This is a genomic window from Psychrobacter sp. SZ93C1 (assembly GCF_015864635.1).
Taxonomy (GTDB): domain Bacteria; phylum Pseudomonadota; class Gammaproteobacteria; order Pseudomonadales; family Moraxellaceae; genus Psychrobacter; species Psychrobacter fozii.
The window spans coordinates 1-115,343 of the sequence record NZ_JADYWY010000007.1 but is presented as its reverse complement, the minus strand read 5'-3'; the positions used below and the strand labels follow the sequence as shown (position 1 = coordinate 115,343).

Annotated in this window: 104 protein-coding genes; 37 read left to right on the top strand and 67 right to left on the bottom strand. The window is 42.3% G+C overall.

The annotated features are described in order from the left end of the window. Positions 1-176 precede the first annotated feature (176 nt). Both I6E83_RS10195 and I6E83_RS10190 read right to left on the bottom strand, forming a co-directional pair. Complete coding sequence (locus tag I6E83_RS10195; protein WP_197101840.1) at positions 177-959, bottom strand: M48 family metallopeptidase; 783 nt, start codon at positions 957-959, stop codon at positions 177-179. Positions 960-1,586: 627 nt separating this feature from the next. Next, complete coding sequence (locus I6E83_RS10190) at positions 1,587-3,398, bottom strand: hypothetical protein (protein WP_197101658.1); 1,812 nt, start codon at positions 3,396-3,398, stop codon at positions 1,587-1,589. Positions 3,399-3,620: 222 nt separating this feature from the next. Between I6E83_RS10190 and I6E83_RS10185 the strand changes: the two genes are divergently transcribed. From I6E83_RS10185 to gorA, 3 genes are all read left to right on the top strand, one after another. Continuing rightward, positions 3,621-4,409 (top strand): threonine/serine ThrE exporter family protein, encoded by a 789-nt coding sequence (locus I6E83_RS10185; RefSeq protein ID WP_197101838.1) that lies wholly within the window; start codon positions 3,621-3,623, stop codon positions 4,407-4,409. A 1-nt stretch (position 4,410) separates the two neighbouring features. Then, complete coding sequence (locus tag I6E83_RS10180) at positions 4,411-4,863, top strand: threonine/serine exporter family protein (RefSeq protein WP_197101656.1); 453 nt, start codon at positions 4,411-4,413, stop codon at positions 4,861-4,863. 182 nt (positions 4,864-5,045) lie between these two features. After that, entirely contained in the window at positions 5,046-6,410 is a 1,365-nt protein-coding gene (gene gorA, locus I6E83_RS10175) for a glutathione-disulfide reductase (RefSeq protein WP_197101655.1), read from the top strand. A 100-nt stretch (positions 6,411-6,510) separates the two neighbouring features. Here the strand turns inward: gorA and I6E83_RS10170 are convergent, their stop codons facing one another. The 5 genes from I6E83_RS10170 to I6E83_RS10150 form a co-directional block, all read right to left on the bottom strand. Continuing rightward, positions 6,511-7,596, bottom strand: coding sequence for an XAC2610-related protein (locus I6E83_RS10170; RefSeq protein ID WP_197101654.1), 1,086 nt, complete (start codon positions 7,594-7,596; stop codon positions 6,511-6,513). Between the two features lie 192 nt (positions 7,597-7,788). Continuing rightward, positions 7,789-8,190: a DUF4870 domain-containing protein gene (locus tag I6E83_RS10165; RefSeq protein ID WP_197101652.1), complete on the bottom strand. Its 402-nt coding sequence runs from the start codon at positions 8,188-8,190 to the stop codon at positions 7,789-7,791. 64 nt (positions 8,191-8,254) lie between these two features. Continuing rightward, positions 8,255-8,623 carry a hypothetical protein gene (locus I6E83_RS10160; RefSeq protein WP_197101650.1) on the bottom strand — a complete coding sequence of 123 codons (369 nt, stop codon included), beginning with the start codon at positions 8,621-8,623 and terminating at the stop codon, positions 8,255-8,257. A gap of 478 nt (positions 8,624-9,101) precedes the next feature. Next, on the bottom strand, positions 9,102-9,740 hold the full coding sequence (locus tag I6E83_RS10155; RefSeq protein WP_197101648.1) for a GNAT family N-acetyltransferase: 639 nt from the start codon (positions 9,738-9,740) through the stop codon (positions 9,102-9,104). 261 nt (positions 9,741-10,001) lie between these two features. After that, positions 10,002-11,681, bottom strand: coding sequence for an FAD-dependent oxidoreductase (locus I6E83_RS10150; protein WP_197101647.1), 1,680 nt, complete (start codon positions 11,679-11,681; stop codon positions 10,002-10,004). 369 nt (positions 11,682-12,050) lie between these two features. On the opposite strand from I6E83_RS10150, the gene truD reads away from it, so the two are divergent. Then, positions 12,051-13,169, top strand: coding sequence for a tRNA pseudouridine(13) synthase TruD (gene truD, locus I6E83_RS10145; RefSeq protein WP_413787061.1), 1,119 nt, complete (start codon positions 12,051-12,053; stop codon positions 13,167-13,169). Positions 13,170-13,242: 73 nt separating this feature from the next. Here truD and I6E83_RS10140 read toward each other — a convergent pair whose 3' ends face one another. Beyond that, positions 13,243-14,694, bottom strand: a complete 1,452-nt coding sequence (locus I6E83_RS10140) for a GGDEF domain-containing protein (RefSeq protein WP_197101645.1) — start codon at positions 14,692-14,694, stop codon at positions 13,243-13,245. Between the two features lie 275 nt (positions 14,695-14,969). Beyond that, positions 14,970-15,851 (bottom strand): PHP domain-containing protein, encoded by an 882-nt coding sequence (locus tag I6E83_RS10135; RefSeq protein ID WP_197101644.1) that lies wholly within the window; start codon positions 15,849-15,851, stop codon positions 14,970-14,972. 379 nt (positions 15,852-16,230) lie between these two features. Here I6E83_RS10135 and ispZ point away from each other — a divergent pair, with 379 nt between their 5' ends. The 4 genes from ispZ to mnmC all read left to right on the top strand — a co-directional run bounded on the left by ispZ (position 16,231) and on the right by mnmC (position 19,850). Further along, complete coding sequence (ispZ, locus tag I6E83_RS10130; protein WP_194197699.1) at positions 16,231-16,782, top strand: septation protein IspZ; 552 nt, start codon at positions 16,231-16,233, stop codon at positions 16,780-16,782. 171 nt (positions 16,783-16,953) lie between these two features. Further along, positions 16,954-17,283 (top strand): YciI family protein, encoded by a 330-nt coding sequence (locus I6E83_RS10125; protein ID WP_197101643.1) that lies wholly within the window; start codon positions 16,954-16,956, stop codon positions 17,281-17,283. Continuing rightward, positions 17,280-17,720 carry a hypothetical protein gene (locus I6E83_RS10120; protein WP_320158390.1) on the top strand — a complete coding sequence of 147 codons (441 nt, stop codon included), beginning with the start codon at positions 17,280-17,282 and terminating at the stop codon, positions 17,718-17,720. The genes I6E83_RS10125 and I6E83_RS10120 overlap by 4 nt, the downstream gene beginning before the upstream one ends. A 45-nt stretch (positions 17,721-17,765) precedes the next feature. Continuing rightward, positions 17,766-19,850, top strand: a complete 2,085-nt coding sequence (gene mnmC / locus I6E83_RS10115; RefSeq protein WP_197101833.1) for an FAD-dependent 5-carboxymethylaminomethyl-2-thiouridine(34) oxidoreductase MnmC — start codon at positions 17,766-17,768, stop codon at positions 19,848-19,850. Between the two features lie 22 nt (positions 19,851-19,872). Here mnmC and yiaA read toward each other — a convergent pair whose 3' ends face one another. Next, positions 19,873-20,430: an inner membrane protein YiaA gene (gene yiaA / locus I6E83_RS10110; RefSeq protein WP_197101642.1), complete on the bottom strand. Its 558-nt coding sequence runs from the start codon at positions 20,428-20,430 to the stop codon at positions 19,873-19,875. A 181-nt stretch (positions 20,431-20,611) separates the two neighbouring features. Here yiaA and I6E83_RS10105 point away from each other — a divergent pair, with 181 nt between their 5' ends. After that, positions 20,612-20,830: a YjbQ family protein gene (locus tag I6E83_RS10105; RefSeq protein WP_227680904.1), complete on the top strand. Its 219-nt coding sequence runs from the start codon at positions 20,612-20,614 to the stop codon at positions 20,828-20,830. A gap of 67 nt (positions 20,831-20,897) precedes the next feature. Then, positions 20,898-21,533 (top strand): hypothetical protein, encoded by a 636-nt coding sequence (locus I6E83_RS10100; protein WP_197101640.1) that lies wholly within the window; start codon positions 20,898-20,900, stop codon positions 21,531-21,533. A gap of 426 nt (positions 21,534-21,959) precedes the next feature. Here the strand turns inward: I6E83_RS10100 and I6E83_RS10095 are convergent, their stop codons facing one another. The 7 genes from I6E83_RS10095 to ffh all read right to left on the bottom strand — a co-directional run bounded on the left by I6E83_RS10095 (position 21,960) and on the right by ffh (position 28,443). Then, complete coding sequence (locus I6E83_RS10095) at positions 21,960-22,628, bottom strand: DUF4112 domain-containing protein (protein WP_197101638.1); 669 nt, start codon at positions 22,626-22,628, stop codon at positions 21,960-21,962. Beyond that, positions 22,621-23,538: a 4-hydroxybenzoate octaprenyltransferase gene (gene ubiA / locus I6E83_RS10090; RefSeq protein ID WP_197101636.1), complete on the bottom strand. Its 918-nt coding sequence runs from the start codon at positions 23,536-23,538 to the stop codon at positions 22,621-22,623. Before ubiA ends, I6E83_RS10095 begins: the two co-directional genes overlap by 8 nt. A 94-nt stretch (positions 23,539-23,632) precedes the next feature. Next, complete coding sequence (locus I6E83_RS10085; RefSeq protein WP_197101634.1) at positions 23,633-23,875, bottom strand: hypothetical protein; 243 nt, start codon at positions 23,873-23,875, stop codon at positions 23,633-23,635. 93 nt (positions 23,876-23,968) lie between these two features. Next, the gene (locus I6E83_RS10080) at positions 23,969-24,868 is read right to left on the bottom strand and encodes a class I SAM-dependent methyltransferase (protein ID WP_197101632.1); all 900 of its coding nucleotides are present in this window, start codon (positions 24,866-24,868) and stop codon (positions 23,969-23,971) included. A 49-nt stretch (positions 24,869-24,917) separates the two neighbouring features. Next, complete coding sequence (locus I6E83_RS10075; RefSeq protein ID WP_197101630.1) at positions 24,918-25,760, bottom strand: undecaprenyl-diphosphate phosphatase; 843 nt, start codon at positions 25,758-25,760, stop codon at positions 24,918-24,920. Between the two features lie 89 nt (positions 25,761-25,849). After that, positions 25,850-26,542, bottom strand: a complete 693-nt coding sequence (gene tsaB, locus I6E83_RS10070) for a tRNA (adenosine(37)-N6)-threonylcarbamoyltransferase complex dimerization subunit type 1 TsaB (protein WP_197101831.1) — start codon at positions 26,540-26,542, stop codon at positions 25,850-25,852. A gap of 350 nt (positions 26,543-26,892) precedes the next feature. Further along, a complete protein-coding gene (gene ffh / locus I6E83_RS10065; RefSeq protein WP_197101628.1) occupies positions 26,893-28,443 on the bottom strand; it encodes a signal recognition particle protein in 1,551 nt (516 codons plus the stop codon). A gap of 385 nt (positions 28,444-28,828) precedes the next feature. Here ffh and I6E83_RS10060 point away from each other — a divergent pair, with 385 nt between their 5' ends. Next, complete coding sequence (locus I6E83_RS10060; RefSeq protein ID WP_413786940.1) at positions 28,829-29,620, top strand: inner membrane protein YpjD; 792 nt, start codon at positions 28,829-28,831, stop codon at positions 29,618-29,620. Positions 29,621-29,711: 91 nt separating this feature from the next. On the opposite strand, the gene purU is transcribed toward I6E83_RS10060, so the two are convergent. Beyond that, positions 29,712-30,644 (bottom strand): formyltetrahydrofolate deformylase, encoded by a 933-nt coding sequence (gene purU, locus I6E83_RS10055; RefSeq protein ID WP_227680903.1) that lies wholly within the window; start codon positions 30,642-30,644, stop codon positions 29,712-29,714. Between the two features lie 455 nt (positions 30,645-31,099). Here purU and rpmB point away from each other — a divergent pair, with 455 nt between their 5' ends. Continuing rightward, positions 31,100-31,336, top strand: a complete 237-nt coding sequence (gene rpmB, locus I6E83_RS10050) for a 50S ribosomal protein L28 (protein ID WP_010201401.1) — start codon at positions 31,100-31,102, stop codon at positions 31,334-31,336. A 133-nt stretch (positions 31,337-31,469) separates the two neighbouring features. After that, complete coding sequence (rpmG, locus tag I6E83_RS10045) at positions 31,470-31,625, top strand: 50S ribosomal protein L33 (RefSeq protein WP_010201403.1); 156 nt, start codon at positions 31,470-31,472, stop codon at positions 31,623-31,625. Between the two features lie 113 nt (positions 31,626-31,738). Here the strand turns inward: rpmG and I6E83_RS10040 are convergent, their stop codons facing one another. The 11 genes from I6E83_RS10040 to ispH all read right to left on the bottom strand — a co-directional run bounded on the left by I6E83_RS10040 (position 31,739) and on the right by ispH (position 41,912). After that, positions 31,739-32,056 carry a hypothetical protein gene (locus tag I6E83_RS10040; RefSeq protein ID WP_194197685.1) on the bottom strand — a complete coding sequence of 106 codons (318 nt, stop codon included), beginning with the start codon at positions 32,054-32,056 and terminating at the stop codon, positions 31,739-31,741. Between the two features lie 184 nt (positions 32,057-32,240). Continuing rightward, positions 32,241-32,552, bottom strand: coding sequence for a hypothetical protein (locus tag I6E83_RS10035; RefSeq protein ID WP_110923264.1), 312 nt, complete (start codon positions 32,550-32,552; stop codon positions 32,241-32,243). Positions 32,553-32,678: 126 nt separating this feature from the next. After that, positions 32,679-33,035 (bottom strand): hypothetical protein, encoded by a 357-nt coding sequence (locus I6E83_RS10030; protein WP_197101616.1) that lies wholly within the window; start codon positions 33,033-33,035, stop codon positions 32,679-32,681. Between the two features lie 150 nt (positions 33,036-33,185). Further along, positions 33,186-33,875: a ribulose-phosphate 3-epimerase gene (gene rpe / locus I6E83_RS10025; protein ID WP_110923266.1), complete on the bottom strand. Its 690-nt coding sequence runs from the start codon at positions 33,873-33,875 to the stop codon at positions 33,186-33,188. 112 nt (positions 33,876-33,987) lie between these two features. Beyond that, positions 33,988-34,236, bottom strand: coding sequence for a TIGR03643 family protein (locus tag I6E83_RS14930; RefSeq protein ID WP_320158392.1), 249 nt, complete (start codon positions 34,234-34,236; stop codon positions 33,988-33,990). A 298-nt stretch (positions 34,237-34,534) separates the two neighbouring features. Next, on the bottom strand, positions 34,535-35,425 hold the full coding sequence (gene fghA, locus I6E83_RS10015) for an S-formylglutathione hydrolase (RefSeq protein WP_197101612.1): 891 nt from the start codon (positions 35,423-35,425) through the stop codon (positions 34,535-34,537). Between the two features lie 39 nt (positions 35,426-35,464). Then, a complete protein-coding gene (locus I6E83_RS10010; RefSeq protein WP_197101611.1) occupies positions 35,465-36,946 on the bottom strand; it encodes a C13 family peptidase in 1,482 nt (493 codons plus the stop codon). A gap of 423 nt (positions 36,947-37,369) precedes the next feature. Continuing rightward, the gene (gene htpG / locus I6E83_RS10005) at positions 37,370-39,337 is read right to left on the bottom strand and encodes a molecular chaperone HtpG (RefSeq protein ID WP_197101608.1); all 1,968 of its coding nucleotides are present in this window, start codon (positions 39,335-39,337) and stop codon (positions 37,370-37,372) included. A gap of 469 nt (positions 39,338-39,806) precedes the next feature. Further along, a complete protein-coding gene (locus tag I6E83_RS10000; protein ID WP_197101606.1) occupies positions 39,807-40,622 on the bottom strand; it encodes a thioesterase family protein in 816 nt (271 codons plus the stop codon). A 28-nt stretch (positions 40,623-40,650) separates the two neighbouring features. Then, positions 40,651-40,896 (bottom strand): hypothetical protein, encoded by a 246-nt coding sequence (locus I6E83_RS09995; protein WP_197101604.1) that lies wholly within the window; start codon positions 40,894-40,896, stop codon positions 40,651-40,653. A gap of 59 nt (positions 40,897-40,955) precedes the next feature. Next, the gene (ispH, locus tag I6E83_RS09990) at positions 40,956-41,912 is read right to left on the bottom strand and encodes a 4-hydroxy-3-methylbut-2-enyl diphosphate reductase (RefSeq protein ID WP_197101602.1); all 957 of its coding nucleotides are present in this window, start codon (positions 41,910-41,912) and stop codon (positions 40,956-40,958) included. A gap of 323 nt (positions 41,913-42,235) precedes the next feature. On the opposite strand from ispH, the gene gmk reads away from it, so the two are divergent. The 8 genes from gmk (at position 42,236) to I6E83_RS09950 (ending at position 53,031) form a co-directional block, all read left to right on the top strand. Further along, positions 42,236-42,862 (top strand): guanylate kinase, encoded by a 627-nt coding sequence (gene gmk / locus I6E83_RS09985; RefSeq protein WP_197101600.1) that lies wholly within the window; start codon positions 42,236-42,238, stop codon positions 42,860-42,862. A 187-nt stretch (positions 42,863-43,049) separates the two neighbouring features. Next, entirely contained in the window at positions 43,050-43,310 is a 261-nt protein-coding gene (gene rpoZ, locus I6E83_RS09980) for a DNA-directed RNA polymerase subunit omega (RefSeq protein ID WP_110923274.1), read from the top strand. A 333-nt stretch (positions 43,311-43,643) separates the two neighbouring features. After that, positions 43,644-45,842 (top strand): RelA/SpoT family protein, encoded by a 2,199-nt coding sequence (locus I6E83_RS09975; RefSeq protein WP_110923275.1) that lies wholly within the window; start codon positions 43,644-43,646, stop codon positions 45,840-45,842. Between the two features lie 280 nt (positions 45,843-46,122). Continuing rightward, entirely contained in the window at positions 46,123-46,503 is a 381-nt protein-coding gene (locus I6E83_RS09970) for a RidA family protein (RefSeq protein ID WP_110923276.1), read from the top strand. 142 nt (positions 46,504-46,645) lie between these two features. Then, positions 46,646-48,943, top strand: a complete 2,298-nt coding sequence (locus I6E83_RS09965; protein ID WP_197101598.1) for a primosomal protein N' — start codon at positions 46,646-46,648, stop codon at positions 48,941-48,943. An 85-nt stretch (positions 48,944-49,028) separates the two neighbouring features. Next, complete coding sequence (locus tag I6E83_RS09960) at positions 49,029-50,153, top strand: cation diffusion facilitator family transporter (RefSeq protein WP_197101595.1); 1,125 nt, start codon at positions 49,029-49,031, stop codon at positions 50,151-50,153. A 209-nt stretch (positions 50,154-50,362) separates the two neighbouring features. After that, positions 50,363-51,067 carry a hypothetical protein gene (locus I6E83_RS09955; protein WP_197101593.1) on the top strand — a complete coding sequence of 235 codons (705 nt, stop codon included), beginning with the start codon at positions 50,363-50,365 and terminating at the stop codon, positions 51,065-51,067. 77 nt (positions 51,068-51,144) lie between these two features. After that, complete coding sequence (locus I6E83_RS09950; RefSeq protein ID WP_197101591.1) at positions 51,145-53,031, top strand: monovalent cation:proton antiporter-2 (CPA2) family protein; 1,887 nt, start codon at positions 51,145-51,147, stop codon at positions 53,029-53,031. A 12-nt stretch (positions 53,032-53,043) separates the two neighbouring features. Here I6E83_RS09950 and I6E83_RS09945 read toward each other — a convergent pair whose 3' ends face one another. Then, positions 53,044-53,973 carry a DUF2628 domain-containing protein gene (locus tag I6E83_RS09945; RefSeq protein WP_197101589.1) on the bottom strand — a complete coding sequence of 310 codons (930 nt, stop codon included), beginning with the start codon at positions 53,971-53,973 and terminating at the stop codon, positions 53,044-53,046. A 656-nt stretch (positions 53,974-54,629) separates the two neighbouring features. Between I6E83_RS09945 and trmB the strand changes: the two genes are divergently transcribed. From trmB to I6E83_RS09930, 3 genes are all read left to right on the top strand, one after another. Beyond that, entirely contained in the window at positions 54,630-55,451 is an 822-nt protein-coding gene (trmB, locus tag I6E83_RS09940) for a tRNA (guanosine(46)-N7)-methyltransferase TrmB (protein ID WP_413787060.1), read from the top strand. Positions 55,452-56,487: 1,036 nt separating this feature from the next. Continuing rightward, complete coding sequence (recA, locus tag I6E83_RS09935; RefSeq protein WP_197101585.1) at positions 56,488-57,546, top strand: recombinase RecA; 1,059 nt, start codon at positions 56,488-56,490, stop codon at positions 57,544-57,546. 40 nt (positions 57,547-57,586) lie between these two features. Beyond that, positions 57,587-58,738: a regulatory protein RecX gene (locus tag I6E83_RS09930; RefSeq protein WP_197101583.1), complete on the top strand. Its 1,152-nt coding sequence runs from the start codon at positions 57,587-57,589 to the stop codon at positions 58,736-58,738. A gap of 318 nt (positions 58,739-59,056) precedes the next feature. Here I6E83_RS09930 and I6E83_RS09925 read toward each other — a convergent pair whose 3' ends face one another. The 7 genes from I6E83_RS09925 to I6E83_RS09895 form a co-directional block, all read right to left on the bottom strand. After that, complete coding sequence (locus I6E83_RS09925; protein ID WP_197101581.1) at positions 59,057-60,514, bottom strand: anion permease; 1,458 nt, start codon at positions 60,512-60,514, stop codon at positions 59,057-59,059. 320 nt (positions 60,515-60,834) lie between these two features. Continuing rightward, positions 60,835-61,548, bottom strand: a complete 714-nt coding sequence (locus tag I6E83_RS09920; protein WP_197101579.1) for a YidB family protein — start codon at positions 61,546-61,548, stop codon at positions 60,835-60,837. Positions 61,549-61,803: 255 nt separating this feature from the next. Continuing rightward, positions 61,804-62,262, bottom strand: a complete 459-nt coding sequence (locus I6E83_RS09915; RefSeq protein ID WP_197101577.1) for a hypothetical protein — start codon at positions 62,260-62,262, stop codon at positions 61,804-61,806. Positions 62,263-62,290: 28 nt separating this feature from the next. After that, positions 62,291-62,569 (bottom strand): succinate dehydrogenase assembly factor 2, encoded by a 279-nt coding sequence (locus I6E83_RS09910; RefSeq protein ID WP_197101574.1) that lies wholly within the window; start codon positions 62,567-62,569, stop codon positions 62,291-62,293. A 129-nt stretch (positions 62,570-62,698) separates the two neighbouring features. Further along, positions 62,699-63,598, bottom strand: a complete 900-nt coding sequence (gene folP / locus I6E83_RS09905) for a dihydropteroate synthase (RefSeq protein ID WP_197101572.1) — start codon at positions 63,596-63,598, stop codon at positions 62,699-62,701. A gap of 156 nt (positions 63,599-63,754) precedes the next feature. Next, entirely contained in the window at positions 63,755-65,650 is a 1,896-nt protein-coding gene (gene ftsH / locus I6E83_RS09900) for an ATP-dependent zinc metalloprotease FtsH (RefSeq protein ID WP_197101570.1), read from the bottom strand. Positions 65,651-66,036: 386 nt separating this feature from the next. After that, positions 66,037-66,669, bottom strand: coding sequence for an RlmE family RNA methyltransferase (locus I6E83_RS09895; protein WP_197101568.1), 633 nt, complete (start codon positions 66,667-66,669; stop codon positions 66,037-66,039). A 323-nt stretch (positions 66,670-66,992) separates the two neighbouring features. On the opposite strand from I6E83_RS09895, the gene I6E83_RS09890 reads away from it, so the two are divergent. Both I6E83_RS09890 and I6E83_RS09885 read left to right on the top strand, forming a co-directional pair. Then, on the top strand, positions 66,993-67,304 hold the full coding sequence (locus I6E83_RS09890; protein ID WP_110923293.1) for a YhbY family RNA-binding protein: 312 nt from the start codon (positions 66,993-66,995) through the stop codon (positions 67,302-67,304). A gap of 226 nt (positions 67,305-67,530) precedes the next feature. Next, on the top strand, positions 67,531-68,271 hold the full coding sequence (locus tag I6E83_RS09885) for a hypothetical protein (protein WP_197101566.1): 741 nt from the start codon (positions 67,531-67,533) through the stop codon (positions 68,269-68,271). 175 nt (positions 68,272-68,446) lie between these two features. Here the strand turns inward: I6E83_RS09885 and I6E83_RS09880 are convergent, their stop codons facing one another. Further along, on the bottom strand, positions 68,447-69,175 hold the full coding sequence (locus I6E83_RS09880) for a CHAP domain-containing protein (protein WP_110923294.1): 729 nt from the start codon (positions 69,173-69,175) through the stop codon (positions 68,447-68,449). A gap of 249 nt (positions 69,176-69,424) precedes the next feature. Between I6E83_RS09880 and I6E83_RS09875 the strand changes: the two genes are divergently transcribed. After that, complete coding sequence (locus I6E83_RS09875; RefSeq protein WP_197101564.1) at positions 69,425-69,940, top strand: hypothetical protein; 516 nt, start codon at positions 69,425-69,427, stop codon at positions 69,938-69,940. Between the two features lie 298 nt (positions 69,941-70,238). On the opposite strand, the gene lpxC is transcribed toward I6E83_RS09875, so the two are convergent. The 12 genes from lpxC to I6E83_RS09815 form a co-directional block, all read right to left on the bottom strand. Continuing rightward, the gene (gene lpxC, locus I6E83_RS09870; RefSeq protein WP_197101562.1) at positions 70,239-71,156 is read right to left on the bottom strand and encodes a UDP-3-O-acyl-N-acetylglucosamine deacetylase; all 918 of its coding nucleotides are present in this window, start codon (positions 71,154-71,156) and stop codon (positions 70,239-70,241) included. 477 nt (positions 71,157-71,633) lie between these two features. Beyond that, positions 71,634-72,839, bottom strand: coding sequence for a cell division protein FtsZ (gene ftsZ / locus I6E83_RS09865; protein WP_110923297.1), 1,206 nt, complete (start codon positions 72,837-72,839; stop codon positions 71,634-71,636). A 248-nt stretch (positions 72,840-73,087) separates the two neighbouring features. Beyond that, a complete protein-coding gene (ftsA, locus tag I6E83_RS09860) occupies positions 73,088-74,380 on the bottom strand; it encodes a cell division protein FtsA (RefSeq protein ID WP_197101560.1) in 1,293 nt (430 codons plus the stop codon). Positions 74,381-74,558: 178 nt separating this feature from the next. After that, positions 74,559-75,359, bottom strand: coding sequence for a cell division protein FtsQ/DivIB (locus I6E83_RS09855; RefSeq protein WP_197101558.1), 801 nt, complete (start codon positions 75,357-75,359; stop codon positions 74,559-74,561). Positions 75,360-75,846: 487 nt separating this feature from the next. Beyond that, a complete protein-coding gene (locus I6E83_RS09850) occupies positions 75,847-76,815 on the bottom strand; it encodes a D-alanine--D-alanine ligase (RefSeq protein ID WP_197101826.1) in 969 nt (322 codons plus the stop codon). A 150-nt stretch (positions 76,816-76,965) separates the two neighbouring features. Next, positions 76,966-78,405: a UDP-N-acetylmuramate--L-alanine ligase gene (gene murC / locus I6E83_RS09845; RefSeq protein ID WP_110923300.1), complete on the bottom strand. Its 1,440-nt coding sequence runs from the start codon at positions 78,403-78,405 to the stop codon at positions 76,966-76,968. Between the two features lie 84 nt (positions 78,406-78,489). Further along, a complete protein-coding gene (gene murG / locus I6E83_RS09840) occupies positions 78,490-79,575 on the bottom strand; it encodes an undecaprenyldiphospho-muramoylpentapeptide beta-N-acetylglucosaminyltransferase (protein WP_197101556.1) in 1,086 nt (361 codons plus the stop codon). A gap of 417 nt (positions 79,576-79,992) precedes the next feature. After that, positions 79,993-80,964 (bottom strand): glutathione synthase, encoded by a 972-nt coding sequence (gene gshB, locus I6E83_RS09835; protein ID WP_197101554.1) that lies wholly within the window; start codon positions 80,962-80,964, stop codon positions 79,993-79,995. A 213-nt stretch (positions 80,965-81,177) separates the two neighbouring features. Continuing rightward, a complete protein-coding gene (gene pyrE, locus I6E83_RS09830) occupies positions 81,178-81,900 on the bottom strand; it encodes an orotate phosphoribosyltransferase (RefSeq protein WP_197101552.1) in 723 nt (240 codons plus the stop codon). 61 nt (positions 81,901-81,961) lie between these two features. After that, entirely contained in the window at positions 81,962-83,002 is a 1,041-nt protein-coding gene (locus I6E83_RS09825) for a hypothetical protein (RefSeq protein WP_197101550.1), read from the bottom strand. 339 nt (positions 83,003-83,341) lie between these two features. Next, positions 83,342-84,181 carry an SDR family oxidoreductase gene (locus I6E83_RS09820; protein WP_197101548.1) on the bottom strand — a complete coding sequence of 280 codons (840 nt, stop codon included), beginning with the start codon at positions 84,179-84,181 and terminating at the stop codon, positions 83,342-83,344. 164 nt (positions 84,182-84,345) lie between these two features. Further along, positions 84,346-86,514, bottom strand: coding sequence for a DUF4105 domain-containing protein (locus tag I6E83_RS09815; RefSeq protein WP_197101546.1), 2,169 nt, complete (start codon positions 86,512-86,514; stop codon positions 84,346-84,348). A gap of 191 nt (positions 86,515-86,705) precedes the next feature. On the opposite strand from I6E83_RS09815, the gene ampD reads away from it, so the two are divergent. Beyond that, on the top strand, positions 86,706-87,296 hold the full coding sequence (gene ampD / locus I6E83_RS09810; RefSeq protein WP_197101544.1) for a 1,6-anhydro-N-acetylmuramyl-L-alanine amidase AmpD: 591 nt from the start codon (positions 86,706-86,708) through the stop codon (positions 87,294-87,296). Here ampD and I6E83_RS09805 read toward each other — a convergent pair. Continuing rightward, on the bottom strand, positions 87,286-87,945 hold the full coding sequence (locus I6E83_RS09805; RefSeq protein ID WP_197101542.1) for a hypothetical protein: 660 nt from the start codon (positions 87,943-87,945) through the stop codon (positions 87,286-87,288). The genes ampD and I6E83_RS09805 overlap by 11 nt on opposite strands. A gap of 199 nt (positions 87,946-88,144) precedes the next feature. Between I6E83_RS09805 and murJ the strand changes: the two genes are divergently transcribed. Both murJ and I6E83_RS09795 read left to right on the top strand, forming a co-directional pair. Continuing rightward, the gene (murJ, locus tag I6E83_RS09800; RefSeq protein ID WP_197101540.1) at positions 88,145-89,695 is read left to right on the top strand and encodes a murein biosynthesis integral membrane protein MurJ; all 1,551 of its coding nucleotides are present in this window, start codon (positions 88,145-88,147) and stop codon (positions 89,693-89,695) included. A gap of 123 nt (positions 89,696-89,818) precedes the next feature. Then, entirely contained in the window at positions 89,819-90,355 is a 537-nt protein-coding gene (locus I6E83_RS09795) for a hypothetical protein (protein WP_227680902.1), read from the top strand. Positions 90,356-90,410: 55 nt separating this feature from the next. Here I6E83_RS09795 and I6E83_RS09790 read toward each other — a convergent pair whose 3' ends face one another. Continuing rightward, positions 90,411-91,010, bottom strand: coding sequence for a GNAT family N-acetyltransferase (locus I6E83_RS09790; RefSeq protein ID WP_197101538.1), 600 nt, complete (start codon positions 91,008-91,010; stop codon positions 90,411-90,413). 366 nt (positions 91,011-91,376) lie between these two features. On the opposite strand from I6E83_RS09790, the gene ribF reads away from it, so the two are divergent. Beyond that, positions 91,377-92,420, top strand: coding sequence for a riboflavin biosynthesis protein RibF (gene ribF / locus I6E83_RS09785; RefSeq protein ID WP_197101536.1), 1,044 nt, complete (start codon positions 91,377-91,379; stop codon positions 92,418-92,420). A gap of 90 nt (positions 92,421-92,510) precedes the next feature. Here the strand turns inward: ribF and I6E83_RS09780 are convergent, their stop codons facing one another. From I6E83_RS09780 to I6E83_RS09765, 4 genes are all read right to left on the bottom strand, one after another. After that, positions 92,511-92,750, bottom strand: a complete 240-nt coding sequence (locus I6E83_RS09780; protein WP_197101534.1) for a DUF2789 domain-containing protein — start codon at positions 92,748-92,750, stop codon at positions 92,511-92,513. Positions 92,751-93,071: 321 nt separating this feature from the next. After that, entirely contained in the window at positions 93,072-94,061 is a 990-nt protein-coding gene (locus I6E83_RS09775) for a malate dehydrogenase (RefSeq protein ID WP_197101532.1), read from the bottom strand. A 400-nt stretch (positions 94,062-94,461) separates the two neighbouring features. Then, entirely contained in the window at positions 94,462-95,103 is a 642-nt protein-coding gene (locus I6E83_RS09770; RefSeq protein WP_197101530.1) for a hypothetical protein, read from the bottom strand. Between the two features lie 456 nt (positions 95,104-95,559). Continuing rightward, entirely contained in the window at positions 95,560-97,680 is a 2,121-nt protein-coding gene (locus I6E83_RS09765) for a lytic transglycosylase domain-containing protein (protein ID WP_197101528.1), read from the bottom strand. A gap of 347 nt (positions 97,681-98,027) precedes the next feature. Here I6E83_RS09765 and miaB point away from each other — a divergent pair, with 347 nt between their 5' ends. Then, on the top strand, positions 98,028-99,521 hold the full coding sequence (gene miaB / locus I6E83_RS09760) for a tRNA (N6-isopentenyl adenosine(37)-C2)-methylthiotransferase MiaB (RefSeq protein ID WP_110923315.1): 1,494 nt from the start codon (positions 98,028-98,030) through the stop codon (positions 99,519-99,521). 101 nt (positions 99,522-99,622) lie between these two features. Here the strand turns inward: miaB and I6E83_RS09755 are convergent, their stop codons facing one another. From I6E83_RS09755 to I6E83_RS09735, 5 genes are all read right to left on the bottom strand, one after another. Then, entirely contained in the window at positions 99,623-99,859 is a 237-nt protein-coding gene (locus I6E83_RS09755; protein ID WP_227680901.1) for a hypothetical protein, read from the bottom strand. A 133-nt stretch (positions 99,860-99,992) separates the two neighbouring features. After that, positions 99,993-101,207 (bottom strand): RtcB family protein, encoded by a 1,215-nt coding sequence (locus I6E83_RS09750; RefSeq protein ID WP_197101526.1) that lies wholly within the window; start codon positions 101,205-101,207, stop codon positions 99,993-99,995. A 779-nt stretch (positions 101,208-101,986) separates the two neighbouring features. Continuing rightward, positions 101,987-102,715, bottom strand: coding sequence for a LysE family translocator (locus I6E83_RS09745; RefSeq protein ID WP_197101525.1), 729 nt, complete (start codon positions 102,713-102,715; stop codon positions 101,987-101,989). A gap of 128 nt (positions 102,716-102,843) precedes the next feature. After that, complete coding sequence (argE, locus tag I6E83_RS09740) at positions 102,844-104,103, bottom strand: acetylornithine deacetylase (protein WP_197101524.1); 1,260 nt, start codon at positions 104,101-104,103, stop codon at positions 102,844-102,846. A gap of 33 nt (positions 104,104-104,136) precedes the next feature. Then, positions 104,137-104,790, bottom strand: coding sequence for a UPF0149 family protein (locus tag I6E83_RS09735; RefSeq protein ID WP_197101523.1), 654 nt, complete (start codon positions 104,788-104,790; stop codon positions 104,137-104,139). 479 nt (positions 104,791-105,269) lie between these two features. Here I6E83_RS09735 and I6E83_RS09730 point away from each other — a divergent pair, with 479 nt between their 5' ends. After that, positions 105,270-105,710: a hypothetical protein gene (locus tag I6E83_RS09730; protein ID WP_194197634.1), complete on the top strand. Its 441-nt coding sequence runs from the start codon at positions 105,270-105,272 to the stop codon at positions 105,708-105,710. A gap of 116 nt (positions 105,711-105,826) precedes the next feature. Continuing rightward, a complete protein-coding gene (gene zapA / locus I6E83_RS09725; RefSeq protein WP_197101522.1) occupies positions 105,827-106,273 on the top strand; it encodes a cell division protein ZapA in 447 nt (148 codons plus the stop codon). Positions 106,274-106,452: 179 nt separating this feature from the next. Here the strand turns inward: zapA and I6E83_RS09720 are convergent, their stop codons facing one another. From I6E83_RS09720 to I6E83_RS09705, 4 genes are all read right to left on the bottom strand, one after another. Then, positions 106,453-106,758, bottom strand: coding sequence for a hypothetical protein (locus tag I6E83_RS09720; protein ID WP_320158389.1), 306 nt, complete (start codon positions 106,756-106,758; stop codon positions 106,453-106,455). A 267-nt stretch (positions 106,759-107,025) separates the two neighbouring features. Further along, positions 107,026-109,119, bottom strand: a complete 2,094-nt coding sequence (gene glyS / locus I6E83_RS09715) for a glycine--tRNA ligase subunit beta (RefSeq protein WP_197101521.1) — start codon at positions 109,117-109,119, stop codon at positions 107,026-107,028. 9 nt (positions 109,120-109,128) lie between these two features. Continuing rightward, complete coding sequence (glyQ, locus tag I6E83_RS09710) at positions 109,129-110,139, bottom strand: glycine--tRNA ligase subunit alpha (protein WP_197101818.1); 1,011 nt, start codon at positions 110,137-110,139, stop codon at positions 109,129-109,131. A gap of 377 nt (positions 110,140-110,516) precedes the next feature. Beyond that, the gene (locus tag I6E83_RS09705) at positions 110,517-110,729 is read right to left on the bottom strand and encodes a PspC domain-containing protein (protein ID WP_110923323.1); all 213 of its coding nucleotides are present in this window, start codon (positions 110,727-110,729) and stop codon (positions 110,517-110,519) included. Between the two features lie 544 nt (positions 110,730-111,273). Here I6E83_RS09705 and nadR point away from each other — a divergent pair. The 3 genes from nadR to I6E83_RS09690 all read left to right on the top strand — a co-directional run bounded on the left by nadR (position 111,274) and on the right by I6E83_RS09690 (position 113,939). Further along, the gene (nadR, locus tag I6E83_RS09700) at positions 111,274-112,350 is read left to right on the top strand and encodes a multifunctional transcriptional regulator/nicotinamide-nucleotide adenylyltransferase/ribosylnicotinamide kinase NadR (protein WP_197101520.1); all 1,077 of its coding nucleotides are present in this window, start codon (positions 111,274-111,276) and stop codon (positions 112,348-112,350) included. 63 nt (positions 112,351-112,413) lie between these two features. Then, complete coding sequence (gene pnuC / locus I6E83_RS09695; RefSeq protein WP_197101519.1) at positions 112,414-113,145, top strand: nicotinamide riboside transporter PnuC; 732 nt, start codon at positions 112,414-112,416, stop codon at positions 113,143-113,145. A 347-nt stretch (positions 113,146-113,492) separates the two neighbouring features. Further along, the gene (locus I6E83_RS09690) at positions 113,493-113,939 is read left to right on the top strand and encodes a DUF962 domain-containing protein (RefSeq protein ID WP_197101518.1); all 447 of its coding nucleotides are present in this window, start codon (positions 113,493-113,495) and stop codon (positions 113,937-113,939) included. 170 nt (positions 113,940-114,109) lie between these two features. Here the strand turns inward: I6E83_RS09690 and I6E83_RS09685 are convergent, their stop codons facing one another. Together I6E83_RS09685 and I6E83_RS09680 are read right to left on the bottom strand one after the other, a co-directional pair. Next, on the bottom strand, positions 114,110-114,475 hold the full coding sequence (locus I6E83_RS09685; RefSeq protein WP_110923327.1) for a hypothetical protein: 366 nt from the start codon (positions 114,473-114,475) through the stop codon (positions 114,110-114,112). Between the two features lie 500 nt (positions 114,476-114,975). Further along, positions 114,976-115,343, bottom strand: a 368-nt coding sequence (locus tag I6E83_RS09680) for a roadblock/LC7 domain-containing protein (RefSeq protein ID WP_197101512.1), incomplete at its 5' end; no start/stop codon positions are given.

Sequence of the window (115,343 nt, the reverse complement as noted above, 5' to 3'; positions counted from 1 at the left end):
AACCGCGACGTTGGGCGTATTACCAAAGCCCCTAAGTTGGGTATAGCATGCGACGTAATTTCAAAATTAAACCAGTCATTTTTCGATATTTCTTTGCAAAAAAAGCAAGCCTCTCGACTTGCTTTTTTATTTGCCATGCTTTTTTAATAGTATCGTACTAATCTAACTGTACCGATCTATTTAGGTGCTTTAGCAGCCGCTTGATAAATTGGCGTAACTTCAGGCAAGAGTGCTTTGATTTTAGCGATACGCTGCCCAGAATTTGGATGCGTAGACGTCAAAGTAACTAAGGCGCTACTACGACCATTTTCGGCCTCCATTTTTTCCCATACTGACACTGCAGATGCTGGGTTATAGCCTGCCTGCGCCATCAAACGTAAACCACCTGCATCAGCTTGTGATTCTTGACTACGAGAAAACGGCTTATCAATACCTAGGTCATTAATTAAGCCCAACGCATTATCACTTAACCCTGTTTTTGACTGTAGTTGCGCACCACCTAACTGCATCGCTAAACCAGTCAGAACTTTTTGCCCTGCGTCCTTTTTACTGTGCTCAGACAATGCATGGGTCATTTCGTGTCCCATAATTGCAGCGATTTCTGCATCGGTTAACTTTAACGTCTCTACAATACCTGTGTAAAAGGCCATTTTGCCACCAGGCATTGCCCAAGCATTTAGTTCAGGTGACTTTATAACAGTAATTTGCCAATCAAAAGGAACGCCTGTTGTATTGGCTTGAACGGCGTAAGGCTTTATACGATTAAAGACTTTTTTAACTCGAATAGCAGTCGAAGAAGTATTATCTACTGCGCCTTGACTCTTGGCACTAGAAACCACTTGAGAGTAGCTTTTTGCCGCATCGCTATTTAGGGTAGCAGTATCGTATCCTGCCATATCGGCGACAGTAGTACAGCCTGCCAAAGTAGTAATGGTGGTAAGCAATAGAACATTTTTCATTTTATTAAAAGTGGTCATTAGACGTCCAAGTTAAAAAATACAGTTGAAGTAGGTAGCTAGATAAAGGTAATGAATTGAGAATGTAACCAAGATGTAAGTAATGTGTCTGAATTATCGAGGAAGAGATTATCACCATAGAAAACAAAAGTCTATTAATTTTATAATCTATCGCCTATTTTCCGTCGCAAGTCATACCCAACATACATCTGAAGTATATAACGTCATTATTTTAATTTGAGTCATTGCTTAGAGTACATTCTGCAATCCAAGCCCACCTAAATAAACACTATGTCTACTATCATCACCCACGCATCTGCGCTAGTCTCTATCTTCTATTGTCTAAAAAACCTTATCCTTTGTAGTCGCATCAAATATAATGTCCAATAATGCCTGCGCGTCAGCACCCAGACCCTTTATAATAGCGTATCAATAACCAATATGCGTACTTCCACAATGACTTCTATCAGTTACGTAAAGCAGCAGCGTGTCTACCGTACGTTCTAGCTTCTCTTCAATCTGACTACACTACGATTCAACCTCACATTTAAACAGACCAATTATTACAAAGGTCCATTCACTGGCATCATACCGATCACGTACTACTTTAACTCATGTATATTTAAGCGCTCATGAGCACTGATTACCAGTATATTTATTAAAAGATAGATAGTCTGTCGAATAATCACCAACAAACTCCACGACTGGAATATTATAGGATTTGTATGCTTTGAATCTGGTAGATTTCCCTTGGCTTATGCATTCATCCATATCAGAAACACAGTGACAAACCTCATTGGTTGCATAGCTACCAAACTGCTTACCTGTATTGATCACCATATCTTGAGAGACACCCTGTACTTTGGTACCGTCGTCATAACTACCATAGACCACACCAACAACTTTTGTTTTATGTGGATTATTGACTTGCCACTTGATCGCGCGATAAGACCCTAGATATAAAACTATAGGCGCTGTACTCTTTGGGATATCGAGCACAACCGCTTGATTATCCGCTTCATAAGCACCAGCATATAACGCGACGACATTAGGATATTGAGTCTTGATGTCTACTAAAAAGTCACTAGGGTCTGTGGGCTGTTTCACTTCTGATATTGGTGTTAGCATGACGCTGACATCAGTGGTATGCCAACTGTTTGAATACTCAACCTCAATAATGTGATTGCCTTTTGGAATAAATACTTTTTGCTCAACATCATGAAGTCCCTGCTCAAGAATGACGCGCCTATCAATGGAAACCCTGCCACCAGACCAGCTTTTATTCATCAATATATTATAAAACTCTGATTTAGGCGCGTTTAACACCCCGACCCAATACGCATTCAAATTACTCGAAGGAATCCCTAAAAACTCATCATAAGCGTACTTTTTTTGAATGGCAGAAACTGGCATTGCTTTGACTACCTTTTCTACGTTATTCGCATCAATGTAATAAGCAATGTAACCCGAGTCAGGTACTTTACGTTTAGGATTTAGAAAGTCGCCCCAGGTATTAGTGGTGAAAGGAAACTTGTATAGATGATTATCAAACATTTGCGAGTCATTAGTTTGCACCTGACCTGCGTTTGACTTTGTTTGAATAAGATAAGAGGAAGTATCACTATAAAAGGTGAGGCTGTCTTGATGATTTTCGGTTAGATTTGTATATGTATCCTCAAAATTAGAATGGACCCTATTTGTACACTGATTTTTTTTTGCTTCTATCTTTCTATAATTAACGGTAGCCAATTTTGCAAAATTTATAGAACGGTTAGTGTTGCTAAAAGACACTTTATCGACTGAAGATGCACCAGTATAACCTATCACTTTAAAGCCATACCTATGTTGCAATGAGCCGATGTCTAAGATGACATCGCTACCATCACAGCGAAAATTGCCACCAGCACAGCTACAGCTAACATCGGAGTTATAGTTACCCAGTCTATGACCATGATCAAAAGTCAGTTTTTTGTTCACGCCACTAACTTGTGAACCTTCACTATAACTGCCATATACCACACCAATTACATTGGATTCGTACTCGTTATTCTCGCTATCGATAACGGTCGTATTGATGTTCCAATGTATTGGGCTATACGAGCTTAGATATAAAATGACAGGTTCTTTTATATCAGGCATATCAATAGTTGTTTCTCGTCCACTAGAGTTATAAGCGCCTACATATAGTGCAACTGCATCCGGATACTTCTGTCTAATGTCGGCTAAAAAATAACTGGTTGGATCTTCAACATTGGTTATGTCAGCATCAGCAGGCAGTACAGAAAACCGTTCATCACACACTTCATTAGAACATTCTATTACTGTCTCATTGTTGTCTTTAATATTGCTGTCAAAGCTTTTATCACAGCCTATCAAAGATAACGGCATCATAAAAAGTAGCGAGATATAAGTGAATGCAGCAAAGAATTGTTTAATAATCATAGTGTGTTTAGCTTATGTATAGTTATCGTAGAGTATCATTTAGATAAGATAAATAACATTATAGTAACTTTTGATACAATAAGCGATATTCGTTCATTATTCTCCTTGCCAAAAAATCTTATACTTTATCTTAGCTTTCAATATAATGTCCAATAATGCCTGCGCGTCAGCACCCAGACCCTTTATAATAGCGTATCAATAACCAATATGCGTACTTCCACAATGACTTCTATCAGTTACGTAAAGCAGCAGCGCATTACCCGACTATGCGTGCGCTGCGGCCTACTTCTTATGCAGTATGGTGCTGAGTCTGCCATCGTGGTGGACTTATCCAAACGCTTGGGCATTGCTTTGGGTATGAACAGCGTAGAATGCTCGCTCAATTTTAATGCCCTTACCTTGACCACTATCTGTGATGAGCGCTGTATCACCACCACCAGAGACACGATCAATCAGAGTATCAACGTCAATTTATTGGTGCAAATTCAGCAAATCGTTAATAAGACCGAAGACACCATAGATAATGATGATTTGATAGACCTGACTACGCTTGCCTTTGATGAGTTAGACAAGACCGTTTATCCAACATGGCTAGTCGGCATATTTGTGGGCATCTCTTGTGCCGCGTTCGCTTACCTTAACAGTGCTAGCTGGTTGATGACGGCGGTGACTTTTGTCGCTGGTATGGTGGCGATGCTTACTCGTATTTATTTGTCCAAACATCACTTTAACCCCTTTATCACCGTTATCGTGACAGCATTTATCGCCTCTCTCATTGGCGCAACTACTTATTATTTTGATATTGGGAACAATGCCGATATCGCCGTTGCCTCTAGCGTGCTGTTACTGGTGCCCAGCTTTCCGTTGATTAACTCGTTCTCAGATATCCTAAAGGGCTATGTCAATATTGGGGTTGGGCGTGCCGTGTTTACCTATATGTTGACCTTATCCGCATGCGTTGGCATCGTGATGGCCCTTGTTTTGCTTCAAATACAGCACTGGGGGTTTTGACATGTGGTTTATAGAAACCGTTGTACTGTCTTGTATCATCACCCTTGGTTGGACGCTGATGTTCACCGTTCCCAAACGCTACATTCTGCCGTGTTTGCTCATGACTGCTTTTGGGTTTGGACTAAAGACTGCGCTTGTCCATCAGCAAGTACATCTTGTAGTAGCCAGCTTTTTTGGAGCCATGCTCGCCAGTTTTTTGGGCGTGTATTTTTCTAAGAAATATACCCTACCGCCTAAAGCGCTCATTTCGCCAAGTGTCATCTGTATGATGCCCGGTATCGCCGCGTATAAGGCGATGGTTAGCATGGTGCAGATTGGCTATTTCGGCTATTCAGATGAATTATTTAGTCAAATGATGGTGTACTTGTTTGAGGCTTTGTTTGTGACCTCAGGATTGGTACTGGGTTTGTCAATTCCTGGGCTGTTATTTTATAGACGTCGTGCTATTGTTTAAGTGGGTTTAGATAGGCTTAGCTATATAAATACTGACCACATGGAAGCAACTCAACACACCTTAACCATAAAAAACTTGTAAGATGGATTATAAGACCCATTACAGTAGAGTCCAAAACAAGAGCATTCAAAACAATAAACCTTAAAACTGTACCAATAACAATTTAATAAAGAGACCTGATTATGACCAAACATTATGACTATATCGCCATTGGCGGCGGCAGCGGCGGTATCGCCTCAATCAACCGTGCAGCGAGCTATGGCAAAAAATGCGCTATTATCGAAGCCAACCAACTGGGCGGCACTTGTGTGAATTTAGGCTGTGTTCCTAAAAAGGTGATGTGGTATGGCGCGCAAGTTGCCGAAGCCATCCATAAATATGCGCCAGATTATGGTTTTGATGTTGAGTTTAAAGGTTTTGACTTCCAAAAATTGGTCCAAAGCCGTCAACAATACATCGAAAATATTCACCGCTCTTATGATAACAACTTGGCGAAAAATGGCGTCGAAGTGATCAAAGGCTTTGCCAAATTTGTCGATACCAATACCGTAGAAGTGAACGGTGAACTCATTACCGCTGACCATATTTTGATTGCTACGGGCGGTCACCCGATTCAACCAAACATCAAAGGTGCAGAATACGGCATCGATTCTGATGGCTTCTTTGCGTTAAATCACTTGCCAAAACGTGTGGCGATTGTGGGCGCAGGTTATATCGCTGTCGAAATTGCAGGCGTACTAAACAGCCTGGGCGCAGAGGTGCATTTGTATGTGCGTAAACACTCGCCACTACGCGCATTTGATCATACTATTGTAGAAACCTTGCTGATAGAGATGGAACAAGATGGCATTCATCTACACACCAACACTGCCATCAATGAAGTCAATAAAAATGACGACGACAGCCTGAACCTATCTACCAATAGTGGTGGCGAAGACTGTATTGACACAGTAGATTGCTTGATTTGGGCCATTGGTCGTGCGCCATCAACAGACGGTATCAACCTGCAAGTGACAGGGGTCGCGACAACTGAAACTGGCAAAATCAAAGTCGATGAGTTCCAAAATACCAATATCGACAACATCTATGCAGTCGGCGATATTATAGAAAACAGTGTTGATTTGACCCCAGTGGCTATTGCCGCAGGTCGCCGCTTGTCAGAGCGTTTATTCAACAACAAGCCCAATGAGCACTTAGACTATACGTTGATACCGACGGTTATCTTTACTCATCCTGCTATCGGTACAATCGGTTTGTCTGAAATTGACGCGATTGAACGCTATGGCAAAGACAATATCAAATGCTACAAATCAAGCTTTACTTCTATGTATAGCGCAGTGACTCAGCATCGCCAAAAGTGCACTATGAAACTGGTATGCTTGGGCGATGACGAAAAAGTCATTGGCTTACATGGTATTGGCTTTGGTGTTGATGAGATGATTCAAGGCTTTGCAGTTGCCATCAAAATGGGCGCGACTAAAGCTGACTTTGATAATACGGTTGCGATTCATCCCACTGGCTCAGAAGAGTTTGTGACGATGCGTTAGTTGACGGTGCGTTAAACTTATTATCTTAGCTAAAAGTAAAAGGCCACTCTGAATCGAGTGGCCTTTTCGTTTGGAATGTCCCGTCCTAGAATAAATGTTTTTATCTAACGCTCACATTGTCAAAATGCCCAAGTTTTTCCAGACTTCCCTGCTCGCTCTGTGGCACTGACTTGAGTAAAACGCTCTTGTTAGATTGTCTCACTGTAATGCCTTGCTTATTGATCTGATAAACCACAGGCTTATTGAGAAAGCTAAGTGTTTCTTTAGCTGTATCATAAACAAATGGCCCATCATAATACAGCTCGATTCTGTCATTTTTATCGGCAAAGGCATAATACATCTGCTCACCTTCCTTATCATAAGTCTTATTTAAAACCATTTTTTTACCGTTATCTAAATCCAACTTATAAATGAAAGGCAATGTCCCATCGTAGCTTTCGTTATCGTACTCAGGTAACATCTCATAGCTATCTTCTACCATTTTGCCATTAACTCTTGTGCTCTCGGTGATAGAAATTAATTGTTTTGGATTATATTCTTCTACAAGCACATGTACGGCCACTGGCTTATTATCGATCACTTTATACTCTGAATACTGATGCCATCCTGCGCCACTCTTAGTCATCGTATACAAAGTTTGACTGTCTTTATTTATACCAAAAAAACCGCAATAGCCTTGTGCTAAATCAGTAAATCCTTCGCTATGAACGAAAGTCTCACCATCTTTTAGATAAACTTGATAAGAAGGCCCACCATAGCAACCGTTGCGCCCATCTTTTATCGCTAAATCTTTTTGTCCATCAAAATTAAAATCGTCATAGATCAACACACTATGTTCACCATAGGGAAGATTGACGATATTGGCACTGATTTTTCCGCCCAATTGATGCTCTTCACTGTTATCTAGCTCATAGTCAATATCGATATCAGATGGCTGACTGATAAGGGCTTTCTTAGTCTTCGACTCTATAATCTTTATGACACTATTTGTCTCATTACTTGCTTCAGTGCTTAAAGTGACATCTTCATCATTTGCGGTCTCGATAGTTGCATAGTAATCGTCCGAAAAATCTTGGATTTGATAGGTTTTCGCTAAGGCTGAATAGGATAATAGTGATGAAGCTAGCAGTACCGTCGGTAAAGCAATTGGTTTACGTCTCTTGCTAGGTATAAGAGCAATATTCATATAGATATCCTTAGCGCCACCATAAAATAAAGAAGGATGCCAACTCACATTACTCCCCCTCTTATAAACAATATAAGTCAGTATTTTCAGTGGGTACAGAAGCACAACCAGCAAATAGTATTGATGTAACCGTTAGAAAAGCGATTTTTTTAGCATAATATGTTTTCAAACCTAGGTATATTTTAATGGAAACTATTTAATCAATCGAATATTAAATGGCACTTTAAAGTCCTGTCCTGAAGAGCATTTAATCGCGCCCATAATACAGAATACTAAATGCGAGAAAGCATATAAAAATAAGAACATCATAGGTATGAAAGCTAACGGCGACCAGATGAATGCTAGAATAAATCCAAGTACCATAGCCACAATCCATAACCCAATATAAGTTATCACAAAGGTTATTGACCAATTTAAGGCTTCTTTCGCCTGAGATTGTACGTAAGCGTCATCTTTTTTTACCAAGAAAATAATCAGGGGCGGAATAAAGCCGAAGAATAGACAGCCTAACCAGTTTAGCAATGCTATGTTTGTGGAGTCTTGCTTACTATTATTGCCATTACCGGCTTGTAAATTCGTGTCATTACTGTTCATTTGAGAGCTTCCATCCGTTGTGATATTAGTTTGATCTTATTGAAAGTAGCAATTAAGCTTAGTCTTAATTACCCAACACCCATTCATTATTCACTTGATAAACTTTAAAGCTGGTCTTGTTGGTTCCACTATTACCACCTATGGTTTGAGTAATATCCGCCGTACACATATAGGTGTTTTCGCCCTCAATTGTGTCACAATTTATATTCTCGACGCTTTCAAGCTTGGGCATCATACCTTCCATCATGCCACTCATGGCTTTTGCCATTTCATCGTTGCCCGCATTTGCCATGGCATTATCCATCATGCTATTGGCTTGCTCATATTGTGCTTCAATCAACCCTTCGACCGTGCTTTCAGAAGGTGTATTCGAACATGCAACAAATAATGGTGACAATATCGAAATTAATATTAATTTCTTAAAACTATTCATATCGGTTTCAATGTATCTATAAAGTTACCTGAACTATACAGAATTATAACTTTAAACCCAACTTAATTTCTCGATATTTGCCTATTTTTATTTGATATTGCTTTTTTATAATTGAATCACTTCTGTTTGAATAGCTCTGAAAAGTTTAAGTGAAGTCACGTTCATACAGACAGCGCAATCACGATGCTGCTATCATGCCATTAATAATGACCATTGAGAGATGACTGTGTGGCAGGTGTACCTTTTTATATTACCGATTGGCTTAGGAATAATGACCTTGGCAGCGAGCTTGCTTTGTTTATTTGCTTACCTCATGTCCGATGACAATGCCACACGCTTGCCAGCCTTTAACTGGTTTAAGCGCTTAATCATCGTGGCATTTTTATTGTTGAGCGTAGGGCTATTTATGACCTTTAGATATTTTTGGCGTTGATTCAGACATTATAGTTTTAAGTGTCTTTTCGCTAAAATAATATAATCAGCTAACGATTTTTTCTAATTCTAATAGCTCCAAATCTTGACGCTTTGGCTCGCCATTATTGCCATCATTGGGAAACGGCATTTTATTACCATTTAACTGATAGCCACGGCGCTCATAATAAGCCAATAGCTCAGGACGATGGCTAAGAATAGACATGGTCAAACGGCTCGGCTGATTCTGTGACTGCAAGTGGCGATCTGCAAAAGTTTCTGCTGCTTGCAGGATCACGTTACCAATGCCCTGCCCTTGTAGCACAGGATGTACCGCAAACATGCCAATATAGGCTTTTTTATTTGAGTCAGCATCAGTTTTAATATCGACAGCAATACAGCCAAGTATCTCACCCGTCTCTTCTCCATCGCGTTCGCCGGTTATCGTTTTTGGATAAACAAAGTAATAGTGATTCGGGTCATTAATAACAGCAGCAAGCTCAGCTGAGGTGGTTCTGATACCACCAATCAAATCGGCCTCATTGGTCCAACCTGATGTCTCGCGATAGCAGCAATTCAATAACTGCTCAAGAGCGTCAATATCATCTAATGTGGCTTCACGCAAAAATACAGACTCTTTACTCAAGTGGTTTTCATTTATAGTACTCTTATCTACAGTGCTCTTATTTATAGTATTTTCGCTCATATTATAATTTTCCTTTTTTATTCATGTATAAAAAAACTGACTTAGATCCCTAAGCCAGCCTAGGGCATGTCATCAATTAGATTGTGAGGCTTAAAATGAGAAAAATTGTAGATAAATGAGGAAGAAATTGCCGTTAATATGAACATATTGACAAAACTTCTGACGATATTTATCAAAATTTAGCCATTTTAAGACCACTAAATGTATTAATGTGCTAATTGATGACATGCCCAAGATACTAATACTTATTGCTTGATAGTACTAGAGCGATAACACTTTTGCTTGATTAATAATATCGAATCCTGAGTTGATTTGAGCACGAGTTGGGGCTTGACCTATACGTAATAGCTCAGCAAAAGCAATTAGCTCTTGGTCGCGCCCTAATGTACTGGCCGCAGTGGCTCGGCTATTCTCATTACTGTCATCGCCATCATTAAAGTAGTACTCAATATAATCGAGCGTATCTGGGGTGCCAAGTAATATGCTGTTGTCTGGTGTTTGGGCATGGCCACTATAGCGTAGGCTTTTGCCAAATTGCATGGTCCAAAAAAACGGCACACGGGCATCTAACGTCTCTACTGTCTCGTCTTTTAATATCGCAGCGGCCGCCACAAGCCCATGCTGTAATGCCACTCGCCAATGCTCAATACGCATACGCCCCATTTGCCCAGATGCTTTTGCGATATCACCCAGTGCATAAACTCCATCACGCAATTGCAGCTTGCTATCGACCTGTACCCCATCAGAGTCGTTGACCTCTTCTAACAGCTCGGTATTGGCAGATACCCCAGTACCTAAAATCACAATGTCGGCATCGATATGCTCGCCATTAGCAAGCGTCACACCACCTACTTGTGAAAAGGTTTGTCTTGCCTCACTGCTGTCCGACTTGTTTTCAACCTTGGTAATTTCATTCACGTTGGCACCTAACACAAAGTTAATGCCGTTTTCTTCATGCAACTTGATAAGTGCTTTGCTAACAGTTTCTGAGACGATATTGTCCATCACACGGCCAGACTGCCCAACCACTGTAATTGAAGCTGTCGTGCCTGCCTGTGCTAAAGCTGAGGCGACCTCCATACCAATAAAACCAGTACCGATAATTACCACGCGCTGATCATGACTGGCCGCTTTAATCAACTTGGCATCATCCATACTGCGTAAGGTATACACGCCATCTAAATCTGCTCCAGTAATAGGCGGTATAGATGGCGACGATCCTGTGGCCACTACCAAATAATCGGCCGATATCGTTTCGTCACTATTGTCATCGTTGCTGTTGTTGTTACTGTTACTGTCACTAACAACCATTAAAGTACGCTCATTGGGCAATACTTTGCTCACGGTTTGATTTAAGCGCAAATCAATATTATTGTCTTTGGCCCAGTCGCTACCACCAAGCAGCAGCTTTTCTTCTGGCATGTTTCCTGCCAAAAAAGCTTTGGACAATAACGGACGATTATAAGGAGCTTTATTGTCAGCACTAATCAATGTGATATCACCGCCATACCCGGTATTTCTCAGGTAATGTGCCGTCATAAACCCAGCTGCACCGCCGCCCACAATCACAGTATGAGTGTCTTTCAATTTATCGTTTGATACGCTGATATTTTCTTTAGCCGATGTCGTCACAATCAACTCTTTACCATTGTCAGTCAGTTGATATTGGGTCAAGCCTTCGGTAGCGATTGGCTCTAATAATGTGCCATCACGACTATCAAAAGTGGCATGATGCCATGGGCAAACCACACGGTTGCCACAGCGTAACCCAGTGCCTAAATCCGCTCCCGCATGTGGGCATTTTCCATCAAACGCATGAAACTCATCGTCGTCTCGAGTGATTAAAATGATACTATCATCATCTTGCTTGTATGATTTCATACCGCCACTTGGAATGTCTGCCTTGCTGATAGTAACTGTGTGAATCGTTGCATTGGTCATAAGTCTTCCTTAACGGTTATAATGGATTTCTAATAAGAATGGGGTGAAAACAATCCTATGATCTTTTCATACCCTATTCATCGATAGTAACAAGACCATTTAGCACACGCTGTTTTTTTGTATGTTTACTGCGTTGCAAAACGTAAGTTTTCGAGTTTCGTTTAGACCCTCTATGACTATGACTTCCATTTTAAATTTACAATCAAAATAAAAGACCCCTTTATGACTTATCCAGACAACCGTATTGAAACGCCTACGATCTCTGACTCCGAATCACATTTGGAGAGCAAGCCAGTTACGAGTACATCCGTTGATATAGCTGATATCGACATTACAGCTGCCGCAGATACTACGCAGTTGCCACAGCCAATGCAGCCACCGTTAAAACGAGCAACTTATAAAGCCAATACTACGGATTTCATCGTTAATGAAATATTGCCATTAGACTTCACCAATGAAGGTGAGCATCTATGGTTGCATATAGAAAAATCAGGAATGAATACTGCTTATTTGGCCAAACTACTATCAGAGTGGGCCGAGATTCCATTGCGTGATGTTGGATATTCAGGGTTAAAAGATCGTCACGCGCTGACGACGCAGTGGTTTAGTCTACGAATACCAAAGAAGCAATTACCAGTTACTGAGTTTGCGCCAATAGATATCGGAGAGACTGAGTCAGTCACTATTCTCGCTCAGCATTGGCATAACAAAAAGCTCAATCGTGGTACACATCGTGCCAATCAATTCGTAATTACCTTACGTGATATTCAGTTTGACAATAGTGATACTGAAACACTTGAACCTGAGCAATTATTGTCTGCAAAAGAGACGGTCGAGCAGTACTTATCGAGTATTAGTAAAAGCGGCGTTCCCAATTATTTTGGTCCACAGCGTTTCGGTCGTCAGGGCAATAACGTCAGAGAGGCACTATCACTGTTTTCCCGTCCACCACGAGCGCCTCGCCCATCGTCTAAAAAAAGCAAAAGCAAGCGTGCCCCACGCGAGCAAAACACGATGGAGCTGTCTGCAGCCCGTAGCTTGATATTTAATGAGATATTGGCAGCACGCGTACGAGATGGTAGCTGGAATACTGGTCTATCCGGTGAAGTGTTTAATTTGGATGGCTCAGGATCGATCTTTACCAGTGAAGAGATAGATGACACATTATGTGAACGAATGGCTAGTGGTGATATCCATCCAACGGCTGTGATGTGGGGCAGAGACAATGACAAAGTCAGTAATGCGGCGGCTGACATTGAAAATGATACTGTACAACATAGCCCTCTATTGACGCAGTTAGCAGCAGGATTAGAGCAACGAGATATAAAGGCACAACGACGAGCGCTGCGTTTACCTATCGAAGCATTAACATGGGAATGGCGTGATTCAGAAGAAGACTCGCAGACACTCGTATTGAATTTCACGCTAACGACTGGCAGTTTTGCAACCAGTGTATTGGCGAGTTTGGTAAAGCAGTTGGTCTTTTAATTAAGTAGATACAGATTAGGACATTCATAGATGACATCTATCATCTATGAATGTCCAGCTGCTTTATCGATTTTTAATTACCATAAAGCGAATCTATCTTGTTATCGCCTGCTTTTAACATCTCGTTAGCACTCACAACTTTATCGCGCCCGAGGCCCTTAGCATTATACAAAGCCTTATCTGCCATACAAATTAAGCGCTGACAAATATCTTGGGGCAACTGCGTTGTGTCGATATTTTTACCAGCTCGTTCACTATTCGACTTACTGACCTGTGGTTTTTTAAACTGATACCCTGATTCTGTTTGTGACAGTTTTTCGCATGTGTGCTTTATGCAATGACGCTCGTCATGAGTCAGCGTGTATAGCCCGAGACTAGCGGTCACGTTAAAGGTAGTATTATCATCGACCACGATGGTTTGATCAGCGATGCTTAGCCGTAGTTGTTCGGCAATGACCATCGCACTATCATGCTTCGTATCTGGTAGCACAATCAAAAACTCCTCACCACCATAGCGGCTAACAATGGCATCGTCCGTTAAACACTGTAGTAGTGCTTGTGCCACTGTCACTAACACTCGATCGCCAATATCATGACCATAGCTATCATTGATATCTTTAAACCAATCTAAATCTAATAGAATTACGCTGAAATCTTGAGCAGGTTCTATGCTCACCAATGCCTGTTTCATTTGCATCAGGCCATAACGACGGTTTTTTAGTTGGGTCAGCTCGTCTTGATTGGCATGTTGTAAGGTTTCTTTTCTACTGTCATCTAATATCACTAACAAAGTACGAAACATATAAATGATAAAAATGGCTTTTGGTAACGACATATAAATATGGGTAGAACGCCACAATAGATTGGAAGATTGACGCAGATAATTGACACTATCCCAATTTAACCTTCCATTTGGCAGGACAGTAGCAGCGGTAGCGTCTTTCATCATAGCCATCTCATTATAAGTGACATAACTATGAATATTAGGAGGCAGCGTCGTAGCAATCATTTGACGCAAATTTGGTAACGTGATACCAAAATAAGGAAACAACGTTACTGCTAAGATTGCGATAATTTGCCCTACAAATGCTCGCCATACATACCGCCGGCTAATGAGCATCATTCCTAGCATAGCACCACCTACCAGTGAGACACCCGTTACCAGACTACTATGCCCTAATATGGTGATAACAAAGGTAATATAGGCACTATAAATAGTAATAAGTATCGCTTGCCACGTATACAAATTGCTCTTGGCATTTCTAACTGGTGAAAAACGACTGGACATCCATAGTAAAAATACACCTACCATGGACACGCTAATCCATAGTGGATAGAGCAGAGTTATATCAACGTAATTACTATAAATGTCGCGGCGATACCAAACAAATAAGCACCATAGCCAATGTGAAAAAACCTCAATCACCATAAATGCTGCTAGTAGAGCCGTCCTATCAGCTGCTTCCCACTCAAAAACTGCCTTAGAAAGCTGCTTGTAGCCTAGATAAAACTTAGATACAGCCATAATGGGCTACCGCAAATAGAAGAATTGATAGAGCTAAAACCAGAATAACAACTGACAACTCATGATTACTACTGAAACCAAAACTACTTATTCAGTGTGGCCATTTATGCCTGAATTATCAATCCATTTGATAGTTCACGCGTCAATAACTGACGCTTTGTTTTAAACATTATTTCAATCGACATATTAACTCAGGCAACCTTCAAGATTAAACGATAATCAACCACTTTTCAGTGGATTTTATAGGTATTTTTTGAATACTTGTAAAACACGAATTAAGCAAACATCCTAAATGACTGCCAAACCCCTTGCTGTTCAGGGTTCAGCGTCGGTACATCGCCCAAACGTCGCCACGGCATATTACTACCATGAAAGTCACTACCGGTTGAGGTGACAAGATTGTGCTCAGCGATACTACGATCGACCATTCTGCGGGTGCTAACTGGCTCACTATTGGCGGGCAGCTCACAAGCATCACCGCCTAACTGGGCAAACTCTTCAATCAGTTTGCGCACGCGAGTGGCTGAGAGTTGATAACGAGTCGGATGCGCCAGTACAGCCTTACCACCACAAGCATGGATTAGCTCGATACCATGCTGCATCGTTAGGGCCTCGATTGCCACATAAGCAGGTTTATTGTCCGCCAGATATTTATCAAAGGCTTTTTGTACGGTCTTTACTTCACCGCGCTCAAACAATACTTGTCCAATATGCGCACGCCCTACTGCTTGCGGATTGCCACCTGCTTTCACAAGTACCGCTTGCCATAGCTCGTCATAACTGATATCTAGCAATTCACTGAGCTTTTCCGTAATTTTCTGACCACGAGTAGCACGACTGTCTTGCAATTGCTGTAATGTTGCATGCATTTTTTCGAGATCAGTAAAATCAAGCCCAAGTACATGGATAATTTTGTTGGTCGATTTGTTTTTACCATAACCACCGCTAAGCGTATGCTCACAGCTGATCTCAACGCCATTAATGAGTTGCATGTCACAGGCCGTCGCAGCGACTCTCGCCTCATCAATTCCTGCTAGCGTATCGTGATCGGTCAGAGCCAATACATTGACGCCAGCCGCATGGGCGCGTTGTATTACTTCCGTTGGCCCATAAGTACCATCAGAGCAAGTGCTGTGACAATGTAGATCGAATTTCATAAATAAGCCTTAGCATTTTAAAATAATAAGCATTAAAGAGAGTAAAAAAGAGTAAAAAGAGAAATACAGTAGTAGCTAGCCGTTGTGTAGTCTATTCAATATGGAAGTCATTCAAACAAACCGAGTGTAGATGTCTATTAAACACTTCAAGTGGGGTTAACGCAGTAACATTTCTATAATGGAATGACTGTATTCAATACATAGAACTACTGACATTATCGAATCGTTATATTGGGTCGCAGCGCTGCTCATGAGCCACAATCATAAAGTGTTACTAAGCAAGCCCATCATGTAGAACGATTATCGCGTTGATTGCTTTTTTTTGGTGCAGTAGACGTGTAAACTACCCCATACGTTTTTGGTGGACACCCTATTTGTTATGAAAGCCCTATTAGACTTTATTCCTTTAATTGCCTTTTTCATTGGTGCGCGTCACAGTGGCATCTTGGCAGGGGCCGGTGCTTTACTCATCGCCACTATTATCGTTTATGCGATTCATTTTATCCGCCAAAAAGGCAAGTTTGATAAGCAGCAATGGGTTGTTTTACTATTAACCATTCTGTTTTGTGGTGGTACCCTAATCTTACGTGATGACATCTATCTGCGTTGGAAATCACCAATTATCAACGGTATCTTTGCCTTGACGCTATTAGTAAGTGCCGCGATTAATAAGCCTCTGATGCAGCTAGCAATGAAAGATGTTTTTTCGCTCACAATGAGTGGCTGGAAAAAACTTACCATCGCTTGGGCATTGTTTTTTGCCATGATGGGCGTCTTACATTATATCACAGCGTTTACGATGTCAGATGAAGCATGGATCAACTTTAAAACGTACGGTTGGATTCCAATTATGTTGGTATTCGTTGTGGCTCAGTTTGCGGTATTAAAAAATTACTTAAATCCAGAACTGACAAACAAAACCACTAAGTAATACTTAGGCTATTATTTTATAATAAATACGATTTTTGAATATCCATAGTATTTTAACTATTTACAGTATTTTAAACATTTACAGTAACGGCATTAGTTGCTATGAATTAAGCTTTATTTATCTATTGATTAAACACACTTACATCAATCATCATTTTATTGAGGAAGTCTTATGTCCTTATTTGCCATTATTGGTCATGATGTTGCAGAGAGCAGCGCGCAACGTCAGATTACCCGTATCGAACATCTTGAACGTCTTAAAGTATTGAACAATGAGCAGCGACTGATTATTGCAGGTCCAAACCCTATTGAGCATGGTAAAAGCGCTATGTCAGGCAGCCTAATCATTGCTGATTTCGACTCTCTTGAGGCCGCACAAGCATGGGCGAACGAAGAGCCTTACTTGCGCGACGGTGTATACAGCCATGTAGATATCAAGCCGTTCATTCAAGCACTGCCAAAACCAGATGACAGCACATCAGAAAAAGTAGCAGCGTCGTGAGTCAGCGTGTCTCTTATTTGAATACACGTCATTACAAACTCAGCATAGCTACCCTAATGTTTATGGCTGCTACATCGGTACAAGCTGTACCAACGGTGACGACGATGGATGTGACCAATCCATTGGCAACGATACCGGTGACAGAACCTGAAGCACTAAACGCTCAACCAACCAGTAACTCAGCGTTGGATATCAATCGTACTTTAGCAGCGCAACTGCAGCCATCTAAACAGGCGCTATCTGATGCCAATCAAGCGTTGCTAAGCCGCAATGCACAATTGCAACGTCAGGTAAACGACTTGCAGACTCAAGCAAACGTTTTGGTTTATGAAAGTAAAGGTCAGATTTTCTTATACGGGGCATTTACAGTATTAATCAGTCTGTTGGTTGGTATCTTTATCTCGTGGCTAGTGTTTGTCCGCCGTGAGCGTTGGTAGCGCACTCTCTATTTATTGCTCTGTCCTATGTGAGTGTCTATGTCTATGTTCACGTCTAAGTCCACGTCTGTACCCAAAGAAACGCCTAACCCTCCTGCGCAATCTAAAACTGCTAACGCACTAAACATCATCACTCCTGCCAGGATTGATTGGCAGGTAGACGATACGGGTAATCAAGTACCCGTATCAGGTGAGTTTGGCGATGTGTATTTTTCACATGCGGATGGTCTAGCAGAGTCACGATATGTGTTTTTGGCGCATAATCAACTACCTGAAAGACTGGCACGCCTTGCACCAAAGCAATGCTTTACGATCACTGAATTGGGCTTTGGTACAGGGCTCAATCTATTAGCCACTTGGCTGCTATGGCGACAGTTACGCGAGACTCACCCACAATTAGCAACGGCTCGCCTACATTTTATTACCACGGAAAAATTTCCCATACCCCTTGCAGGTTTAACGCACATACTCACATTGTGGGCGCAGCGTGCGCCTGAGCTTGCAGAATTGATTGCGCCTCTTTTGGCCGCCTACCCACCCCTTATTGCTGGCTCTCATCGTTTGAATTTCTTTGATGATAATTTGACCGTTGATATGTGGTTTGGTGATGCTGCTGAGAGCTTGGCCAAGTTAGCATTAGATACTTCCATAGAACCTACGCCCTGCGTTGACGCATGGTTTTTAGATGGCTTTGCGCCTTCTTGTAATAGCGCCTTATGGGCAGAAGATATCTTTACTCAGATAAAGCGCTTATCCTGCCAAGACACTACCGCTGCGACCTATAGCAGTGCAGGTATCGTTAAACGTGGGCTAAGAGAGCATGGCTTTGAGATTATTAAGGTCAAAGGCTTTGGGCGAAAAAACCAAATGCTAACAGCTGTCATGACTGATGCTGCCTGTTTATCTGAAATTAATAGTAAGAGCAAGCCTGCTAATAGTACACACAATACTCCTGCTCATAGTATCGTTATTGGTGCTGGTGTCTCAGGATTGCTAACGGCATGGTCGCTGGCCAATCGTGGTATTCAAGTCACTTTATTAGATAAATCCGCACCCTTAGCAGGCGCATCAGGAAACCCACGCGCCCTACTTGCTCCCAAGATGACACCCATTCATCATGTCGATGAGCATTTACACACCATGGGTTATCTCTATAGTAGCAGACTATATCGTGTGCTGAATGAAACAGCTGTACAGCTCAATATAGCGCCCATATTGGAGCCAACAGGTGCTCTTGATTTACTAATCAAGGCCAATATTGGTACAGAGCAAATTGCAGACTATCCTGATGACATGGCAACCACGTTATCGCTTACGCAGGCGCAAGATGCCAGCGGATTAAATATTCAGGATGTATCGGAGAATCTATATTTACCGCAGTCAGGCTTGGTGAATCCACAAGCATTAAAAGAGACGATTCTGACCCATCCGCTCATTCATTTTCAGCAGTTAGCCGTCAATAATATTAGCGAGATGGAAAGTCATGTTTGTATTGAAGGGTATGATCAAAATCAACAAGTAACATCTATAACTGCTGATAATGTGGTGGTTTGTGCGGCATTTGAGAGCCATCAATTAGATAAGCGTATTTTTGATTGTCGTAAAATTCGTGGTCAACTTTCTTGGTTTACGCCTACAGCCGAACAACTCGCAAGCTTACCTAAAATACCACTCAAATATAGTGGTTACTGTACGCCATTCACTGCCCAAGCGGGTGATGAAAACTTAAATGACACAGCAAAAGGCCAACCTCAGTTTCTACTAGGGGCGAGTTTTATACGTAATGATACGAACACGGATATCCGTGAAGAAGAGCATCAGATTAGCCGTGACAAGCTGGTCACCGCCATTCCTGAAATGGCGTCGGTTGTGCCGACAGATATAAGTGGATGGCAAGGACGTGCTGGCGTTCGTACCCAAACACCTGACTACCACCCCATCGTTGGACAATTGATTGATAGCGAACGCATTTGGGTAATGAGTGCGATGGGCGCTAAAGGCTATGCCATTGCACCACTATGCGCTGAAGCGTTAGTAGATAGGATGCTAGGCTCGTTTACACCTTTATCAACCGCGATGCTAGCACGCCTAGCACCAAATCGTACGCGTTTGCAGACACCGCTTACTTAATTATTTCTTTTAATGGAAAGCTTTAATCATTGCCTTCCATTCTAGATTTAACTGCACTAAAAAGTGACTTGCCAGAATCAGGCTGACTATTCACTTCTTTATCAATATTTATGCCGCTGTTGTTATTAAACCCTGTCATAGGCGTAATCAGCTTTCGAACTTGCTCCTCATCACGAGTATTCTTCTGAATGGTAACTGCTGCAAATAAACTAAGCGTAAATGCCATCATATAAAAGCCTCTCTCACTCAATATCAACCCATCTGCATTTACGAGTCCAATCACAATGAGGGCAATGGACAATCCTAGAGCAGCCCAACTTATCATGTAATACAAATTGGTTGTTGGAATACCTTCTGCACGGTCACGAATCGTCTTTTGCAAACTGATGGCGGCATATAAACCAAGTGCTAAAACAGCTAGATAATAGCCTTTTTCATTTAACAACATGCTTTGTGCATTCCATAATCCAATCAGGTATGCCAATACACCTATCAGCATTGCCCCCCAAGAGATACCTACATAAGTAGTCGTTGGTTTGTAAGCCGCTAGCTGACTTTCAGTAATTGTATCGTTATTCATTACCATTCCTAAGTGTATGTAGACTAACATTCATTAACGAAGCACGACATTTATCGACCTCCGTTTTTCCTTAACATAACACAATCGTATTATGTTGTAAGCTAAAATGTCTACTAATAGCTGAAATCCCAATTCATATATCAGACTAGATAACCGATCTATTACTATAAGAACACTTATAATGACAACCAATCAGATATATTATCACTATATAACAAAACGTTCGGATGACTTACCAGCCCATTTTAAAAGTATGCTGTTTGGCGTGAGTTTGACCATTCCACTTATCAATGGAACGCTAGGATTGGGATCATGGCAAGGTATTTACTTGTGTGAGCATAGAGACCATCTTGAAAAATATGGTGAGCAGCGAAAGCTGGTTATTACGGTTAATATTTAACAGCACCACTGACTCTTGCATCTTACTGTGCTTAAATAAAGCACGCTTATTGGATAACCGCCCTATTATGAACAACCTTACTTTAAACCTACTAAAATCCAAGTCTTACTATAAAGTAATCCCTGCTGTTTTCTTTAGTGCATTGCTACTGACTGCCTGCCAAAAAGATCCGGAACCTAAAGCGGCTAATGAAGTACAGACGGAGACAACTGTACAAACGACGCCAGTGACGACTAATATCAACGGTATTGATGCTGATGAAAGCTTAGACAGCAATACCGACAGTACCACAGCGCAACCAACCGATTCAGAGAGTGATATTAGCTTGAGTGAATTAGAGGGTGATCTTAATACTACTAATACATCAACAAACAGTGCTGCTGTAGCACCCAATCCTGAGCAAGCCATTAAAGGTGCACAAATCACAGATGTCCGTTATAAAAATGCAGCAGGTGAAACCCTATCCGTTGTCTTTCAAACCTCGGCAGCAGGCATGCTTAATGCTATCCTCACCTTGCCCAATAAACCAAAGCTGACGCTAAGTGCACCAGAAGGCCAAGGTAATAACCCCACCTATCGCTCAAATGATGGCAGTATCGAGCTGGTCAGTCATGCTGGCGGTGGTACTATCGACCTTGTCCAAAATAACAAAATTACTAGCTTTGATGCGGTAAGTGCGGAAGCAGAAGTCATCACTGAGTAATATCTGAGCCTTAACATTTATAAAAATTTGCCATAAAAAAGGCGGCATACGTTACGATTAAATAGTAACGTATGCCGCCTTTTTATTAGGGTCTGTTGAACATTCAAATATGGTGCTGGCAGTCACTATTTTTTAGGCAATATGCAGTGAAATTTTTGACACCTAGTCATTCTAGGTTAAACAATTTCGCCATGTATTGGCAAAAAATAGTACTGCCCTCCACTCGAGCACAGCTCTTGCCTTGCGAACGGGCAAAGCAGCGCTTTGCTCAATCCGTTCTCAAGGCTGATGCTAAAATCACCCCAAACGTTGTTGCAAACCTAGCTAAGGTCTCGATATTATCGTCGGTTTGCGCCTAATTTGGTGCAATTTTAGTAATCAGCAGCCCTAATATTTGAATGTTCAACAGACCCTACTGCTTTTATTTTAGCCAAACCCAGTGGTTTGCCCGAACAGACTGACCAACCAACTTATCATTGCCCATAATCCCCAACCAATCACCACAATGACGATTAATCCTAAAATATCAGGGATATGCAGGTACAGCCAAGCAACGATTGGATTACGCCAAAAAAAACCAAAACGACTTTGCTGTTGCTTATCTTCTAGCGATTGATGTAAAAATGGTCGATCCATATGCATGGTTTCAGTGATGCCATACTCATCATGTAGATGCTCATGCACGATACCCAATGTCTTACGACTCGGACGAATGAATATATCGAGCAGCGTCCCAATACCAGGCACGATACCCACTACCATATCAATAAGTGCTAGCCTAACTGCTGGCGTCATCTTATGTGCTGGCACACCCAATTGACGACCCAATATAAATGCATAGCTCGTCAGTGCCAGTCCTGCTAAATCGCCCGCCAATGGAATGGTTGAAAGCGCGGCATCCGCACCCATACCTTGTTTGGTAAACGGTATCCGTACTAACGAATCCATTGTATTGGCAAACTTTGCCAATTTACGCTCGGTCGCAATGACTTGCTCGCGTGTGAGACCATGCTCAGCCAGTCTTGCCTGATAATCGATAATAGGCGTATTAGCGGCAGAACTTCCTTTCGATTGGAATTTCGACAATTTATCCATTGAACGTCGTCCATATACAAGCGATGGCAATGAGAGCAAAGACGTAACGTCCTACCCAAATATTAGCCAAAAATGCCTGAAAGCAAGCCAATGCATTGTAGCTAGCACAAGCACTGTTTTGCTTAGCAAACATCATAGCGACTAATGCCAAACCAAATACTGGTATGACACCCAACGTAGTCGGCGCAAAATAATGCCACATGACCACGCCCATGATGAGTAAAAACAACGTTTGTAATAGCGAGATGATAATCACATCATAACGACCAAATAATATCGCCGTTGATTTCACCCCAATCTTCACATCGTCCTCGCGGTCAGCCATCGCATACTGCGTATCGTAAGCCACCGTCCAGCACATATAGGCTAAAAACAATAACCAACACCAGATGTCAGGAGCACCTTGTACGGCCACATAAGCCATCGGTATCGCCCAACCAAAAGCGGCTGCTAAAAATACTTGCGGCAAATGTGTATAACGTTTCATAAACGGATAAATAAATGCCAATATAACGGCACCAAACGACCAATAAAACACGGCAATAGGTAAGAAAAACAACAGGCTGGCACTTAGTAGCACCAACACCAAAAACGCAGCGACGGCTTCTTTACCTGATAATCGCCCGTCAGCTAATGGGCGTCCTTTGGTACGGGTCACATGGCCATCTACTTTTCGATCAGCAAAGTCATTAATCGCACAACCAGCCGCCCGCATAAAAATCGCACCTAGCGCAAATATTATAAATATTTTGAGATTTGGCAGCGCTGCCGTTGCTCCTTGCTGCTGCGCTTGACCCATCGCAGCCAGCAGCACGCCCCATAATGTTGGCCATAGTAGCAACTCAATGCCCACTGGCTTATCAAAACGGGTTAGCTGGATATAAGCTTGTAATTTTTCTTTAAATGTCATGGCTTTTTATTATCATCAATTAAATACTTTGTGTGCGTGTTTATAGACTTTGCCAAGAGCGACTAGATTGACTGTTCAATGAATTAACTGCTGGCTACTGAATTTGTTGCCATAATCGATTGGCATCGACCAGTGACAGCTCAGGATACTGTTTGCGCAACGCTTTCAGCGCAGGGACTTTATCTTTTTGTGCTGCTTGCTGACGTAAAAATGCCAATTGCTCTTGTGGATTGCTCAATTCTTTTAGTCGTGCTTCAAGCCGAAGGATTCGGGTACGCAAAATGATATTGATCAATAATAGCACCGCACCCATGGCCCAAATAATTAGCGTTGACATTCCTTGCTCCTAAATCCATTAATTTTAAACTTAATGATTATAAACTTGCTAACTAGGGCGCGTCCTTTCACCAAATACCATAGTTAAAGCATTCTAAACAAAATAACCATCAAAACGTACTGCTTCATTGTGCCAGCTTTCATTAGGTTGTTGGCTTGCTAACAATGGCGCATGCTGAGGTCGTTTTACGATGACGCGCCCAGATTGCTGTGCATGCTTACTGACAACAGCTTTTGCAGATGCTAGTAGCTGGCATTCTTCGTCCAATGTTGGAGGGCTTGCCAATTGATGCAAGGCTTGCATGTGCTTACCAACTTTAGCGCCCTTACCTGTCTTACTATCTTGATAGCTGTCCTCTGGAAACATAGGGTCCAGATAGACGACATCGATGACGTTACTCTCGCTAGTATCTGACTCAACGTCTAGTCCTTCAAAATAACTAAGCGCATCCGTATTTATGATCTGTAAACGCAACATCAGCTTTTGCCAATTCGGCAACGTACTCATTCGCTGTTGCTCTACAAGTAAGAGCAATGCCATCAACGGCTGCTGCTCAAGCATGATGACTTGGGCGCCAGTACTGCCCAATATCAAGCTATCATGCCCAAAACCCGCCGTCGCATCAATGATGCAGCTATCCGATGTGAGCTTGGCAGCTTGTAATAGCAATTCGGACTTTCGTCCTGCACTCACCACACGACGTTGTAGTTTATCCCACTCTGGGGCGACACTGAGTCCATCACTAAGCCATGATAGTTTATTTTTATCGTCCAATAACAAAATAGGTTGAGTAGCTATTTGGCTTAATTGCTGACGACGTTTCTGCGTTAACTTATCGACAGACAGCTCAGCATTTAATTCGATGGGTAATCGGTGCTGCTTTATCAATACTTGCAAGCTATCTACTTGGTCTTGCTGCGACTCACTCACATAGAGTAACTGGCATTGCATCAAGGCATTAGCCTGTTTAGAAGCGTGTGGCAAACTACTCATGACTACCCTCTTTTTTACTACTCATAAGGCCATCAACCATCATAATGGCTTAGCCTGCCATTTGATAACCAAAGCCCCAAGCGGCGACCAATACAACGATACCAGTGATGATGCGTAACCAAGCAAAGATCGTAAAGTCACGACGGCTCACCCATGCTACTAGCAAGCGAATACAGAGTAAAGCGACGATAAATGATACGACTGTGCCAACGCCTAATACTAACCAATCTTCACTATTGGTCAATACATCACCATGTTTGATTAGATCTAATAATGCTGCACCCACGATAACTGGAATACCTAAAAAGAATGAAAACTCTGCTGATGCTTTGCGCGAGACACCAAGCCATAGCGCACCAATAATAGTCGCACCTGAGCGTGATGTACCTGGTATGAGAGCTAGACATTGAAGCAGACCAATCATCAATGCTGTTTTTAGGCTGACGTCTTCCGCCTCCTCTGCAATGACCGTCTTAGGGCGTTTTTCTACATAAAATATCAGCAGACCGCCGATGATGAGCATAATCGCGACAACGATCGGATTAAATAAATAAGCTTTAATCTCATCAGCGAAGGTAAAACCAACGATCATCACAGGAATGGTGGCGACAATTAGGCTAAGTCCCAGCTGTCTTGGATTGGTCATGCCTTCTGCTTTACCCGTTAGCAACCCCATAAGCGCTTGCCATAGTCTGCCCCAATAGTCATAGATAACGGCCAAGATAGCACCCAGTTGGACGACGACAACAAACAAGTCGACCTTTTCTTTGGTCCAAAAGCCCATCACATCTGCTGATAAAATTAGGTAGCCAGTGCTAGAAATGGGTAAAAATTCAGTGATACCTTCAACGATACCCATGATGACAGCTTGAATTAATAAAATGATATCCACGATGGCTTTCCTAGATACAGACCTATTGGTTCGTACAGTTTTTAGTGTGTTGTTGTATTTTACGTAGCGCTAAAAATGATGGGGATTGACTACGCTTTGCCTTGCTCTTTAAGGGTTTTCCAAGCTTGGTTACGTAAATATTTTGGTAAAGCTTGTGATGCCTCAGTTCCACCTACCGCCATAAACTGGGCGATACCGAGCTGACCGATAACTACTGCATCCGGCGACACGTCTTCATGAAAAATCTGATTATCATGCAAGGTTAATAGACCCGAGCCATTACCGACAATGGCTATATCGAGCATGGTCTGACTATCATAATCTAACAGCTGCTCAGTGCTATCACTATCAGCAATCAGCACTGGCTGCATAATGGCTGCTTCACTATCAATTACTGCATACTGCCCAAAATACACTTGCTGCATACGAGCATCAAGCGCGCTATACACTTGCGTCAGACCATATTGCTGATACGCACTCTGCGCGATGGCTTGCAAGCTTGAGACGCCCACACATGGGATGTCATGTGCCACAGATAGCGCTTGCACCACTGCCGTATTGATACGGATACCACTAAATGCACCAGGACCCCGATTGAATATTAATGCCTGTATATCAGCAAGCTTTAACTGCGCTTCGGATAAGGCCGCATCAATCATTGGCAAAATCTGCTGAGTCTGCTGACGTTTACCAGTCTCGGTATGACTCGATAGCACCTGACCATTTGAATCCAAAATTGCGATTGAGCACTGATCAAACACGGTATCCATTGCTAAAAACATCATAACCTCGGCTTATAGTCTGGGCATTTTAAAGTAACTTGATAACTGAATATTATAAAAGCGTGCTAGCTTCGTAAAATAGCGCCTATCATAGCATTTAGGACAGACGAATTTTATTACTTTCTGCGTTTTCCATACTTTATCCATGAGCGCTGAATTGAATTAAAGGAAAAGAAAAAACCTCAAAACCATATCAGTTTTGAGGTTTCCATCAGACAATCATAGATAATACAGACAGCTATAGTTGATTCAGTTTAAAAGAGATACAAGGCAACCGAGTACAGATGTATATGTGATACTTCAAGCGAGGTTAACGCTGTAGCTCTTTTATAAAGGATTCACTATATTGTTTAAAAGCGCGTTTTAAACTTTTTCGGCGCTTGATTCTGCATTTCCTGCATCTGCTTTTGCATCTCTTCAGTGCTCGGCATGTTATTTGGATCAAGGCCCATCTGCTTTGCCATTTGCTCTGGATTTACATCCTTTGTGCCGCCTTGCTGACCACCGCCACCGAATAGTGGGCCACCGCCGCCACCACCTGCTCCGCCACCGCCCATCAGTCCTTGCATAGACTTCATCATTTTACTGATACCTTCAGGCTTGGAGATCATTTTCATCATTTTTGCCATTTGCTTATGTTGCTTGAGCAAGCGATTGACATCTTGAATCTCGCGACCAGAGCCCGCAGCAATACGGCGCTTACGGCTTGGGTTAATCTTATCAGGATTTTTACGCTCAAATGGTGTCATAGAATTGATTAACGCTTCCATTTCACGCACTTTTTCTTCTGGCTTGGCATCTTCGACTGCTTTTTGCATATCAGAGCCGCCCATGCCTGGCATTTTGTCTAAAAATCCTGCCATGCCGCCCATACTTTTCATTTGTTGGAACTGCGTCAAGAGATCCTCAAGGTCGAACTCGCCGCCCTTTTGCATCTTTTTCGCCATTTTTTCGGCTTTATCACGGTCGATTTTTTGCTCGACTTCTTCCACCAAGCTCAGTACATCACCCATACCAAGAATACGCTGAGCAATACGCTCAGGATGGAACAGCTCTAACTCATCTAATTTCTCACCGCGACCTAAAAACTTAATCGGCTTACCTGTGATCGCACGTACAGAAAGTGCCGCACCGCCGCGAGCATCGCCATCCGTTTTGGTTAAGATAACACCCGTCAACGGTAAGGCATCATTGAAGGCTTTGGCGGTATTGGCAGCATCTTGACCTGTCATCGCATCAACGACAAATAGCGTCTCAGACGGATTAACGGCAGCGGTTAGCGCCTTAATCTCATCCATCATAGTATCGTCGATATGTAGACGACCAGCCGTATCGATAATCAAAATATCTTGATATTGGATTTTTGCTTCTTCGATAGCACGTAGCGCGATATCGATTGGATTTTCGTCAGCGCTTGAATTCACAAACTTGGCATTTACCTGACCTGCTACTTGCTCAAGCTGCTTGATGGCGGCTGGACGATAGACGTCAGCTGAAACCAACATGACTTTTTTCTTATGACGCTCTTGTAAAAACTTGGCCAACTTACCAGCGGTGGTGGTTTTACCCGCACCTTGCAGACCTGCAAGCAAATAAACGACAGGCGGCTTACCCGTCATCTCTAGCTGTTGATTGGCACTGCCCATCATCTCAGTCAGCTCATCATGGACGATTTTGACAAAGGCTTGTCCTGGCGCTAGCTCTTTCAGCACTTCAGCACCAAGTGCTTGCTCTTTAACACGCTTAACAAAGTCGCGAGTGACAGGTAGCGCCACATCAGCTTCCAGTAGCGCCATGCGCACTTCACGCATAGTGTCTTTGATGTTGTCTTCGGTCAGCTGTCCAGTACCCACGATATTACGCAGGCTCGACGATAAGCGTTCTGTTAAGGTATCAAACATAAATAACTCTCAGTTAAAATAATTCTCGGTTAAACCATTTGAATGGCTTATAAATAATATTAGGGTGCATTATGAGGTATTAGCTATTGGCTCACACTCTCTAAAAATGCCCTATAAAAAATCGTATTATCAATACTATAGCATCAAGCAGGCGCAAAACTTATAGGGTTTTTGCAAAATCGTTCGCTTCTAAATATATCATTTAGGGCTATCTGTTCTATTTAACTCACTCTGGCTAAACATTTATAAGGAATACGCAAGATGGTACTCAATTGGCTGCCATTTTATGATAAATTGGATAATTATTCTAATCATTCCAATAATACCACTTTAGCATTCACCTGAGCGGCTATTTTCACTCAGTATGAGACGAGGCTTTATGTCTGTGCACCTTGCATTCTTACTTGCTAGCCTAGCTTATATCTTAGTCAGCATTTACATCGGTTGGGCGCTGATTCGAAGTACACCTATTCGGAAAGACATCAGCTTAGGTCTATTGACGGCTGGCATGGTCGCGCACGCAGTGCTGCTCTATCCCTATGTCGTAACTCTTTATGGTCTAAATTTTAATCTGTTTAATACCATTAGCCTGATTAGTTTGTTTTTCTTGTTTTTCTATATGCTATTTAGTCTCTATCGCCCCATCATTAGCCTTGGCATCTTAGCAGCGCCAACGGCACTCATGGGCATGACCATTGGTTATGTTGGCCGTGCACCTTATCAGCCCATTACTGATATCAGCATCGGGCTTGAGGCCCATATCCTGCTCTCTCTCGCCGCCTATTGTGTGCTGCTGATGGCAGCGGTGCAAGCGCTATTTTTACGCCTACAAATCCGCGAGCTTAAGCATCATACGATTCATCGGTTTTGGGTCAATAAACTCCCTTCACTACAAAGTATGGAAAGCTTATTGTTCGATATGCTTTTGGTGGGCTTTGTCTTGCTCAGTATTGCGCTCGGCATTGGATTTGTCTATGTGCAAGACCTGATGGCGCAGCACATTGTCCATAAGACCGTCTTTAGCCTGCTCTCATGGTTGCTATTTGGCACACTACTATTCGGTAGTTGGCGCGCAGGGTGGCGTGGCAAGCGTGCTGCTAATATTACCATTTATGCCTTTATTCTACTGGCTATTGGTTTTGTCGGTAGCAAGTTTGTTTTAGAGATGCTGCTATAAAAGATAGAGTCAGCAAAGGCATCATGATCGACAGCAATAGTTATTACTGCCGACTGCCTTCGTATTAGATGAGTCTTCTATTCGCTTTGTCTTAGTTAAAAACCACGGTCTTGTTACCTGCCACAATCACACGGTTCTGCACATGCCAGTTCACAGCGCGCGCCAGTACATTACGCTCGATATCACGGCCAATAGCACGCAGTTCTGTCACACCTTGACGATGCGTCACACGATGCACATCTTGCTCTATGATAGGCCCTTGATCCAGTTCAGCAGTGACATAGTGCGCCGTTGCACCGATCAGCTTCACGCCTTTATCATAGGCTTGACGATAAGGGTCTGCCCCCACAAAGGCCGGTAGGAATGAATGATGAATGTTGATAACTTGCATTGGCCAACGCTTCACAAAGTCAGATGATAGTATCTGCATATAACGCGCCAATACGATCAAGTCATTGCCTGCCATCAATTCATGAATCTTCTCTTCTGCTTCAGCTTTATTATTCTTAGTCACTGGTACGTGATGGAAGGTGATACCAAAGTTTTCTACCGATTGACGCAGATCAGGATGGTTGCTGACGACAGAGGTAATCTCGCAATCAAGCAGACCGCGCTGATGACGCCATAACAAATCTAATAACGCATGATCAAACTTCGATACCAAAATACCGACCTTAGTTTTAATCGCATTATTGTGTAGTCGCCACTCCATATTGTGGCGTTTGGCGACCGTATGACCAAAACTGGCTTCAAAATTATCAATAATATCGCTCAGTCCTGCTAAGGCAAACTCTAAACGCATAAAATACTGACCGCCTTCATGGGCAGTTGAATACTGATCGAGAGTAATGATATTGGCGCCATAGCGATGTATAAACTCAGATACAGCTTGTACGATGCCTGCTTGATCTTTGCATTTAATCAGCAATGTCGCGGTATCGATAGCAACCGGAGCGGCTGTATTTATAGAAGTGGTACTCGACTGTATATTCGATGATGAAACCGTTTTTGTATTATCTGACATAGTAAGCCCAATTAAAAATAAAACTCGCTACTAGGTTCAAATGCTAGTAGCACAGGAAACTGGCTATTTTAGTCTTTTTTGCGAGTCTTTGCTGACTGAGTTGATGATTTTTTATAATAACTGATACAAAATAACCTCAAGTTAAAATTAATCTTTACTATTAAACAATCAACAACATAGCCCATTCATTTCAGGGTATAATGACCACCCTTTAAACCAACAATAATCATAAAAATATTTGAGTATTCATCTCTTTTATGGTATAAATGTCGGCTTTAAAATTTTCTGAATTGGTATGCTTGTTATTTGCCTTTAGATAACAGTAATATCAACTCAACATTCATATAGTTTTGTTTGGTGCAAAGCTGCCGCTTGCTGTGTCCATGCCGCAAAAACGTGCAACTTGCCCAGACTGGTATGAGAAAAACTCATACCTCATAGATTAGGAGTTCGCCATGTCTCGAGTTTGCCAAGTGACTGGAAAGCGCCCTATGGTGGGTAATAATGTTTCGCACGCAAACAACAAAACCCGTCGTCGCTTTCTACCAAACCTTCATAACCATCGTTTTTGGGTAGAGTCTGAAAATCGTTTTGTACGTCTACGTGTGTCTACCAAAGGTATGCGCACTATTGACAAACTTGGTATCGATAAAGTGTTAGCAGATATGCGCGCACAAGGTCAAAAAGTTTAAGTTAAGACTTGCAGCTCGATATGTTGATAATTTTCAGCAATTGAGCTGCTTTTCTGCTACATCTTATGTAGCTACTTAATATTTTAGATCCGTACCTATCGTTTGAAGACCCCTCATTTACAGGAAAGCTATCATGAGAGATAAAATTAAGTTAGTATCAACAGCTGGTACTGGGTATTACTACACCACTACTAAAAACAAGCGCACTATGCCTGGCAAAATGGAAATCAAAAAGTTTGATCCAAAAGTACGCCAGCATGTGATCTTTAAAGAAGCTAAAATCAAATAATTACCATTTTTATCAATGGTTTTATCTGAAAAAAAAGGGTTTATCAATTGATAAACCCTTTTTTTATGACTAAATTTTTAACTGGCTATTTAAATTCGCCAGAAAAATGAAAATCAGCTGTAGTGCGTTGGCTCTTTGTCATAGACATGTGCATGCCATTGGCTCATCTGCTTTTGCATAATGACCTGAATCGCTGCATGAATCATGTGCTGACCAATCGCTTGAGTATCACTACCAAGCAGCTCTTTGAGTTTTTCAGAAAAATCAATGGTCATCAATGGTGCTTCATCTTGTTCGGCATCACGCAATAGCAACCTACCATCATCCGCTTCTACTAGCTCAAGTGTGGTCTCTTTGGCAAATCCTGCAAATTGATCGGTACTCTCGTTATCTACTTCTATATCGTTATCGATATCGATATCGTATGGCATGAATTTGCTCCTTATTATCCCGTCCAATACTGGCAAAAAATCGCATATAGCCACATTATTGTTTTGCAGTAATACGGGTAAAACTGTCTTACTCATACAATGGACGCTTTCACCTTGGAATTCAAGGGCTGTCACATAAGTCTTCTACATAGATGAGCACTTAAATGAGATGTTTCTTATAAAATCAATGCCAGTAACGCAGCTTTCCTAAGGTAAATAAGAAGGCCACAAACATGCCAAGGTAATAAACAAGCTTTAGCTCAAGCGTGCGATCTCGATATTTGAACGGTAGTGCAACGGTGGCAGTCGCGGTAGGCAATATCAACAGCATGAGTAGCCAGTTTTCAATGACATTTAGCCAACCTTGTAAATCCGTACCATTACGCAACGAAGCCAAGCCCAATAGCAAGCACGCTATAATTAAGCTCGTAAACAAACCATTTGGTAAATCTTTTGGATAAATAATTCTGGCAATACTGGCTGGCATAATTCGCATGTAAAATCCCAGTCATACTTATATAGCATGACTTCATGATTAAAAAGTGTATAGAAAACAGCTTATAAAATATAACAACGCTACCTGTATTAAGTAGCATCGTCTTTGCGTTTGCTGCTAAAGCCTTTAACTATAAGTACCCATCAACCATAGCATCGAAATACAAGACGTCAAATAGCCCAAACTAATAGCATTCCAGCTCTCGATATGCATGCCTTTAACCTTGTTGAAAATACGTGATCCTACCCAAAACAACAGGGGAATACCCAGTACAAATGAGGGCACAATTACGGCTGCATGGCGCAATACTTCTCCGACATCATCGCCGACCATTAGACGAAAGCCATAACCTGCTAGACTGAGAATGAGTGCAAACACTGCTAGGCCAATAGTGATACCTTTCGGAACTAAGCTACGTTGCTGCGCTGTGCTTGCTGCTGGTTCCGGCGACACTAACGAGTTGATTGAATTTTTTGTGTCCATATTTCACCTACCTTTACGTAACTTGCTGTTAGGCATCGTTATAAGTTATACAGCATATTTTAAGACTCTTTTGCGCCAATAGCATTGGGGCATTTTCGCTATCACACTATACGGCAGTGACTGGCAGTTATTGACAGCTATTAGCAATTATTAACAGTTATTAGCCAATGCAAGCTCTACACGCATCGCGTCGATAGCAGCCTTATAGTCTTCTTGGTTAAATATCGCAGATCCCGCGACGAACATATCAGCGCCTGCCTCAGCTATCGCACGAATATTACTGGCTTTGACACCACCATCGACTTCTAGTCTAATGTCTCGGCCACTGGTAATAATACGCTGACGAACTTGGCGCACTTTGTCCAGAGTACCTTCAATAAACGACTGGCCACCGTAGCCAGGGTTGACACTCATCAGTAGAATTTGATCCACTTTATCCATGACATAGTCTAAATAATGCAATGGCGTTGCTGGATTCAATACTAGGCCACATTCGGCACCACCGTCTTTAATGAGCTGTAACGAACGGTCAATGTGTCCACTGGCTTCTGGATGAAAAGTAATAATGCTCGCACCCGCTTCCAAGAACTGCTCAATCATACTATCGACAGGTGACACCATCAGATGTACATCGATAGGTGCATCAATGCCATAGTCGCGCAGCGCCTTACAAATCATACTACCAAACGTCAAATTGGGTACGTAATGATTGTCCATCACATCAAAATGAATCACATCGGCACCCGACTCTAATACCTTTTCGACTTCTTCGCCTAAACGTGCAAAATCAGCTGAGAGTATCGATGGTGCAATAAGATATGGTTTAGAAGGACTAATCATAATTGAGCTACCTAATTGATATATAAATAAAGTATTAATAAAATAGAAAGAAACTTGCAACGGGTGTGTCTATTATAGCAGGCATCAAGCGACTGATATTAAGTACGGATGACTAGCGCTGCTTGTACTGAGTTTTACAATAAGCACGACCAACACCAAAATCTCGTTTCGCTTGATGTTTGGTAGCGCGGTTGCTTACTCGCTGACGCCATAATCGAAAAGACGACGGCTTGAGCTCTTGGCGCATGAGTTTAATAACCCCTGCTTCATTGAGACCATAGCTGTGCTCGATAGCGCCAAACGGCGTCCTGTCTTCCCATGCCATCTCTATCACTCGTGAGACTTGAATCTCATCAAGCACTCTATCACCCGCGTCATTGATGTTTTTTGCGACAAACTCATCTGCGTTAGCTTTAGAGACTTGTTCACTGTTGCTATGCTGCTTATTTTTTAGAGCGGCATCCATTTCAGCTTGCATGGTCTCAAGTGCTGACGGCGCACTTTTAGACTCTGAGTGGGTGTTACGTATTGAATGGGTCTCACGTATTGAATTCGCATCGGAATTAGATGCTGTTAAATATTGATAACTTGCCATAATTTTACCTTTTAAACATTAGCGCGTGTTGAGCAGCTTAGTGAAAAGATTTCAATATCAATGCCTAGCTAAGTTGTGCCATGCGCCAATGATGTTCGATATGGTCGTTGATAACGCTCTGAATAAAATAATAACTATGGTCGTGACCTGCCTGATAACGCAATGTTAAAGGCTGTTTGGCTTTTTCACAAGCCTGTTGTAGCTTAGACGTTTGCAACTGACCTTCTGCTAAGAAATTATCCGCAGCGCCTTGATCAACCAAAATACTCGAGTACTGCTGACCGACTTTTTCGATCGTCTTTGAGGCATCTGCTTGCGACCATAATGACTCATCCTTACCAAAATACTCAGTGTAAGCAGCCTCACCCCACGCTGACTCACTGGCAGCGCATACTGGCGACAGTGCAGAAACACTGACAAACTTACTTGGGAATTTAAATCCTAAAAGCAGCGCGCCGTGACCACCCATCGAGTGCCCTGTGATACCAATGCTATGGATTGGGAACTCTGAGCGCAGCAAATCATATAACTCATCGACAATGTAGCTTTGCATATTGAAGTTGTCTACCCAAGGTGCTTGGGTAGCATCGATATAATAGCTGGCACCTTGACCCACAAAATAGCGCTCATCATTGGGCACATCATGGCCTTCACTGCTTCTAGGAGAAGTATCAGGCGCGATCAAGATCATGCCAAGCTCACTACATTTCTGTTGGAAATGCGCTTTGTGCGTGACATTATCAGCATTACAAGTGAGGCCTGACAAGTAAAGAATCGCTGGACAAAGTCGGCCAGCAAGCGCTTCGTCAGGCAGATAAATGCTGAACGTCATTGGCGTTTTGGTAGACGTTGATTGATGACTATAATAGTGTTGCTCGCCATCAAAACAGCGATTCACACTTTTCTTTGTCAGCGGTGAGTTGGCGGATAAACTGTGATTATAAGAATGATTCATGAGTGATGTTCCTTTTGTTCAAAGCAAAATACACAATATTTAGTTTGTAGTACTGGCGGTCTCAACGACTGGCTGATTACCATCATTATTATTAACGATGTTAATAGCTGTATTATTAGACTCGTTAGCGATACTAGCGACAGATGGTCGAGTGTTATCAAATAACACTTGTTCGAACGCAGGCAATGCTGTTTCCATGAGACTACCAATGACCATCTGCGGCTCTGATGGCTCAAAGCCCATTAAGCTCTCGCGTTCACTAACACGCAATCTCGCGTCTTTAAATGCTGTCTCAAAACTGGTGTTACTTCGCAGACTCTCAGCAAAAAATGCTTGCCCAAAATAAGTCATCTCTGCTGTATTGGTACAGCCAAATGAGGCTTTGTCAGCAGCAGATGCGGTAATCACCACCGTGGTTGGAGATGCCAAATCATCGATAAATGAGCCTGAATAACAAGCAGATACTACAATTACACGCCAGCGAATACCTGAAGCATCTAACGCCTCACGTAGCCACGCAGCATCTAAATTGTCCATCTCAATGGGTGGATTTGCCAGTTGTACGATGTCCTCGTTGCCATGTGAAGATAGCGTGAGAAATAAGACATCTTCGTCGGCATTCATCTGCTGACCGATTATTTTTAGGCCACGTAAGATACTGGTCTTGGTAGCGATTGGCTCATCCATCCAGCTATAGGTGTTGTTAATCAATGAAAGTGAGTGCCCACTAGTGCCGAAACGCACATCGAACAGCTCACGTACCTTATTAATCTCAGAACGGAAAACGTTTTGATCAGAGAAACCTGCAACACCCATGAAGTACCAGTCAGTCTTACCTGGCGTACTTGGATCAATGCTGTTTAATGCTTGCTGTAATAAACGTGGCTGCTCATATAATGCCGCTTCTTCTAAAACAGGCTCTACAGGAATCTGCTTAAATATCGGTTGGTCAGCGACATTACGCTGCCAAATCGTGAGAAGTGCCACAGCACCTACCAGTACGATCACCCGCTCCCACCACGGTATACGCAAGCGATGGAAGAAAATCCACATCAACGCTAACGTCTGCCATAAAAACAGCACTAAAAATAAGACGGGTAAAAATGAATAACTCCAATTAGGCAACCAACCATAGCTACTCAAGTATTGCACCAAGCTCTGTAATAGCGCTGACAATGTATCAGCGACCAACCACAAGACCACGGGTACAAAAACTAGCGCTTGATTACCAGCACGCCGTGCCAGAATAATGCCGCTCAATAGGATAATCATCGGCCAAATTAGATAACTGACCAACCCTTGCTCATTAAAGATACTGCCACTTTCGGCAGCCAACCAAGAAAACAATACATTGCTACCGAGTGCTAATAGTGCAAACACGGCAAACTGTATAAAAGTGGGCTTGACCCAAGAAAACGCACGCGTCGACCCTACCAGCATCCATAAGGTTGCAATAATATTGGCAGCGAAGTTGAGCGAAAAGCGCTGAAGAGATACGGTTTTTAACGACGCAAGTGACAAAGACTTAGACCTCTAGCCAGCCGAGAAAATAAAGTGAGTCAATGATAAGTATAGTCGGGGTAATTTAGAGTTAATACAAGGCAACCGAGTGTAAATAGTACAGCTGTACCACACACAAGATTAGCACCGTATCAATCTACCAATACTTTGACTATATTTTGATATGTTAGCCATTTAATGCCATTAATTTACATTTTTACGTGGCATATAAATATCAATTTTATATTTAATTCACTATGAAATGATTATAAAAGGCATCAAATACTGCCTAATAGTTTAGCTCGCTAATCTATCGCGATTGTAACGGATTGTCGGTCAAGAGGATAAGGCTGATTTGTAAAATTTGCTCATATTTGAGCTGAAAAACCAACAAAAAAAAGAGGCCTTGCGTACAAGACCTCTTTTTTTATCAAATACTAGTCATTACCTCATCAATAACTCATTAACACGTTTTAGATAAGCGGCTGGATCCTCTAATTGACCACCATCTGCGAGCAATGCTTGATCAAAAATTACTTGCGCCAAATCATCAAATTGTTCGCTGCTCTCAAGCTTCTTAATCAATGGATGATCAGGGTTTACTTCAAGCGTTGGTTTGCTCTCTGGTACGTCCTGTCCCATCTGTTTAAGCATCTGAATCATCTGTGGTGACAACTCACCTTCACCCACAACCAAACAAGCTGGGCTATCAACCAAACGAGTAGACACTTTAACGTCTTTAGCACGTGCGCTTAGAGCCGCTTTGAGCTTATCGACTACAGGCTTTAAGGTTTCTTCTGCTTTTGACGCTTCCGCTTTCTCTGCTTCATCTTGCAAGTCGCCTAAATCTACTGCGCCTTTTGCGATGTTTTGCAGCGGTGTCTCATCAAATGAGGTTAAGAAATTCATCGCCCACTCATCGACACGACTGGTCATCAGAATAACTTCGATGCCTTTCTTTTTGAACAGCTCAAGTTGCGGGCTATTTTTTGCCGCAGCCAAGTTATCAGCCGTTAGATAGTAGATGGATTTTTGACCCTCTTTCATACGGCCTTTATAATCTTCAAAACTGGTTTTTAGACCATCTTGCGTGCTGGTGGCATAACGAAGCAATTTGGCAATACGTTCTTGATTGCCCATGTCTTCGCCAAGACCTTCTTTGATAACATCACCAAACTCTGCATAGAACTGTGCAAACTTTTCTTGCTTATCACTGTCTTCGCTATTGCCCAAACTTGCCAATGTCGTCAAGATACGACGCGCGTTACCATCACGGATAGACTTCACATCACGTGACTCTTGTAATAGCTCACGGCTGACGTTCAGTGGCAAGTCTGCTGAATCGATAACACCTTTGACAAAGCGCAGATACATCGGTAGCAGCTGCTCTGCTTCATCCATAATGAAAACACGTTTGACGTACAATTTGAGACCATGTTGCTGCTCTCTAGTGTACAAATCTGCTGGTGCTTTTGTAGGAATATACAAAAGCTGCGTGTACTGAACACGGCCTTCTACACGGTTATGTGTCCACGTAAGCGGCGCATCCATGTCATATGAGATGTTTTTATAGAAATCAACATACTCATCATCTTCAATCTCAGATGCTGAACGTGTCCATAGTGCACTGGCCTTGTTAATGGTTTCCCATTCGTCAGTCAATACCATCTCGCCACCAGCAGGTGCCTGATCATCAGAGCTGTCGTCTTCGGCTACGTCTTCTTGCCAGATCTCTTTACGCATCTGAATCGGTAAGCTGATATGATCTGAGTACTTATTAACCAAACGCTTGATTTTGCCACGATCTAGATAGCTGTCTTCACCTTCAGAATACTCTTCTTTCAAGTGCAAAGTGATCGCAGTGCCGCGTGCAGCTTTCGTGATAGGCTCAACGGTAAAGCTACCTGTACCATCTGATACCCAGCGTACGCCTGTATCCGCAGGTTCGCCCGCTTTGCGTGATTCAACACTAATCGTATCGGCAACGATGAAGCCTGAGTAAAAACCAACCCCAAACTGTCCGATTAGTTGACCTTCTTGCTTTTGTGATTCAGACAATTTGTCTAAAAAAGCTTTGGTGCCTGACTTGGCAATCGTACCTAAGTTTTCGATAGCATCGGCTTCATTCATACCAATACCATTATCGGTAAAGGTAATCGTTTTGGCTTCTTCATCAACGGCAATGCGAATTTTTAACTCGCCATCATCTTCATAAAGACTGTCATCATTGGTACCTTCAAAACGCAATTTGTCACAAGCATCAGAGGCATTAGACACCAATTCACGGACAAAGATGTCAGCGTTAGAATATAGCGAATGCGTCACTAAATGCAGCAACTGCGCCACTTCCGCTTCAAACGTATGTTTTTTTAACTCTGGATTCAGACCTTCAGCTTGAGTTGCTTCACTCATAAAAACTCCTTTAAATTCTATGAAAGACCTATTATAAGATAACGATAAACTTGCCAGAGCTGACCTACTAATACTAGAAAATCTGCCGTGTGTAATATCGTTAAACTGTCTATACTAATAGGGGCATAGAAGAAAATTTCAAGCGTAAATGGGTTATTCAATAAAAAACACCGTCTTAGTTTGCTAAGGCGGTGTTTTCAGATAGTACTTATTATTGCTTAGTACTCATAAAAGCTTTCTTTCAATAGTAAATAACTCAAGTTGCACAGCTTATTCTGAATAAGCTTCTAGCAATATATCCAAAATAGTAGTGAGTTTTTTTGAAAAACGATTGTTCTTTTTCATAGTAACCTTCAGTGCAGTCATATTGTCTTGGTAGACACCATTACAACCGATTACTATTATTTTGTAAAACCTATTAAATATATATTTTTGTTTTGTTTTTTAAAACAATATAAACTTTCAACGTTTAGCGCGGCATCGGACGAATAGTCAAAATTTGCTCACTGCGACCAAACGGCCCTTGTACGTCATGCAACACAGCGCTGGTTAGCCCTATCCCATCATCACCGTATTGCTGCACGGCTTCGATACCGAGCCAGCGACCTTGTGGTATACGGTGCATATGGATTTGCAAATCAGTGTTTGGAAACATCCATTCTAATTTTGACAACCCAAGACCGAGTCGCGGTACGACACCATTGGCGGTATCAACCATGCCTAGCAAATGAACCATGTCATCTGTAGGTTCGCCTTCGATCATTTCCATATCATTGGTGATCCATACCATCCCTTTACCAGGGCGACGGTCAGGTTCCGCAACTAGGCGTACGCTTTCGATAAAACCACCCGGCCAGCCTTTCATATCGTCCCAAACTGGCAAATTTTCAGGTTTATGTTTGGCTTTTTGGTCTTCAAGCCCTGCTATAGGACTGGTATCTTGCGTCATGAGTCGCCACGCCCGTGCAATGATGGCATCGCGACCGCGACTGCTCATCACTGCCTCAACCAGCTCAATGGTCTTGCCCGGACGAATACAACGCGTGGTAATGGTAAAATCATCAAGCGGTATTAACCCTAAAATATCGAGACTGATACGGGCAATACGGGTGCCTGCTTGCGGTACATAGCCTTTTAGTTCAGCAGTAAGCAAGCCTGTCGCTGGTGCCATGTGTTGCTCATGCTCATTCCAAGCACCTTGTGCATGCTTGGTTGGCTGATAATATGCCACGCTAACGCCATCATCCTGCTGTTCTCGTTTGATAAACTTATAATAAGCGGTCATAACTGTCCTATATTTTTTGTTTTTTATTCTATTGAGTAAGCTCTTGCTTTCTTAGCATGAGGATATTACGAGCTTTTCTTATAAAAAATAATAAAAAAATCATCAGCACAACGAGTGCTGCATAAAAAAATGTTTTTTCTAACATAAATTTCATCATGTTCATAAACAACACAAATGCTACTACCACAGTCACCAGCATATTAATTTTTAATTGCTTATTAACTTCAGCGAGAGTGGCAGTTGCTAGTACAAATTTATTGTTTTGCTTGTTCATTCTACTGTGCTCATAGTAGGTTATTTTAATCGCGAACCTTTATAGTAACTGATTTTACGCTACTTACCGACTTGGGTAATCGGAATACGTAGCGCTTTGGGCAAGCTAAATATCACGTTTTCCTCAATACCTGATAACTCGCTAGGCAGGTCGCCACCCCAGTCTTGGAGCTGTTGCAGTACTTCTTGAATCAATACTTCAGGCGCTGATGCACCAGCAGTCACACCTATACTCTGCACACCCTCTAACCAGCTTCTGTCCATTTCACTGGCATTATCTATCAAATAAGCGTGGCAATTCATACGCTCTGCTAATTCACGCAGGCGGTTAGAGTTTGATGAATTTGGTGAGCCGACGACTAAGACCACCTCACAGCGACTGGCTAAGTCTTTTACCGCATCTTGGCGGTTTTGGGTGGCATAGCAAATATCGTCTTTGCGTGGCCCTTGAATACTAGGGAACTTGTCACGTAGCGCATCGATGACGCGCGCTGTATCGTCCATAGATAAAGTGGTTTGAGTGACAAATGCTAGACGCTCAGGATCTTGTACCGTCAATGCTGCGACATCACTTTCATCTTCAACCAAATGAATATGACCACCATGGCGGCGGTTAAAGCGCCCCATCGTGCCTTCCACTTCAGGGTGCCCAGCATGACCAATCAATACCGCATCCATCCCATCTTGTGCAAACTTAGCGACCTCAATGTGTACCTTGGTCACTAGCGGACACGTAGCATCAAATACCGTCAAATCACGACGCTCCGCTTCATCTTCCACCGCTTTTGACACGCCATGAGCAGAGAAAATAACAATAGAGCCATCTGGCACTTCGTGAAGCTCTTCGACGAATACCGCACCGCGATTGGCCAAGTCAGAAACGACAAATTTGTTGTGTACCACCTCGTGGCGAACATAAATGGGTGGCTCAAAACGTGTCAATGCTTCGTTCACAATCGCAATCGCGCGATCCACACCAGCACAAAATCCACGTGGATTGGCAAGATAAATTTGCATAAGAAGGCCTATCATTAGATAATTTATAGTTAAAGCTTATTTTAAAAGCTTCAATTCAAATATTGGGATGAATTCATTCTGCTACTTTAGCATAATTTGCTTTTATTGCTCTTGAAAATAGCATGTACTAATAGCAATGAGTGATACAACTCACTGATATAACAGTAGCGTCTGGACAAGAGTGGCTTTAATTAAAATAAAAGCCACAAAAGCAGTTTATAATGACTTACTTCACATAGCTTCTATCGCCTTGTATGATGACGATTTTTATTTTTACCAGTCTTTAATTGTTTATCAGAACACACTCCATTAGGACAAATTGTATGACAGGTTCATTATTTATTATTACCGCCGCCTCTGGTACTGGCAAAACTTCACTGGTTAAGCAGTTACTTGCCACCACCAATGACTTAACGGTCAGTGTGTCACACACAACTCGCACCCCGCGTCCTGGTGAGATTGATGGTCATCATTATCATTTTACCAACGTAGATAGCTTCTTGGCAGATATCAATGAAAACAAGTTTTTAGAACACGCAGAAGTATTTGGTAACTATTATGGGACGTCAGAACAGAGCGTGCGTACGCAGTTAGAAGCAGGCGTTGATGTCATCTTAGAGATTGATTGGCAAGGCGCATTGCAAGTGAAAAAAATCTTTACTGAAGCGACGATGGTTTTTATCTTGCCGCCCAGTCTCGCCACCTTACGTCAGCGCTTATCGACTCGTGCACAAGACAGTATAGAAGTTATCGAGCAGCGTTTGGCAGGTTCAGTGAACGAGATGTCACAGTATGTGCATGCTGACTTTGTAATTATCAATGACAACTTTGAAGTCGCATTAACTGAACTAAAGGCCATTATCGTGGCAGATAGACAGACTCTCGCTCGCCAGCAGCAGCGTTATCACCGCACGATTAGTAACTTGCTCAACAGCAACGTAGACGTATAAACCAAGCACCGATAACTGCCTAGTAGCGCATAAATTAAGTAGCGACAAACAGATACGCAAAAAGCAACTACGCGACTGGGCAAAAAATGCTATAATGTCTAGCTATTCCCCTTTTATATTTTTGATATTATTTTTATTGAGTAGCGGTAAAGTCCGAGACTAATAAAAACAACCGAGGTAGCTATTTATGGCACGAGTGACGATTGAAGATTGTTTGGATAATGTTGATAATCGCTTTGAACTAATTTTAGTAGCAAGTAAGCGCGCACGTCAATTGGCCAAAGGTCTCGCTGAGCCTATGGTTGATGTCGATAACGACAAGCCTACTGTATTGGCATTACGTGAAATTGCCGCTGGTAAAATCACTCGCGATATTCTGAATCAACCAGAGCATAATTTTGCGACCAGCTCGCTAGATTTAGCACTGTCAGGCGATCACAGTTTTTAGTAAACTGATTGCTAAAATAAGCATGTAGCTACTACATGCTTATAATAGAAACCACAGCTTATGCTGTGGTTTTTTGATTATAAATTATAACGATAGCTACTGGACTGTTTTAACCCCTATTTATCCGTCAACACCTACCACTGGGTTATAATTTTTAATTTTTTATAGCGCCGACTCGCTTAGCAGTTGACATTGAATGTGATTTGCGATTAATTAGAGGATGGGCTACCCATTTTTATCTTTTTCTCAAGATTTTTATAGTATTCACTCAGTCACCATTTACCTCGACAGACAATCAGGCAAATAGGTAATGGAAAATAGGATCGTTACTTTATGAGTCAAACCTTACCCAAACTCAGTCATCACCTAGTCGATGACGCTCAATATAATTTGCTGCGCTCAGTAGGTTATCTCACTGCCGCTGAACGCCGTGATATTGTTGATGCCTGTGAGTTCGGTGATATTGCGCACATTAAAGACAAGCGCAAATCAGGGGAACCTTATATCACCCACCCGATTGCAGTCGCTGAGATACTGGCAGGTTTTCGATTGGACCGAGATACCGTTATCGCCGCCATTTTGCATGATACGGTCGAAGATACTGATGTGAGCTATGAGCAAGTTGAGCAGCGCTATGGCATAGTGGTGGCAAGATTGGTTGATGGTGTGACCAAGCTAAAATCCTCTTCGCATAATAAGCAACAAAATAAAGCCGCGACTTTTCATAAGATTTTGACCGCCACACTTGCTGATCCACGTGTGTTAATTATTAAGCTTGCCGACCGTTTGCACAATATGTCTACGCTTGACGCAGTGCGTCCTGAAAAGCAACGCACGACGGCACAAGAAACCCTAGATTTTTATGTACCATTTGCACGGCTCATGGGTCTCAATGATATTGCTGATTATATCGAGGTACTTTGCTATCGCAATCTTGACTCTGATATGTATAACAAGATCTCTGATAAGCTACTACAACACGGTCTTGGGCGTAACTTTCAAAGAGAAGCCATTCATCGCTATTTGAGTATTGTACTCAATAACTTGGATCTTAATGGACTGGTCACTGTCTTAGATAATCGAGTAGTGATATACCGTCAGTTTTTCCGAAACCGTGGCGAGATTAATGCGCTACTACGTCATTATGCGTTTGAGATTATTCTCGACAATATCGAAGCCTGTGACAAACTCGCTTATTACCTGATTAAAAAATACCAAATTGACGATACCCATATCGCGGATAATATTCGTCGACCTCTACCGGGCGGCAATCAATCGCTCACGCTTATCTATGAGCGCGATAACGATGTGGTCAAAGTGACTATTTTGACCAAGCAAATGCAAAGTGCCGCCAGACTCGGGGTCATCGGTGCAGAACATGCCTCCGATGTCAGTCAATCGGTCATTCAAGCATCACTGCGCAATATGAAAGACTTGGTCGATGAAGACAATTTAAATGCACACAGTCCTGATTTTGCAGCAGCCGTCGCTACGATTAATGAGCTGATGGATTATCTGCACTCCAGCAAAATCATCTGCTATAGCCCGAAAGGTCGTGCTTATGAACTCCCACAAGGGGCAACGGCATTAGACTTTGCTTATGCTGTCGGACCCATGGTTGGTAACGTGGCCGTTGGAGCCAATATCGAGGGCAAAGCTGCCAAACTTGGCACCGTGGTAAAAAATGGACAGCTGGTTGAAATCGAAGTCAACAGTCACTCAGAGCCGAAAGCAGAATGGCTTGGGTTTGTGGTCACCAACAAAGCCCGTGAAGAGATTTTGCGTTGGTTTAAAGACTTATCTGCCGCAGACAAGCAGCATCATGGTCAGCAAGCATTAGATAGAGCCCTTAGAACCTACCAAAAAAGTCTGGATGACTTGACTGAAAGTGACTGGAAAAACCTCACTGAATGGCGTGGATTAACAGAAAAAGATGCGCTATTTGAACAAATAAGCTCTGGCACACTACTACCGCAACTTGTAGTGACCCGCTTATTCAGCGATGAAGTTCATGATTTGCAAGCTCGAGAGCATAGCGATGACATGACTCAGCCACAACAGCTGATAGTAAATGCCTCTGGAGTTGAGCTCGATTTTGCCAACTGTTGTCATCCTATCTATGGCGATCCTATCGTTGGCCATTTATCGCGTCACGGTTTAGTAGTGCATCGACACAAATGCTTCTCTTTGGACGACATCCGTAAAGACAACCCTTATCAAGTGATTCAGCTACGTTGGCGCAATGATAAAGCGGTCAAACAAGGCGATCCAGATGAATACAATATTAAAAACACTGGCAAAATTCGCTTCCCTGCTTATTTGAAGCTCTCTGTTGCTCTCAGCGACGAACAAATCACTGAAGTCATTTATCATTTGCGCCAATTAAACATGGGTATCGAAACCGTTGATGTCCGTAACAGTGATACCATCATCCATATTATTGTACGTAGTCGCAATCATTTAGCACAGGGTATTCGAGAGCTGCGCTCATTACTTGGGTTTCCTAATATCATACGCCTATATCAACTATAGTATAGGGTCTGTTATTTATAAGAATAGTCTCTGAGTTGTTTTTAAGTCGTGTATAAGTCATCTTGAATTGGTTACTAGAGCGATGACTTATCGTTAAAACTTGCTTAAGAAAGCGTTGAATATTCTCTTCATCAATTTTAGAAAGCCCTAAAATAATGATAAACTGTTTTACTTGATTTTTAGCACCTACAATTAAAGCCTATCGTCATTTATACTGAAATCTACAAAATGATGATACGCCACTATTAACCAAACCAAAAAAGCATAAAAAGGACATAATATGACTCGTCAAACTATCCAAACTGATAAAGCCCCTGCCGCTGTTGGTACTTACTCACAAGCCGTAAAAGTCGGTAATACTGTTTATATTTCAGGTCAATTAGGTTTCGATCCTGATACGATGGAGTTAAGAGAAGGTTTTAAAGCGCAAGCAGAGCAAGTATTCGAAAATATCAAAGCCATCTGCGAAGCTGCTGGCGGCAGTTTGAATGACGTGGTTAAATTCAACGTATCATTAACTGATTTGAGTGATTTTGCTGTTCTAAACGAAGTATTCGTTGCCAATTTAAGCGAACCATACCCTGCCCGTGCAGCGGTTCAAGTAGCAGCATTACCTAAAGGTGGCGTGGTTGAGATTGAGTCTATTCTATATATTGACTAATTTTGACAGTGACTAATTTTAATGGTGACTCTGCTTAAATAAAATATTGTATATTGAACCATCATAAGCTTAGCATCATGCTAAGCTTATTAGTCTCTGTCTCTTTTTTTTACATCAATCTCATTAAATTGCGAAGCCTTTTATGTTGGTACAAGTTGCTCTGCCCGTGCCCCTTTATCGGGTATTTGACTATAGCCTACCAGCAAATGCGCATGCTTTGCCAAATACGATTATCACATCCATACCACCTATTGGTAGCCGCGTCGAAGTATCATTCGGTCGTCAGACTCTAATCGGTATCGTCGTTGCTCATATCTCCAAAGCCGATAGTAGCGTGCCACTTAACAAGCTCAAACCTATCAATAAATGCTTAGATGCTGAGCCTATTTTAGATGAGCGTATGCTAAAGCTCGCTTCTTGGCTATCGCGTTATTATCACTACCCCCTCGGTGACGTTTTAGCAGTGATCTTGCCAACCCTCGTTCGTCAGGGTAAGCCGTTAGATCTGCTGATTACCCATTGGCGAATTCTGCCCCATATCACAGACGATGACTTTCATACCAATGCAAAAAAGCAGAAACAGCAATTTGATATGCTCAAGCTGCATGGCGATCGCGGCGCAAGTGAAGATGTGCTGTTATTAGAAGGCATGCAAAGAGCGTTCTTAAAAACGCTGGAAGGAAAAGGACTTATTGAGCGCTATATTGAGCCTAAACAAGCACCTGCACCTGTTAAGCTCGCAAAAATGCCGCTTGATCTCAACGATGAGCAAAAGCTTGCTGTTGAAGCCATCGTCGCTGCACATGAATCTGGCTGCTATACAGGATTTTTGCTAAACGGCATCACTGGTAGCGGTAAAACCGAAGTCTATCTACAAGCGATGCAGGCAGTATTAGAAGCCGGCAAACAAGTCTTAATTTTGGTGCCCGAGATTGGATTGACCCCGCAAACTCGTGCACGATTCGCCAGTCGATTTGCAGCACATATTGTCTTGCTACATTCAGGGATGAACAATACCCATCGTTTGCAAGGATGGCAAGACTGTCGCACCGGTCATGCACAAGTCATCATTGGTACACGCTCATCAGTACTGTATCCCTTTGCAAACTTAGGGTTAATTGTCGTCGATGAGGCACATGATGGTTCCTACAAACAACAAGACACACTGCGTTATCATGCCGCTGACGTTGCACTATACCGCGGGCTACAAGCCAACATTCCAGTTGTGCTAGGTACAGCCACCCCTTCCCTTGAACATCTAAAATTGGTCGATGATGGCAAACTCGTAGAATGCCAACTGCTCACTCGTCCTGGCAATGCCAAGCCTGCCACCATGCAACTCATCGATGCCCGCCTGCAAAGCACACATCAACAAGCACAAGACGATGGCGCGCGCTACGATACAGGTTTGACTGATGCATTAATTGGGGCAATACGAAAAACACTAGAAGCGGGCAATCAGGTATTGATATTCCTAAACCGTCGTGGCTATGCGCCTGTTTTATTATGCGAGGCTTGTGGTTGGCAGGCCGACTGTCCGCGCTGTGATGCTCATTTAACCGTTCATTATAATAGCCAGTCTCAACATAACACTTACGTCAGCAACTCTTATTTAAAATGTCACCATTGCGACTGGCAATCCTATATTCCTACTGTGTGTCCTGATTGTGGTAGTCAAAATTTGGATGCCAAAGGCATGGGGACCACGAGGCTCAGCGAAAACCTGCATGCTATTTTTGCCAATCCGCAAACCAGTAAAGAGCTGTACCCCATTATTCAGATAGACCGTGATACCACAAGACGTAAAGACAGCTGGGAAAATATCTACCAGCGTATCAACGAAGGCACTCCTGCCATATTAGTCGGCACACAAATGGTCGCAAAAGGTCATCACTTCCCTAACGTCACACTGGTCTGTTTGCCTAACGCTGATCGTGGCTTTTTGTCAGCAGATTTTCGCTCACCTGAGCATACTGCACAGCTTATGATTCAAGTGGCTGGGCGCGCTGGACGCGGTGATAAATCTGGACAAGTATTGATTCAGACACTGCAACCAGATAATGAGCTATTATTAAAGCTCGTGAAGGATGGATATTTATCATTTGCGCGTGAACTACTACAAGAGCGTAAAATGATGGGGTTGCCGCCTCATACTCATGCTGCGTTGATACGCTGTGAGGGCAAGACACTTGCCGCCACTACTCAAGCGCTCAAAGATGCCATTAGTATTCTACCGAACGCACATAATCTGGCCGTGCTTGGTCCTATCGATGCACCGATGAGTAAAAAGAACAGTCGTTACCATGCGCAACTATTGCTCTTAGCCAAAGATAGACGTCAATTACACCATGTACTTAATCAATGGTGGGAGCCAGTACTTGCCTTGCCAAATGCGAAGTATCTCAAGCTTACCTTGGACATTGATCCAGTTGGTTGGTAACCTAAATACCTTAAGCACCTATCGCTAAACTCTGTAAAGCCAACATTGACGATCGAATTCAATGTCAGAGAATTTGAGGGTTGTTATGACTATAGAAGATTCAAAAGCTAATGCAATCCATGATACGCATGAACATCAGCACGATGAGCAAAACTCTCATGATTCGCATTTAGAGCAGTCAACCTCACCGCAAGATACCAAAGGCTATCAGCGCACATTGCTATTTAGCTTCGTTATCATCACTGGATACATGTTCGTTGAGGCCATTGGCGGCTGGCTCACTGGCAGTTTAGCGCTATTGTCTGATGCAGGCCATATGCTCAGCGACGCAATCGCACTTGGCGCCACCTTAATGGCATTCAAAATTGGCGAAAGAGCAGCCACTCCTCAAAAGACTTTTGGCTATAAACGCTTTGAGATATTGGTCGCTACCGTCAATGGCGCTACGCTCATTATTATTGCGTTAATGATTTTTTATGAAGCGATTAAACGCTTTAACGCTCCTCCTGACATTGCTACTCAGGGCATGCTCATCATCGCGACTATCGGTATGCTAGTAAATATTTTAGTCGCATGGCTGATGCACCGAGGTAGTCATCGTGGAGAGGTACATGGTCATAGCCATGAGGAGAATGAAACCAAAGCAATAAACAATGCAGCTGACACGAAAGAACCCGTTAACCTTAATATGCAAAGTGCTTACCTACATGTATTAAGTGATTTAATGGGATCAGTGGCTGCGATTATTGCAGCGCTATTGATGATGAGTTTTGGTTGGGTGTGGGCAGATGCGGCAGCATCAACCATCGTTGCTATTCTGATTCTCTTTAGTGGTTATCGCGTTGTTCGTGACTCTGTACATATCTTGATGGAAGGTACGCCAACAGGGATATCACTGATAACCGTTGAGCAAACGTTGATTGCCCATCCACAGGTACAAAAAGTTCATGACCTGCATGTTTGGAGTATTACCAGTGGTCTCAATGCCTTATCTTGTCATGTTGTCGTCGATGGTGAGATGAATATTCACGAATCAAGCCTATTGATTGCCAATTTAGAACAACGCTTGCTCACGCTTGGCATACATCACGCTACCATCCAAGTCGAAAGCTCATCGCACCCGCAGACTAAGTCACATAGCGATGCGTTGGTCTGCAATATTTCCGAACAAGCAACTGATAATAACAGTCACATTGGACATAACCATTGACTATGATCCATTTATAACAAGTAAATGAATATAAAATAAGTAAATATTAACAAATAAAAAGCCTCAAATTCATGTCACACTAGTTTCTATCAATGTAATGGCATGTCACAAATAATGAAAAATTGAATCTCGTTGCCATATTTTTAATAGAAATTCTGTATACTTAAGACTTAAAAAACTTATTCACGATCTATTGAAGATATACCATTATGTCTAGACGCTCAGCGCCCTTTGTCGCCCCTGACTATATCGACGATCCCACTTCAAAAGATGGCAAAAAACATGCCAAAGTTTTGCTATCAACGCTGCAAGAAGATATTGCGAGCTTTCGTGATGAGCAATTTCCACCTGATATTTTGCGTCAAATTCGTGACATGCCTATTTATGAAGGTAACTTGGCAGAAGTCCAAGCCTACCAACAACACTGGCAAACGATACTTGAGCGCGCGATGGCGTTTTACCCTGCAGCCAATCTACCGCCCGACTATCTACCGCTACCAGCCAGCCTTGAGATTCCGCAGTTTATCTATCACGTTCAGCGTCTACATTTAACCAAGACTCGTGCTAAAGAATCCAAAAGCTTTGGTTCAGTGGGTGCGCTGACGGATAAATGTGGTGATTATAGTGCTGATGAAATTGCACGTATGTCAGCAGTATTCGATAACGATGATGAGGCACGTTTGGTTGCGCACCGTGAGTTCATTGATCTGCGCGCTTATGTGTTTTGCCGTGATAATAAAGGTGAAATGCTAGAGCCTGAACGGGTACGCTTTTATCGTACAGGACTCATCGTCCATGCCTTACCCGACTTTAAAATAGTCGATAGCAGACAGACCCCACGTAAGCGCCGTAATGATGCTTATAACAATCCGCTTGCCGATAATGGCATTTGGAAGATTTACCGTAAAAAATAACCTACGTTGACGCTATATTATTTTCACTATAGCCACTTTATATTGTTTGTCTTATTACCACATCTTAAGGATATCAGATGCTTGCTGCCGCCGCCGGCTCACCAAATTTAATGTTACAAGCTACAATCTTCTTAGGAGCAGCACTGCTCTTTGTACCCCTTGGTAAACGATTTGGTATTGCGACGGTCTTAGGTTATCTCATCACAGGTCTGATATTAGGCCCCAGTGGCTTAGATGTAGCGGGCGACGCTGAGAGCTTATTACACTTTTCTGAGTTTGGCGTGGTGATGCTGCTATTCATCATCGGTCTTGAGCTTCAGCCTTCACGACTATGGGCATTACGGCGCTCCATATTTGTACTCGGTGGCTTGCAAGTCGGCCTGACCGGCACGCTACTGATGTTACTTTTACATCATTTTTTCTCCTTACAACTGGATACTGCTTTCATAGTTGGCTTTGGCCTTGCTCTCTCTTCTACTGCGTTTGTATTACAGATATTGACTGAAAAGCAGCAGCTTGCGAGTACCCATGGTCGAGAAGCGTTCACTATCTTGTTATTCCAAGATATCGCCGTTATTCCTTTACTAGCCGTCATTCCGTTTTTATCAGGGGTGCGCGAGCAAAGCTATGATTTGATTTATTTTGGTAAGGTGTTTGCCGTATTTGCAGGTCTAATTTTTGCCAGCCGTTATGTTGTTCGACCATTTTTTAAATTTGTGGCATCAAGTGGCGCGTCAGAGTTACTGACTGCAGTCGCACTATTTATCGTGATGGGCGTGTCTATTTTGATGGGGCAAATCGGTCTATCGATGGCATTAGGTGCCTTCCTAACTGGTGTATTGCTAGCGGATTCAGAGTATCGCCATGAGCTAGAAGCCAGTATCGAGCCCTTCAAAGGGCTGCTGTTAGGCTTGTTCTTTATGTCTGTTGGGATGCTTACCGACGTCAAACTTATATTAGCCGAGCCTATCTTTATCATCGGTTGTGCGATGGCATTAATGTTTATCAAATTTGGTGTCATTACAGCAATTGCAAAAGTACTAGGAAATCGCTGGCCGACCAGTCTCAGACTCGGTGTGACTCTCGCTCAGGGCGGTGAATTTGCCTTCGTACTATTTAGTGTCGCTACCGCACAGAACGTCCTGCGTCCTGAGCTTGCCAATACACTGAACCTTGTTGTGACTATCTCTATGGCACTCACGCCATTGGCATTTTTACTATTAGAAAAGATAGGTGAGCCTTTATTTGCTAAGAGCAAACCAAGCCGTGAATACGACTCCATTCCAGACCATGAGCATCAAGTAATCATCGCCGGATTTGGCCGTGTTGGTCAGATTATCGGTCGTGTGTTACGCATGCACAATATTGAATTCACCGCCATCGAGCGCTCTGCAAATCGCGTAGATTTTGTCCGAAAATTCGGTAACCAAGTTTACTATGGTGATCCCAAAAACCCCGAAATCTTACGCGCCGCCGGTATCAAAAAAGCACGTGTATTCATTCTCGCTATTGATGACTTAGAGCGCTCCATCACGACCGCTCAATATTTGCGTAAAAACTATCCAGACGTGATTGTCCTAGCGCGAGCACGCGATCGTCAGCATTACTACCGCCTACGTGAAGTGGGTGTTCGTCATATCTGGCGTGAGACTTATTTGTCGTCGTTGGATATGTCACGTGAGTCGCTACAGCTGCTCGGTATCTCACCAGAAAAAGCGCGTGAGACGGTGCAAACTTTCCGTGATTATGATGATGATTTGATTGAACGTCAGCAAGCCATTTATGATGATGAAGCCAGTATGATTGAATCTGCACAATCAGCAATGGCAGAGCTTGAAAGCTTATTTGATGAAGACATTGGTAAAGCACGCAAAATGGATTTGACTGACTTTTATGAAGCGCTAAAGAGCCAAGCGACGCCAGTCGATGAAAAAGACGATATCGTCATAGACACTAAAAAATAATAGCGTAACGCTCTATTCAGGCAAGCAACTTTGTGGCGCTTGCCGTTTATTTAGCGACGTCATACAGTTCCAACTATCGCTGTCTGGCACATGATAAAAAACCAGTGTCTGATCATTCAAATAACGTATCGGAAACTTGATGTTCTGAATCGTTGCAATCACCGCACAGTCAGTTTCTGCTACCCCAGCAGCAGTGGTATCAATGTCGATACTTACTTGCTCTGTTGCCGTATTCAAGGACGAATTAGTTGGGCACTGTCCTGTTTGCTGATAAAGTAATGCCACACGATTTTGTGTCGTTTTGACCGTATCATAGGCATCAAACACCACTTCATTTGCTTGTGGCTTGGCAATAATCGGTAAAAACTGCACCTTAATCACCATTAGAGCAAATGCAAACAATCCAAACCCCAAGCCTAGTCCAAACAGACTTACTCCACCTTCCCTCTGCAAGTGAGCCTTCTGCGCATTCTCATCGCGCTGATAGTCCTCCACAACATCGGTAATTTCACGGCGCGCCATACGGTAATAATACGCGTCTGTCCAACGTGCAACCATAGATGACCAAAACAGCCAGATTATTGCAGCAATACCTATACGCGTAGCCATCTGATAAGCATCAGGAATATAGGACATCGCCACAAACTCAAAGGCAACCAGCACCAATGCCACGTTGAGTTGGATAAACGACCATCCTGCCACACTATATACAATGGCATCCATATAGCGCTTGCGATAGAGTAGCCAAGGAAAAGTCACAAAAAATGCCGCCCAGTGCCATTTGGGTGACAGATAACCTTGCTCATCAAACTGCTCAAAGCGCTTGAGATAATAGTGCTGGCTACGATGACCGATAAACCACTTATCTAGCTGTTTACGCTTCGCAGCAGTCAGCTGATCCTGATAAAACGGAGGCGGCGAATCTGTCTCGATAAATAGCATAGTGAGGTGCCCTATTTACTATAAAGAAAAGTTTAAATTCATTAGGGTCTGTTGAGCATTCAAATATTAGGGCTGCTGATCGCTAAAATTGCACCAGACTAGGCGTAAGCCGACGATAATGTCGAGACCTTAGCTAGGTTTGCAACAACGTTTGGGGTGATTTTAGCATCAGCCTTGAGAACGGATCGAGCAAAGCACTGCTTTACCCGTTCGCAAGGCAAGAGCTGTGCTCGAGTGGAGGGCAGTACTATTTTCTGCCAATACATGGCGAAATTATTTAACCTAGAACGACTAGGCATCAAAAATTTCACTGCGTATTGTCCAAAAAATAGTGGCTGCCAGCACCACATTTGAATGTTCAACAGACCCTATGCATGTTATATGATAACGCCAAAACCGCTGTACAGAATAGTAAGTGACCGATAAATATAGTTGATTCAATGTAAAAGAAGTACAAGGCAGCCAAGTACGAATATATCTGCAAAACGTCAAACGAGATTAACGCTTTGATTCTTTCATGGTAGATTGAGCATAAGCGTATTAAAAAAGCATTGTCCGTTCACAGCTGTATAGATTTAACTTATAATAAGCGTACATCACCCATTTTATTAAGTCTTGTCAATCCTATGAGTCAACATCCCGATATTAACGATAACATCGATAGTACGAGTACTACTGATGAGCCAAACACCCTTAGCACCAGTATTGAAAGCACTATTGATACTGACATTGATGACAGTGTCGGTAATGAGATAGCGCCTGAAGAAAGCAAACACATTCGTATCGTCAATACGTTTATGAAACGACGTACGCACATGAATAAAAATGCCGAACTGGCACTGACCGCTCCAGAATTTTCTGAGTATTTGGTCAATAACAGTTTCGGTGATGGCGATTTAGAGGGTATCAATAATCTGCGCACACTCTTCGCTGATAGCCCTAACGGTAGTGAGGCGCCACTTACTTTAGAGATTGGTTTTGGACTGGGCGTCTCATTTATTGAGATGGCAGCCGCTGAACCTAGCCGTAACTTCGTCGGGGTGGAAGTGCATGAGCCTGGTATTGGCAAATGTGCTTATATGGCAGGCACACAAGGCTTAAAAAACGTCAAAATCATCAACGGCGATGCTATTCAGTTGCTCAAGCAATTACCAGAAAATCATGTCGACCGTATCCAACTTTACTTCCCTGATCCATGGCAAAAGAAGCGTCATTACAAGCGTCGCTTTGTCAGTGCGGAACGTATGACCATCGTCACTCGCAGCTTAAAACAAGGTGGCTGGTTCCATACGGCGACAGACTGGGAGCATTATGCATTTTGGATGGTTGAGGTATTAGATGGTTTTGCAGGGTTAACCAATCAAGCGGGTGCGGGTAACTTTACGGATCGTCCTGACTTTCGTCCAATGACCAAGTTTGAGCGTCGCGGCCTAGAACGTGGGCATGGCGTATGGGATTTAATCTATATCAAAGATTAATACTGATAGCGTATTTTTGATAAACCTAAAAAAGCGGCTAATATATTTAGCCGCTTTTTTTGCTTTACAACTGACCATTTACTGGTTTTCAGATTGATTCTTGATAAATCACCAGCTGTAAGCCTTATTTTAGGAGCTTTCACTACTTTTATAAAAAAAACTTATAAAATATTAATACGTGAAACATAGCCATTAGCATGGGGTTTATGGCTAAATATATATTTTGACAATTGTGACAATTGTATTAATTCTTGATTATTCTATATCAATAATCTACGCAAACATCGATGCTATAAGGGTTTGGTGAGTTCTCCCCATAAGCTGTGGATAACCCTGTGTATAAGTCGCCACTTGACAAGAATTTCCCTAGATAACTTAAAGGGTAAGGTAAAATCGTTCATTTTTTGTACAATTAAAAAAAACTTATAAATCAAATACTTAGGCTTATATGACAACTACTTGAAATTATTTTTAATATTTCCAAAATAAAATTTCATCGTTAGCGATGTTTCACAATTTATGATTTTCTAGGCTTTATCTGCTGTGGACAACCTTTAAGCCTATTGACAAACAGTACCATTATATTGTCCAAAATAATAGTTCCTATTTTCATTATTTTAGATGAACTATCATATATATATCATGCGACATTTAATGTCGTCTACCGTCACTCGACCCACTAAATGATCTTTGCAATTTGTTATAATCACTCTACACAATCAATAGTACTTAAGAGAAAAATTTCGCGATATTCAGGTACAGCATAGCTTCATAGCAATACCAACAGATGCTAATTATGAACTTATTTTTGCTTATCTCACGATTTGATTTTACTGTATAGTAAGGTGACATACTAACTATTACTGTCTGTATCATCGATACGACAACCTATTTATCCTAGGTAGATGCTGAACGCTTCTTCCTATCTAAGTGGCAACCCGCCCTATTGAGCCGCTACTTTCTATCGTACAAATATATTACGTATAACACCGAAATTGATAGTTTTACATTAATGATTGAAAATAAGGAATCTAGTATGGACGACAATAAAGCCAAAGCACTTAAAGCAGCACTCGGTCAGATTGAGAAGCAGTTTGGTAAAAACACCATCATGCATTTAGGCGATGACGCAGCCATCATGGATGTCGATGTAGTCTCAACAGGCTCATTAGGCCTAGATATTGCCCTTGGCATTGGTGGTCTACCAAAAGGCCGTATCGTTGAAATTTATGGCCCAGAGAGCTCAGGTAAAACGACCATGACCCTGCAAGCCATTGCAGAGTGCCAAAAGCAAGGCGGTACGTGTGCCTTTATCGATGCTGAACATGCGCTTGATCCTGTCTATGCTCGCAAACTGGGTGTAAACACGGACGAGCTATTGCTATCTCAGCCTGATAATGGCGAACAAGCGCTTGAAATCACCGATATGTTGGTTCGTTCAGGGGCCATTGATATGATCGTGATTGACTCAGTTGCCGCATTGACACCGCGTGCTGAGATTGAAGGCGAGATGGGCGACTCACATATGGGCCTGCAAGCACGTCTGATGAGTCAAGCACTACGTAAGATTACAGGTAATGCCAAACGCTCTAACTGTATGGTGGTCTTTATTAACCAAATCCGTATGAAAATCGGCGTTATGTTTGGTAGCCCTGAGACCACTACTGGTGGTAACGCGTTGAAGTTCTACGCCTCTGTACGTATGGATATTCGCCGTATTGGCGCAGTTAAAAATGGTGATGAAATCATCGGTAACCAGACCCGTGTGAAAGTCATCAAAAATAAAATGGCACCTCCATTCCGCCAAGCCGAATTTGAAATCACTTACGGCGAAGGTACCAATCACTTAGCCGAAGTCATTGATTTGGGCGTTGAGATTGGAGCCGTTGGTAAAGCAGGCTCTTGGTACAGCTATGGCGACGAAAAAATCGGTCAAGGTAAAGCCAATTCTGTACTGTTCTTAAAAGAGAATCCTGTGATTGCTCAAGAAATCGAAGATAAGATTCGCGACGAAAAACTTGGATCAAAAAAGAGTGCCAAAGATAAAAAGACTGACGAGGCCAATGAAAAATCAGGCGCTGAACCTGTACAATAACGGAACGATTAATAACTGTTATCAATTATCATGATTTATTATGAAAATTAAAACCTTAGCTGAAATACTCGCTGAATCGGACACCGATTCAGCGAGTTCTCCTAATGCCCAACCAAAAAAATATACTAAGCACACATATAAAGATGAGCCAAAAAAGCCCCGTAAATCCGGCAAGCGACCTACCTATTCAAATAAAAGCAAATCTATAGCCAATGACTTGTCAACCAATGACTCGTCAATTAGTGACGCGTTAATTAGTGACTCTACTACTGACATAGAATCGAACGACCCACTCTTCTCTTCCTCTATCAATCAAAAAACATCAAAACCTAAAAATCGTAAGAAACGTGAAAAATGCTTCCATCCAGCGGCTAATTTTAGCCCTGAGCCTAGTGATGTGCCTACTTATCTGCCACCTGAAGCGCAAAGTATTAAAGAGATGCTGGCAGAGGTTAAGCATAGCGTTCATGGAGATGAGACAGATAATAGCTTAGCAACAGATACTGGTCGTAGCACTGATCCGTCTTTGAGAAAATCAAAAAATGAAGCTGAGCTTTCGACTATTGATGATAACGACATAGACAATCAAAACGATAATATACCAGCTGCTCTCAAAGCTTATTTGCGTACACCTGAACAAAAACAAGCAGAGATCGATGTGATTAAAGCCGAAAGCCGCTTACGTTGGTTGGCATTTTATTATTTATCGCGCCGTGAATATAGCAAATCTGAGCTGAAGCAAAAACTCATCGATAAGGAACAAGACCCAGAGAAAGTTGATGCTCTCCTTGATGAATTTGAGGAGAAAGGCTATCAAAGCGATTACCGCACTACTCTAATGCTAATACGTGAAAATATTCGTAAAGGCCGTGGACGCGGTCGTATTAAGCAAGAATTTTATCGTAAGAAGATTACTATGCCTGGTAATATTGATGAGCTGATTGATATGGCAAATGCAGAGTCAGAGGAATTTAGCGAGTTTGTAGATGATAGTGATGACAACTTGGTCGATGGCGTAGACTGGCTGAAATTGGCTGTCACAGCACGTACTAAGAAATACGGCGATGACATACCTATTGAACAAAAACACAAAGCCAAGCAGCTGCGATTTTTACAATATAGAGGATTCAATACCGATATATGTTTTGCCGCGCTCAACTATACACTAGATACGTTAGATGAGCGTTTTTAGCCAACACTCACCTATATATTGACTAGGGCGTGTCTTCAATTCACTCGATATTCATCTAAATGGGCTAAAAATGGCTAAATCTTGCCAAACTACGTCAAATAGCTAGTTAATATCCAGATATTAACTAGCTATTTTCTTATTTGACGGCAATTTTTATCACCATTTTTAAAATGAAGACACGCCCTAGGTAAAACACTGTAGTCGATTCAATTTAAAACTAGTACAAGGCAACCGAGTATAAATGTACATGAAATACTTCAAGCGAGGTTAACGCAGTAATACTTTTATAGCGGAATGACTATAGATTTAGATAGCTTATTAATAATAGCCAAGTACTTTCCACCAAATCAAACCAGCACCTATCCAAATGACTAAGTTAACCACACTCATAATTGCACCAATGCTCCACCACTCTTTCAATGTCACATAGCCAGAGTTGAAAATCACAGGGGCCGTGCCAGTCGCATAATGGGTCAATGTCATCATGATGTTACCTGCGGCGGCTAAAATCAAAGCATATAGCATTGGCGGCGCGCCTAGTGTCAGGCCAACTGCGTAGAATGCTGCAAATAGTGCGGTAATGTGGGCTGTAGTACTAGCGAAAAAATAGTGTATATATAGATAGACTAAGGTCAGAATTGTCACTGCACCTATCCAACCTACCCCAGTCGTTCCAATAAGAGATTCAATATTGCCCGCGAACCAGCTAATCAAACCAAGCTTGTTCAGATAAGCGGCCATCATAATCAATGCACCGAACCAAACAATGGTGTCCCATGCAGACTTCTCTTTTAGAATGTCATCCCAAGTTAATACGCCAGTCAATATCAATGTCGTCAGGCCAATAAAGGCAGTCGTCGTGGCATCAACGCTATACTGCTCACCCAAAATCAATGCAGGAATATTAGCCCACAGTACCAACATAAGACCAAATACACCGAGCATTATTTTTTCGTGGGTGCTGATTTTACCCATTTCTGTTAGATTATCTTTTGCGAAGTTTTTGGCATCAGGTGTTGCTTTGACATCAGGAGGATAAATCAAGTAAATAACCAATGGCATGACGATCAGACAAAGCATCCCAGGGATAAACATCGCTACTGCCCATGTCGTCCATGACAACTGAATATCGCCACCCGTCGCTTTATTCACCAGCTCTACAACTAAAGGGTTGGGAGCTGTTGCAGTAATAAACATACCAGAGGTAATAGGATTGGCGTGGTAATTCACCATCGCTAAATAGCGACCAATTTTATTTTGAGTGCCTTCTTCTGGTGTCGAATGAAAACTTTGTGCAATGGATTTCATAATGGGATGAATAATACCACCACCACGTGCCGTATTAGACGGTGTGATAGGTGCGACCATCAGTTCGGCAGCGGCCAAGGAATAAGCCACGCCAATGGTTTTTTTACCAAAGATAGAGATGAAGTAATAAGCGATACGGCGACCTAAGCCTGTCTTTATCAACCCACGCGATATCATAACCGCAATACCAATTAGCCAAATCAAAGGGCTTGAATAGCTTGATAAGGCATCGCTAATGGCTTGCTTTGGACTATCACTTGTGACGCCTGTCAATGCAACTAAAGTCACGGCAATAATAGCAATGGCACCAATAGGTAATGCCTTTCCTATGATGGCAACAATGGTCGCGATGAATAGTGCCAGCATATGCCACGCCTCTGGTGTGACACCCGTCGGCACGGGAATGACAAACCAAATTATCAAACCAACTAAAATAGCGATAGCCGCTTGAACAGGCTTAAATGGCATAAATAATAATCCTTATAAAATCATTGAACGAACAAATGGATATACCTTTCATTCAATACTCTTAGTGTGACAGGTATTACCGTCATCACTTAAGTTGTCATCTTAGCTATTTTATAAGATTTATAGAATTCTTACGTTATTGTTTACTGTTTTTAACATATCTATTTAGATTAAAAAACAAGTTAGTGACAACTGTTCTGCTAAATATGGTATTCATGTATAAGCTATAAAAAAACAGCCCGTCTAGTGACGGGCTGTTTTTTTATTATGCTTTCATTGATATGTCTAATTTTGCAAATAGAAATTTATTTTATAAGAGACTATTTGAAATTACCAAGACGGTTAGATAATTGGCTAATGATTTGGTCAATCTCTTCATTGGCTTCATTTTCAGTATCTAAGTTACCATTTGGTGTTAACTGATTCATCACTTCAGGCAGTAGTTCAGCGAGACCCTGACGTACTTCTGCATCATTGGCACCGGTATGCGCAGCTACTTGTTGAATTTCATCTTCATCAAACAAGCGATTGATATCATTAGGATCAAGGTTGTCGTTAGTTTCTTGACTGCTCATCCAAGAGCGCGCTTTGCTTTCATGACCCATGGCAGTAATTTTCGATAGTGCACCACTTAAGCCACCATTACGCTTGATCCAGCTGAGTACCATTGGCATCAATGCAGCTATTAGCATGCTTTTCCCACCAAATCCGCCACTTTGTTTTTGACCGCCACCCAATACACTGCCTAATATATCTCCTAAGCCACCAGCACCTGAGCTCATACTACCGCTTTGAGAGCTTCCAGTTAGACCACCCAGAATATCATCTAAACCAAAACCATTATCGGCCTGACGACTATTTTGTGAATTATTAGCACTTGTCTGATTGCTTCCACCTAATACACTACCCAATATATCACCCAAACCACCAGTACCACGCGAGTTCGCGCTTTGGTCGGTAGGATTACGCTGTGTACTTTCTGGACTCATCGCACTACGGGCAACTTGGCTCACTAAATTCCCTAACAAGCTCATACTCTACTCCTTTTTTGTCATATTATTCTAAAAGAATCACTATACTTTTTTAATATACTAAAATTTAATCAGTATCTGACGACTGTACAGATCTCTTAAACGGCGCACTTTACTCTTATAAGAAAAAAAATTGCCTTAATTATCGAGAGAGCTGTTTTGTTATCACCTGTGGTCATTCATCAACCTTGTAAAAAATCTAAAATTGAAAGAGTTGAAATACCAAAACTGCCATTCAAGGACTGAAATAACAACCACCTACTTGCTTTTAGCAGAGCTCACATTGGCTAAAATATTCAGTTCTCGCCACTGCTCAGCGCTCACTTGATCACGAAATACTGTCATTGATAAAGAACGTTGATAGGGTTCTACAATATTGAACTCAAAGCTCATAGCCCACCGATAATTATGAACCTTGACCATTTGTGCCTGCCACAGCTCATCACCGCGACTTGTCTTAATCATTAGCTGCCAACCTCTATCAACACGCTGACTCAGGGGCGGCTGGCTCATATGCAATAGTGCAGGCCGTGATAATATCAAATAACCGGTAACCGCTGCTGCCACTATTGAGATAATGACATACTGCCATACGTTTAAAGGAGCAAGCCATGCGAGTATAACCATAGCACTCGTCAAACTCATATACAGCAACACGCGCAAATAGCTAGCAGGCTTAATAGCAGTATCAATACGTAGCGAAGTTGCCATAGTCATATTTGAGTGCCACAATAAATATGAAGTATTAAGCCAAATCTTTAGTATGACGCCATGTTTTAATTTTATTCACTAGCGCCCATATGTCTTCGTTTTCTGGACGATTTTGATTGGTGAAATAATCTAATAAATCAGGATCTTCGTGAGTTAACATTTCTGCAAATGTATTTTGCTCTTCAGGCGATGCTGTCAAATATAGCTCTTTGACATAAGGATCAATATAAAAATCTAACTCTTTGAGTCCACGGCGGGCTTGATAAATAATGCGGCGTTGCTCATTCGTTGCTTCTGGTTGTGTAGTGGTCATAAAGCTACCTTCATCAATTTGAATAGTTTTTTTAGTGTATTTAGATGTTTCTAAAATCGTTTCTTATTTCTTTAAGTAAAGTATAGAACACCTATAGCATTGGACAACAGCGTAAACGAGTATAAATATCTATTGATGACGATCATACTCAGACAACTGATTCCATAGCGCTACTGCTTGCTGCATCATCGTCACATTATGCGTGCGAATGATACTTGCCCCTTGTTGTAGCGCAAAAACACCTGCGGCCATTCCTGCTGCATCACGCTCTGTTGCTTGAGTATTAGCCACTGCTTCAACCCCACTTTTACTCAATACTTCTGCTAAAAATCGCTTACGTGAAATGCCAAACATCATTGGCAATCCTAGTATCTGCAACCGCTGAAGCTGGCTTAATAGTGCACAGTGGTGCTCATAGTTTTTCGCAAAACCAAAACCTGGATCAATAATTATTTTTTCACGTTTGACACCGATACTGATTACCTCATCAACACGGTCGACTAGCTCGGTACTCACATCCTCTATTACATTATCATACTGTGCCAAGTCATTCATCGTCGTTGGCTCACCGCGCATGTGCATGAGCATGACTGGTATATGAAGCTTGGCTGCCATTGTAGCCGCACCAACACGCTTTAGAGCCCGTACGTCATTCCATATATCAGCACCGGCTTCAAATGCGGCTTCCATAACTGCTGGATTACTGGTATCGATAGACAGCCAAACATCATTTCCAAAAGATTGTCTAATGGCTTGAACAACAGGTACAACGCGATGCATCTCATCACTCGTAGCGACAGCATCCGCATTTGGGCGAGTAGACTCTCCGCCAATATCAATAATAGTCGCGCCTTCATTAATCATTTTCTGGCAATAAGCAACGGCCGTATCTACTCCGTTAAACTGCCCACCATCTGAAAATGAATCTGGCGTGACATTAAGTATACCCATAATATGAGGTATTGATAAATCTAAAGTTTTATCACGACTAGATATCTTGTAGTCAGGTAAGGCTTGGAATAATGACATAACCCATTTATCTCTCATAAGAACAATTTTAATTATTACTGTCTATGCTCATGATACCAGTAAATCTTACTCGGCCCTAAATCCTTCATAAAACAATGACAATAAAAAAGCCCTTTATATAAAGGGCTTTTTTATTGAGAGTTTATAAACTAAACGCTACATCGCTGGTAATGGTGGCGGTGTTGTGCCCGTTGTTTTGATGTCATTCTTTGACAAATTGACTTCATTATGCTGATAGACTCTTGGTGGACGCGGTGCTTCACCTGCTAGGATATCTTGCAGTTGGTCACGATCGATGGTTTCCCAATTCATGAGAGCCTCAACCATGGCATGCATTTTGTCTTGATTGGCTTCAATCAATTCACGAGCGATATCATACTGCTCTTCTAGCATACGGCGTACTTCTTCATCAACCTTTTGCTGAGTGGCTTCAGAGATCGTACGACCACCACCGCCGAAGTATCCTTGTGAGTTGTCATCATCTTCGTACACCATAATACCAAGTGCATCAGACATACCGTACTTAGTAACCATCGCACGTGCCATTTTAGTTGCACGTTCAAAGTCGTTTGAAGCACCCGTTGACATTTGATTGATAAAGACTTCTTCAGCGATACGACCACCGAACAAAATAGCAATGTCACTCAACATCTTTGACTTATACATACTAGTTTGGTCATGCTCAGGCAGCTGCCAAGTGACACCAAGGGCAAAACCACGAGGCATAATAGTAACTTTATGCACAGGGTCTGTACCCGGTAGCAGTTCAGCTACTAGCGCATGGCCGGCTTCATGATAGGCAGTCGCACGGCGCTCTTCTTCGCGTATCACCATTGATTTGCGTTCTGGACCCATATACAGCTTGTCTTTCGCATCTTCAAAGTCATTCATATCGACGCTAGTCTTGTTACGACGTGCTGCAAATAATGCGGCTTCGTTTACAAGATTGGCAAGCTGTGCACCACTGAATCCGGGCGTACCACGAGCAAGAGAACTTGCATCTACACTAATCGTGTTTGGTAATTTTTTCAAATGTACTTTCAGGATTTGCTCACGGCCTTTGATATCTGGCAAGCCTACTTGTACCTGACGATCAAAACGGCCTGGGCGTAATAGCGCCTTATCAAGAACATCAGCACGGTTAGTCGCAGCAATAACGATAACGCCTTCATTACCTTCGAAGCCATCCATCTCAACCAATAGCTGATTCAGTGTCTGTTCGCGCTCATCATTACCGCCGCCCATACCGGAGCCACGATGACGACCGACTGCATCAATTTCATCAATAAAGATGATACATGGTGCACTTTTCTTTGCTTGTTCGAACATGTCACGTACACGTGATGCACCGACACCGACAAACATCTCAACGAAATCAGAACCTGAGATAGAGAAGAATGGTACTTTAGCTTCACCAGCAATGGCTCTTGCTAGTAGTGTCTTACCAGTACCCGGCGGGCCTACCATCAAGATACCACGTGGAATAGTCGCGCCTAGCTTCGTGAATTTATCTGGAGCACGTAAAAACTCAACCACTTCCACGACTTCTTCTTTAGCTTCTTCACAACCAGCCACGTCTTCAAAGTTGACGTTGATTTGATCTTCGGTCAGCATCTTAGCTTTTGATTTACCAAAGCTCATAGGACCGCCGCCTTTTCCGCCTGCGCCGCCTTGCATATTACGCATGAAGAATAAGAACAGACCAATAATCAATAGAATTGGGAAGCTGGCGATCAATAATTGCATCAGTACGCTTTGGCGCTTTGGTGCAGTTCCTTGAACTTCGACTTGGTTTTCACGTAGCAATGGCATCAGCTCGTCATCTGATACAGCAGGTCTAATGGTCTCAAAAGCTGAGCCATTTTTCTTCTCGCCGGTGATTTCTTCGCCGTCAATTTCAACACTGGCTACTTGGTTTTCTGACACAGCGGTCACAAACTCAGAGTAGTTAAGGCTATCCGGCTCAGATGATTGATCGAAGCCGCTAAACACCAGCACTAAAACGCCGATTACCACCAGCCACAATAAGGTATTTTTTACCATGTCGCTCACTAGTTATTCCCATCCCTTACTTATTGGTGTGTCTATTAAACACGTGACGTCTATAAACGTATCGCTCATTTTTCATAAACCTATCAATGTCAGAGTTTTCTGATTGGGGCTTATACATGTCAAATGTCTTATAAAACAGGTTTAACAAGTTATAAATATCAATGATATATGAATCTATCGCAGATGAGCTTATCAAGCGCTTATTGTCAGACGACTTTGCCTAAAACAAAGTTAATATACCATGATATGTGGTACTAACCTGCATAATTCAAGCAGGTATCGCTATTATTCAATCAACGATTGTAACGTTTTTAATATTTTAATAGATATACTTAATGGTGACACAATATCCCGCTTACAATGGTAATAACTCATCAAAGTTAAAACTATTTAATCGCTATCCAAAACATCTCTTTTGAACGCGGCCTAGAAGCGCCTGGTTTGATACTACGGATTTTACTAAAATCATGCTGCATTTGCTTGCGTAATTCTTGTGTTCCTTCACCTTGAAACACTTTCATAATGAGCGCGCCACCTTCTGGTAAGGTTGCCAAAGCAAAATCCACGGCCAATTCACATAAGTACATCATACGCGGCTGATCAATCGCGCTATTACCTGCCGTATTGGGCGCCATATCAGACAACACCACATCGACCTGCCTGTCACCAACTTCTGCCATGATACTATCGAAAACTTCTGCTTCACGAAAGTCGCCTTGGATAAAGGTAACATCAGGCAAAGTATCCATCGCTAAAATATCGGAGGCAATCAAAATGCCTTGCTCGCCTACCAATTGACCAGCCACTTGTGACCAACTACCAGGAGCACTACCCAAATCTACGACCGTCATGCCTTTTTTAATCAGGCTGGTTTTTTCATTGATTTCTAATAATTTATAGGCAGCACGGGCACGATAGCCATCTTTATGAGCCTTTTGCACATAATGATCGTCAATGTGCTCTTTCATCCAAGCGCTACTACTCTTTGACAATTTTTTATTTTCGATACGCGTGGCCAAAATACCTGCTCCTATTGCTTTGCAAAACACTAATACATACTGATGAAATAGCCACTATATTTATAAAATGCTTTAAAGATGGACTCAATGAGACCATTGATTTGTTCTCTTGTCTTAAACTGAACAAATTCTATTGGTTAAAACACTGTTTTATAAGACAGTAGCGTTTATAATGTGGCTAAACATTCAGTTTAACATTTTCATCACGTAAAATCGTGCAAAATCCTGCTGATCTCATGCAAGTTGACCACAGATTATTTATAATGGTCATCAACTGCTCTCAATAGTACTGTCATTTATTTTTATCAACACTTAGGAATTCTATGGAACTCGATAACGCTACAATCAAACGCCTAAGAGGCATTGGTCACGAACTGAAACCGATTGTCATGATTGGCAACAAAGGTATTACTCCAACCATCATTGAAGAAATTAATCGTGCTCTAACAGATCATGAACTTATTAAAGTAAAACTGCCTTCAGGCACTAAGCAAGAACGTGATGTCATTGGCGCTGAGCTTGCAACTGCTGCTAAAGCGTCTTTGGTTCACTCTATTGGTCGTATGGCATTGTTGCTACGTAAAAATCCAAATGCCAATCCAAAACTATCTAACCTAGCACGTCACGCACAGTAATTTGTGATGGCACATTTAGTTTAAGAAATATCATCCCGTAAGATCTTATATCACAGTTAAATCCTTACGATAAAGCCTAAAAGCCGCGATGCAACTTGCTCGCGGCTTTTATATTGTCTACTCTCATCGATTTGCCTGTTTTATAATACCAAATCACATTATAAATATAGTGCTCGTTGAACACGCCCTAATTTCTCTCATTATTATTTTTGAGTCTTATCAAATTATGAATCAAACCTTTGACCTTTACATAGCAAACGAAACGATCGCAAGTGACGCACAACAACTTGGCGTAGCTATAGATGATCTCAAGCGTATCTGTGTGCAGGTAAGTTCTAATATTATTCAATATCCTGAGGTATGTTTACAGCTGACTTACCACATTACTTTGCCCAACCAAATGCTAGCAGATAAATTGGACTGGCCGATGTGGCAACCTGAGCAGGTCGGGTTTTCTGATTACTTATGGGAAGAGACCTGCCTTGAGTGCTTTATCACTGGTCGCACTATCAACTCTCACACTGTTCCCGAGTATACAACGTCTTATGTTGAGATTAATGCCAACCCAGATGGTCGTTATGCACTCTATCAATTTCAGAGTTACCGTAACCCTGCGACATTACCGCCGACACCTTTGTACCAAGACGATGGACACAAGCGTGCCTCTATTGAGTGGGCTAACAAGCCAAAGCAGCAAAGTGCGTCCGCACGCATGAATTTACTCGGACAACCAAACACGCTAATTAAACCTGAACTCAAACCTAATAATTACGAGCGAAGCTTCAACATACCATTAACTCGGCTGTCTGACTCGCATCTGAAATATGCTATCAATAACACTATCATTGAGCAAATACATCCATGCGTCATCTTATGGTTGGACAAGACGCCTTTATACTTCGCAACCAGTCATACCTCGCCGCCTGATTTTCATAATCGCCAGTACTGGTCTAGATTTGAACTTTAGCCATATCATATGCAGAACATTACTTGAGTAACACTGCAAATAGAAGAATCTCTAGTCATTATTCTCACTTAAATTTGATGTTTAAAATATAAAAAAACCCAGTAATGTCATAAAGAACATTACTGAGTCTAGAGAAAACGGTTTGCTTAGCAGATGATTGCGTGTACTTAACTGATTACTTATCAGCCATCGCAAGATAGATGCCACGGTCTGATGCATCATCAACATACTGCGAATCGCGCCATGTGGTATAGCTATAGTTACCACTATATGGGCTGATGCTGTTTTGACGGAAATCAGATACCCAGTCATTGCCATCAAAGATCTGAATGTGACCATGTGGACGACTTGAAGTACGGTTATAAACCACGACATCACCAACTTGTGGCTGCATATCATTACTGATTTTGGTAAAGCCTGCTTGGGCTAGTGTGCCACGAGAGGCATATTGATAAGCTGAAGGGTTCGGTGTAAATTCGTAACCAGCTGATTGTAGTGCTTTACGTACATAACGAGCACAGTAGCCAGAGCTTCTAGATAAAGCGACGCGTGATGCGTTTGCTGCTGCAATAGCAGGGGCAGAAAAACGATCTGGAATTGATTTTGCTTGTTGCTGACGCTGCTCATAAGATAGGCGACTGGTTAGCGAAGCAAGCTGATATTCTTTTTGCTTAGCATGTGCGCTTAGATTATCAATGGCTTGGCTGATCTCATCGTTACTATATACATGAGCACCACTGTTCGTGCTATAGATATTACGACTAGAACCATAGGTCGCAGAAGTAGAGATATTTGTGGTGGTATGACTCAAGGTATTATTTGGTTGAAAGGTTGTTTCGACAGCACCACTTGCCTGTGCTATACCCATTCCCAATACTGACAAAATTAATAAAGCTTGTTTCATAAATTTACTACCTATTGTTAATGCAAGACAGCTCGTCATCCTTGACGAAGCATCAATTAATTTAGTGGACATTATCATTAAACAAACATGATAAAATCCTTATGACAACAGCCTGCTCTTTCTTCTGTAGTGACTAATGCTGCTATCAGCATTCATTTAGTCAACTCTCATGTAAATCGCTTGCCATATATCGCTTTAGCATGTCTGTTATGAGTATCGATTTTGTCACCTATTAGATGAGTCATTACGATGTCAAAAAAACAGCCTAACCGGCTTGCCCAACTTATTGATCATCAAGCTTTTGCTGGTAGCGCACTACCCCAAACACTTGCTGACAACATGAGACTATATATAGAAATGACCTATGAGGTAAAAGAGCTATTGGTAGACTGTCTACCTGAGGAAATCCTCAATACCTGTTGGGTTGTAGGCTTTACTTCTGAGCAATTAATTCTTAGCGTTGGCTCAATGACTGCTGCTAATCACATACGGTATTTGCAAAGTTCTTATTTGCAGGTACTGACAGAGCAGTCCATTACATTTAAACAACTCAAGCAAATCCGCGTCGTGGTGGCTAGCAAATCAGCTGATAATTATTCATCTAAACAATCACCAACATCATCTGCAGTCTTGTCAAAGCCTCAGAAAGCCAATGAAAATCAGGCCCTTAGCCAAAACATAAAGCGGACTATATCACAGGCTGCAGAGCATGTCACCACTGATGAAAAACTCAAAAAAGCACTTTTGCGCTTGATAAATTCTTAAAAAACATGACCCTAACATGTAAAGTTATGTAAATAAAAACGTAAAAATTGGCCAACAACGCTGATATTTTGTAATGAAGCCAACAAAAAAAATCATCTACCAGCGCTATTCATAATATGAATATCACCGACAGATGATTGGAAAACCACCTACAGCTTTTGTATTCCCTACTCTAAAGAGAAATTATTAAAATAATCATGACTCTATATTTATATTATAGAATATTATAAGAATGTAATTATCGTAGACCTATGTAATATTGCGTCAATGTTTCGATACTTCGTGTATACCCCTCTCTTCACCCTTCAACAGCCATCCCTTTCAGAGGAAGATACTCGATAGGACAGGTTACATTGTCATCAAAAGTTACAATTTCAAAGTTATCATGATCAGATAGTATTTCACGCACTAACAAGTTATTTAATGCATGACCAGACTTATAAGCGTTAAAACGACCTAAAATTGGATAACCAATCAGATATAGATCACCTAGCGCATCCAAAATTTTATGACGAACAAACTCATCATTAAAACGTAAGCCTTCTTCATTAAGAATATTGGCTTCATCTATGACAATAGCATTGTCCATACTGCCACCTAACGCCAAATTATTCTGGCGTAATGCCTCAATATCACGTAAAAATCCAAAAGTACGTGCTGAACTCAACTGTTCAATGAAATTTTGCGTTGAAAACTGCAGTTGTGCATGCTGAAAATTCTTATCAATAGCAGGGTGATCAAAATCAATTTCGAAATTTAATTCAAACCCTTCATATGGGCGCAGCTCTGCCCATTTATCGTCGACCTTTACGCGTACTGGTCTTATTATCTTAATAAACTTTTTCAAAGCGTCTTGTTCACAAAATCCTGCATCAAGTAGCAATGCAACAAAAGGTGCAGCACTACCGTCCATAATCGGAATCTCTGAAGCAGAGACACGAATTAAAAGGTTGTCTACACCAAGTCCAGCAATTGCACTCAATAGATGCTCAACCGTACCCACTCGTGTACCACCGAATACTAGGTTTGATGACATCATGGTGTCTTGTACTAAAAAGGCACTGGCTGGAATGGGCTGACTGCCTTCGATATCAGAGCGCTCGAAAACAATACCTGTATTTACAGGTTGCGGATGAAATTCTAAGTCAACAGGCTGACCACTATGAAGACCAGTACCTGTAATAGCTATCGCAGTTTTTATGGTTCTTTGGTTCATGACTGTCTTCTCACATATTTTGTTACAATTGCCATAGTGTACCATTACAGGCCCCTAGTTCGCCACAGTTAAAAATCGCTATTTTCCTTATCTCCTTGATTGATAACACTTATCGCACCAAACCGAAACTATTTCTATGCTCTATTGACATAACTATCTCTGTATAAATAGCTATAGTCAATCCTCTATAAAAGAGTTACAGCGTTAACCTCACTTGAAGTATCATATATACATCTGCACTCAGTTGCCTTGTATCTCTTTTAAACTGAATCAACTATATATTGAAGTCTATATTTATTATCAAAAAATGTTTCATACTACTATTTATTAATGATTAGCTCTTCCTAATGTGCTACTTCTATCGATAAAAAATTATAGAATCACCTCTTTGCAAACAGACATACTTTATTTACAGCCACAAAAAAGCCAGCGATTGAACGCTGGCTTTTTTACTCTATTTAAAAATATCTTAAAACACTATTTATTTTGTTGGCGTTTTAGATAGTCTTGAATACTGTTGGTTTTGGTCTTAGCTTGTTCTTGAGGCGCGTTAGAACGTACAGTAGCAGAGGTATCTTGATACATTTGAGCTTGTGACTGCTTTTGGCTGTTCAAAGCACTGGTATGTACATTAGGATCAACAGGCTGAGTGCTGTTCACAGAAGGTACCGGCTGCTCCACTACTTCAGGTTCTTGGCCAGCATTTTCATCTAGAGTCAAACCCGTTGCAATGACTGTCACATGCAAGTCATCACCCATTTTTTCATCAATCACTGAACCATAGAAAATATGAGCATCATCAATATCAGTGATTTCTTCAACGATGACACTGATCTTGCTCATCTCATCTAATGATAGTGATTCAGAAGAAATCACGTTGACTAGTAGACCCTTAGCATTCTCTAAACGTAGATCATCAAGTAATGGAGATCTGATTGCTTTTTCAGTCGCTTGACGTGCACGATCATCACCACTTGCACGGCCAATACCCATCATCGCATGACCTTTAGCAGTCATAGCAGTACGGATATCGTTGAAATCAATGTTGATCATACCTTCGCTAGCGATGGTTTCAGCAATACCTTGAACCGCATGCAATAATACATCATCTGCTTTTTTGAAAGCATCTTGCATAGAGATATTGCCGTAGACACTCATCAACTTATCGTTTGGAATAGTAATGATAGAATCAACGAAGTTGGTTAGCTGCTCAATGCCGGCCTTAGCCGCTTTGATACGTTTACCACCTTCAAACTTAAATGGTGTGGTCACTACGGCAACTGTTAACACTTCCATTTCTTTAGCAATACGAGCAACCACAGGTGCTGCGCCAGTACCTGTACCACCACCCATACCAGCAGTAATAAATACCATATCTGCATGTTCAAGTAACGCACGGATAGCTTCTTCTTCGCTTTCTGCTGCTTCACGTCCGACTTCTGGATTGGCACCAGCACCTAGGCCACGGTTCGTCTTTGCACCCAATTGTAGTTTATGCGGCGCTGTTAGACGATCAAGTGCTTGTTTATCTGTATTAGCACAAACAAATGTCACACCTCTAATCCCTTGTTGTACCATATGTTCAACTGCATTACCGCCGCCGCCGCCCACACCGAATACAGTGAAGCTCGCTTGGCCATTGTTTTGAAGCTGGTTATCATCTGGCATGGTGTATTTTGACATAAAAAGGATTCTCCAGTTGCAGATAGCGTGATGATTGATACGTGGTAACGCACTCATATGGCGCACTATCGACATACTATATATAAATGTATTTAAATAAAATAGGGTTATGGCTTAAATCTTTCAGCATAGATAACAATAGGTCATCATCGCAAAGGGTATTACTTTTTATATTACTTCGTTTTCTGCTTAAATAATTTAGTGTACGCTATAAGAGTGCTAGTACTTTCTGCATTATATCAAAAAACCTACAATATCTTTTTCAGTACACTAGCAAAACGTTGCCCTGCACTCTGAAATACACCAGTGACTCGATTTTTTTGAATTGCTTCAGGCTCACTCTTCTCACTACGACGGAACTGTTCGCTCTGACTGTAGAGTAGCGTACCAAATGCTGTCTGGTAGGCACGATCATTAACCTGAATATTCAGCTGCTTGAACGATTCATCATTATCAAAATGATTATAAGCACTGATAGCAGGATGGATGTTGGTCAGTACCACAGGCATTTTGAGCAATTTTTTGGCAAAAGGTATCATACCTTTAATCACGCTGCCACCACCAGTGAGAACGATACCTTTGTCTATATAGCCAATCAAATCTGCATCATGTAATTGACGAGCCACTTCTGTAAATATCTGGACATAGCGAGCTTCAATAATACGGGCTAAATTATAAATACCAATGTTAATCTCATCGCCTGACCCTTGTGGTTTAAAGATAAAGAAAGAGCTAGGATCGACACTATTAACATCAACAGTACCATGAGTCTTTTTGAGCTTTTCAGCTTCAATCATTGATATGCCAAAGTCAGCTGAGATATCCATCGTGACTTCATGGCTTCCCGTTGCGATACAATGGGTAAATATCAGTTTGTTTTCTTTATAAACACAAATACTGGTGGTACTCGCACCAATATCTACCAAGCACACACCTTGTTGACGCTCATCACTCATCAAGCTATATTCAGCGCTTGTCACTGCATCGAAGACAATATGGTCAATACCAACGTCACAGCTTTGCAATAATTTTTGGATATTTTGGCGGCTAGACACTGGCATCATCATCATGTGATACATCACGGAGATATTATGCGCCATTGTTTCGATAGCATCATCAACCATAAAGTCTTGATCATTGACGTAAATACCTTGCTGACAGCAGTGCATCAAATAATAGTCCGGTGGCAAATCGCGTGACTTGGCATTAGATAGTGCTTGTACCATATCTTTGGCACGTACAGCATCCTCTTCCACTTGCACATCACCTGTACTGTTTTTGCTAGACAGTTCAGGCGTTGCCAACGTCAACCACACACTATGCACACGGCAATTGGCAGTATCTTCTGCTTCTTGAATGGCTTGTTTGATAGCACCTTGCAGACGCTCACGATGCTTTATTTGACCTTGATAAAAATCGCTATTTTTAACTTGCCCAACGCCCAAAATGCGAATGTCTTTTGCAGAGACAACATTGCCAATGACGACATAAACTGCCGTGGCACTTAGATGGACAACAACCAGATTTTCAGTATTTTTCATGGTACCAGACAAATTATCGCTAAACAGGAGACCAAATGACGTCTCCATTAGATCATTAAAAAATCGCTATCAATACACTACAAAATTGTGTATTCAATGCTAAATACTATTAAAACCGTTCGAACAAAACAGCTCATACTAAAAGCCAAAATATTAACCAGTTTTTGCTTATGTCTATCTATGATGATGGTGCTTCATCATTCTTTGGCTGTACCATATCTCCAGAAATGGTAAAGCCATTTTTATAACGCAAATCTACCGATTGTATCTGGTCTCGACGATCACTTAGTTGATTACCAAGCAGTTGACTCAGATTCAGTAGCTTTTGCGCAGTATTTTCGTTATCAACGATAACGCGTAATCCATTATTAAAGCGAATCAACCATGTCATTCTTGGTGATAAGATAATATCTTCAACCTGTATACCTAATGGTGCGTACCAGTCATTGACTTGCTGCATCTGCTGCATGATGACTGGCGCTTGGGTTATCTCACCTTGTAGAGTAGCAAATTTTTCTTGCGTCAGATCTTTCGTATCAGCAGGAACAAAAACCGTCCCTTTTGCATCAACCAAACGTTCTGTCCCAAAATTGGCAACGGCCTGTTTAGGTAGTGCAGTTACCACAATGCCACGCTGCCAATTACGAGAAACACTTACTTGATCCACCCAAGCCAGACCTATCGTAATATCTCTTAGCGCTTGCAAATCAGAGGTAAAAAAACTGCTTACCTTCTGCTGATCCATGACTTGCTGTAATGACTGATATTGAACGCCTGTCAAACCTTGATGATTGACATGGATGGCAGCTGGCGGCGCATCGCGCAGAGCCTTGCCACCCATGATCAATATCAGTACTAGCAATCCCAATACCATTGCCATAAACAAGTATTTGACTGAATTTGGTACTTGGAGCTTAGATTTTGGGCGACGGGCTGTATCACTCATCAAGTCAGTTACCTCGTTGACAGTTTGAGCCATAACGACCTGTGTCCCTATATTTGCATAAAAATGCTTATGCTATTCATTGATGTCAGTCCACATATATTATGCAGAGGTCTATTAAGTTGATATATTATCAAAGTCTTTGGCTAAAACAATTTATATAATGCTATTACGCTTATTCAAACGTAACATTTTTCTTAGTTCATAGATAACTTATGGTTTTTTCTTATAAAAACTTAAACATCATCAAGATATAACCACAATATGTAATATTAACGTATTTCATAGTTAAACAATAGCCTAACCCTTACTGGCAACAGCGAATTTACACAAGTTTACATGAAGTTGTGATATAGCATCTCTAGTGATACATTAACTCGATTTTTCAAGAAAACTTATTCATTTTGAGTAAGAAGCGACCAACGTTACTGATGACGTTTTCAATTCACTCACGCAGCTCACTTTCTGAATGAAGCCGCTTAAATGAAGCTACTTGAACTAATACAGCAGTACTTAAAACTAACTAAACTGTCTGCGCCAAAATATGCCAGCACAGCGTGTCAAAATCCATGCCTCGAGCCTTGGCTGCCATTGGAACCAAACTATGACTGGTCATACCCGGTACAGTATTGATTTCCAGCAACCAGAAATTGCCTGCTTCATCTTGCATGGCATCGATACGTCCCCAACCTTTTGCATCAACAGCACGGAATGCTGCAAGACTCAAATCCTGTAAGTGCTTTTCATCAGCATCACTCAAGCCACACGGAATATAGTAGCTGGTATCATTACGATTGTACTTGGCTTCAAAATCATAGAAGTTGGTAATATCTGCAGGCTCAAGACGAATGACCGGATAAGCCTCGTCGTCGATAATAACAATCGTAAACTCGCGACCGGTAATCCAGCGCTCTGCCATCACTACATCGCCACACTGTACCGCCGTCGCGTAGGCAGCTGGAAGCTCATCAAGATTGTTGACCTTCGTCATGCCAATACTTGAGCCTTCATGGACAGGTTTGATGATAAGTGGCAAACCTAACATGTTGACCACTTGCTGCCAGTCGGTATCCGCTGTCAATAGTGAAAATGGGGCTGTCGCCACACCGCAGCCTTGCCACAATTGCTTGGTGCGCACTTTGTCCATACCCAGTGCCGACGCCAAAATTCCTGAGCCTGTCTGCGGGATATCGAACCACTGCAGTACGCCTTGTAGCAATCCATCTTCGCCGCCGCGACCATGCAGCACATTGAACACGCGATCATACGCGCGTAGCTCAGTGATGTCTTGATGCTTAGGATCGAAATGAGTGGCATCAACGCCTTGGTTTTGGAGTGCTTGCAATACAGCCGCGCCACTGTCTAAAGATACGCTGCGCTCATTGCTACTACCACCATAAACGACTGCAACTTTGCCGAACTCACTCGCATTTTTTACTTTGCTAGGCGCCACATTTGATAATACTTCTTGGCATGACTGGTTATTTTCCATACTATTTTTCTCTGCTTGTGCAACGGCTGCTAGGGCTGGCTCTGGATTAATAATAGCTGTCTTATCCTCAGCAGCATCCATGGCTGTATTTTTTGCATGTTTTTGATCATTGTTCGTCGTCATGAGGATAACTCCTAGAGTTCTTTTAGCTTACTTGATGTAAAGGTTGTTTGCGGCCAAATCAACGGATATTTGCCCCACATTACCAGCGCCTTGAGTAATCAGCATGTCATTGGCTTTCAATAAACGCTGCATCACAGGCGCTAGATTGTCCTTATCAACAATCGTAGGTTCAACTTCACCACGCAAACGAATACTACGCGCTAATGACTTGGTATCAGCACCTGTAATCGGTGTTTCACCTGCTGAATATACGTCTAATAATAATAGCTCATCTACGCTTGACAGTACTTCGACAAAATCATCATAGCAGTCACGCGTACGGCTATAACGATGCGGCTGAAACAACATGACTAAGCGGCGATCAGGGAAACTTTGACGAGCAGCTTTAATAGTTGCATCAACTTCCTTTGGATGATGACCATAATCATCAATTAATAGGACGTTACCATCATCGATATCTACAGAGGCATGCTGCTCAAAACGACGGCCAACACCTTCGAATTTTTGCAGGGCGCGCTTAATGGCTTCGTCATCCACGCCTTCATCGGTCGCCATCGTGATAGCAGCAAGCGCATTATAAACGTTGTGAGTACCAGGAATATTGAGCGTCAAACGTAAAGGCTCACGGTCACGGCGCAATACGGTAAAGTGGGTTTTAGTACCTTCAGTAACTAGATCAACACCTTGCACATCATTGAAAGGCTCAAGACCAAAGGTCAATACAGGGCGGCCAATATCATCAATCATCGCATACAGCTCTGGATCATCACCGCACACCACAGCCAGACCATAAAATGGCATGTTTTGTAAGAACTGAATATAAGCTGCTTTTAATTTATCAAAGCTGTTCTCATAAGTTTCCATATGATCTTGATCGATATTCGTCACAATTGCAGCCATAGGATGCAACGATAAAAATGATGCATCAGACTCATCAGCTTCAGCGACTAGAAAACGACTGCTACCGAGCGCGGCATTTTTCCCAGAGGCATTAAGCTTACCGCCAATCACGTACGTAGGATCGAGCTGACCTTCTGCCATCATCGTGGTGAGTAAGCTTGTTGTGGTCGTCTTGCCATGAGCACCCGCAACAGCAATACTGTGACGATAACGCATCAACTCACCCAACATATCTGCACGGCGAACGACAGGTAAGCGCGCTTCGAGTGCTGCTTTAATCTCAGGATTACTACGATCAATCGCTGACGATACGACGATGACATCTGCATTGGCAATGTTTTTAGAGTCATGACCAATCGATATCTCAATACCAATCTGCTGTAAACGTCGAGTTACCAAGCTCTCAGCGATATCAGAACCACTTACTTCGTAACCTTGATTGCTCATCACCTCAGCGATACCGCACATTCCTGAGCCGCCAATACCCACAAAATGCAAATGCTGGATACGACGCATTTCTGGTATTTCAATCAAACGTTTAGGTAGCGCTTTCGCAGAGGTAGGCATAATCAATTCTCTTGGTTAAAGGCGAATAAAATGTGGTGAATCAGAATAATCAGTTATAAAAATAGCAGCTGATAGAAATATAAGCTACAGGGTTTGCCAAATAATATCAGCGACCTGCTTGCTAGCACTACGGTTGGCAAGTGCATGGCCTTTCTTGGCCATGGTTAAGCAAGCACTTCGATCAAGCGCTGCCAGCTCATTGCTCAAATGCTGCGGCGTCAGCTCAGATTGAGGTAATAAAATTGCTGCATCATATGAGGTTAACGTACGAGCATTGGCAGTTTGATGATCATCAACTGCATGTGGCAGCGGTACAAAAATAGCAGCAATACCGACGTTTTGAATTTCGGTAACAGTCAATGCGCCTGCTCGGCAAACAATGATGTCTGCCCAATTATAAGCAGCGGCCATATCATCAATAAATGGCTGTACCACAAATTTATGAATGCTCAAATCTTGCTCATCATAAGCAGTTTGCGTGGCAGCCTCATTGTTTCGTCCACATTGATGACGCACTTCAAAAGGACGGTCTATCAACGCCAGCGCTTTTGGCACGGTATCATTTAATACTTGTGCACCAAGCGAGCCACCAACCACCAGTAACTTAAGTGGTGACGTATCATTCAAATCGTAACGTACAGTCGGCTCCACGACACCAGTGATGGCGTTACGTACCGGATTACCGACCGTCTCTAGCTTTGCATCAAGCTCACTATTTGCAAAAGTGTGCTCAAAGGCCTGTAATACCTTGGTCGCAATTTTAGACAGATAGCGATTACTCATACCAGCAATTGCATTTTGCTCATGAATAATAAGCGGCGTACTAGTCATACGTGCTGCAATGCCGCCCGGTGCGGTCACATAACCACCGAAGCCTACGACAATATCAATCTGATTGTTGCGAATGACTTTTATAGCAGCCATCGTCGCTGATAGCAGGGTTACAGGTAGCTTTAACAAGCGCCCTACTCCCTTACCACGCAGCCCTTGCATATCAATGGCATGAAAGCTATAACCAGTTGGTTTAACTAAGCCATTTTCCATGCCATTTGGCGTTCCTAACCAATGAATAACCGCACCGCGCTGAGTCAATTCCTCAGCCACTGCCAATGCTGGAAATACATGCCCACCAGTACCAGCAGCCATCATTAATATATGCGGTTTTTTCATGAACGCCTGCCTATCTTTTTATTTATATGAAGGACTTATCATCCTATCAGGATTTTGGTTATCGACAAATAACGACCCTATAAAATCTCGCATAGTATAGTGTAAATCGTTGACTTATATATAGCATTTTATGCGTCGTTAATAATAAAAATCCAAGCCGTGAACAACCTCGGCTTGGCGTTAATAAATACGCTTTAACATCGATAGAATCGACATCTTCAATCACGTTTCGGTAAGATATAGTCGATTCAATTTAAAGGTAGTACAAGGCAACCGAGTGTAGATGTATATGTGATACTTCAAGCAAGGTTAACGCTGTCATACTTTTATAGTGGAATGACTATAGCTTAGCACAACTATTTTTTTATCATTGTGCACATACCTTAATGATAAATCACTCTATCATTACTGCGGTGCTCAAATCGTGAATTTATTTTCAATGGCGATAATAAAGTCCGTCGCAATATCCGTACCACACTGATCGTCAATCTCGCGTACACAAGTCGGACTGGTAACGTTAATCTCAGTAATACGACCACCGATGAGATCTAAGCCAACGAACATAAGACCTTTTTCTTTCACAATAGGTGCCACTACCTCTGCCACTTGACGTTCGATATCAGTCAACGGCATAGCAACACCACTACCACCTGCGGCTAGATTACCACGGGTCTCGCCTTTGGTTGGAATACGAGCCAAGCTATAATCTACCACCACACCATCGACGATTAATACGCGTTTATCGCCCTCGACAATCTCTGGTAAATAACGCTGTGCCATAATTGGCAGCGTCTCTAGCTCTGTCAACACTTCTAGTGTGACACCAATGTTTGGGCTATCAGCAGTCAGACGGAAGATACCTGTACCGCCCATGCCATCTAGGGGTTTGACAATAACATCTTGCTGCTCAGCAATGAACTTGCGAATGTGCGCCTGTTTACTGGTCACAATCGTTGGGCTCATATAATCGCTAAACCAAGTGGCAAATAGTTTTTCATTACAATCACGGATAGCTTGCGGATCGTTGACCACGAGTACGCCTGCCGCTTTTGCATGATCGAGCATATAGGTCGTATAAATAAAACGCATATCAAACGGTGGATCTTTACGCATCAAAATCACGTCATAATCACTAACCGGTGCAGTGCTTTTGTCACCTAATGTATAAAAATCTGCTGGATCACGCTTCACCGTTACTGGCTGCGTATCGACCATCAACTGCCCACGATCCAACCAAAGGTCAGGAATCTGACAGTAGCCTAGACGATGCCCACGGTCTTGAGCGGACCACATCATGGCTAAGGTAGTGTCTTTTTTATAATTGACCTGCTCGATAGGATCCATAATAACGAGTATGTTTAACGATTTTTTTTGATTTTCTAGACTCATAACAAAACTCACTTACGTTGTATAGTCAATCAATCTTAAAAATGGTATAAGGCAGACGAGCGCAAGTACTACAGTAGTAGGCTAAGCAAGTCTAACGTCATAACACTTTAAGAGTGGTTCGACTATATTATTAATAGGCAGATATGAGCGATTAAGGTAAATACCATCTATTTAGCATAAAAGATGCTCGCTCATAAAACCATCTACGACAAATTATACGCCGTACTGCGTGCGATAATGCTGCATTTTTGCAAGCTGAGTCGCATCTTTGTATTGGCTATTGTCATCTGCTAAATAGCTGATTAAATCATCAATATCGATGAGTGCGCGCACAGGAACCTCTAAGGTCGAAGCCAGCTCTTGAATAGCAGAATGCTCAGCTTGACCTTTTTCTTTACGATCAAGAGCGACGATAATACCGGCAACGCTTGCGCCTGCTTGCTCTAATATCTCAACCACTTCACGCATGGCCGTGCCAGCTGTAATGACATCATCTAATACCCAAACTGCTTTGCCATTGACATCAGCACCCACCAAATTACCACCTTCACCATGGGTTTTGGCTTCTTTGCGATTGTAACCCCATTTAGCATTGATACCATGATGGTTCCATAGTGCTTGTGCGGTGGCAGCAACAAATGGGATGCCTTTATATGCGGCACCAAAAATGACCAGCTCTTGCTCATCGGCACCATTATTGGTCGCTGCCATCTGTTCAGCCAGGGCATCTGCATAACCACGCGCTAATAACGATAACATCTCACCTGTCGCTAGCAAACCTGCATTAAAAAAGTATGGACTAATACGACCAGACTTGAGGACAAACTCACCGAACTTAAGGACTTGGTTATCTAAAGCCAATTGAATAAATTGATGCGATGAAAAAGTAGGTTGAGCATTAGTTACTGAATTATTAGGTACACGAGCATTGGACATTAAGGCATTCCTATTAACAAAAATGAGGGCAAAAAATTGGCATCATTGTACGCATTATTGATCAGCTTGACCAACCATTGATGTCGTAATCCTGCATATTAGGATAACGGGTCAACAGACCACTGCGTGATGAGAGATTGAAATAGCACTGACCATCATGACTCACTTGTATCTCCCAACCCAAGTGATAAGCAGCAACAATAATATGTCCCGTAAATAGACGCACCTGACGGTATGCATGACGCTGTGATGGCTCGCAAATGATCTGACTGAGCAAATAACTGCGTACATGCTGACAAATTTGCGCCGCGCTATAGCTATGATTGATACTTTTGCGCGTACTGCACTGCTGCAACGCATGGACGGCAACACTACACGCCATGATATCAGTGGCCAGACTGCCCTCGCCTGTCTCAAACTGCTGCGGCTGCAAAATCACTTGCCAATCATCGGCATAGAGGCTGCTGAGTAACTCATCAGGATTATAACGTTTGGTCAATGCACGCAGAGAGGTTGAAGCATCTCTAACTTTACTGTTACTGGCATTACGATTACTGGTATTGCAGTTACCGGCATCAGCACCATTCAGATCAGCGCTTAATGGACTACCAGCAAGTGTGAAACCATAACGCTGTAGTTTTGGATAAGCCTGAAGCGCTTGCTGAATATCTGACATATCTAACAATGTCATATTCGTTAATGCTGACAACAACGGTTGCTCGCTATTATTATGATAAAAGCTATCTGGAAACTCAGCAAGCTCCGCCGCACTCAGTAATGACAGATGTTCGCCTAAGACTTCTGAAGCAATTAATGCCCATTTCGATAGGCTGTCTTTGTTGGGCTGATAAAAACGGGCAGCGTTACCATATAAACGACGCAGCTGAGTATTCAGACGACGCGCAGGCTCTGGGATATCAGTCAAAGGCCTTGCAGGATCAAGTGGAGACTGCTTAGGATCAAAGTTAGGATGCACGATGGCAGGTTGTGTACTATCAGCAAAAACAGGCGACTGCTCAGCCCTGCCTTCTGCACGCTTGCCACCTACTGCTGTGATGTCAGCACTGGATAAGCGGTTATCAGAAGTAGAAGGCTGGGTCATGAGAGCTCCATAAACTATAAAATATAAAACGAATAAGGTAAATCAGGTCGAACGGTCATCTTATACCATTCACAAAAACTAGAGTAGCGAGGAATACGAACGCTAGTACTACGCATTGTAGACTAAACCAGTTTGGACGCGACAACGCTTACTTTTTTGATGTAGGGCGTGTCCTCATTTTGAAAATGGTGATAAAAATGAGATAAATTGCAGCCAAACAAGGAAAGTAGTACAAATAATATCAAGATATTAGCAAGCTACTTGACGCAGTTTAGCAAATATTTAACCATTTTTAGCCCATTTAAAGCTTAATGCTCAGATTGAGGACATGCCCTAGTACTATGCTTGATGGCGCAAAATATCACGGTAACCTTCTTGCCAATCAGGATAATCTAGCCAAGCTAATGGAATGTTGCTATGCAAGCGTTTTCCTGTCACTAATGTTTTTTTGTCATCAATGGCAGGAGGTGTCTCGCCTATTTGCTCACTTAACCAAACACTCAACTCCAATGTTGTCACTGGTGCATAGTCAGTCGCCAGATATATTGACTCTGGCGACTCCATGGTCAATACATTGGCAATAATATTGACCAAATCGCGATCCATAATTCGATTGCTCCAATGGCTCGCGGCCACTGGCTCTTTTTGCGGCTCGCGGGCTTTACGTAGTCGCATTAACCGCTCGCGCCCGTAGATACCGCTGGGACGAATGACCACGGCTTTATCATTGAAACCCTGCTGCAAAGACTGTTCCGCCTGCAATATAACCTTTGACGCAGCGCGTACAGGAGTCGCCGGCGTTGTATCTTTGTCAATCCACTCGCCATTGTCTTGGCCATAGACACCAGTAGAAGAGATGAATACCACACGCTCAAGGCAGGTTAGATTTTCTGCAAGATTTGCCAAGTGCTGACAGATCGCTAGATAACTGTTGTGATAGCCGCTGGTTGAATACTCGTCAGGGGTCACGATAATGGCAATATGCGTAAAACCTTGTAAGACTTGAGCAGTCAGCGTTAATGCATCGGCTTGTTTAAATATAGCTTTATCATCCAACGCATAATCATACCGCTCACCACGAGCCAGACCCGTGACATTCAAGCCATCCTGCGCAAGCTTATTGGTCACTGGTAATCCAATACCACCTTGACCAATAATCAGTAAATTTTGCTTACTCATCACATATCCTTCATTTAACACAATATCTGGAGACAACTTCAACAGTCATACTTAAAAACAATCTCTAAGAAAACTCTATCAAGACGCTAATATAAAAATACTAATATAAAAACACTATTATCAAACTGCCAACTTAGAAAGTACTCAGTTAAAAAGATATTAAATTAAAAATAGCGTCTGTATGACAGCTGTACATCTTCATTGGTATCAACACGATCTTGCCAATCATAGTTAGCATTGATACGTAATGCTTGTTTTTTATCAATATCGTATTGCAGACCTAGTGTCGATATCGGTTGCCAATAGTGACCACGAACGTTCGACTCATCGCTGCTGCCATGATACCAATATGGCAGTTGCAATTCAGCCTGCGCGCGTAACTGATTGTTAATCTGATAACGACAGCCCGCATTCACGCCTGCCCCGACGCGAAAGCCCTTATTGATACCACGACCTACTTGCGTCGTACCTGACAAAAAGGTGTAGCATAACTGCGGCGGCATCTCACCAGTTCCTGCATTAGGGGTTCCAAATGCCCAAGACCACCCTGTCTCGTAGCCCACGCTCCCCACTAAATGGTCTGTACCGTCTTTCTGCGAACCGTCATTGACGCGTGTCGCTTCGATACTTGCGCCCCACGTTTTACCTTTTTTGGCAGAATTAACAGGATTAAAAGAACGACCGCGAATTAACGTGGCATTTTGCAAGACCACATTTTTTGGCTGATTGTCTTTATCATTATCCGTGTCATATAGGCGTAAGGTCGCCGCAATACCTTCTAAATTAAAAAACTGTGGGTATCCTGAAGAGCGGTCAAGCGTATCATGAAACCCTGCCCGCAAGCCCAAATCGATATAGTTATTGTCACCGCGCTGCCCTATCCCGACGCTCCCCAATGTCAGCGGATGTCTGTCAATAGGGTTATTATCTGATACAACGATGCTAGTTGGTAATAATGTTTGCTTATCAGCTGACATGCTCGAGACAGCATTGAGCTGAGCAGATTTAATCTCGTCAATCGTCTGTGTGGCGCTGTTGTGATAGCCGAGTTGTTCGCGCTGCTGCTTCACTTTATTTAACTGAGATTGGCGTAAAGTGCTATCAGCTGGGGTGTAAATACTACTGGCAAGCAAGCCTTCACTATTGAGTAACTGCACGACATCTGAGGGAATGACCGCATAAGGCAATCTGCTTAATAAATGCTGCTTCGGGCGCACCACGTCAATTAGACGCAACACTTCAGATGCGCAGTTATCTGTGGTGAAGTAATATGGTAACTTCAAATCTTTGGTTTCCCAGACATGCAACATGATTTGCTGCACTTCGCTTGGCGTCAGATCCAATTGATAAGTCCACGTATCGCGCTCATCTCCCTGTAGATAATTAACCAGCTTTTCAGGATAAGGATCAATTTCAATAAGACTGTCATAAGCACCAATCATTGACTTGACGGAGTATATCGGAAAGCTATCCTCAGGATTGCCATCTACCGTATAATTCAGCGCATGAGCGTGATGAATTTGGCTAGGGTCAGCCACGCTTTGTTTTGAGTCGATACGCAGTAAAGTATGGGCGAACGCTGAGAGAGGATTGTCCAAATATTCCTGTGCAAACATGAGAGACAGCTGCTCAGGTGCAATCGTTTGCATCCACTCATCTAGCTCTGGACAGTCAGCTTGTAGCACAGTGTCGTCAATATTCAACGTATCAGTCAGCCATTGTACTCGCGCTGGAAAATGGCATAGTAAAGAGTTGCTATCGACAGCACGACTACTGACAGAATGGCCGTCACTGGTTTTGGCAGAATTTTTATTAGCGGTCTGCATTTCGTCAGCAAGGGCAACAAGCAGCGCATCAAGCTCTGCACCCGAATCACTCTGACCGTTTTTACTTAAAAAGAAGCCAGCATCATCAACCATACTGGTGTTTTTTTTCTTACCAATTAAGTTCTTTTGATCATCAAAGAAATACAGTAATCGTCGCCATGTTGTATGCTGTGCCAGATTTTCTGTTTTTGCTTGTGTGCGCCACGTGGCTAATAACGGTTGAGCACTGCTGTCTTGTACGCCTTGCATACTTTGCGTGCTATTGGTTTCTTCTGCAACGCCATCATGTGGCATATTATATGCCACTGTATGTGCCGCATTACTATCTATCGTCGCTTGTGGCTCACTCGCCAATTCACCTGTCGTTACTAGCGAGTCTGGCGTTGGCAAAAAAGCCTGTGCTTGGCCAGAGAACAGTAACCCAGCGATAGCAAGTGGCAAACATGCTCGTTGACAGGTTATTGTTAAGGTACAATCGACTGATAGAGACATAGGCTTTGTAGCCATGAGATAAAACCTCGCACGTTATTATTCATACGCTGATAGCGTGATTAGGGGCTGACTAATAATGTCTACTGTAGTGTTAAGGTCTGTTGAATATTCAACAGACCCTAAATAAAACAATCCAAAACCCGTTTTCGACCTAGATCATCTAAATCTCTGGGCCTGTTTGATAAATTTTAGTAAAAGAGAATATTATGTCAAAATCATCCTCAATGACTATTAAAGATGGCTTATTATCTGCAGCCACATGGCTAGCATCACCAAACAAAAATATGCGACCAGCAGATATGAATATCGACACTATCGTCATTCATAATATCAGCTTGCCACCCAACGAATTCGGCGCTTGCGACACTGATGGCACTCATTATGTTAAGGCGCTGTTTACCAATCAATTAGATTGGAATGCCCATTCCTACTTTAAGACCATAGAAGGGGCAGAAGTTTCTGCGCATCTATTTATCGAACGTGATGGCGCGATTACTCAGTTTGTGAACTTTAACGAGCGCGCTTGGCATGCGGGTCGATCAAGCTACTTGGGGCGACCTGAATGTAACAATTATAGCATTGGCATCGAACTTGAAGGGTCAGATTTTACGCCTTTTACTCAAGCACAGTACGACACACTCGCACCAGTTATCGCCGCTATATACGAGGCTTATCCAAAAACACGTCGTCATGTAACGGGTCATAGCGATATCGCACCAGGCCGTAAAACCGATCCCGGTGATTATTTTGAATGGCCAAAGCTGCGTGAAGGTATTTCAAAAATAATCATGATTTAGAATCAGTTAATAACGCTTGAGACTTTACAAGTAAATTCACTATTTTCTGTGTTCTAGTGCTAATACCGTAATGGATTGACCAAGAATTATCAGCTCCAGCATAGGATCCATGGGATGAAGGATCTGGCAATAGTAGCCTCATTCGTATTAGCTCATAAACATAAACTGCTATGGTCTCTTTATCCCAACCTTTACTAGTAAAATCCTCGCAATCTACACTTGAAACGGTACAACGTGAATAAGGAATATTGTCACGTTCAATACTCTTTCTCTTATGAGCCAACATATAGAAATTAATTAGATCGTCATCAAGGTTTTTCGAAGCCTTAATAAAATTTGACTCTTCTACGTCCGAAAGGTCTGTGCCCTTGCAGAATAATAAAGCCATTGCCATCATTACTCTATTACTGGACACTTTTAATATTGAATCAGCATAGTCTGCAAGGAGACTTTCACCTTCTTCGCTTTCAATGAATTTATTTAATTTTTGTTTATCTTCACAACTCATCACTTCATAACGCGTTTCGATACATTGTACGAACTCTCCTAAACGCTTTTTTTGTCTTTTCATATGTGCAGTCTGCAGATGATTAAAAGTTTTTAAAGCAACTTTAGACATTGATTGTACTGCTTGAGTAGATAATTCCATCAAATTAACCTTAGAATAATATGTCGGAAAATAATTAGTAGTAATTAATATTTGTACAATAGCGACTGCTCATAATAACAGAAGGACTCATTTCCACACTCAATCCATTTATCTCGATTATGAAAGTGATATAATTCGTCAGTTTTTCAACACAGAAAATCAGCACACAACCCAATACAACTTAGCAAGATAGGTTCTCATGGCAAAAAGTCGGTTATTTCGTTCAACCATGGTGGTCAGCAGTATGACCATGCTGTCTCGTATTTTAGGCCTAGTACGCGATGTCGTATTGTTAGGTGTTTTTGGCGCTGGTGGTCTGATGGATGCCTTTTTGGTCGCCTTTAAGATACCCAACTTTTTGCGACGTCTATTTGCAGAAGGCGCTTTTAGCCAAGCGTTCGTACCTGTTCTATCCGAATACAAAGAAAAGTACAGCCTACAGCAAGTACAGATTTTAGTCAGTCGCACTTCAGGTGCTCTGTTAATGGTTCTATCCATGCTGACAGTCGTGGTTATCTTAATCGCGCCTTGGGTCGTGACGTTGTTTGCACCCGGCTTTGCCGATCAACCCGATAAATTTGCCATCACTGCTGAATTACTACGCCTAACCTTTCCGTATTTGCTATTCATTTCCATGACGGCTTTTGCCAGTGGTATTTTGCAAAGCTACGGACGATTTGCTGCACCAGCGTTTGCACCAGTGTTATTAAACTTATGCATGATTGGTGGTGCACTGATTTTCGCACCAATGTTCGACACCCCTATTATGGCACTCGGTTATGCCGTCGCTATCGCAGGTTTGCTACAGTTTTTGCTACAGCTGCCACAGCTATGGCAACAAAAACTGCTGGTCGCGCCAAAGATTGACTTTCAGCATGAAGGCGTTCGCCGTATTTTAAAACTCATGCTCCCTGCCATTTTTGGTGTTTCTGTCACTCAGATTAATTTACTATTAAACACCATCTTTGCATCATTAATGATTGGTGGGTCGGTTTCTTGGTTGTATGCTGCAGAGCGTATGAGCGAGCTGCCACTAGGTCTGATTGGCGTGGCAATTGGTACAGTCATATTACCAAGTCTGTCAAAAAGTGAAGCGATGCAAGACGACGTTAGCTTCAAAAAGACGATTGACTGGGCGGCACGCTTAATCATATTAGTAGGTGTTCCGGCATCAGCAGCGCTATTTATACTTGCAGATGTATTAATGCAAGCATTGTTTTTGCGTGGTGAATTTACTTTGCGTGATGCACAAATGAGCTCGCTAGCATTGCGTAGTATGGCTGGTGGTATCTTAGGCTTTATGTTGATTAAGATATTTGCCCCTGCATTTTTTGCACGTCAAGACACTCGAACGCCTGTAAAAATCGGTATCATCTCCGTTATAGCCAATATGGTCTTTAGTGTTATTTTTATTGGTATTTTCTATTTCTTGGAGATTCCACTACACGGTGGCTTGGCATTAGCAACCACAGGTGCGGCATTTGTAAACGCAGGGCTATTGTATTATTTCTTACATAAGCGCGATATTTTCCGTTTTGGTAGCCACTGGAAAAAACTGTTTGCCCAGTTTGCCATTTCTACAACCGCGATGATTGCAGTGCTGTATTTCATGTTGCCCTATTTCCCTGCCGATGATGCTCAGTGGCGACGTATTACTGCTCTTATTATTATGTGTGCCGTGGGTGCTTTGGTTTATGGTGTGGTATTACTCGCTACAGGCTTCCGCCCCCGCCAACTAAAGCATGGCTAAACATACCAAACAAGGCCTTAACTTACGAAACCAAAACAAGCTTGGCCTGAGAACTGACAGTGTTCGATACGAATATTTGTCATAATAGCTTATGCATTAATAAATAAATTTTGAGGTCTTATAATGACTAAACAGCTGATAATTCCACGTTTGCCAATCTTATTTGCGACTGGTCTACTGAGTACTGGATTGCTTCTGAGTGGTTGCAGCAATGATGTCGATACAGAAGAAACGGTACACAAAGTAGAAGTGGCCGATTCCCATAGCGCAACTGATGATGGAAAGACATCTGACAGCGAAGAATTATCTGACAGTAATAAAGAGGCTACTCAGCAAAAAAGCCTAGTCACCAACCCTACCGAAGCTGGCACACCAGAAGATACGGTCAAGAAATCGTTGGATAGCCTGTACTACGGTGATGTGAAACAAGCCGCTGGATACTATAAAGTAGATATGGCAAACTTTGAAGAAGAGCTAGCAAAAACTCAGTCTGCCTTTCAGCAAACCGTTGAAGGTGTTACCATTACTGACACTCAGTATAACGATGACAAAACTCGTGCCACCATCACTGGTGAACTGATGCTAAAGGGACAGAGTGAGCCTGCACCCTTGACTTACGAACTACAAGAAATAGACGGTCAATGGAAAATCTTAGGCTAAAGCATCACACTATCAAGCATGATGCTATTTGATTCTCTGTTTTATCCAACTGACTTTAATCTTCTTTCACTGCTCTTCCAAGCATGACGACATCCGCCATAAAACCTTCCATATCACAAACTTTTGGCATATAACCCCATTGTTCAAAATCAAGCTTACGGAATAACCCTAGGCTTGGTTGGTTGTGCGCGAAGATAAGCGCGATGATGTTTTGAATCCCTAAGCTTGGTGCTTGAGTAAGCATCCAGCGTGTCAGCAAGCTACCCAGCCCTTTTCCTTGATGCCCTTCGTGCAAATAAATACTAATCTCGGTGCTGATATGGTATGCCATACGCGCATAAAGATCACTAAAACTGCCCCATGCCACTATCGGTGATGACTCTGCTTGCTCACCACTTTCGGTGGTTTCTGTCACTGATCGAACAACATAAATAGGTCGCGTGGCGCTATTTAAATGCTCATCAAACCACTCTGCACGCTCTTCACAGGTCACTGGGACAAGGTTGGCTGTTGCTTGCTTACCTGCAATGCTTTGATTATAAATCGCTAATATCTCTGGCAGGTCTCTCTCACTTGCGCGCTGTACGATAAAATCGTCATTGAGATTGTGTTGGGGTAAGATAGATGGCACAGCATTCAAGGCAACATCGGACATAGGAGCTCCATAGTTAGTTGGTTGTATGATTCGCAGGAATTTTTGAATATAGTCAATCTTTTATAAAAGAGCTACAGCGTTAACCTCGCTTGAAGTATCGCATATACATCTGCACTCGGTTGCCTTGACTCTCTTTTAAACTGAATCCACTATATAGCTGATTGCTAACGATAGTCGTCAAAGGAAGATAAGCGCAAGTGTTTCTTTAGAATAGAGGAACTGACAGCGCCCTACTTATATTATGAGTAGACTATAGGATGTTAGTATAGCCATTTTACTTTATAATGGCTGATTTTAGACACATCGATTTTTGGTATGGTGTGTTTTTCTTTTTTATCTGGTCTTATCTATCATAGCTGAAAATTTATGAACACCTATTTTCTTGAGCAACTGATTGCGTCGCCAAGTACACTGCCTGCCAATATTAGCCCTGTAGATTTAGCGCCTTGTGTGCTCACTATAGGCAATTTTGACGGCGTACATTTGGGGCATCAAGCGATGCTTACACAAGTCAGAGAAATTGCACAGGCGCAAAATCTTGGCTCTGCTGTCATGATATTTGAGCCACAGCCTCGTGAGTTTTTTGCGACAGCCACTGCGCCTGCACGCTTAACCAATCTCGCTGAAAAACAAGCCTTGCTAGCAGAGTATGGTGTTGAAACTTTGATTGTGGCGGGATTTGATACAGATTTCCGGTCGCTATCCGCACAAGCATTTGCAGATATTTTGGCACTGCGCTTGAACGTGCAAGCTTTAGTACTAGGCGATGACTTTAAATTTGGTCATGATCGTACTGGTGACAGTCAGTTTTTGCGTGATTATGGTTTGGATGTGACCAACTTACATACCGTCACTGACAGTAGTAATGACGCGGCACGTATCAGCTCTACTCGTGTGCGTGATATGCTGTTGGCTGGTGATATTGATGCCGCCAATACCTTACTAGGTCGTGACTATGCGATTACAGGACTGGTCGTCAGTGGTGATCAAATTGGCCGCACGATAGACTTTCCTACTGCCAATATTGATCTAAAACGCTTAAAGCCTGCGTTGCATGGCATCTTCGGTGTCGATGTGGTCAGTCTCGATGATAATGGTCAAATAATTCCTAATGGCCTAACTGTAAATGCGGTCAACGGACAAACTGGTATAGCAGGATTACGTGCTGATAGCTTGTTTGGTACAGCCAACGTTGGTACTAGACCTTCGGTAGACAAAGCGCATAATTGGCGTTTAGAAGTTCATTTCCCAGAGCTGCAAGCTGATTTATATGGCCTGACTCTACAGGTTCGATTTTTGCATTATCTGCATGGTGAACGACGTTATGATGGCTTAGAGGCATTAAAGACGGGCATTCATAACGATGTAAAAGAGTTGACTGACTGGCGAGCAAAACAACAACCTTGTTAGAACAGATATCTAACTCATAAAAAAACCCACAACATAAATGTTTGTGGGTTTTTTTATAAGCTTTCTTTCTTTACAAGCTTACTTTTATAGCTAGGCATCTGGGTGCATACGTACGTTTAAGTCATCAATGACTTCTACCCATTCCGCATCTTTTTCCCATTCTTCTTGCAAAAACATACGCTGATTTTCGGTCCAGACATTTGACTCTATTAGCTTCTCTTCTTTTGCCAATTTGTTTTTTTCAATAAAGCTATCGATTGCTTCATCTGAGCTATCAAGTCCTAGCTGCGCAAATAATTCATTTATATTATATTCAGGTTCATTCATCATATTTTTCTCCCTAGATAATGCAGGTTTAGCTGTGATTATTATTTATGCTTACCACTTTATTGTAGCAGGCTCTATTTTAATAGCTGTTAACCAACGTTTATCTAACGTTATCAATTGTATTAATGGCAATGGTCCAGTCTTGTATAAATCAGATACGATGTCAGGTTGTTTATTTTAGTGTCTTGCTTGCCTTATTTATATCTAATTTTTTTGAACCCATTACAACGATTGCTTATTTTTCCAAGACATAAAAAAGCCCTCATATTTCAGAGGGCTTTTTATGTGCTACTTTTAGTCTTACCACTTAAGCAAAATATCTGCTTATGGTAGTAAGTGTGCTACTGCATCACGCTCTTCGCTAAGCTCTTGCTCAGTCGCAGCCATTTTCTCTTTTGAGAAATCAGATGATACATCAACGCCGTCTACGATAGACCAGTCGCCGTTAGTACACGTGCATGGGAATGAGTAGATCAAACCTTCCGCGATACCGTATTCGCCGTTTGAATAAACGCCCATTGATACCCAATCGTTCTCATCAGTACCAAGTGCCCACGTGCGCATATGTGCAATGGCAGCATTGGCAGCAGAAGCGGCAGATGAAGCACCGCGAGCTTTAATAATTGCTGCGCCGCGTTGTTGTACTTCTGGGATATAAGTGCCTTCGTACCAAGTACGATCAACTAGATCTAGCGCTGGCTTACCGTTTACAGTACAAGCCGTTAGATCTGGATACTGAGTTGATGAGTGGTTACCCCAGATGATCATTTTTTTCACGTCATTTACAGTGCTGTCAGTTTTGCCAGCCAACTGAGCCATGGCACGGTTGTGATCCAAACGAGTCATTGCTGTGAAGTTACGTGGATCAAGATCTGGTGCATTGCGTTGAGCGATAAGCGCGTTGGTGTTCGCAGGGTTACCGACTACCAATACTTTTACATCACGGCTAGCGACTTCGTTCAATGCTTTACCTTGTGCTGAGAAGATCGCAGCGTTGGCTTCTAGCAAATCTTTACGTTCCATACCTGGGCCACGAGGACGTGAACCGACTAGCAAAGCATAGTCAACATCTTTGAACGCAACGGTCGCATCATCAGTTTGAACGATACCGGCCAATAATGGGAATGCACAGTCTTCTAACTCCATGACCACACCCTTTAGGGCGTCAAGTGCTGGGGCGATTTCAAGCAATTGCAAAATAACTGGCTGATCTTTACCTAGCATTTCACCAGATGCAATACGAAATAGCATAGCATAGCTGATATTACCAGCGGCACCAGTGACGGCAACACGTAAAGGCTGTTTCATTGACATTGAATACTCCCTAATTAATTATTAGATAATTCATGATTCTAATTGATGACTCTAATGAATGATTATCATTTTAGATATCGACTTGTTTGCTGCATAGCAGCAGCCATAAACCGAGGGTTAGTGTAGCACTTCGTTCGGCGAATCGTCTAGAGACAATAAGAGGCCTACGACCTATTATATTGTTACATTTTATACGAGAGAGGCTTTAAGCAAGTAAAACGCTTATGAATCAAGCGCTAAGGCAGATTAAAAAGGAGCTGATGATCACGTGGATTAGCACTATATCGCTTGATATAACGCTTATAATAAAAGGATAACGCTATAAGTTATGACTAAAAACTGTCAAAGAGGGTATCAAAAAGGATGCTAAACGATGACTTTCAAATAGCATTGAGGAAAGTTACTCACCGCCTGAAATGATAAAGCGACTACCACAACTGTCCACAACATTAGGACAACTACCAAACTCAGAACCTTCATAACAAACATGAATATCCGTCAATATAGACTGCTTCCGACTGCCCGCTTGGCAAATTAGGTCGACACTAGCTGATGACATACCTTTATTAAGGCGAGTCATCTGACTGATAAATCGTGACTTAGAAACCGTATAGCTATTACCCGTATTTAGCTCCTTCGGCAATTTCAATGCGCCAGCGTAATTGGTAATCTGGCGAAAGTAACTACTGGCACTAAATGGACTACAGGCACCATAACGTTGCCATGTTTGGCTGCGTACTGTGGTATCAGGCATGATACGGTTAACGACTTTCAGCTGAAGCGGTGTCAATCGTGGCTCACTACCACGACCGCAGCGCTCACCGTATCCCATGTCTAAACCCGATACGGTCAACGAATACCCTTCTAGACATTGACGCATACGGGCACGCGTTGGCTGCATACTACATAAAGCAGGTGTCATTTCGATCATCAACACACGTTGGCCACTCCTCGCGGTACTGGCAGCATGTGCTGGCATTAGAAAAATACCTTGCAATATTAGTAGTGCACCAATCCCCACCGTGGTATTTATTTTACTCATAAAACGCTTGTTGATTAGGCTTGCGTGACATTTATTCAAAATTTTGATTGGTTTGATCGCTGAATGAACATTCGAATGACTCGGAGTCGCCGTCAGGTTAGATAGCGAGTGCACCTGCATAGATGACTGACGTCTAACTTTCGATAACATACATAGAGTAAAGTATTTTTTGATCATAAGGGCTGGAGGCATCTAGCAGTGATAAAATATAGGCTATCGCTTAGATTATGGCGTTTGACATACAAACACTCATACCACTAAACATAGAGCTAAAAAATATGAACGGCGATTTGTAAACATCAATTAAAGACAATCATTAATGCAATGGTAACAAATCGTTTTTTTTAATCTATAGCAGAAACGTAAACATGAGATTAGGACGACTAAAATCAATGTATAAAAATAAGCCACTAACGATTGCTCATCAATGGCTTATTTGAATCGTAAATGAGTGCTCTAAAAAGAAGAAGGAACGGTACCCATGCGCTGGCTAATAGGCTGACTACGACCCAATAAGCTGCTATAGATAGTGGCGTTCTCCATTACGTGCTTGACGTAATTGCGCGTTTCAGGAAATGCGATAGACTCAACATATTGATCTGCTGCAAGTGAGCCATACACTGGCTGCCAGCGTTTGGCATTGTTAGGTCCAGCGTTGTAACCTGCTGTAGCGACGACTGGCTGACGGTTCAACTTGCTCAAGATATCACCCATATACCACGTACCATAACGAATATTGGTATCACCACTATTAGCACGGCTAGCACTATAGGTTTCACCTAGATTACGAGCGATATATTTTGCCGTATCAGGCATGACCTGCATCAGTCCACTTGCCCCAACGTTTGAGCGGGCAGAAGTCACAAAGCGACTTTCTTGACGCATAATGCCATAAGCCCACTCTGGGTCGATGCCAGCAGATTGGCTGTAGCGAACAACGGCATCTTGGTGCGGCATTGGATGAGACAGTGCCAGGCTATCAACTCTATCTGTATTATCAACCGCGTAAATCGCACGATCGAGCCAGCCCATGTCATGTGCTTGACGGGCAGCAGCAATGATTAGATTGTCATCACGCTTGTCACGCGCCTGCTTCACCGCCCAGTTCCACTCACGGTTGGCATAACCACGGCTAGCATCAGAGTTATATAAGGCAAAAGCACGAGCAAAGTTACCATCTTGCATGACACGTGCGCGATCTGAGGTACTCACGTTGGGTAAATTACTACCACCGAACTGGCTAGCATCGAAGCGCTGACCAATTTTATCTTTTGCCATTAAGCCATAATACTCATTACTTTTTGCGATGTTCTTATACATCTTTTTGGCAGTGTTACGCTTGCTTGAATCGCTCGATTGCTCATATGCGCGTGCTAGCCAATATTGCCACTGGCTGCTCTTTTGAGTTTCGCTCTCCATTCTAGAGATAGCTTCAACCACATCATCCCATTGGCTAAAGCGAATGGCTGCCATGGCATAATCTTCGGCTTCTTCAAAATTAAAGTCGTTATCTAAGCTGTTACGGAACCATTCAACGGCCTCAGCATTAAAACCATCATCAGTATTGTGGTTCATACGCTGTACCCCGAGGATACGATAAGCATAGCGACGGGTATCATCATTCAACAACTTCACTGAACGCTGGTTGTCTTGTTTGATATCAAAATCTAACTGTAGCGCAGCCTCACGATAAGACTTGTCAGCGACACGGCCTAACGCATACAGGTAGAGATATTGATTGGTCTGACTGGCAGACTGTCTACCAAAACTGGTAAAGAATGAAGACGGACTCAGCTGAATCTCACTCAATGCTGAATAAGCAATAGGTGTGCCTAGGCGTGATGACAACGCCATGATATCACCTGTCTTACCTTTACGTAGCATACGCTTAAGACGAGCGGTACGATCTTGATCACTAATCAATGCGTTATTATTCATCTCCATCGCTAACTGATCACACAATGCTGGCTGCTTTTGCGTATTCAGCCAGACATCAGATTTCGCTGCCATAGCACGCATAGTGTCGCCACCATTATTAAAGCCAAGCGCAACAGCACAGCGCTCACTGGCATCAGCATTGGTAATTAAATTCGCGACTTGACGTACTGATGCATAATCGTTTGATCCTGCTTTTGTCTCAGCAAAATCCGCAACCAATTTCTCAGCCATCACAGTGTCAGGATACTGACGCACGAACTGTGACACCGCAGCCGCACTTTGTGAATTAAGATCCAGATTCATTCGCCAATACGTTGGATACATCGCAAACAAACCACCACTCATCGCTTGCTCATAACCATAAAGGGCGCTGACATCACCTCGGTCCGCGGCGCTTGCTGCTGACATAAATGAGTCAATACCACTGTCTTGCTGATAGTTATTCTCTTGCTGGTAGCTATCGATATCACCCCATGTCAGCTCTGCACAAGCAACTTGCGATAGCCCTAACGCACTCGCTGCCGTCGCCAAACTCAGCGCACTCACCCGCAGCCTGCCTGCTCTAGATCGCTCAGAACTACGCTTTTGACTGGCCAACTCTCTATCCTTGATGCTATGAGCAACGCGCAACTCTGTCATATTGACTCTCTTTATTATGTCTCTACAAATAATTAAACAGCGATTTATAATGTACCGCTAAGGTGGTTTTATTCATCATACTATACTCGTTGCACTTTCAACCATAGCCTTTACCTTTTGTTAATAAATAGGACAGTACGGTGTAACATAGAAATGATGTCGAGTCGTAGTTTTTATCAAAAGCGCTGCTAACTCTAGTAAACAATTGATACCGTTATGAATAATTTATGATAATGACCAACGATCACCCGCGCTAATTTTTCACATTGATAGAGGGTTGTGATAAAATACGCCACCTGTTAATCGTCTACCCCGCTATATTTTTAGTCAATCATGGACTTATCCTTATGAGTGTTACTGTATTCAATCCCCGCATCAAAGACGCTGCTGTTACTGAAGCAACTGCTGCCGCGCCTGCTGTCACTGCACTCAATGAAGCAAGTTCAGCCCAATCTCCTGTAAACAAAACAGCTACCAAAAAAGTCTTTGTCACCACTCAAGGCTGCCAGATGAATGTCTATGACTCTGGCAAAATGCTCGACGTGCTCGGTGACTCCCACGGTATGGAAGTCACGCATGATATCGACGAAGCCGATGTACTGCTAATGAATACCTGCTCTATCCGCGAAAAAGCGCAAGAGAAAGTCTTTTCAGAATTGGGTCGCTGGCGCAAACTAAAAGAAAAACGCCCTGACCTCGTCATTGGCGTCGGTGGTTGCGTGGCCTCACAAGAAGGCGATAACATTCAAAAACGTGCGCCTTACGTCGACATGGTTTTTGGCCCGCAAACCTTACATCGTCTACCAGAGCTATATGATCAATCACATGAACAGCGCGAAATCGCACCTAAAAACCGTATCGGCACAGTTGACGTATCCTTTCCAAGTATTGAAAAATTCGACTTTTTACCTGAACCAAGAGTAGAAGGCTTTAAAGCGTTTGTCTCTATTATGGAAGGTTGTTCAAAATATTGCTCGTTTTGCGTGGTGCCTTATACCCGCGGTGAAGAACTATCACGTCCACTCGATGACGTATTGGCTGAAATTGATAGCTTAGCAGCGCAAGGCGTGCGTGAAATCAACCTCTTGGGCCAAAACGTCAACGGCTATCGCGGTGAAAAAGATGATGGCAGCATTTGCCGTTTCGCTGAGCTATTGCATTATGTCTCGCATGTCGATGGTGTCGAGCGTATTCGCTATACGACCAGCCATCCGCTAGAGTTCACTGATGACATCATTGATGCGTATGCACAATTGCCAGAGCTGGTATCACACTTACATCTACCGGTTCAAAGTGGCTCAAACGCTATCTTGGCAGCGATGAAGCGCAACCATACGATTGATGTGTATATCAATCAGATTAATAAGCTAAAAGCCATTCGTCCTGATATTCATTTGTCGAGCGACTTTATCATTGGATTCCCTGGTGAGACCGATCAAGACTTCCAAGATACGTTGAACTTGGCAAAGGAATTAAACTTCGATCACTCTTACAGCTTTATTTACTCTAAGCGCCCAGGCACGCCAGCCGCTGAGTTACCAGATGATGTAAGTTTTAAAACTAAAAAAGAACGCTTGGCTGAATTCCAAAAAGTCATCATTGATTCGACACTTGCGAAAACACATGAGATGGTCGGTACCACGACTCGTGTCTTAGTTGAACAAGTTGCCAATCGTCATCCTGACTGTTTAATCGGTACTGCGGATAATACCCGTACCGTCATGTTCCCTCATGATGTCGAAAAAATGGATGAGATGTTGGGTAAACTCGTGAGTGTACGTATTACTGATTTCGTCAGCCCGCATATGGTAAAAGGTGAGCTGATCGAAGTATTGGCATAGTGGTTAAGGTAACAATGGTTAAGTTACAAGCTTGAGCAAAAATAAAAAAGCCGTTCACTATCATAGCGAACGGCTTTTTTGTGCGTGAATGTTAACTACCACTATTCTGATAACCAATCTGTCTTCCGTAACTGTTGCTTGGTCTCGCGGCGACGTTTTTTGCGGACGATATCTATATCTTCTTTTTCGTGAATACCACCCTTTCTTAACAGTGGATCAAGCGCCAAATAATTACGTGGTTTGACAGTGCCTAGCGATTGTTGCGCACCTGTTTCAGCCTGCTGCTCTAACTGCCGTTCAATTTGTTTGGCCTTTTTTAAAGTTTGTTTTAAGCTCATATTGTTACCTGTTCTTTAATTCTTCTGAGATACCAATGCCGAAAATCATCTTAGTGAAGAAATCGAGCGCAAATAGTACACTTAGTACATTTAGCTCGATTGACACCGTCGTGACTCGCTATGGTTTTACTCATTAGCCTTTAATACACATGACCTGTTTCAGCGTATGCACCACCTCAACCAAATCTGTTTGATTGGCCATCACTTCATCGATGTCTTTGTACGCTCCGGGTATTTCATCGATGACACCTTTATCTTTGCGACACTCGACGCCATCCGTCTGCGCTTTTAGCTCATCGATAGTGAACGCTCGCATGGCTTTACCTCGGCTCATCTGTCGCCCTGCACCATGTGAACATGAGCAAAACGATTCAGCCTCGCCCAGACCACGTACGATAAAGGACTTTGCGCCCATAGAACCTGGGATAATCCCAAGCTCACCTGCATAAGCACTGATTGCACCTTTACGGGTCACATAGACTTGCTCGCCAAAATGCACCTCTTCATTGACATAGTTATGATGACAATTGATGGCTTCTTTGGTCAGCTGAAATCGTGGTAATCCCGCTTGGGGCGACTGCAATGACTTTATGACTAAACGCATCATCTCACGGCGGTTCTCTAACGCGTAGTCCTGCGCCCAGCCCACTGCTTCGACATAGTCAGCAAAACTATCAGACCCTTCGGCAAAGTAAGACAAATCTCGATCTGGCACATGACCAAAGCGCGATTGACGTTCTTTTTTGGCAAGGTTAATAAAGTACTGGCCGATACAATTACCGATGCCGCGACTGCCAGAATGCAGCATGACCCAGACATCCTTGTTTTCATCCAAGCACAGCTCAATGAAATGATTGCCACCGCCCAATGTCCCCAACTGTTTCGCCCACGTACGCTCAAAACCTTTAAGCATTTTGAGTAAACCTGGATGCTTATCAGTAATCGGTTTGAGGCGTTTGCCCAACGGATCAAGCGTTGAGTTCTTAGCTTGGATTTGCTTGTGCATGTTAAAGCCGACTGGCACTTGCTGCTCAACGATCGATCGCAATGACTTCAAACTGTCAGGCAAATCACTCGCTGTCAGAGACAAACGTACCGCATTCATACCGCAGCCAATGTCCACACCGACTGCCGCAGGAATAATGGCAGACTTGGTCGGAATCACACTGCCAACTGTTGCGCCTTTGCCAACGTGCACATCGGGCATCACCGCAATGTGTGAGTGTACAAACTCTAGCTGAGCTAAATTGCGTAGTTGCTGCATCGCACCTTGCTCAACATCTGAGGTGTAAATCTTGACGGATACGCCGTGTTTGCGGTTTTCATTTAATATTAATTGAATGCTCATGATTTATTATTTCCGTTTTATTATTTTTATAACCATACATATTCTTTAATTTACTAATTTTTAGACATTACTTATCCGTCTCCATTAAACGATACGTTTAACAAGAATACAGATTAATAAATCATAAAATAAAGACAATAAAATACCGTATTTTTATTAATTAAAAAATCAATAAAAATGCATGGTTAATTTATGATGGACGTTTTAAAGAAAGCTTTTACCATACCAAAATTGAGAGCATAAATATTATGCACGCAGAAAGGCATACGCTAAACAATAGCGTGAATCGCCTCATTAGCAATAACGGTAAAGCAAAATGTTAGGTAAACAGATAGCAGCAAGCACAATATGGCTTAGCACGATCGCAGAGCGATTTTGGCACAGTAGACTTAGAAGAGGGTTAGCGCAAGTAGATACAGAAGGCTATGCGTTGATATCATTCAATAGGATATCACTTAGTAGCTTACATATAAATTCAGCCAAACCTTTTCGAAGTCGTCATTGCTGTCATATGGTTTACACATTCAATCTTTAAAAACGTCTTGATAGTTAAATAGGACACGATGATTCCTCCATAGGTTATGGCCAATGTCAGGGCGACAATAGCAGGTTAATTGGAATGACTTATCACTTATAAAAGATAAGCGATATAAATCAATGCACCAATAATAACGGTTTAAAAATAAATGTCAACTTTTAATTTAAAAAAATACTAAACAATGAATATAATAAAAAACCACCTAATAAAATAATGATTTAAAACAATCATGGATAATTATTTATACCATAAAACTATTGATGACTTCAGCCAATAAAGCAGCGGCAATAAGGATAAATATCACCCCGCAACCACGATTGAGCCAAGCCAAGCGATGACCGACATCTAGCCAACTTGCCAGCTTTTTACCACCTAGGGTATAAACAACCTGCCAAATCGTCTCGCTAAAAAACAAGCCGATGGTCAATAAGATATATTGTGGCCATAGTGGCGCACTAAAATTGATGAACTTAGGAAAAAAGGCAGCAAAGAACAAAATAGCTTTAGGATTAGATAGTGATACCCAAACCCCCGTACGAAACAAAATCAGGTTACTTGGCGCTGTTTTCACGGCAGCACTAGAGAGCGAGCGTGACGGCGGTGTGGCAGCCACACCTTCAGAGACAGGATAATCAGCTGCCACCTCAGCACTCAACTCACGAGCATCGCTCATCAAGCTACCATCACCCGCATCGCGCCATGAGCTGATACCCAAATAAATCAAGTATGCCGCGCCCACGGCTTTGATGATCGTCAACAGCCAAGGTGACTGGCGACTGATCACATCGAGCCCAAGTAGAGTCGATAGCAGCAATACAAACAAGCCAAGACTCAGGCCTGCCAGCGTCCACAGCGTTCGTTTTACGCCATAGTTCATGCCATACTGAAACGCCAGTAGCATATTAGGACCAGGGGTCGCTGAGATAAAAAACGTACTTGCGAAAAACACTGCAAACAGATGCCAAGACATCAACCCACCCCTACGTCATTATGTGTAAGCGGTTCTAATACGAACGGCTCTGCCACTAAAAAATAAACACCGCCATTGAGACGGTGCACTTTGTACTCATTTATCGTAAAAATAAAACGTCTGCTATGCTACTGCGTAGATTCCTGAGTGGTACAGCTATCTAGCAACTTCTGTAAAAACTCATCACAACGGGCAATTTCGCTAAGCGCCACATACTCATCTACCTTGTGCGCCTGTTCAATACTACCTGGGCCACAGATAATCGTTGGAATGCCAGCATTGGTAAATTGTCCGCCTTCCGTCGCATAAGCCACTTTATGACGCTCATCATCCCCTGTCAGCGCAGCGATTAATGATTGCAGCTCGGCGCTATCATTATCAGTCATTGCGGGTACGCCTACTGCTTGCACCAGCTCAATACCAGTCTCTGGTGCTCGTGCTTGCATTTGAGCATTTAACTCTGCCACCTTTGCATGAATGGGCGCTAATATGTCGTCTTGTGTCATGTGCGGCAGGTTGCGATAGTCAAAGGTAAACTCGCACAGATTGGGGACGATATTGGTCGCGGTACCGCCCTGTATCGTGCCCACCGAAAGTGTTGAGTAAGGCACATCAAACAGCGCATCCCCATCACCAAGAGCATCATCGCGACGACTTATCTCTTCTGCCAGCTCATCGACATAACCAATCAAACGACTGGCATAGCTAATGGCATTAACCCCTTGCGCCGTCAATGACGAATGCGCAGACTTACCATGCACTCGGCAACGATATATGGCAATACCTTTATGTGCCACTACCATCGTCATATTGGTCGGCTCACCGACGATGCAATAATCAGGCGTGATACCGCGTGCCTTTAAATCTGCCAATATGAGTGGCGCACCCAAGCAGCCAATCTCTTCATCGAAGGACAGTGCCAAATGCAATGGGCGACGCAGCTGACCGCTGTTCGACCGTTTCACCGCTTGCGGCAATAATGTCAGCGCACAGCCGATAAAGCCTTTCATATCACACGCACCGCGACCATATAGCTTATCACCACGAATCGTCGCCGTAAATGGCTCTGATGACCACGCTTGGCCATCGACGGGTACGACGTCAGTGTGACCCGATAAGACCAGACCATGATTGACGATATCGGTATTTTCGCCAGCGGGTACTGTCACAAACAAATTGGCCTTGGTTTTGGCCTCATTAAAGGTCAAATCCACCGTTAGACCCAGCTGCTCACAGTAAGCTTTTACATCGTCAATCAAAGCCAAATTGGAATGCCGACTGACGGTATCAAAAGCAATGAGGCGGGTCAGCCAATCAATGCTGTTTGCCGGATAAGTGACCGTATCTATGGCTTGACTGTCACTATCCATATGGTTATTTATGCTCATAAAACATCCTTATTATGATACGTGATACTCGTATTATGAAGGGTTATTTTGATTCATGATATCAATAACTGGCGGCATTGGTTTTGGTAACTTACCTTCTGCTTGCAACTCTTTTGTCGTCTTGGCATCAATAGCGAGTCCAGAAATTAAGGCGATGTCTTTGACTGCTTTACGCTTACGGGTCGCAAAACTGACTGGCACCATACGCGCAAACTCATAGATATACAGATAAGACTCTTCACCACCTTCAAATATTTCGTCTTCCTCTAAACGAATGCCGCCAATCTTGGCCAAATCCGATAGCATCTCATTTTCGTCAGCGCTAATACTGCAATCGGTGATACCAAAGCCAGTCATAAAACCATTGGCCCACTGTTTCAAGGCCATCACGCGCTCGTACAAGTCGTGTTCATCATCAGGTATCAGCGGCATATAAGAGTAAGCATCATCTTTATCCTTCAGCTGAAACACGATATCTTCCGCTTCTTCGGCTAATAACGTCAATGCAGGCTCTGGTAATGCCGAAAAACTCAACTCCTCAAAAACCTGAGCCCATACAGCTTCATCAGGGGCATTACAGGCCGTCATAAGCCCTGTCATGAAGCCATGCACTTCACTGATAGACACGTCAGTCCAGTCATCAAAAGCGGTAAGCCAAGTGTTCCAGCCAGAGATATTGTCATTCATAATAGATGTCCTAGTGATTGATTATTACTTAAAATACAAAAACAGCCCCCGCGCAACATCATTGATGCGACGGTGGACCATAAAAAATAAAAAAACCAAGCTCAGGGTCTGTTGAACATTCAAATGTGGTGCTGGCAGTCACTATTTTTTGCCAATATGCAGTGAAATTTTTAATGCCTAGTCATTCTAGGTGAAACAATTTCGCCATATATTGGCAAAAAAGAGTACTGCCCTAAAAGGCTAATGCTAAAATCACCCCAAATGTTGTTGCAAGCCTAGCTAAGGTCTCGACATTATCGTCGACTTGCGCCTAATTTGGTGCAATTTTAGCGGTTAGCAGCCCTAATATTTGAATGTTCAACAGACCTTAATACTTGTAATTACTTTGTTGATATAGATATTATGCGGTCACCTATGGCATTATTAAACGCAGAGAACAAAATTCATTTACGCTTACTTGTGAAGGATAAAAACTGACTATGTATGATCAACTTAGAATCTTAGAAAAAATGGTACTCGACATCAAAAAACAGTATCAGCTTGTCAGTGCTGAACTTAGCAGCCTTAAACAACATCCTGTTGCTGATCCACAAGAGCTTACGGTGCTGAGAACCAAGCTCAAAACTAGCTATACAGAACGTGACGGTACTAAAAAACAACTAGGCGATCTCGACAAACGCTACCAAAGCCTTGCAGAAGCGCACCATATGATTGGTGAAGAGCAAGACAAGCTGCAAAAACAGATCGACCAATTACAACAACAAAATAGCGAGCTACAACAGCATAATAATGAATTAAAGCAGCAGTATAGCGACATTAAACAACAAAATAGTGAACTACAGAAAAAGAATCAATTGGCAGCCGAGCGTACACAAGTAGTATTAAAACGCTTAACCCATATTGACCAAGTAGAAGGCTAATAACTAAGCGCAATTTTTTATTATAACGACTCATTGCTTCTTATGAATTAAGCCAAGCTCATAACGGTAATATCTGATATTACTCACCTTACTGACCAAATATTGTAGGATTTATCATGACCGATGACCACAAAAAACCGATAGAAAAACAGCTGCCAAATAACCAAACGCAAAATACTGCACAACAACCAAAGAACGTCGCTACAGCGGCTTCAATTATACCGAATACCTCTGCTCAGCCTAATGCGAAAGCACCTAAAATCGCTGAACCACAAATCAAAAAGGTCGATATTGCCATTGCTGGCGTTAACTATCCAATCTACTGCCCTGTACATGAGCAAGAGGAGCTACATTCAGCCGTCTCTTATATTAACAACTATGCGCTAGACCTCAAGAGAGATGCACCAAGTCTTAGTCAAGAAAGCCTACTGGTACTGTGTTGCCTGAGCTTGTATGAGAAAATCCATGCCAATCAGAGAACTAGCGAAGACCGCTTGCAACAAGACAAGCAATCTGAAGCTCTACTGAATAAGATCATGAAGGACGCGCAGTCCATTCTATAGTAAAGTTCATATAAATCCGCTACATCGTCATCCTCGCTAACCATACTAATGTATAGCTTGCACTCGGCTTCCTTGTATTGGAATTCAACTACATAAGCAAATAGCACTTTATTAAAAAGATAAGCGCCTAGCCAACTCAAGCTAAGCGCTTTTTTATGCTTGAAACAAAATCTATCTATTTAGTCATCGGCACCATAAGTCTTGCCCGCGTGAAAATCTGCCTGATGCTCATAATTGCAAAAAAATAAGTCTTGATTGGTTTTTATAACACTGTCGCTATTGTCAGCCAAACTCGGCGTAGTCTGAAGGGTCTCTAGTACACCGCGATATTCAGCCAATCTATTACCACAAAAATTACACTGGCGCGGTGTGGTGACATCACCTGCTTTTGGCATCATGCTTTTAGGCGCACGCGGGTACATAAACTTATAAAAAACCCACATCGATGCCCAGATAATGAGGATAACAATAATAACGGCAAACACGGCAGTGCTCCTTCGAATATAGGTTAACGCGAGGAATAAAAACAGCTAATAAGCTAATGATTATTCAATACGTTTTAATAATATAAATTTTACCGTCAATAATAGCGATAACACAATGCCTTTGCAGTTTAATTACTGATTGCGCTGAATTGCTAGATAAATCCACTGAATGGTAGTCCTAAACAATGACGCTATTCTATAACAGAAAAACCTGACCACGATAGGCCAGGTTTTTGCATCAAAATTAACAACTATGTGTCAGTAGAGCTAAAGCTGTAACTCGCTGATATCCGCTACGGTTAAGAATAACGCGCGAACTTGCTTGAGCAACGCTAAGCGATTGTTCTTCAGCGCAGCATCTTCACTATTGACCATCACATTGTCGAAGAACTGTGTCAATGGCTTGTCTAGACTGGCAAGCGTTTGCAATACTTGCGTATAGTCAGCTTGTTCGAGTAATGGTTGCACCGCCGTTTGTGCTTGCTGCACACTCGCATATAGACTCTGCTCAGCAGGCTCAGACAATAACGCCTCATCAACATTATCAGCCACGCTCACTTCTGACTTGGCCAAAATGTTAGCAACGCGTTTGTTCGAATCGGCTAGCATTGACGCTTGTGACAACTCGCTAAATGCTTGCACTGCACGAATACGCTGATCAAAATCTAGCGGCATATGCGGGTTAATCGCTTGTACAGCTTGGATGGTATCAACGCTCACGCCTTGCTCGGTATACATCGCACGGTAGCGCGAGTTCAAGAACGCCATAACTTGTGTAAAGGTATCACCCATTTTGGCAATTTTACTACCGTCAGTATTACTATAGCCTTTAATCGCCTGCTCAACGAGCGCTACCAGATTAATCGGTAACTGCTTTTCGATCAAAATACGCAAAATACCAATAGCTGAGCGACGTAAACTGAACGGATCTTTTGAGCCAGTCGGTGCTTGGTCAATCGCAAAAATACCGACTAACGTGTCCAGACGATCCGCCAATGCTAAGCAGATACCAATCGGCGTCTGTGGCAATACATCACCACTGAACTTAGGCAAATATTGCTCTTCTAAACTGGCTGCTACGGCTTCAGGCTCATTGTTTAAGCGGGCATAGTAAGTACCAGCGATACCTTGTAACTCTGGATACTCACCAACCAATGAACTTGCCAAATCCGCTTTGGACAAAATACCAGCACGTACCGTTTCATCGATACTAATCTGCTGACCTTGCTGTTGCATCAAGGCCGCGATAAATGCAGCAAGCTTGGCTATACGCTCAGACTTCTCCCAAATCGTACCCAATTTATCTTGGAATACACGGTTTTTGAGACTTTCTGTCAGTGCAAACAACGGCTGCTTTTGGTCTTGTAAGAAGAAAAACTCTGCATCTGCCAAACGTGGACGCACAACCTTTTCATTACCTTCAATGATTTGGTTCGGGTCTTTTGACTCGATATTGGTAATAAAGATAAAGTAAGGCTGCAATTTTCCAGTTTTATCTGTCAGGCAAAAATATTTTTGATCCGCTTGCATGGTCGAGATTAGCGCTTCTTGTGGCACTTGTAAGAAACGTGCCTCAAAGCTTGCTCGTAGCGCAATGGGAAAATCAACCAGTGCAGTGACTTCATCTAACAATGTCTGCGGTACGATGGCATCTGAGTTGACTTCATCTGACAACGCTTTGACTTGGTTTTTGATCAGCATTTGACGCTTATCAAAATCAGCAACTACTTTTAAACCACTTAGTAATTCTTCATAGTCATTAGCATGAGCAATATTATGGTAGTCAGGGCTATGAAAGCGATGACCACGAGTTTGCGTTCCCGTCTGATGACCTTGGATAGTAGCGTCGATGACAGCGCTGTCTTGCATCAATACTGCCCACTGTACCGGACGGACGAACTCATTACGGCTAGCGCCTGAGCGCATACGCTTGGCAATCGGCAACTTATCAAGCGCGGTCTGAAAAATAGCTGGCAGCAATTCAGTGGTCGCTTGACCCTGAATGGTTTGCTCATAACCGACATAATCACCTTTATCGGTGTTAATCGTTATCAGCTCACTGGCTTCAATACCCAAACCTTTGGCAAAACCCATTGCTGCACGCGTTGGATTGCCATCGGCATCAAAGGCAGCTTTAATCGCTGGACCACGTTTTTGCTCACGGCGATCCGGCTGCTTATCACCAATACCCTGAATTTGAAGCGCTAAACGGCGCGGCGCAGCAAAGGCTTTAATACTATCGAAACTGATTTCTGCTTCAGTCAATTGCTCAGTAATGCTTGCTTGTAACGCGTCACGTAGTGGCTTTAGGCTTTTTGGAGGCAGTTCTTCACACCCCAGTTCAAATAGAATAGTACTCATGGGATGCTCCTATTTATTGTTATTAGTAGTTTGGTTTTTATTAACAGTCTGGTTGTTATTAGCAGTTTGATTGTCATCTGTGTTCTCAGTTGCCACATCTTCTTTTGGCAAATACTTATCGAGCGCTGCCTGACGATGGGCTTCATCTGCCAATGGGAAACCAAGCTTGGCGCGTGCTTCAACATAACCAATGGCGACCTTACGAGCAAGCGTACGTACACGTAGGATAAAGCGCTGACGCTCAGTTACGGAAATCGCACCACGAGCATCAAGTAAGTTAAAAGCATGTGAGGCTTTTAGCACCATCTCATAGGCTGGTAATGGCAAACCTTCAGCAACCAACTTATCAGCTTGCTGCTCATAAAAATCAAACATCTGACCCATCATTGGCACATCGGCGTGCTCAAAGTTGTAGGTAGACTGCTCGACTTCATTTTGATGGAAGACATCGCCATAAGTCACACGGCCAAATTCACCATCTGCCCACACCAAATCATAAACGCTATCGACGCCTTGCACATACATCGCCAAGCGCTCAAGACCATAAGTAATTTCGCCAGTCACTGGGAAACACTCAATGCCGCCGACTTGCTGGAAGTAGGTAAACTGCGTCACTTCCATACCGTTTAACCAAATCTCCCAACCAAGTCCCCACGCACCTAGTGTTGGCGACTCCCAGTTGTCTTCGACGAAACGCACATCATGCACCAGCGGATCGATACCAATGGCTCTTAGCGAGTCTAGATATAGCTCTTGGATATTAGGTGGATTCGGCTTTAGCACGACTTGAAATTGATAATAATGCTGTAAGCGGTTTGGGTTGTCACCATAACGCCCATCAGTCGGACGACGAGATGGCTGCACATAGGCAGCATTCCAACGCTCAGGACCTAACGAACGTAAAAAGGTCGCCGTATGGAATGTACCTGCGCCAACTTCCATATCATAAGGCTGCAAGATAACGCAGCCTTTGTCGGCCCAATAGTTTTGTAAGGTTAAAATCAAATCTTGAAAAGTCATCGGTTGAGAGTTTTTCGCTTGGGATGTCATAATAAAATCACTATGGAATTAGTATTAATAAATAAAACGTTGATAGCACTCGTACAGCCTATTCGGCAACGACTCTATTTGTCTGCTCACCTTACTAAAAATTGACTATTTTATCCATATTTACCTTAACTAAATTTATATCTCAGCGATAAAAATCCTATTATATGGCTCATTTATAATCAAACTGAAGCCATAAGCGTCATCAAAGCAATAGATAAAAAAATACCCAGATGCGCGAGCATCTGGGCAGGAGGAAAAGTATGTCTTTGGTATCCTGATTGATCAGGCTTTTTATTTTTTAATTAAACTTTGATTTTCAAAGTATAGCTTTAAATCTTCAAGATAATTTACTGATACGATTCACTGGTTGCTTTGGGCATGATTATCCATAAAATGATATAGATTAAGATGCCTGGTACTGCTGCACTCAACGATGAAATAATTACGAATAGCACTCTCACCCAAGTTGGTGACCAACCGACATATTCTGCAACGCCGCCCATCACTCCTGCTATCATACGGTTGTTCTGTGAGCGATGTAATTTCGCTAACTTAGCCAAATCAGATACCTCTCTATTATTTGTATTTTCTTATATTTTTTATACTTGTTTGCTATATTCAATCAAAATGCTACTTAGCCCTCTTGACTTACGAATAAGTATATCAACTATTCAGCCCCTATCTGTTGAAGATGTAGCAGTACTTTGTGAGTTTATGCTACCTAAGCTTGCCCTAATCTGTCATTAGGGCACCTAAACCCCTGATTTTAAATAATTATTTCAAAATGTTTCAAAGCTAGGTTTATTGCTAAAACCTTACGCTAATAATTCATCTGCTCAGTATTTTTTAATGCTATCAAATAGATAAGCATCATTTATGTAGTAATAAAGCTGGTAAAATTTAGCTTGATTAGCATAAAACTGGTCACTAATTATCTTCTAAAAAGACGAATAATCTATATAAAATTCTGCATCAAACTTGTGTTTACAATAACCTACCTGCAAATCAACTAAAACCTTTATATAGTCAAACTTATATCAGTCGGTACAAGTCAGAAAAACAAAATAAATATAAAGCCAAGATGAGGCACAGATAAGGATAATTATGTACGACACTGGATTGATGATTGGAAATTTTGAACCTCTACATTTGGGGCAGATACGCAGTATATTGGATGCAGCAGGACAAGCCAAAACCTTACATATCGTCATTATGGTGCATCCATCGCCGCATCCAGACTTTACGATTACCTTACAAGATAAAGCGCGTTGGCTACAGATGGCATGTGCAAACCTACCATTTATTCATATCCATACGACTCACGAGATTGAGCTACCGCTGCACGAGCACCTCTATAATGCTAATGAGGATGTCAGCGCCAATGATGATGTCACTATCGATATCGCTGCTAGTAATGCCAAATTGCAACGTTTAACGGACGCACTATCACTATCAGCAGAGACTGTATTGTTTATGGCGGACAATCATCCACTCACGAGAAACGACATTCAAGACCAGCTGCTTTTACAAGTGGTTACCACCCCACTACAGCCTGAGTTTGACTCTTATGCGATTGCTCGTGATCCGGTAGCGCATTGGTCAGCCATTCATCCGCAAGCTCGTGGTGACTATACCAAAACCGTCGCTATCGTTGGTGGTGAGAGCTCAGGTAAAACAACCTTAATACATAAGCTTGCTAATTATTATGGTGCCAGCTTTGCATTAGAAATGGGGCGGCTGTATGTCGGCACAGATTTGGGAGGTAGCGAGGTTGGGTTGCAATATAATGACTATGGGCCCATTGCCCTACATCATGCCCAAGCTATCCGAGAGGCGACAGCGAATGCCACCGCCCCTATCACCATCGTTGACACAGATTTTGTCACCACACAGGCGTTCTGTGAAGAATATGAAAATCGCACGCACCCGTTTGTGGCTGCTTGTATCGATGAGTTCCGTTTAGACCATACCATTATGCTAGATAATAATACGCCATGGGTTGATGATGGTATGCGCTCATTGGGCACGCCTGAAGCACGAGGGCGTTTTGAACAACGACTGGTTGATATATTTGCGCGCCATCATATCGAGCCATATATGATTGATGAGCCAGACTACGATGCCCGCTATCAGCAAGCGGTGCTATTTATTGACCAATACATCTACGGTAAAAATCCGTAAAATGGAAAATAACAGCATCAATCACTATGCGGCGACCAACTCTCATTTTAGGAAAGAAGCCTTATGCGTATTCAGCTACTAGACAACATCACCGGAAAATGGGCAATGCAATGGATTATTACTTGGTTCATTTGCGGCGTGGTTGCCCTATCCACTGGCTTTTGGCTCACCACAGACCATACCTCGCTCGATATGTTTTATTTGGGCGTGTCTTTTGTTGGTTTGGTCTGTGTTGTCTCACTGTCATTCCGAAAAAACGTCATGGGTAATGGTCTAGGCATGGCAGCAACTGCTGGCGAAGTAGTCGTACAAGCGACGTCTGGCGCAGTGGGCTTAATGCTTGCGCCGCTATTTAATTTTTTCACTCATGTCTACGGTATTTTTTATTGGTCAAAGCATACCGATCCTGATGGTGACATGATACCGAAGGCTGCTAATAAAGCCGTTTGGTTGATTACCGCTGCCTTCATTATCATTGGGCTTGCATTGTTCCCCACGGTAAATGAATTATTAGCGAGCTATGGTTATGTAGTGGTAGAAGATGATAGCAGCCTGTTTCTAGGGTTTATTTCTTTCTTTTGGATTAATGTTATTGCCTTCGTACTGTCAATTACGGCACAAGCCGCGATGATTTTGCGCTATTCATTTAACTGGTGGCTATGGATTGTCGTGAATTTTGTCTGGCTCATCGTCAACTTAATGTCTGGTAACTATATTTTTGCTATCCAAACTATGATCTATCAAATAAATGCCTTTATCGGTCTCTATGAATGGCATCGTAGCGAACAAGGTTAGTTTTTTAACCTTGAACTAATCTTGAACTAATACTGAAACGTTCAAGATGAAAAGTATAAACATATGGTCAGCTGTGTTGGCCACAATATTACTAGAGTCAGTTCAATATGATTTGGATACAAGAAAGCCGAGTGAAAGTGCTACAAGTAGTAGACTAAAGGAGCCTGACACCGTATCCAATTTATAGAGGATTTGACTATAGCATCATCATTTCTGACTGTGCCGTCTATTGGATAACATGGTAGATTGGCATAATTAATGCTAAAACTGATACTACGAATGTTATTGGCACCTGAACTGGTGGCCAGTATCAATTCATCCCTTTAATTACTAACAAGGAGGTTGGTATGGCTCGTGTTAAGCAGCAGAGAATGTCGAAACGCACACTTGAGCAGTGGCTCAGCGAGTACTCTATTAGTCATCAAAACCTGGTCAATAAAAAAATTCATTGGTTATGTGTCCCTACTATATTTGTCAGCCTGCTAGGCGTCGGAATGTCGCTATCTGTATGGTTTACCTTGGTACTTAGTGCCTTGGTATTATTGTTCTACATACGTTTATCCACGCCGCTATTTTTAGCAATGGGCATATTTATCTTAATTTGCTTGTCTGTTATGGTGTTCTTACCGTGGGGGTTTAAAGTGTGGGCGGGTATCTTCATCGTCGCTTGGATTGGCCAGTTTATCGGTCATAAAATCGAAGGAGAGAAGCCATCATTCTTTAAAGACTTACAGTTTTTATTAATTGGGCCAGCATGGGTCGCCAATAGTTTGATGCAACGTAAGAATAGCTAGCTAGATCCATAACATCTAGAGCTATAAAAAAAGTGCCACCCAACTGATTGTTGAGTGGCGCTTTTTCTGTCTAATTTCTCGTAATACATATAGTCCTATTGCTAGCCTGTTTAATAAGACCACAATAGATATCTACCAAATATGCATCGATTTAAATACTACCAATCAAATTATATTTCTAGCTTGCTTTCTATCCCTTGTACTTTACGACGTGCTAGTGCAAGGTTGGCTTTTGATTTATCAAGCACCAAGTAAATAAACAAATCTTCATGGTTATGTGTAGGACGAATGATATGTATTTGAGACTCTAACGTGATTAACATATCGTCAATTTCACCTTTGATACCAAGTGATCTCATTGTAGCGACTTTCGCTTTTACTACTTGTGCATTGCCAGCTGCAGCAAGCTCTAAATCTATACTGCCACCATTACCAGTCATACCTAATACCATACCTGACATGTAATCAACAACACAGGCACCCATAGCACCATCAAGATTCATTAACTCTTGTAAAGACTCATTGATATTTGACATTTTTTTCCTATCTACTTGGTTGTGGTTCAATAAAGTAACGCTAAAATTGTGAGATGTTTTTGATCAAGAAACATCAATAACGAAGTATGTCTTTCAGCAAAGATAATGAATCTTATTCATTAAAAAAACTAACATAACTTAGTAGTTCGCATTATACTCTATGTATTATAAGGGATATTATTTTGAACTAACCAGTCATGACAAAATAACTGCCGTCTGACATATAAAGCAGAGAAATATTATATATCTATTATTAGACATATCTCATCGCCGAAATAATTCCAAACAAGGTATAAATTAAAGTGAGGGTAATGTTCACTTATTAGCTATAATTTACAATGCTGCTTGAAAATATATTAATACCAACATCTAAATCACAAAAAAAAGCGCCCCTCAACTGATTGTTGAGTGGCGCTTTCTATTTTGATCTTTGAATTCGATAAATACCAGAGTAGCTATAATAGCTATGCGACTGCATTTGTCTTCACAGACAAATCACCCTACTCTCTAATAGCAGAGATTTCCCCAATCAATTTCTTGGTCTTATATCGTGCTTCGGCTAGTGCCATCTTATTGTGGGCAACCACCGTCAACACACAAGGCTTACCAATGTAGTCTGTTTTGACGAATAGTATATTGCCAGAAGTGGCTTCAACAATCGCAATATTGCATTGGCCTTGCTTCATTTGCTTTGCAGACGAATCACTTAGTGAAGACAGTGTGCTGCTCATCGCTGCAAATTTATCTGCTTGGTTACTAAGCTCGCTGACTGAGAAGCAGCTGATAGGAAAGCCATCTGTGGTACAGAGGCTGACCAATATAATTTCTCTATTAGCATCACATAAAGTTTTGATGTGGCTTAGTAATG

Excerpts from the sequence above, each read along its gene's own strand:
- zapA (WP_197101522.1), top strand. The coding sequence starts at position 105,827 with ATGACCGATGACCACAAAAAACCGATAGAAAAACAGCTGCCAAATAAC.
- recA (WP_197101585.1), top strand. The coding sequence starts at position 56,488 with ATGGACGACAATAAAGCCAAAGCACTTAAAGCAGCACTCGGTCAGATT.
- I6E83_RS10035 (WP_110923264.1), bottom strand. The coding sequence starts at position 32,552 with ATGCGAATTATGCCAGCCAGTATTGCCAGAATTATTTATCCAAAAGAT.
- rpmG (WP_010201403.1), top strand. The coding sequence starts at position 31,470 with ATGAGAGATAAAATTAAGTTAGTATCAACAGCTGGTACTGGGTATTAC.
- I6E83_RS09790 (WP_197101538.1), bottom strand. The coding sequence starts at position 91,010 with ATGTCCGATGTTGCCTTGAATGCTGTGCCATCTATCTTACCCCAACAC.
- nadR (WP_197101520.1), top strand. The coding sequence starts at position 111,274 with ATGTACGACACTGGATTGATGATTGGAAATTTTGAACCTCTACATTTG.
- I6E83_RS09920 (WP_197101579.1), bottom strand. The coding sequence starts at position 61,548 with ATGAGCTTGTTAGGGAATTTAGTGAGCCAAGTTGCCCGTAGTGCGATG.
- ftsZ (WP_110923297.1), bottom strand. The coding sequence starts at position 72,839 with ATGTCAAAATACACCATGCCAGATGATAACCAGCTTCAAAACAATGGC.
- murJ (WP_197101540.1), top strand. The coding sequence starts at position 88,145 with ATGGCAAAAAGTCGGTTATTTCGTTCAACCATGGTGGTCAGCAGTATG.
- gorA (WP_197101655.1), top strand. The coding sequence starts at position 5,046 with ATGACCAAACATTATGACTATATCGCCATTGGCGGCGGCAGCGGCGGT.
- I6E83_RS09730 (WP_194197634.1), top strand. The coding sequence starts at position 105,270 with ATGTATGATCAACTTAGAATCTTAGAAAAAATGGTACTCGACATCAAA.
- I6E83_RS10165 (WP_197101652.1), bottom strand. The coding sequence starts at position 8,190 with ATGAACAGTAATGACACGAATTTACAAGCCGGTAATGGCAATAATAGT.
- tsaB (WP_197101831.1), bottom strand. The coding sequence starts at position 26,542 with ATGTTTTTAGCAATGGATACCGTGTTTGATCAGTGCTCAATCGCAATT.
- purU (WP_227680903.1), bottom strand. The coding sequence starts at position 30,644 with ATGTCAGATAATACAAAAACGGTTTCATCATCGAATATACAGTCGAGT.
- I6E83_RS09770 (WP_197101530.1), bottom strand. The coding sequence starts at position 95,103 with ATGAGTAAAATAAATACCACGGTGGGGATTGGTGCACTACTAATATTG.
- I6E83_RS10040 (WP_194197685.1), bottom strand. The coding sequence starts at position 32,056 with ATGCCATACGATATCGATATCGATAACGATATAGAAGTAGATAACGAG.
- rpoZ (WP_110923274.1), top strand. The coding sequence starts at position 43,050 with ATGGCACGAGTGACGATTGAAGATTGTTTGGATAATGTTGATAATCGC.
- I6E83_RS09795 (WP_227680902.1), top strand. The coding sequence starts at position 89,819 with ATGACTAAACAGCTGATAATTCCACGTTTGCCAATCTTATTTGCGACT.
- I6E83_RS10150 (WP_197101647.1), bottom strand. The coding sequence starts at position 11,681 with ATGACCAATGCAACGATTCACACAGTTACTATCAGCAAGGCAGACATT.
- I6E83_RS09750 (WP_197101526.1), bottom strand. The coding sequence starts at position 101,207 with ATGAGCATTCAATTAATATTAAATGAAAACCGCAAACACGGCGTATCC.
- glyS (WP_197101521.1), bottom strand. The coding sequence starts at position 109,119 with ATGAGTACTATTCTATTTGAACTGGGGTGTGAAGAACTGCCTCCAAAA.
- I6E83_RS09735 (WP_197101523.1), bottom strand. The coding sequence starts at position 104,790 with ATGAATGACAATATCTCTGGCTGGAACACTTGGCTTACCGCTTTTGAT.
- I6E83_RS10155 (WP_197101648.1), bottom strand. The coding sequence starts at position 9,740 with ATGAGCGAAAATACTATAAATAAGAGCACTGTAGATAAGAGTACTATA.
- rpe (WP_110923266.1), bottom strand. The coding sequence starts at position 33,875 with ATGATTAGTCCTTCTAAACCATATCTTATTGCACCATCGATACTCTCA.
- I6E83_RS10085 (WP_197101634.1), bottom strand. The coding sequence starts at position 23,875 with ATGTCAACGCTAATTATTTGGGCCATGGGTGCGGTGCTATTATTGATC.
- ribF (WP_197101536.1), top strand. The coding sequence starts at position 91,377 with ATGAACACCTATTTTCTTGAGCAACTGATTGCGTCGCCAAGTACACTG.
- glyQ (WP_197101818.1), bottom strand. The coding sequence starts at position 110,139 with ATGACTTTTCAAGATTTGATTTTAACCTTACAAAACTATTGGGCCGAC.
- I6E83_RS10125 (WP_197101643.1), top strand. The coding sequence starts at position 16,954 with ATGTCCTTATTTGCCATTATTGGTCATGATGTTGCAGAGAGCAGCGCG.
- argE (WP_197101524.1), bottom strand. The coding sequence starts at position 104,103 with ATGAGCATAAATAACCATATGGATAGTGACAGTCAAGCCATAGATACG.
- I6E83_RS09820 (WP_197101548.1), bottom strand. The coding sequence starts at position 84,181 with ATGAGTAAGCAAAATTTACTGATTATTGGTCAAGGTGGTATTGGATTA.
- I6E83_RS09875 (WP_197101564.1), top strand. The coding sequence starts at position 69,425 with ATGTCAAAAAAACAGCCTAACCGGCTTGCCCAACTTATTGATCATCAA.
- I6E83_RS09970 (WP_110923276.1), top strand. The coding sequence starts at position 46,123 with ATGACTCGTCAAACTATCCAAACTGATAAAGCCCCTGCCGCTGTTGGT.
- gmk (WP_197101600.1), top strand. The coding sequence starts at position 42,236 with ATGACAGGTTCATTATTTATTATTACCGCCGCCTCTGGTACTGGCAAA.
- I6E83_RS09850 (WP_197101826.1), bottom strand. The coding sequence starts at position 76,815 with ATGGAAAATAACCAGTCATGCCAAGAAGTATTATCAAATGTGGCGCCT.
- I6E83_RS10135 (WP_197101644.1), bottom strand. The coding sequence starts at position 15,851 with ATGAAATTCGATCTACATTGTCACAGCACTTGCTCTGATGGTACTTAT.
- I6E83_RS09880 (WP_110923294.1), bottom strand. The coding sequence starts at position 69,175 with ATGAAACAAGCTTTATTAATTTTGTCAGTATTGGGAATGGGTATAGCA.
- I6E83_RS09890 (WP_110923293.1), top strand. The coding sequence starts at position 66,993 with ATGGAACTCGATAACGCTACAATCAAACGCCTAAGAGGCATTGGTCAC.
- ampD (WP_197101544.1), top strand. The coding sequence starts at position 86,706 with ATGTCAAAATCATCCTCAATGACTATTAAAGATGGCTTATTATCTGCA.
- I6E83_RS09955 (WP_197101593.1), top strand. The coding sequence starts at position 50,363 with ATGTCTAGACGCTCAGCGCCCTTTGTCGCCCCTGACTATATCGACGAT.
- I6E83_RS10190 (WP_197101658.1), bottom strand. The coding sequence starts at position 3,398 with ATGATTATTAAACAATTCTTTGCTGCATTCACTTATATCTCGCTACTT.
- I6E83_RS09765 (WP_197101528.1), bottom strand. The coding sequence starts at position 97,680 with ATGACAGAGTTGCGCGTTGCTCATAGCATCAAGGATAGAGAGTTGGCC.
- ffh (WP_197101628.1), bottom strand. The coding sequence starts at position 28,443 with ATGTTTGATACCTTAACAGAACGCTTATCGTCGAGCCTGCGTAATATC.
- ispZ (WP_194197699.1), top strand. The coding sequence starts at position 16,231 with ATGAAAGCCCTATTAGACTTTATTCCTTTAATTGCCTTTTTCATTGGT.
- gshB (WP_197101554.1), bottom strand. The coding sequence starts at position 80,964 with ATGAGTCTAGAAAATCAAAAAAAATCGTTAAACATACTCGTTATTATG.
- I6E83_RS09925 (WP_197101581.1), bottom strand. The coding sequence starts at position 60,514 with ATGCCATTTAAGCCTGTTCAAGCGGCTATCGCTATTTTAGTTGGTTTG.
- fghA (WP_197101612.1), bottom strand. The coding sequence starts at position 35,425 with ATGAATCATTCTTATAATCACAGTTTATCCGCCAACTCACCGCTGACA.
- pyrE (WP_197101552.1), bottom strand. The coding sequence starts at position 81,900 with ATGTCCAATGCTCGTGTACCTAATAATTCAGTAACTAATGCTCAACCT.
- I6E83_RS09745 (WP_197101525.1), bottom strand. The coding sequence starts at position 102,715 with ATGTCTTGGCATCTGTTTGCAGTGTTTTTCGCAAGTACGTTTTTTATC.
- I6E83_RS10100 (WP_197101640.1), top strand. The coding sequence starts at position 20,898 with ATGAACAACCTTACTTTAAACCTACTAAAATCCAAGTCTTACTATAAA.
- I6E83_RS10000 (WP_197101606.1), bottom strand. The coding sequence starts at position 40,622 with ATGACCGCTTATTATAAGTTTATCAAACGAGAACAGCAGGATGATGGC.
- I6E83_RS09910 (WP_197101574.1), bottom strand. The coding sequence starts at position 62,569 with ATGACCACTACACAACCAGAAGCAACGAATGAGCAACGCCGCATTATT.
- pnuC (WP_197101519.1), top strand. The coding sequence starts at position 112,414 with ATGCGTATTCAGCTACTAGACAACATCACCGGAAAATGGGCAATGCAA.
- murC (WP_110923300.1), bottom strand. The coding sequence starts at position 78,405 with ATGCCTACCTCTGCGAAAGCGCTACCTAAACGTTTGATTGAAATACCA.
- I6E83_RS09995 (WP_197101604.1), bottom strand. The coding sequence starts at position 40,896 with ATGAACAAGCAAAACAATAAATTTGTACTAGCAACTGCCACTCTCGCT.
- yiaA (WP_197101642.1), bottom strand. The coding sequence starts at position 20,430 with ATGAATAACGATACAATTACTGAAAGTCAGCTAGCGGCTTACAAACCA.
- I6E83_RS10160 (WP_197101650.1), bottom strand. The coding sequence starts at position 8,623 with ATGAATAGTTTTAAGAAATTAATATTAATTTCGATATTGTCACCATTA.
- ispH (WP_197101602.1), bottom strand. The coding sequence starts at position 41,912 with ATGCAAATTTATCTTGCCAATCCACGTGGATTTTGTGCTGGTGTGGAT.
- htpG (WP_197101608.1), bottom strand. The coding sequence starts at position 39,337 with ATGAGTGAAGCAACTCAAGCTGAAGGTCTGAATCCAGAGTTAAAAAAA.
- rpmB (WP_010201401.1), top strand. The coding sequence starts at position 31,100 with ATGTCTCGAGTTTGCCAAGTGACTGGAAAGCGCCCTATGGTGGGTAAT.
- I6E83_RS10180 (WP_197101656.1), top strand. The coding sequence starts at position 4,411 with ATGTGGTTTATAGAAACCGTTGTACTGTCTTGTATCATCACCCTTGGT.
- I6E83_RS09885 (WP_197101566.1), top strand. The coding sequence starts at position 67,531 with ATGAATCAAACCTTTGACCTTTACATAGCAAACGAAACGATCGCAAGT.
- I6E83_RS10185 (WP_197101838.1), top strand. The coding sequence starts at position 3,621 with ATGACTTCTATCAGTTACGTAAAGCAGCAGCGCATTACCCGACTATGC.
- I6E83_RS09775 (WP_197101532.1), bottom strand. The coding sequence starts at position 94,061 with ATGTCAATGAAACAGCCTTTACGTGTTGCCGTCACTGGTGCCGCTGGT.
- I6E83_RS09930 (WP_197101583.1), top strand. The coding sequence starts at position 57,587 with ATGAAAATTAAAACCTTAGCTGAAATACTCGCTGAATCGGACACCGAT.
- mnmC (WP_197101833.1), top strand. The coding sequence starts at position 17,766 with ATGTTCACGTCTAAGTCCACGTCTGTACCCAAAGAAACGCCTAACCCT.
- I6E83_RS09965 (WP_197101598.1), top strand. The coding sequence starts at position 46,646 with ATGTTGGTACAAGTTGCTCTGCCCGTGCCCCTTTATCGGGTATTTGAC.
- I6E83_RS09815 (WP_197101546.1), bottom strand. The coding sequence starts at position 86,514 with ATGGCTACAAAGCCTATGTCTCTATCAGTCGATTGTACCTTAACAATA.
- truD (WP_413787061.1), top strand. The coding sequence starts at position 12,051 with ATGCAGCCACCGTTAAAACGAGCAACTTATAAAGCCAATACTACGGAT.
- I6E83_RS10030 (WP_197101616.1), bottom strand. The coding sequence starts at position 33,035 with ATGGACACAAAAAATTCAATCAACTCGTTAGTGTCGCCGGAACCAGCA.
- I6E83_RS09690 (WP_197101518.1), top strand. The coding sequence starts at position 113,493 with ATGGCTCGTGTTAAGCAGCAGAGAATGTCGAAACGCACACTTGAGCAG.
- folP (WP_197101572.1), bottom strand. The coding sequence starts at position 63,598 with ATGTCATTATTCCAAGCCTTACCTGACTACAAGATATCTAGTCGTGAT.
- I6E83_RS10105 (WP_227680904.1), top strand. The coding sequence starts at position 20,612 with ATGACAACCAATCAGATATATTATCACTATATAACAAAACGTTCGGAT.
- I6E83_RS10195 (WP_197101840.1), bottom strand. The coding sequence starts at position 959 with ATGAAAAATGTTCTATTGCTTACCACCATTACTACTTTGGCAGGCTGT.
- lpxC (WP_197101562.1), bottom strand. The coding sequence starts at position 71,156 with ATGAACCAAAGAACCATAAAAACTGCGATAGCTATTACAGGTACTGGT.
- I6E83_RS09915 (WP_197101577.1), bottom strand. The coding sequence starts at position 62,262 with ATGACTATGGCAACTTCGCTACGTATTGATACTGCTATTAAGCCTGCT.
- ftsA (WP_197101560.1), bottom strand. The coding sequence starts at position 74,380 with ATGAAAAATACTGAAAATCTGGTTGTTGTCCATCTAAGTGCCACGGCA.
- murG (WP_197101556.1), bottom strand. The coding sequence starts at position 79,575 with ATGAAAAAACCGCATATATTAATGATGGCTGCTGGTACTGGTGGGCAT.
- I6E83_RS09960 (WP_197101595.1), top strand. The coding sequence starts at position 49,029 with ATGACTATAGAAGATTCAAAAGCTAATGCAATCCATGATACGCATGAA.
- I6E83_RS09950 (WP_197101591.1), top strand. The coding sequence starts at position 51,145 with ATGCTTGCTGCCGCCGCCGGCTCACCAAATTTAATGTTACAAGCTACA.
- I6E83_RS09755 (WP_227680901.1), bottom strand. The coding sequence starts at position 99,859 with ATGAGCTTAAAACAAACTTTAAAAAAGGCCAAACAAATTGAACGGCAG.
- I6E83_RS09805 (WP_197101542.1), bottom strand. The coding sequence starts at position 87,945 with ATGGAATTATCTACTCAAGCAGTACAATCAATGTCTAAAGTTGCTTTA.
- I6E83_RS10095 (WP_197101638.1), bottom strand. The coding sequence starts at position 22,628 with ATGGATAAATTGTCGAAATTCCAATCGAAAGGAAGTTCTGCCGCTAAT.
- I6E83_RS09975 (WP_110923275.1), top strand. The coding sequence starts at position 43,644 with ATGAGTCAAACCTTACCCAAACTCAGTCATCACCTAGTCGATGACGCT.
- I6E83_RS09855 (WP_197101558.1), bottom strand. The coding sequence starts at position 75,359 with ATGGCTCAAACTGTCAACGAGGTAACTGACTTGATGAGTGATACAGCC.
- I6E83_RS10140 (WP_197101645.1), bottom strand. The coding sequence starts at position 14,694 with ATGGCTGTATCTAAGTTTTATCTAGGCTACAAGCAGCTTTCTAAGGCA.
- I6E83_RS09825 (WP_197101550.1), bottom strand. The coding sequence starts at position 83,002 with ATGACCCAGCCTTCTACTTCTGATAACCGCTTATCCAGTGCTGACATC.
- ubiA (WP_197101636.1), bottom strand. The coding sequence starts at position 23,538 with ATGACATTTAAAGAAAAATTACAAGCTTATATCCAGCTAACCCGTTTT.
- miaB (WP_110923315.1), top strand. The coding sequence starts at position 98,028 with ATGAGTGTTACTGTATTCAATCCCCGCATCAAAGACGCTGCTGTTACT.
- I6E83_RS09685 (WP_110923327.1), bottom strand. The coding sequence starts at position 114,475 with ATGTCAAATATCAATGAGTCTTTACAAGAGTTAATGAATCTTGATGGT.
- I6E83_RS09945 (WP_197101589.1), bottom strand. The coding sequence starts at position 53,973 with ATGCTATTTATCGAGACAGATTCGCCGCCTCCGTTTTATCAGGATCAG.
- I6E83_RS10080 (WP_197101632.1), bottom strand. The coding sequence starts at position 24,868 with ATGAGTAGTTTGCCACACGCTTCTAAACAGGCTAATGCCTTGATGCAA.
- I6E83_RS10170 (WP_197101654.1), bottom strand. The coding sequence starts at position 7,596 with ATGAATATTGCTCTTATACCTAGCAAGAGACGTAAACCAATTGCTTTA.
- I6E83_RS09780 (WP_197101534.1), bottom strand. The coding sequence starts at position 92,750 with ATGATGAATGAACCTGAATATAATATAAATGAATTATTTGCGCAGCTA.